A 114845-nucleotide genomic window follows, 5' to 3' on the forward strand; every position below is an offset into this window, starting at 1 on the left:
GCCCTGTTGAGGGCGGCCGTTTTGCATTTGGCGACGCAGCCGCTTATTTAAACGCCTGAATGCCCGTAATATCCGCTCCGGTGATGAGCAGGTGGATGTCGTGGGTACCTTCGTAGGTGATGACCGACTCCAGGTTCATCATGTGGCGCATGATGGGGTACTCGCCGGTGATGCCCATGCCGCCGTGAATCTGGCGGGCTTCGCGGGCAATGTGCAGGGCAATTTCCACCGAGTTGCGCTTGGCCATCGAAATCTGGGCCGAGGTGGCTTTGCCGGCGTTTTTGAGCATGCCCAAGCGCCACACCATCAGCTGGGCCTTGGTAATCTCGGTAATCATTTCGGCTAGCTTCTTCTGCTGCAGCTGGAACGAGGCAATGGGCTTGCCGAACTGCTCGCGCTGCAGGGAGTATTTCAGGGCCGACTCGTAGCAGTCGATGGCCACGCCGATGGCACCCCAGGCAATGCCGTAGCGGGCCGAGTCGAGGCAGCCGAGCGGGCCCTTGAGGCCTTCCACGTTGGGCAGCAGGTTTTCCTTGGGCACCTTCACGTTGTCGAACACCAGCTCGCCGGTGATGCTGGCGCGCAGGCTCCACTTGTTGTGGATTTCGGGGGCGGTGAAGCCTTCCATGCCTTGCTCCACGATGACGCCGCGGATGCGGCCGTTGTCGTCCTTGGCCCACACCACGGCTACCTGGCTCTGGGGCGAGTTGCTGATCCACAGCTTGGCGCCGTTGAGCAGGTAGTAGTCGCCCATGTCCTTGATGGTGGTCATCATGCCGCCGGGGTTCGAGCCGTGGTCGGGCTCGGTCAGGCCGAAGCAGCCCAGCCACTCGCCGGAGGCCAGTTTGGGCAGGTACTTGCGGCGCTGCTCCTCGGAGCCGTACTGGTAGATGGGGTACATCACCAGCGAGCCTTGCACCGAGGCGGTGGAGCGCATGCCGGAGTCGCCGCGCTCGATTTCCTGCATGATCAGGCCGTAGCTGATGTAGTCGAGCCCGCCGCCGCCGTACTCGGTGGGGATGGTGGGGCCGAAGGCGCCGACTTCGCCAAACTTGCGCACGATTTCCGAGGGGAAGTGCGCCTCTTGGGCCCACCGCTCGATGTTGGGACTGATTTCCTTCTTGACGAAGTCGCGGATGCTCTGGCGGATGAGCTTGTGCTCTTCGGTGAGCAGCTCGTCGATGTCGTAGTAATCGGTGAATCCGGCGGCGTTGAGCGAGCCTTTGTTGCGTTGCACCTGCGCCTTGGGCGAGAGGACGTCGGCTTGGGAGGACATAAGCAGGAATGAGTTGGGATGGGAAGCTCAAAGATAAACGTTTCGGGATGCCTTGCGGTGCCCTGCGGCGCTTGGCGGCGGCTGGCCGCGCCGAGTTTTGCGCCGTTGTTTCATCTTTAGTGCGGCGGGTTGCGTAGCCTACGCACCCGCCCTGTTCCTCCCTAATGCCTTTCCCGTCCCATGAGCACGCATACCAAGCTGAATGAGCTGGAAGCCACCGCCATCTGCGGCAACGACATTTCCTCGTCGTGCCTCTACGTGTCGGCCCTGGCCATTACGTATGCTGGGCAGTACGCCTGGCTGGCGCTGCTGCTGGTGGCGGCGGTGCTTTTTCTTTTTCGCCGAATTTACGGCGAAGTGGTGGGCGCCCTGCCCCTGAACGGCGGGGCCTACAACGTGCTGCTGAACACCACCAGCAAGAGCAACGCGGCCCTGGCGGCGGCCCTCACTATTCTCTCCTACATGGCCACGGCCGTTATTTCGGCCAGCGAAGCCATGCACTACCTGCACACGCTCTGGGAGCCACTGCCGGTGCTGCCGGCCACCATCGGGCTGCTGGGCCTGTTTCTGGTATTGACGCTACTGGGCATGTCGGAATCGGCGAAGGTGGCGGTGGTCATCTTTCTTGTGCACCTGGGCACGCTCACGCTGCTGGTGGGCGTCACGGCTTGGTACTTGGGCACGCACGGCCTGAGCACGCTCAACCTGAACTTTCACGCGCCGCTGAAGGGCAGCCTGGGCACGGCCTTGTTTTACGGCTTCAGCGCGGCCATGCTCGGCATTTCGGGCTTCGAAAGCTCGGCCAACTTCGTGGAGGAACAGGCTCCGGGCGTGTTCCTGAAAACGCTGCGCAACATGTGGGTGGTGGTGAGCTTTTTCAACCCCGTGCTGGCCCTGCTGGCCGTGGGCGTGCTGCCGCTGGTGACGGTGGGCCAGCACACCGAAACGCTCCTCTCCTATCTCGGGCAGGTGGCCGGGGGCCGCTGGCTGGCCGCCCTCATTTCCATCGACGCGGTGGCCGTGCTCAGCGGGGCCGTGCTCACCTCGTTTGTGGGCGTGAGCGGGCTGATGAAGCGCATGGCCTTGGACCGCATCTGGCCGCAGAGCTTCCTGAAAGAAAATCGCCGCGGCAGCAACTACATCATCCTCATCAGCTTCTTCGCCCTCTGCCTGAGCATCCTGCTCATTACGCGCGGGCAGCTCGGGCCGCTGGCCGGCGTCTACACCATTTCCTTTCTCTCGGTCATGGCATTTTTCGCCATCGGCAACTTCCTGCTGAAGGGCAAGCGCCGCCGTCTGCCCCGACCGGTGTACGCCTCCATTCCCACGGTCTTTTTGGCCCTGCTGGGCGTGGTGGTGGGCCTGTTCGGCAACATCAAGCTACGCCCCGACTACCTGGTGGTGTTTCTGCAGTACTTCGTGCCCACGATGATTTTGGTGGTGGTGATGCTGGAGCGCGTGGCTATTCTCAAGCTCTTGCTGCACGGCATTCAGCGCATGTCGGAGCGTTACGGCAGCTGGTCGCGCTTCGGGCGGCTCACGGTGCGCCGCATGCTGCGCGAGCTGAACCAGCAGGAATTCGTGTTTTTCACCAAGGGCGACAACGTCTCGAACCTCAACAAGGTGATGACCTACGTGGTGGAAAACGAATTTACCACCCGCCTGAAAATCGTGACGCTGCTCAGCCCCGGGGAGCAGGTGGCACCCGAACTGCTGAACGACGTGCGCGTGCTCGACCGCGCCTACGAGCAAATCGAAGTGGAATTTGTGACCCGTCAGGGCAAGTTCGGCCCCGAGCTCATCAGCGAGTTGTCGCAGGAATGGGGCATTCCGAAAAACTTCATGTTCATCGGCTCCCCCGGCGACCAGTTTCCCTACCAGATTTCGGAGCTGGGCGGCGTGCGGCTGATTATCTGAGGAAGCACAAGCTGCAAGGCCGTCATTCCGAGCTCAGTCGAAGAAGCGCGCGTGCTCACGTTGAAGCGTAGCCCGCTCGTTGGGTTTACCAGCAAGCCCCAGCACACAAGATGCCTTGGCTGCGCTCGACAGGAGACGGTCTGATGTTGCTGAAGTCAGCACATGGGAGGCTCCGGCAAGCTCGTTCTGACGTGCGGTCTACTTCCCGCGCAAGTCCAGGTCGTAGGTCAGGGCCACGTACAGGGTGTGGTTGCGCTCAAACGTGCGCCCGTCGTCGTGAGCTTTCACGTGGTACATATAGCCCAGCTCCGCGGCCGCGGCCCTGGAGAATTGCCGGCCTAAGGCCCCGTAGAGGCGGTTTTGGTTGAAGGGCTGGTCTACGTGCCGCCCGAAACCGACGAAGACTTCGTCGTACGCGGCCAAGTACCATTCCTTGGGCTCGACGCGGCGCCCCTGCAGCGGCAACTGCACGCTGAACTGGTACCGGGCGCGGTTGCTGAACGTGGGGCCGGCTTCGCCCTGGGCCCGCACCCAGCGCTGTTCCAGGCGGAAGCGGTGGCCCAGCGCCAGCCGGCCGAGCGTGTCGGCCAGCTGCACTTCCTGGTAGCTGCGGTGCTCCCGGCTGTGGCCCTCCGGAAATTCGCCGTAGGGATAGGTCCGCAGCAAGGTGTAGCCGGCCGCCGTTTGCAGCCTATCCGACCAGTGCTGATTCAGGCCCAGGCGCAACAGGAGCTGCTGGCGACGGGGCAGCAGGTCGGCGCGGCGCAATTGGGCTTCGCTGTGCACGCCCCAGAAGTCGGTGAGCTGATGGTCGCCGGTGTAGTTGTACCAGGCCTGAAAAGCCCGGTCGTAGCGGGGCGGCGCGGTCTGGGCGCGGGCGCTCAGGCTGGCCGTGAGCAAGCCAAACGGCAGCAGACAGTGGCGGTAAAAACGAGGCATAGCGGACGACGGCCCCTGGCAGTACGCAGATAAGCGGGGGAAGGCCGCCGGTTCACCCCGTAGTCATTGCGAGCGAAGCGCGGCAATTCTTCCCCTCGCGGCACGACGGCCGAACTGGCAGAAGCCCAAAACCCGTAGCCGCATGTTCAGGCAGCAGCTTTTTCCGGTAGTACGCATTGTAGCGGCGGTGCTACTAGAGGAAGGGTTCTTGGACTACGCTCCGCAATAACGGCCGGTGCGGCCGGCGGCGTGCGGCCGTTCTTGGCCGTGGCTGCCTGCATCATCCTCCGCGGTTCTACCTTTGCCGACATGAGCAATTCCTACGGCACCCTGTTTCGCATCAGCACCTTCGGCGAGTCGCACGGCCCCGGCATCGGCGTGATTATCGACGGCTGCCCGGCCGGGTTGCCCGTCGACGTGGCCGACATTCAGCGGGCCCTGGACCGGCGCCGCCCCGGCCAGTCGGAGCTGACCACCCCGCGCAGCGAGGCCGACCAGGTGGAGGTCTTGTCGGGGCTGTTCGAGGGCCGGAGCACGGGCACGCCCATTGGCTTGCTGATCCGCAACCAGGACCAGCGCAGCCACGACTACTCCCACATTCAGCACGCCTACCGCCCCTCCCACGCCGACTACACCTACGACCAGAAGTACGGCCACCGCGACTACCGCGGCGGTGGCCGCTCCTCGGCCCGCGAAACGGCGGCCCGCGTGGCCGCCGGGGCCGTGGCCATGCAGTTTCTGGCGCAGCAGGGCATCACGGTGCAGAGCTACGTGTCGCAGGTGGGCGCCGTGGCCGTGCCCGTGGGCTACGAGCAGCTCAACCTCGGCCTCATCGACTCGAACCCCGTGCGCTGCCCTGACCCGGACACGGCCGAGCGCATGGCCCAGCTCATTCGCCAGACCCGCGACCGGCACGACACCGTGGGCGGGCTGGTGACGGGCGTGGTGCGCGGCGTGCCCGCCGGCCTGGGCGAGCCGGTGTTCGACAAGCTGCACGCCGAGCTGGGCAAGGCCATGCTGAGCATCAACGCCGTGAAGGGCTTCGAGTACGGCTCGGGCTTCGCGGGCACGCTGCTGTTCGGGTCCGAGCACAACGACGCCTTTTACACCGACGAAGCCGGCCAGGTGCGCACGCGCACCAACCATTCCGGCGGCATTCAGGGCGGCATTTCGAACGGGCAGGACATTTACTTCCGCGTGGCCTTCAAGCCGGTGGCCACCATCCTGCAGCCCCAGCAAACCATCGACGACCAGGGCCAATCGGTCGAGCTGGCCGGGCGGGGCCGCCACGACCCCTGCGTGCTTCCGCGGGCCGTGCCCATCGTGGACGCCATGACCGCGCTGGTGCTGGCCGATATGCTGCTGCGCGCCCGCGGTAGCCGGATCTGATTCGCCCCCTTTATTCCACCGGCCCCGGCAGCACCCAGGCGTAATGGCCCCAGCCGCGGCGCTGCGTGAGCAGATTCAGCTGGGGGCTGACCAGCGGCCGGTGCGGGTGCCCGTTCAGGCTGACCTGGGAGTCGCAGTACACGGCCACGGGCGCGAAGCCGCGGCGGCGGTAGTCCTGGGCCAGCAGGTGGGCAAACTGCAGAATCAAGTCGGGGCTGTCGACGAGCTTGCGGACCTGGTTACGGGTCAGGTACTGCTCGGGCAAGACCAGCTCCTCGCGGCCGTCGGGCAGGCGCACCCGGAAGCGGGCCGTGCCGGTTTTGGCGCGCAGCATCAGGTGCCAGCTGAAGCGGTGGCCTTCCTCGGTCCAGTGCGCGTCGGCGGGGTACAGGAAGTGGCGCAGCGGCACCAGCAGCTGCACCGCCGCGAAGGCCGCCAGCCCTGCCAGCACCCGGCGGCGCGTCCGGGCCGGGGGCATGAAAGCAGCCGGGGCCGCTGCTTCGCCATCCGCCGCCGGCAGCCGGCTACGAAACCAGCGCCCCGCGAAACCAGGCAACCGGCGCGGGAAACCGGGGGCGAAGAACAGGCTGGTGAGCAGCAAGGCTACCCAAGGAAAGGTGCCCAGGCCGAACACCACCACATTTGCGAGGTGAAACAGCGTCGCCCAGGCGAAGCCCCAGGGCCGGGTGCGGCGCCACAGCAGCAGCGGCACCACCAGCGCGTCGAAGGCAATGCCGCCGTAGCTCAGCAGCCAGGCCGTGGCCGGCCGCGCCAGCAGCTCGCCGATGAGCGGGTAGTGCGCCTTGGCCGCCAGCCACACCGCGAGCGGACGAGCGGCCAGCCAGTCGGGGTTGAGCTTGGCCAAGGCCGCAAACCCGTACACCAGCCCGATCTGAAACAGGATAACGGCCCGCATCCAGGCCGGCACGGTAGCCAGGGGCGCCACGCGGCCGGCGCGCACATCGGCGGAGGCGGCGCGGTGGGCCGGTAGCAGGGCCAGCACGGCGGCCAGCAGGGCGTAGAGGTAGAAGTGGTTGATGTACTCGGTTTCTTCCAGCAGCAGCAGCGCCGCGTAGCCCAGGCTGAGCACGGCAGCGGCCCAGCGGTAGCGCCAGCCCGCCGCCACGGCAATGCCGGCGCCCACAATCAGCGCGTAAAGCGCGTAAATGACGCCCGCCGGCGGGTGCGGCAGCCACTCCCAGCCCAGGTAGCGCAGATGAAAGCGCGGCGCGGTGTAATTGCGCACCCGCCCGATGAGGAGCCCCCCACCGTGCTCTATGGCCAGCAGAAAGCCCGCGCCCAGCCGCAGATACACCAGCCAGGTAATGTCAACGGGGCGAAACAGGGCCCGGGCGAGGCGGGAAACAACAGCAGCCATGCCTAAAGCTACGGCCCCGGGCGCGGGGCGGTTGGGGTGGCCGGCGGAAGCTGCGGCGCCCGTATTTTCGCCCGCCGCCCGGCCGCAATCCGCTACCTTTGCAACCAGCGGGCCGTCGTTGCGGTTATACACCAAACCCGCTTCCTTGCGGCCTTCCCTCAGCGTCTAAGCAGCACAGTTTCAACCATGAATACTACCGCCCCCGCCGGCTCGGTGTCCATCTACGCCGAAGCCTCCCCGAACCCCGAGTCGATGAAGTTCGTGCTCAACACCCAGCTGCTCAGCGACGGGGTGAGCGTGGACTACCCCGACACCGAAGCCGCCGCCAACTCGCCGCTGGCCCAGGAGCTGTTCAAGTTCGACTACGTGAGCCGCGTGTTCATCGCCCAGAACTTCGTGACGGTGACCAAGAACTCGGACCTGACCTGGACGCACCTGATTCCGGAGCTGCGCACCTTCCTGAAGTCTTACGTAGAATCGGGCGGGCCCATCTTCCTCGTCGACCCCGTGACCGAGCACCGCGCCGCCCAGCAGGAAGCCGCCGGTGCCGCCGGCTCGGAGGAAGACCAGGCCACGGCCCAGAAAATCATCGACCTGCTCGACAACTACGTGCGCCCGGCCGTGGAGCAGGACGGCGGCAACATCACCTTCAAGAGCTACAACGAGGGCATCGTGACGGTGAACCTGCAGGGTTCCTGCTCGGGCTGCCCCTCGGCCACCGTAACCCTGAAGTCGGGCATCGAAAACCTGCTCAAGCGCATGGTGCCCGAAGTGAAAGAAGTGGTGGCCGAAGGCGTCACGGCTTCGTTCTAACCCCGCGCATTTCCGAGTAGGCGGCCCGTCGAGCTTATCGGCTCCAGCCACCGCAAACGCAAGAACGCCCGGCCAGTTGGCCGGGCGTTCTTGCGTAATGGGGAAGCTCCGTTGCCGGCGGCGCGGCCGCGGCCGTCGTGCGTTAGGACATCCGCACGCCTCCTCCAATGGCGCGGCCGGACACCCGAAACGGAGCTTCCCGTTGTTGGCAACATGCCATGCGCAACCGGGCTACGGGCGTTGTGGCTGACGGCCCGCGCAGCAGCGCATTTCGCTATTCTTTCTTGTGGTTCAGCCCGAAGGAGCGGCTGATGTTGAAGCCGAAGAAAATGTCGCCCTTGAAGAAGTTGCCGGTCGTGCGCGGGATGAACAGCGGGTCGACCATGCCCTGGGCGTTGGTGAAGTGCAGCTGAAACACGTGCCCGCCGGTTTCGATGTCGAAGCCAATGGCCAGCGGGTTGTGCGTCTGGTCGGCCGTCGTGCCCGACAGCACATAGTAGTACTCGGCCGTGAGGGCAATGCGCTTGCTGAGCTTCTGGCGCACGGCCCCGCCCACGGCGTACACGTCGTTGTCGTCGCTGGGCTGGGCCACCAGGTTGCGGTGCACCAGCGTGGGCATCAGTTGGGCCGAGAGGCCGGGGCTGAACTTGCGCGCCACTAGGCCCTGGTAGCTGTAGGCCATGCGCGAGGAGGTGCTGCGGTCGGCCCCAACGGGGAATTTCAGGGTGGTGATGGTGCTGGTGGCCAGCAGCGTCAGGGTGACGGGCATGGCGCGGGGGCCGGAGTGCTGGCGCAGCGCCTTGTACTTCACAAACCCGTCGAAGGTCTTGTCCATGGAGCTGCGCCCCACGCCCACGGCCAGCCGGTCGTTGAGTCCGTATTCCAGCCCGAGGCGGATGGTGGCCTGGTCCAGCCCGAAGAAGTTGTAGGCGCCGCTGTTCAGCTGCCCGAAGCGGTGCCCGATCAGAAACTGCAGGGAACCGCTGGCCGGCGTCTCCACCGACTGCCCGTTGACGATGCGCGTGCCCTTGAAGGTGGCCGTGGCGAAGTCGGGCTTGGCTTGGGTGGTGGTTTGCTGCTCGAGTTGCTGCAGCAGGTCGTCCTGCGCGGCGGCGGTCAGGTGCAGGCCCAGCAGCAGGGCCCCGCTCAGGAGCAGCCGCCGCAGCGGCGTGGGGTACAGAGGAAGCATACGGAGGAGGTGGAAGAGGAAGGAGGGGGTACTAGGGACGGGCCGGCGGCGTGGGTTGCTGCTGCGACACGGGCGGGGCAATCTGCGGGGCGCACACGGCGTACACGGTGATGTCCACCGACTTGGCAATGTGCTCCTTGATCAAGCTCGGAATGTCGATTTTGTAGTCGGCCGGCGCCACCGCAAACTTGGCCTTGGCCACCAGCTGCTTGTCGACAAGCTCCAGGGTGCCGGGCACCCGCACGTGGCGCTTCACCCCGTGGATGGTCAGGTCGCCATCGACTTCCACCGGCACGATGCCCACCGCGGGCATGCCGCCTTCGGGAATGCCCAGCAGCCGGCCGCTGAACGTGGCGCGCGGAAATTTCTCCGACTCCACAAAGTTTTCGTTGAAGTGCGCCTGCATCAGCCCGTCGGGAAACACAAACTCCTTCATCGTCGCCACGAAGGCCATCTGCTGGCTGAGCAGGTCGACGGCAGCCGTAACCGTGGTGTTCTTCGCCGAAATATCTTCCAGCGGCGCATCGGAGAAGAAGTCGATGCTGGCCGAGCGCGTGGTGTAGCGTTGCTGGGCCGAGAGGGACGAAGCCAGCAGCAGCGTAGCGGCCAGCAGGGCGTAGAGGCGTTTCATGGCGGTGGAGCGAAAAAAGGATAGGCTTAGTTATCGGGCATGCCGGCGCGCACCCATTTCTTGACTTTGTTGATGTCGCACTCGGACAGCATGGGCTCGTCGTCGGGCATGGCCGGGTAGCCGGGCTTGTGCTGAATCACGCCCAGCAGCTGCCCGGTGCGGCCCAGCGTCTGCACGTCGTGGTGGGCTGTCACGACCACCCCGCTTTCGGCGCGGGTGGGGCCGTGGCAGCGCTGGCAGTGCTGGGCCATGAGCGGCGCAATGGTACCGCGGTACGTCACGCTGACGGTGTCGCAGCTGAGCTGCTCGCCTGCGAACAACTCCTGCTCGTTTTGGTACGCGCAACTGCTCACGCCCAGGCCGGCGCTGGCCACCAGGGCCAGCAGGGCCGCTCCCCCGAGCACGCGGGGTATATGCCGTGAAAACATGGTGTGGAGAAAAAACAGCCCGAGCCCGAGGGCTCAAGCCCGGTGGAGGAAGATTACAAACCGTATTTGAGGCCGAAAAACACGCCGCCGCTGCTCAGGCGCACCTTGCCCGCCCCTACCCCGCCCAGCGGCAGCTTCACGTAGGGCTCGGCCTGCACCGACCAGCGCAGCGAGAGTTGGCGCTCCACGCCGGCCGAGAAGTTGACCACGCTGAAGAGGTGCTTGCTGCCCTTTTTCACCTGCCAGCTGCGCGAGTATGCGGTGCCGTAGCCGCTGTAGTTGTAGTAGTATTTCTCGTCCCGCATCAGCAGCGACGACAAGCCGGCGCTGACGAAAGCCCGCTGCCGCACGCCCTGCCAGGCATCGAAGCGCAGGTTCACGGGCACGTCGGTGATGCGGCAGGCCCCCTCCACGCGGTCGACGGGGTACATGGGCGGGCGGTACCAGGTATAATCCGAACCGCGGGCCTGGTAGTACTTCATGGAGCTGAGCAGGCCCACGTTCAGGCGCAGCCGCGGCGCCAGCACATATTCCACTTGCACGCCTGCGCTGTAACCCGGCTTTTCGAAGCCGGCGTTGCGCACGGTGCTCAGCTCCGGCGCGTAGAGCCCGGTGATGAAGATACGGCTGGGCAAGAACGGCCGCGGGCGGCGCTTCACAATGCTGTCGGTAGGCAGCGAAGAGGGCAGTTCTTCCCCGTCCAGGCGTAGGAGCTGGGCTTGCCGCGGCAGCAGTGCTTCGTCGGTTAGCGCAGCGCTAGCAGCCAAGCTGCCTTGCGCTGCATCGGCCGCGGGCGAACCAACCGCCGCGGAACTGCTAGCACCGGCCGTTTGGGCGACGTGTGCTGCTTCCGAACCTGGCTGATTGGTGCCGTTTCGCTCATTGCGCAGAGCGGCTAAGGCGCCCGATTCGCCCGCTCTTGGCGCGGCGCCCGCAGCAGCCTCGTGGTGCGGGCGGCCAGCAGTAGCCGCCTCGCCCGACGTCGGCATTGCCCCTGTCGCTTGCGTGCCGGCCTTGCTCTGCGCCGCATTGCCTGCCGGCTGAGCGGATGCCTCGCGGCCCGTAGCGCTTCTGCGCGGCGCACGAGCAGCTGCCGCCAGCAGGGCCGGCTGCAGATGGAGCTGACGGAGTCGGGGCCGCCGGCGCGAAGCCTCGGCAGCCGGCTCACCCGACTCCGAAGTCGTTTCTGGTTCGTCGTCGGCCAGTACCGCTGCGGCCAGCTGCAGGTGCCGGGCAGGCCGGCGCCGGGCCGGCTCAGCAGCAGTGCCGGTAAGCGTTGCGGAGGCGGTGGAGCCGGCTCCGGGTTCTGCCGGCTGCGCTGCTTGAGTAGCCTGCGCTAGCTCGGGGCCACCGGGCCGGGCGGCCGCGTAGGAGCTACGGGCTGCGGGTTGCCAGTTGGCCTGCGGAGCTTCCTTTGGGGCGGCTGACTGCTTCTGCGCTGAAGCGGAAGGCACGGTGGTAACGGCCGCAACCGCTGCAGATTCCGCCGGGGTGGGCCCGTATTCGCGGTAGCCGCCCCAAATGAGCAGCAGCACCGCCACAATGCCGATTTCGGCCGCAAACAGGCGGGCCACCTTGCGGTTGACCAGCTGCTGCACGTGGGCGTCGTCCAGTTTTTGCTCCATGCGCGCCCAGGCCCCCAGGTTCAGCTCCTCGGGGTAGCGCTCGGCGCCCTGCCGAAACAGCGCATCGAGTTCTTCATCCGATAGATCCGGCGTATGCATGGTGGCGGTTTTTTAGGAGCAGAGTTTTCAGGTGGGCCCGGGCCTTGGAGAGGTTGGACTTGGAAGCGCCTACCGATATGCCGAGCTGGCCGGCAATTTCTTCGTGGGTGTAGCCGTCGATGACGTAGAGGTTGAACACGGCCCGGTAGCCGGGCGTGAGCTGGCTTACCAGGGCAATGATTTCGTCGTAGCTCAGCGAATCGAGGGCGGTGTAGTGGTCGTCGGCGTACTGCAGGGCCGGCGTATCGTCGAGGGACTGTTGCAGGCGCTGCTTGCCGTTGGCGCGGTACTGGTCGATGGCAGTGTGAATCATGATGCGCTTCAGCCACCCGCGGAAGGTGCTGGTCAGCTGGTCGTACTTCGTCGTGTCGAAGCGCGCCACGTCGCGAAACACCTTCATGAACCCGTCGTTGACGGCTTCCATGGCTTCGTCGCGGGTGCGGGCGTAGCGCAGGCAGATGCCCATGGCGTAGCTGTAGTACAGCATGTAGAGCCGGCGCTGGGAGCCGCGGTCAGCCCGCTGGCAGCCGCCAAGCAGGCCAAGCAGCAAATCGGGGTCGTGGTCGGGCTGAGCGGAGGACACGGCGGTGGGAGGAGGTTACGTTAGGCAACTCGCAGAGCGACGGTCAAACGGTTGCTTGATAAGTTATAAAATTCTGTAAAATGATGTAGCTACATGAAAATCAAGCAATAAGAATTCCTGTTTTGACGGCACTGTTCAAAACAGGTGTAAACCAGCCAGTAGCAAGCCGGATTGATTCTCAGCCAGCTTCATAGTTACATAAAATATTAGTTGATGTCAATGCCATCATCCATTCTTTCAATGGCATAAAAAAGGGCGTCTCGCTTCGACGCGGGCGACAGCTGCAACACGATGCGCCTACTGCTAAAAACAAAAAGGCTGCCCCGTGCGGAGCAGCCTTTTTGTTTGGTCAATCGAGCTTAAGCTCGGTTTGCGCTACCGATTAAGCCGTAGCAGCCGTGTTCAGCTTCGGGGCAGCCGTATCCGTCGGGTCGATGGGCGTCGAGCCCTTGGCCTTACCAGCCGAGGTGTCGAGGATGAGCGGAGCGGCGATGAACAGCGAGGAGTACGTCCCGATAATCATACCCACAATCATGGCGAAGGAGAACGAGCGCAACGTCTCGCCGCCGAAGAAGAAGAGCACCGTTACCACCATCAGGATGGTCGTGGCGGTAATCATCGTGCGGGAGAAGGTGCTGTTCAGGGCCGGGTTCACCACCTGCGCAAAGGTCAGATTGGGGTTTTCGCGCAGGTACTCGCGGATGCGGTCGTAAATAACCACGGTGTCGTTCATCGAGTAGCCGATTACCGTGAGCACGGCAGCCACGAAGACCTGGTCGATTTCCAGGTTCATGCCCAGGGCGCGGGCAATCGGGTAGGCGGCAATTACGAACAGGGCGTCGTGGAACAAGGCGACTACCGCAGCCATTGAGTACTGCCACTTCTCGAAGCGGAAGAGCACGTACACGAAGATGGCCAGCAGGGTAAGGCCCAGGCTCAGCACCGAGGTCTTCTTGATGTCGTCGGCGATGGTAGCGCCCACTTTCGAGGTGCTCTGTACCACCGGGGCATCCGAGGCGTACTGCTGCAGGCCGCGGTCGAGGGCGGCGCGCACTTTCTGGTCAGCGGCTACGCTTTCGTCGTCGGCCAGGTAGCCGGTGGTGATGCGCAGGCGGTCGGGCGAACCGTAGGTTTTCACCTCGGTACCGGCATCCTGGAACACGCCGTGCAGGTGCTCCCGCACGTCCGAAGCCACCATGGTTTTGTTGAAGTCCACCACGTAGGCACGGCCCCCGCGGAAGTCCACGCCCAGGTTCGGGCCGCCCTGAATGAACATCAGGACGAAGCCAATCACGATGACCGCCGACGAGAGAGCGTACGCGATGTAGCGCTTGCCCACGATGTCGAAGTTCACGTTCTGGAACAGGTTGCGCGAGAGGAAGGTCGAGAAGGTGATGCGGGTCGTTTCCTTGCCCTTGATCAGCCACTCGATGATGAGGCGCGACACGAAGAAGGCCGAGAGGAACGAGGTGAACACGCCGATACCCAGCGTCACGGCGAAGTTTTGCACCGGACCCGTGCCGAAGAAGCCCAGGATGATGGCAATAATCAGCGTGGTGACGTTGGTGTCGAAGATGGCCGTGAAGGCGCGCGAGTAACCCTTGTTGATGGCGTCCTTGTGCGTCAGGCCGTGGTTGAGTTCTTCGCGGATACGCTCGAAGATCAGTACGTTGGCGTCAACCGAGGTAGCAATTACCAGGATCATACCGGCAATACCGGGCAGCGTGAGGGCGGTGCTGAACTGGGCCAGTACGCCCAGGATCAGGAACATGTTGAAGAGCAGGGCGGCATCGGCGACCAGACCCGCACGGCCGTAGTAGAAGGCCATGAACACCATGATGATGGCCAGGCCGGCCAGCGAGGAGTACAGGCCCTGGTTGATGGCTTCCTGACCGAGCGAGGGACCTACCACGGCTTCTTCCACGATGCGCGTGGGGGCCGGCAGCGTACCCGACTTCAGCTTGGTCGCCAAGTCTTGGGCTTCGTCGATGGTGAAGGAGCCCGAGATGCTCGAGTTACCGCCGGCAATTTCGCCGTTTACGCGCGGGGCCGACTGCACTTGGTCGTCAAGTACGATGGCCACTTGGCGGTTCACGTTGGCACCGGTCAGCTTCTGCCACTTCTTGGCACCCGAGGGGTTCATCTGCATGGATACCTCCGGCTGGCCGCTCTGGTCGTAGTCTTGGCGGGCGTCGGTAACCACTTCGCCGCCAATCGGGGCCTGCCCGTCGCGCGACTTGCGGATGGGGTAGATGGTCAGCATTTCTTCCTTGCCTACCACGTCGGGCTTGAAGCTCCACAGGAAGGTCAGGTTCGGGGGCAGCGTGGCCTTCACCTCGGGCGAGGCCAGCAGGGCGTTGACGCGTGCGGTGTCGCGCAGGCGGGCACCCAGGGTGCCGGGGCCCACGGCCGTCAGGTAGCGGAACAGGCCCTGGCCCTGCTGGGCAGCGGCGCTGGTGTCTTTGGCAGCCGCTTTGTTGTTCTTAGCAGCCAGCTTGCCGGCCAGCGAGGTGGTGTCGGCGGCAGCCGCGGCCGTAGCGGCGGTGTCGCCGGCGGTGGCGGCTGCCGGGGTGGCGGTACCGTTTTTAGCGGCCTTCTCTTGGGCAATGATCAGGTCGTTGGCCTGGGTCAGGAACGGACCGATTTCGTCGAGGTTCCACACTTCCCAGAACTCCAACTTGGCCTGGCTCTGCAGCAGCTTGCGGATACGGTCGGGGTTGTCCACGCCGGGCATTTCCACCTGGATGCGGCCGGTGCCCTTCACGCGCTGGATGTTGGGCTGGTTCACGCCGAACTTGTCGACGCGGGTACGCAGGATGGTGAAGGCGCGGGTAATGGCCTCTTCCACTTCCTGGTCGATGGTGCGCAGCACTTTCTCGTCGGAGGTGCCGGCATCGATGTTGCGGCTGCGGTTGGTGGTGTTGGCGAAGATGCGGGCCAGCTTGTCGCCGGGGGCCACTTCACGCCAGGACTGGGCAAACAGGGCCGTAAACGAGGCGCTCGGGTTCTGCTTCTGCAGCTCCTGGGCGCGGCGCAGGGCCTGGTTGAACTTCGGGTCTTTGGAGTTGCCGGCCATGGCGCGCACAATCTCCACCGGCGACACTTCCAGCGTCACGTGCATGCCGCCCTTCAGGTCGAGGCCGAGGCCCAGCTCCGAAGCGCGCACGTCGCGGTAGGTGTAATCGGCGCCGAGCACGCTGGTGACGGGCGCGCGCCACACCGAGTCGAGGTAGCGCTGGCGCTGGGTTTGGTTGACGACACCGTTCTTGGTGGCGTAGCGCACGGCATCGGCCTGCACGCGCCGCGAGACGAACGTGAAGTAGAGGAAGTAGACGCACAACGCCGACACGATAAGCGTCAGCGCAATGACTATACCTTTATTACGCATGAAAAAGGGGTAAATGAATTGCGGGGGTTGGAATGCGCCCGAAGAAGCTCATCGGGCGCGGCGGCTACGCGGCCGCCTGTTCGGCTGAGGCAAGTCGCGGGGGCTTGCTTCCGTTCGTCGGCTAGCATTCGAAGGCGCCGAGCGCCGCTGCCGAATACGGCCAACGCGCCCCTCGCTAGGGCGCGTGCGGCGACAGCGCTGCTTCGAGCAGACGCGTGCGGAACCAGTCGGGTACGGCCGAGGGCCGTACGGCGGGCGCGGTGGCCCGGAACCAGGCAATTCGGGTTACGGCCGCGGGGGCCGCGGGCTCCCAGGCTTCGGCGGCAGGCTGCAGCCAGGGGCCGAGTTGGCTCGTGGCTTCCAGCATCACCTTCTGCTTCACCACCGTGCCTTTGGGCGTGCCCGTCACCCGCGCCGGGGCGCCTGCCTTGGCCGCTACGCGGAAGGTGGCTACGGCCTGGTTGTTCAACCCCACCACCAGCAGCAGAGTGGCGGCCAGCAGGGTGAAGCGCAGACGGGGCAATATGGTGGTGAGAAACAGCACGATGCGACGCGAGGGCTACAAATATAGTTAATCCTGCTGCTTGGGGAAAGGCCTTCTGTCTTTGGCCGGCGCCGAAACTGGACTTTTCCCCGTCGGATAGCACCCAACGCAAAAGCCCGGCGCATCCGTTCGACGCGCCGGGCTCCTGGTTGCCTGGACTCTTCTGGGGGCCTAAAACTTCACCCCTACCGAGGCCAGGAAGTTGCGGGTGGCCTGCGGGAAGTACCAGTTGAACGTTTGCTGGCGCCCGTCGGCGTCGGGGTAACCGTAGGTGTAGCCATTGGCCACGTACTTGCGGTTCAGCAGGTTGTTGACCAGCAGCCCCAACTCGATTTCCTTCACAAACGAGGGATGAATGCTGTAGCGGGCCCGGAAGTCGACCACTTGGTAGGGCGCAATGCGGCGCTGCTGGCTGGCGGTGTTGTCGAGAAACTGCTCGCTGACGGCCTTGCCCAACAGGGCCAGGCGCAGGCCTTTCAGCGGCTGGCCTTCCAGGGTGGCGGCGCCCACGAAAGCGGGCGAGTACGAAATGGTCGTGGTGCGGGCCACGTCGTCGACCACGGCGTTGTAGTCGGCGTCGTAGCTCACGTTGCGGTAGGCCAGAATGCGGTTGCGGCTGAGCGTGGCGGTGGTACTCAGGCTCAGCTTGTCGGCCAGGGCCGCGGCGGCGGTCAGCTCCACGCCGGTGCGGTAGCTGCGGGCCACGTTGGTGCGCAGAGCCGTGCCCACGTCGTTCAGCTGCCCGGTGGCCACCAGCTGGTTGCGGTAGTGCATGTAGAAGTAGTTGGCCTCGAAGCGCACCGTGTTGCCCGCGCCCAGCAGCCCCGGCAGGGTGGCGCGGTAGCCGCCCTCGAAGTCGTTGAGCTTCTCAGCCTTGGCGCTAACGTCGCCAGCGGGGCGGTCGGTGAAGTCGGAGCGCACCGGCTCGCGCTGGCCCACGGCGTAGCTGGCGTAGAGCTGCTGGCCCTCGGCAAAGGAGAAGGTCGCGCCGGCTTTGGGGTTGAAGAAGGTGTAGCGGGCGCGCGTGGTCACGTCGTTCTGGTCGTCCTCCACCCCGTCGATGCGGTAGTCGATGTGGCGCACCTGCACGTCGCCGTACAGGCCCAGGCGCGGCAGCACCTGCCAGGTGGCGCGGGCGTAGGCGTTGTAGTCGGTCTTCTTCGCGTCGTTGAAGTAGTAGCGCTGGCGGATGGTGCTACTAGCCGCGTAGCGGGCCCAGATGATTTCGCCGTAGTGGTCGTTGGTAAACTGGTTCCAAGCCCCGCCCACGGTAGCCTGCAGCCGGTCGTCCTCCTTGGGCTGGTAGTTCAGGGCGAAGGTGCCGCCGTAGAAGTAGTTGTCCAGCCACTTGCGGTCCACCAGGTCGGTGCGCTTGATGGTGGTGTCGCCGAGCACCAGGTTGGGCAGGCCGTAATCCGCGAATTTGCGGCCGGCCCGGTAGCTTTCGTAGTAGCCGAAGCCGCGCGTGAGGTGAGCCGTGGCACCCAGGTTCCAGCTCTGGCCCAGCCCTTGGGCGAGGTGCAGCTGGTAGTGGTTTTGCTGGTAGTTGTCGGTCTGGTTGTCGTAGGTGTAGTAGCTGTAGCGGCGGCCTTCGCGCAGGGCCCGGGCGGCTTCTGCCGGCGTGAATTCGTAGTTGTCGAGTGACTGCTGCAGCAGAGCCGGGTTGCCAGTCAGGGCAAACTCGGGCACGCCGTTCCAGGCCTGGTAGGTTTTCTCGCGGCCCGAGAAGGTGATGAACTTAAGCAGAGTGTTTTTCTGCTGGTAACCGGCCGCGAAGTAGTACGACTTCAAATCCGACGCAGCCCGGTTCATGTACCCGTCCGACGCAATGCGCGAGAGGCGGCCGTCGACGGTGAAGTACTTGCCCACCAGCCCGGTGCCGAACTGCACGTTGTTTTTCCAGGTGTTGAAGGAGCCGTAGGAGTTCTGCGTCTCGGCGTAGGCCTCGCGGCGGTTGTCCAGCGTCGAGATGTTGATGCTGGCCCCGAAGGCGGCGCCGCCGTTCTGGCTGGTGCCCACGCCGCGCTGAATCTGCAGGGAGCTGACTGAGGAGGCCAGATCGGGCAGGTTGATCAGAAACGAGCCGTGCGACTCCGCGTCGTTCAGGGGCACCCCGTTGATGGTCATGTTGATGCCCGTGTTGCTGGTGCCGCGGATGCGGATGTCGGTGTAACCCACCCCGGCCCCGGCGTCGGAGTTGACGACCACCGAGGGCGTTTGGTCGAGCAGGTAAGGCAAATCCTGGCCGAAGTTGCGCCGGGCCAGGTCTTCCTTGCTCACGTTGGTGTAAGCGGTGCCGGTGCGGTCGTTGGCGCGCTGGGCCGTCACCACGGCTTCGCCGGTGACGATGGGCGCGGGCAGCAGCGCCACGCTGAGTTGCTGGGCGCCGGGCTGGCCGCTGAGGCGGCGCGCAGCCACGTCGTAGCCCACGAAGGTGATGCGCAGTTCGTGCGCGCCGGCGGCCACGGCCGGTACCTGGAACGCCCCGCTGGCGTCGGTGATGCCCGCGGCCGAGCCGTCGAGCAGGATGGTGGCCCCGGGCAGGCCTTGTTGGGTGCGGGCGTCGGTGACGACGCCGCTGACGGGGCCCTGGGCCCACGCCGCGCCGATGGGCAGGCACGCAAGCAGCGCTGCCCCCGGCAGGTTCGACAACTTAAACAAGATGTGAATGGAAAAGATGGAACGACGCCATACCCCAGGGGTCGGAGTAATGGTTTGCTCGCTCGCGGACCGTTTGTTCCCTTCGCCGGTACTAGCCGAATCAGGTTCAATGGGTATGATCTCAGCTTTGCTGCGTTGGCAAAGCACCCCTAAACGCACGGCAAAGGTAAGCGCGGGCGCGGGTTGCAGCAACTTTTGGCGGCCTGGGCCCGGCAGCTCCGCAGCGCGTGGAGGCGAATAGAAGCCCGTTGGGGGCAACTTTCGCGCTTTTGTCAGTCCGCGGCACTGGCTATTTGCCGCCCGCAGCAGCTAGGATAACCCACTACCATTAAGTATATTACCCCTAATGCTCCACCGCCACAAAAAACCGGGCTTGACCAAAACCAGGCCGGCCCTTGTCCCGTTACCTGCTACATAGCCGACGCCGTGGCGCCGGTTGTCACCCCAGCCCGGAACCCGCCATGATTAGCCTCATCTACTCCCTCGTGGTCCTCACCATTCTGGCCTACTTCATGGTGATGCCCCGCCCCACGCCCTCGCGCCCGCCCACTTCCGATAACGACGACGACGGCGGCGAACCACTCGACGACGGCCTGCCCGACCTGGACTTGCCACCGGGCATTTCGCGCCCCATCAACGACTGGGAGCCCGACTACGGCCGCCGCCCGGTGCGCCCGCGCGAGCCGATGCTGCTCTGAGCCGTTAGCGGCTGGCGGGCAGCGCGCAGCTCATGCGCACGTACGGAACCGGCCCTTTGTAAAACGGCTCCCCTTCCACGCCGAAGCCGAACTTCTGGTAAAAACCGGCCTTTTCCTGCCGGGCATCACACCACAGCCGCCGGGCCCCGCGCTCGGCGGCTTCTTGCATGACGTACCACAGCAAAGCCGACCCGAAGCCCCTCCCCTGCTCGGTCGGCTCGGTAGCGAACTTGCGGAAGCGCGCTACCTCGCCCTCGACGAACAACGACACCACGCTGCGCAGTTGCCCAGCCTCGAACGCGCCGAAGTGCCATCCTGATTCATCGCCGGGCAACTGCACGTACTCGATGGGCTGATCAGGCCAGAGCACGCGGTGGCGCAGGTCGTAGGTATCAGCCGCGCGGATGGGCTGGATGACGGGCTCCACTCCTACTCGGCCGTGATAGTGTAAGCGGCGCGGAATACGGCACCGGGCGCCAGCGTCAGAATGCCTTCCTTGTCGGCCAGCTCGGCGGGGCCGCCCACGCTGCTGGCAATGCCGTGCCAGGGCTCGATGCACACGAAGGGCGCGCCGGGGCCCTTGGTCCAGAGGCCGAGGTAGGGAAAGCCGTCGAACTGCATTTGCACGGCCCGCGGGCTCTGGCGGCTCACCAGGGCCAGGCGGGTGAAGTCGTAGTGCTTGAGCACCAGCGCGTCGTGGGCAAACAGCGCGTAGCTCAGCGGCAGTTCTTGCTCATTGGTGGGCACGGCTTCGGTCTGGCCGCTGAGCAAGCCCCCCTGCAGCAGGTAGCGCTCCAGCTGCACCGGGTGGTCGAAGCGGAAAGCGTAGTCCTCGAAGGTTTCGCCGGGCAGCAGCGGGCAGCGGAAGGCCGGGTGCGCGCCGATGCTGAACAGCAGCTCCGCGTCGGCCGCCGGGTTGCGCACTTCCCAGCCGACGTGCACGGTCGTGCTCTGCAGGCGGTGGGTGATGGTCAGCTCGAAGGCGAAGGGAAACGCCTGCTGGCTCTGCTCGTCGTCGTGCAGGCGCAGCTGCACCTCGGTGGCCGACGCGCGCACCAGCTCGAAGGCCCGGTCGCGGGCGAAGCCGTGCTGGGGCAGGCGGTAGGCCTGGCCCTGGTGGTAGTAGGTATCCTCGGGCAGGCGGCCGACGATGGGAAAGAGCACCGGCGCGTGGCGGGCCCACACCGCGGGGTCGGCCGGCCAAAGGTATTCGAGCTGGTCGAGGTCTTTGCGCACGAGGCTGCTGAGCTCGGCGCCGTGCTGGTTCACGCGCACGCGGCAACGCTCGTTTTCGAGGAAATAGGCGGTCATAGCGGTAGTTGAAACGGGTCGCGGCCGGGCAGAATAGAATCCGATACGCGGCCCAGCAAGGTATCGACCAGAAAGCAGGCTTCGTCGAGGCGGTGCGCTTCCGGGCCGCTGATTTCGGCGAAATTCGAGAGCTGCCCGCTCAGTTCGCGGCGGTACAGCTCGTAGAAGTACTGGCGCAGGTGCGGATGCTCGCGGCGCGGGTCGGGCTCCCAGGGAATGTCGGTGCCCAGCAGCAGGATCAGGTCGTAGCGGTGCTGCTCGATTTGCTCGCGCACCCAGTTGGGGCACTGCCCGAAGGCATGCTCGGCCCAGACCTTGATGACCAGCAGCTCGGTGTCGCAAAAAATGACCGGCAGCCCCTGCGCTTCGGCTTCGGCCGCGGCGGCTTCTTCGGCGGCCAGCTGCCCGCGGGCAATGGCTTCGAGGTCGTCCGGGGTGTAATCGAGGCCGATGCCGCGCTGGTCGAGGTACGCGCGGGCGTACTCGGGCACCCACAGCGTGCCGTAGCGGGCGGCCAGTTGCTGGCTCAGGGTGGTTTTGCCGGTCGATTCGGGACCGGTGAGGGCAACGCGCAGCATCAGCGAGTGGGTGGGGTGGCGGTGTCGAAGGCAGGAGCGGCCTGGGCCTGGCGCATCAGCCGGCGCCATTCCCAGTAGCCGAAGGCGGCAATGCCGAGGTAGAGCAGGTACAGCCCGCTGGTGGCGTGCAGGCTCTTGACCCAGTACATCGGCACGTAAATAATGTCGACCAGAATCCAGAGCAGCCAGTTCTCCAGGCGCTTACGCGTCATCAGGTACTGGGCCATCAGGCTGATGGCCGTGGTCAGCGAGTCAAGATACGGCAGGGCGGCGTCGGTGTGGTTGGCGAGGTAGTAGCCGAAGCCGCCGGTGTAGCAGGCCCCGGCCAGAGTCAGCCACAGCCATTCCCGCAGCGTGGAATGCGTGACGACCAGCGCCGTGTGCGCTTGCCCCCCGCGCAGCCACTCATACCAGCCGTACACGCTCATAGCAATGAACACGAACTGCAGGTTGCGGTCGGAATACAGCTGGGCGCGGTGAAACACCAGCACGTAGAGCGCGCAGCTGACAATGGCCACCGGAAAATTCCAGATGGTGCCCACGGCGGCCAGCACCACGCAGGCCAAGCCGGTGGCAAAGGCGGCCCATTCCAGCGGGCCGGTGCCGGCTACCGCGGTCAGAAGATCATACCAAGACAAAGCAGCAAACAGGAACGGTGGAGAAGCGCGGACGCAAGGCCGCCACGGCGTGGCGCCGTCAAAGCTAACGACTCCGAAGCTACTTTTGCAGGTGAAATCGTGAGGTGGGAAGCTGGGGAGTGATGCCCGGAATACCGGAACGGCCAACTCACCATCTCGCCATTTCCCCATCTTACCCCTATGTCCCTGCCCGAACTCACGCCCGAACAACTCCGCGACCGGCTGGCCGCCGGCGAAACCCTGCAGCTCGTGGACGTGCGCCAACCCGAGGAGTTTGAGTACTGCCGCATCGAAGGCAGCCAGCTCATTCCGCTGGGCGAGCTGGCCCGCCGCACCGACGAAATCTGCGAAGACCAGCCCGTGGTGCTGATTTGCCACCACGGCGTGCGCTCCATGCAGGCGCTGGCTTACCTGCAGCACCGCCACGGCCGGCAGAACCTGCTGAACCTGCGCGGCGGCATCCACGCTTGGTCGGTGAAAGTCGACCCGACGGTACCGGTTTACTAGGGGTGAAATTTTGAATTTGTGAAGTTGTGCATGCCTGATTTTCGACTCCACATTTTGGCTCCTCGAGGCGCCCTCTTCCTCTGACTTCACAAGTTCACCCCTCACCACTTTCACCACTTGACCTACCCCGACCTGCCCATCCGCGCCGCGCTGCCCGACTTACTGGCGGCGCTGGAGGCCGGCAACCGCGCCGTGCTGCAAGCCCCGCCCGGCGCCGGCAAGACCACGCTGGTGCCCCTGGCGTTGCTAGAGGCGCCTTGGCGGCCGGCGGAGGGCAAAATCATCATGCTGGAGCCGCGCCGGCTGGCGGCCCGGGCCGCCGCCACGCGCATGGCCCAGCTACTGGGCGAGCCGGTGGGCCAAACCGTGGGCTACCGCGTGCGCCTCGAAAACAAGGTTTCGGCCCGCACCCGCATCGAAGTCGTGACCGAAGGTATTTTGACGCGTCTGGTGCAGGACGACCCCGCGCTGGAGGGCGTGGCCGCCGTGCTCTTCGACGAATTTCACGAGCGCAGCCTGCAGGCCGACCTGGGCCTGGCCCTCACGCTCGACGCCCAGCAAGTGCTGCGGCCAGATTTGCGCCTCGTCGTCATGTCGGCCACCTTGGACGCGGCTCGGCTGGGGCCCTGGCTGCAGGCACCGGTGGTGACAAGCGAGGGCCGCATGTACCCGGTCGAAACGATTTACCTGAGCCCGCGCCGCGCCGCGGGCCTGTCGAACCGCCCCGGCGACCGGCTGGCCGAGCTGACCCCGGCTACCGTGCGCGAGGCCCTCAGCACCCAAACCGGGGACGTGCTAGTATTCCTGCCCGGCCTGGCCGACCAGCGCCGCGTGGGCGAAAAGCTGGACACCACGCTGCCGGCCGAAGTCGACCTTCACGTGCTGCACGGCGAGCTGCCGCTGGACAAGCAGGACGCCGCCCTGCGCCCGGCCCCCGCCGGCCGCCGCAAAGTGGTGCTGGCCACCAGCATTGCCGAAACCAGCCTCACCATCGAAGGCGTGCGGGTGGTGGTCGACGGCGGGTTTGCCCGGGTGCCGCGCTTCGTGCCGCGCACCGGCCTGACCACGCTCGAAACCGTGCCCGTCAGCCAGGCGGCGGCCGACCAGCGCCGGGGCCGGGCCGGCCGCCTCGGCCCCGGCGTGTGCTACCGCCTCTGGCCCGAAATCGACCAGGCCACGCTGCCGGCGCACCTAGCCCCCGAAATCCTCACCGCCGACCTCAGCGCCCTGGCCCTGGAGCTGGCCCTGTGGGGCGCCGAAGCCCCGAATCTGCTCTGGCTCGATGCCCCGCCCGCCCCGGCGCTGGCCCAGGCCCGGGAGCTGCTCGTGCGCCTCGGGGCCCTCACCGCCGCCGGCCAGCCCACCGCTCACGGCCGCGAGCTGGCCCGCCTCGGCTTGCCCCCGCGCTTGGGCCACCTCGTGGTGCGCGGCCGTGAGCTGGGCCACGGCCCCACGGCCTGCGCCCTGGCGGCGTTGCTGGCGGAACGCGACATTCTGCGGGCCACCGACGGCCGTCCCGCCCCGCCCGACCTGCGCCTGCGCCTCGAAGCCTTGCAAACCGGTCGGGCGCCGTTGCCGGGACTTTTACCCGACGCTCAGGGCCTGCGCCGTGTGCGCGAAGCCGCCACGGCCCTGCGCGGCCGCGCCGGCGTGAAAGCCGCCGACTTAGAACCCGACATGGCCGGCTTGCTGGCCGCACTGGCCTACCCCGACCGCCTCGGCCAGCGCGAGGGCACGGACCGCCTGCGCCTCGTCACCGGCCAGCGCGTGCAGCTGCCCGCCGAGTTCTTCGCCGGCTCCGATGTATTCTTCGCTGCCGCCCACCTCGACGGCCCCGCCAATGCCCCGCGCGCTGCGCTGGCCGCGCCGCTGTCGAAACCTGAGGTGGAAGAGCTGTTTGGCGAGCAAATCAGCGAGCAGGCCGAAGTGCAGTTTGACGCGGCCACCGGGCGGGTGCTGGCCCGCAAGCTGCGCCGCCTGGGCGCCCTGGTCTTGTCGGAAACTAACCTGCCCAACCCCAGCGCCGAGGAAGTGGCCGCTGCCCTGCTCACGGCCGTGCTCGGCGGCGAGCTGCGCGCCCTGAATTGGACCGAGCACGCCCAGCAAGTACGGGAGCGGCTGGCCTTTCTGCATCACCTGGCGCCCGCCGACTGGCCCGCCGTGTCGACCGAAGCGCTGCTGGCCGATGCCGCCGACTGGCTCGCGCCCAACTTGGCCGGCCTGCGCAGCCTCGCCGACGTGAGCCGCCTCGACGTGGCCGAGCTGCTGCTGCAGCGTCTGCCCGGCGGCTGGGCCCAGCGCCAGGAGCTGGACCGCCTCGCCCCCGCGCACCTGGAAGTCCCCAGCGGCTCGCACGTGCGCATTGATTACAGTGACCCGGCCGCGCCGGTGCTGGCGGTGAAGCTGCAGGAGTTGTTCGGCTTGGTGGAAACGCCCGCCGTGGCCGCGGGCCGGGTGCCGCTGCTGCTGCACTTGCTCAGCCCCGGCGGCCGCCCGGCCCAGGTCACCCGCGACCTGCGCAGCTTTTGGCAGACCGGCTACTTCGAGGTGCGGAAGGACCTGCGCGGCCGCTACCCCAAGCACCCCTGGCCCGACGACCCCATGTCGCACGTGCCCACCAAGCTGACGAAAAAGCGCCTGGAAGGCCAGTAGCAGCGTAGCGCGCAGGTTGCTTCGCGTACCGCATAATGGCAACCCTTGAAGCGTTCTGCGACAATCGTTCGGGCTACGCCAAGCAGGACTGCGCACTATTTCACCCGCGCACCGGCCACGGCGGGCTTTGCCACTGCTGCCCGTCGTGCATGACGAGCACCGGCCGGGGCTCCGCAATCAGGCTGCTGTGGGTAAGCAGCCCGGTGTCGGCGGCCCAGGTGTGCAGTAGCATGGCGGGCGGGCCGAAGCTTACTTCCAGGCTCCGCGGCCGCCGAAAATCCGGCAGCAGCTGGTGCAACGTGGACGGGCAGACCACGGCCAAGGCGCCGTGTAACGGCCGCTGCACGCCCATGTGCAAGTGCCCGGCCAGCACGCGCTCCACCTGCGGGTGCCGCGCTACGACGGTGCCAAATTCACTCATGACATCAAGGCCGATGCCATCGAACGGCGCCAGGCCGCAGCGGAACGGCGGGTGGTGCATCAGGATGATGGTGGGCCGCTCGGGCTGCTCCGAAAGCCGCTCCTCGAGCCACTGTAGGCGCGCCGGGCACAGCGTGCCGCCGTCCTGCCCCGGCACGTGGGTATCCAGGGCCAGCAGCCGCAGCGAGCCGGCCTCCACCGTGTATTGCACGAAATCAGGCATGGCCTGCGCGCCCTGCGGCCCGAACAGCGCCCGCAGCCGCGGCCGGTCGTCGTGGTTGCCGGGAATGACGTAGACCGGTATCGTTAGCGGCCGCAGCAGCTCCCGAAAGTGCGCGTACTCGGTCTCGGAGCCGTGCTCGGTACAGTCGCCGGTAATCAGCACCACGTCGGGCACGGCGGGCAGGTGCAGCAGGTGCGTTACGGCCGCCCGCAGGCGCGCCGCGGCTTCCGGCGACTCGTCGTTGATGTGGGTGTCGCTGAGCTGGGCAATAATCATGGGCGCAACAGTTTGGGGCAAGCTAACACCACGCGGCCAGACGCGCAGCCAGCGGGCCGATTAGTCCTCAACCGTCGGGCGGCTCGGCCCTGGGCCCGGCTGCCCGTGCGCCTGGCTGTAGTGGCGGTGCAGCCAGCGGCTCAGCCCGCCCAAGCCCGGGAACAGCACCCGTTCGGTGATGTTGGCCTGATCGAGCTTGTCGCGGGTTTCCCACTTCAGGTGGGCCGGCAGGATGATGCGAAAAAACAGCTCGGGGTGCTCTTCCAGCCAGGTGTCCAAGTCGGCCTGCGCCGTCGACATCAGGGCAAACAGCGCGTACTGGTGCAGGATACGCGCATCCAGGGAGGGCGGCTCCAGAAACAGCAGAAACGGCTGCTCGGGCTGCATTTCCTCCAACTCGCGCAGGTTGCGGCACACCGGCTGCAGCAGCTCGGGCGTAAACACGTTCGAGCCCTCGGCGCGCAGGGCGTCGCGCAGACGGGCGGGCATGTACTCGGCGGCCTTCACGTAGTTCAGCGCCCAGATAACGCCGTCCTGGTGGTAGGCTTCCAGGTCGTCGGTGGCGAAGTGCAGGGCCACGTAGGGCGAGTACGTCCAGTCGAGCAGGCGCGTGGGCAGGCCGTGGTGCTGGGCCACGGCCAGCCAGTCCCACACCGAGGAGTGGTCGGGCACGGCCGTGTCGTGGGCGTACTTGCGAAAGTTGCGCAGCAGGTGGTGCTCCAGCTCGTGGTAGGGCCCGCCGAGGCGCTGCAAGCTGGTGCTCAGGGTGTAGTCGCGCGAGCGGACGCCGCGGTACACGAAGGGCGAGCGGAAGCGGCCGATGCGGCCGTCCCAGGTGTCGCGGAAGAGCACGTGCTGCAATTCTTCCCAGGAGCTGACGTGAATTTCGGTCGGGAGGGCGGAGGACACGGATGGGCGGGCTTAGGCGGAAACGGGCGGCGCTGCGAAGTACGCAAAGTTGGGGCAAGGCGACGGTCGACCGTGGCCACGGCGCGCCGCACCGAAAAACTTAACACGCTCCGGCCGAAAACTTAACACACCCGACCATAACATTCCGGTAACATTGCTCGATATTCGGTAACAGTTTCGTAACACACCATTCCACCGCCGAGCATGAGCCCACTCCTACGCGCTGTTGCCGGGCTGTTGCTCCTGTTCGGCAGCGCCCGCCCCGTTCTCGCCCAGTTGCCCGAAGCCCGCGTGGCCGACGACAACCGCCACCTCTGGCTGGTGTACAACGGCAGCTTCCGCCTCGCCGAGCACTGGGGCCTGTACACCGAAGCCCAGCTGCGCCGCGCCAACTTCGGCCGGGCCCCGCAGCAAAACCTGGTGCGCGCCGCCGTCGACTACCACGCCTGCAAGAACCTGATGCTCAGCGGCGGCTATGCCTACCAGAAGTCCTTCCCCTACGGCGACTTCCCGGCCGCCAGCAACTCGCCCGAAAACCGCCTCTACGAGCAGCTGGTGCTCCGCGACGAGGCCGGCCGCCTGCGGCTGCAGCACCGCTACCGCCTGGAGCAGCGCTGGATTCGCTGGCCCGACGACGCCACCTTTACCTACCAGAACCGCACCCGCTACCAGCTGCGGGCCCAGCTGCCGCTGTTCGGCCCCGAACTGACGCCGCGCATGCCCTACCTCGTGGCCTCCGACGAGGTGTTTATCAACTTCGGCCGCCACGTGCGCAGCAACATTTTCGACCAGAACCGCTTCTACGCCGGCTTCGGCTACGCCGCCTCCAAGTTTGTCAACCTGGAAGCCGGCTACCTCAACCAGCTGGTGCAACAGCGCAACGGCCGCGTGTTCGAGCACAACCACACCCTGCAGCTAAGCGTGCTGCTCAACGTGGATCTGCGCCGCGACCCGCGCGGCGTGGCGGAGCCGCAATCGGCCAACGACTAGGAGCCGGCGGCCGTTAGCTTTCCATTAAGTAAGCCGCCGCGTTGCCGCAAGTCCGGAATTCGCCGTAGCTTTGCTTGGCAAAAGGAGTTAACCACGCTAAAAGCCTTTTGCCTATGGCCGCCGACCCTGCCGCCAAAATTGCCTTCGAGGCCCTGACCTACGACGACGTCCTGCTGCTGCCGGCCTACTCCGAAGTCCTCCCCCGCGACGCCGACACCGGCACCCGCCTTACGCGTCGCATCACCCTCAACATTCCGTTCATCTCGGCCGCCATGGACACGGTGACCGAAGCCGACATGGCCATTGCCATGGCGCAGGAGGGTGGCCTCGGCTTCATCCACAAGAACATGAGCATCAAGCAGCAGGCCAACCAGGTCCGCCGCGTGAAGCGCAGCGAAAGCGGCATGGTGCTCGACCCCATCACCCTCGGCGACTCGGCCACGCTCGGCGACGCGCAGAAGCTGATGCGCGACAACAAAATCGGCGGCATTCCCATCGTCGACGGCGAGCGGCGCCTGCTGGGCCTGCTCACCTCCCGCGACATGCGCTTCGAGAAGGACCTGACCCGCTCGGTGACGGAGCTGATGACGCCCGGCGAACGGCTCATCACCACGCCTGTAGGCACCGATCTGGCCCAAGCCGAAACCGTGCTGCAGGACAACCGCGTGGAGAAGCTGCCCGTCGTGGACGCCGACGGCCGCCTGCAGGGCCTCATTACCTACCGCGACATCCGCAAGCGCCGCAGCCGCCCCCGCGCCTGCAAAGACGAGTTCGGCCGCTTGCGCGTCGGGGCCGCCGTGGGCGTGACGCCCGACACTCTGGACCGCGTGCGGGCTCTGGTGGATGCCGGCGTCGACGTCATCAGCATCGACACCGCCCACGGCCACAGCAAGGGCGTGATTGACATGGTCAGCCGCGTGAAGCGCGAGTTTCCGAACCTGGAGCTGATTGCCGGCAACGTAGCTACCGCCGCCGGCGCCAAGGCCCTGGCCGACGCCGGCGCCGACGCGGTGAAGGTGGGCGTGGGCCCGGGCTCCATCTGCACCACCCGCATCATTGCCGGCATCGGCGTACCGCAACTCTCGGCCGTGATGGAAGCCGCCCGCGGCCTCGAAGGCACCGGCGTGCCGGTTATTGCCGACGGCGGCATCAAGTTTTCCGGCGACGCGGTGAAGGCCTTGGCCGGCGGCGCGTCGAGCATCATGATTGGCTCCTTGCTGGCGGGCACCGAGGAGGCGCCGGGCGAGGTCATCATCTACGAAGGCCGCAAGTTCAAAACCTACCGCGGCATGGGCTCGGTGGAAGCCATGGAAGAAGGCTCGAAGGACCGCTACTTCCAGGACGCCGAGGACGACGTGAAAAAGCTGGTGCCCGAGGGCATCGTGGGCCGCGTGGCCTTCAAGGGCAGCGCCGCCGAGGTGCTCTACCAGCTGGTGGGCGGCTTGCGCGCCGGCATGGGCTACGTGGGCGCCGCCGATGTGCCCACCCTGCAGCAGGCGCAGATGGTGCGCATCACCGGTGCCGGCCTGCGCGAGTCGCACCCCCACGACGTACAGATTACCCGCGAAGCACCGAACTACAGCTCGCGCTAGGTGTGGCCGCCACGGCCCCGCCGGGGCCGCCAAAAAACCGTTTAGGTTGCCGAACCGCCGCCCCATTTCGGGCGGCGGTTTTGGTATACTACTGACTGCCAGCTGCTCTTCGTTAAAAGGCCATTAAAGGCCTTATCTATTTTCTAGGGGGTTCGTATCTTGGTCCTCCTGCCGCGGGCATCTTCGTTTTTCGCGGCCCGCTCCTCCCTTCTCCACCTCGCATGATTGCACTGCTTCGCAAGCTCATTCCGCTAGCCCTGCCCCTGGCAGTGGTCAGCTGGCTAGGGCTGTTGGTGTGCATGCTGCTGCGCGCTAGTCCGGCCGCCGCGGCCCGCTGGGGCACGCCGCCCGACTGGGTCATCCTGACCGCGCAAGCCCTGTTTGCCGCCGGTATTTTCTTGCACGAGCGCGCCCGGCCCGACCGGTTGCGCGGCACCGAGTTTGTGCCCCTGCTGCGCCAGTTGCTGGTGTGGCCCGGGGCTTTGGCCGCGGTGTGCGTGCTGCTGCACCTGACGCAGCACCTGCTGGCGGCCTACGTGCCCGACCGCGGCCCCGTGCTGCTGAACGCGTTTTACACGGTCAACCTCGGGCTGTTCGTGTATTTCCTGGCCCGTACTTGCTACACGTGGCGGTCCTTGGTGTTTTTCCGGGCCCAGCCGCGCACCCGCCAAGAATGGCGCTGGTTCGAAGTGCTGCTGGGCGCTTCCCTGCTGTTCCGCCTTGTCAGCGGCGACACCACCTCGTGGGTGCTCATGCCGGTGCTGCTGGGGCTGGCCGGCCTGGGCGTGTACCTAAGCGCGCACCAGCAATGGATAGCCTACCTGAACCGCCGCCAGAAGTGGGAAATCGTGTTTTTGCAACTGGCCATTCTCGGCGTCATGGCCGTGTTTGTGGTCTACTTCCTCAACCTGCAAAACGACCCGCAGCTGGCCGGCCCGCTGGCCCAGCACGCGTTTCTGGTGCTGACGAGCTTTTTCGCCGGCTTCTACGCCGTGATGGGCTTCCTGGTGACCTTGTTCAACCTGCCCACTGCGGGCGTATTTGAGCAGAAGCGCGAGGAAATCCTGAGCATGCAGCGCCTCTCGCAACTTATCCAGAAAGGACAAAGCGAAAAGGAGGTGTACTCACTCCTGTTCGACTCCGCCGTGCAAACGGTGGAGGCCGACGCCGCGTGGCTTGATCTGGACACCGACAACGACGGCCCCGGGTTTTCCTACCGCGTCGATGCCGGCACGCGCGAGGGCATCTGCCGCCTGCTGGCCGACTACAACATCGGCCACATCGAGTACCTCAACAACGACCTGCCCAACAGCGCCGGCTTCCGCGCCCTGGAGCTGCCCTACGGCTCGCTCATCGTGATGCCGCTGCGCTCCACCAAGCACCACTACGGCACGCTCTACCTGCTGAAAGAAACGCGCCAGGGCTTCGACCGGGAAAACCTGAGTTTGCTGCAGATCTTCACCAACCAGACGGTGCTCAGCATCGAGAACCTGCGCCTGCTGCAGGAATCCTTGCAGTCGGAGCGCGTGAAGGAGGAACTCAAGATTGCCAGCTTGGTGCAGGAAAGCCTGATTCCGAAGACCCTGCCGGCCGACAGCTGGTTTGAAATTCGCTGGCACAGCCTGCCCGCCCGCGAGGTCGGCGGCGACTTTTACGACTTTCTGCAGCTCAGCGCCTCGCGCATTGCCATCATTATCGGCGACGTGTCGGGCAAGGGCACCACGGCGGCCTTCCACGTGGCCCAGATGAAGGGCATCTTCCACTCGCTGATGCTGCTCGACAAGCCCGAGAGGGGCCAGCCCCTGCAACCGAGCAAGTTTATGGCCATGGCCAACCAAGCCCTGAGCCACTGCCTGGAGCGCAGCTCGTTTATCACCGCCTCCTTCTACATCGTCGATTACAAGGAGCGGGGCTTCGCCTTTGCGCGGGCTGGGCACTGCCACACGCTCTACTACAACGCCATCACCGAGGAAACCTTCTACTTCCAGACAGAAGGCCTGGGCCTGGGCATTCTGCGCGACGGGGCGGCCTACGAGAAGCGCATCAAGAACATGTACTACGACTACAACCCCGGCGACGTGATGGTGATGTACACCGACGGCATCGTGGAGGCGCGCAACGCGCAGGAGGAAGAGTACGGCGAGGACCGACTGCGTAAGCTCCTGGAACGCAGCCACTACCTCGAAGCCGAGGACATCAAGCAGAGCATCATTCGCGACCTAGAAGAATTCAGCCGCGGCCTGCCGCCCTTCGACGACCAAACCCTGCTCGTCATCAAGTTCAAGAACGCCCAACCCCTCGCCTAGCCGCCGCGTAGAACTCAGCTATGAAAATTGCACACCACGCCATCAACGATACCCTGACTCTCGCCCTCGACGGCGAGCTGGACGCCAGCTCCTCCGTGTCGCTCGACACGGAACTGACCAAGCCCGACGTGCTCGATTACCGCAAGGTGATGATTGACTGCCAGCGCCTGAATTACATCTCGTCGGCCGGCCTGGGCGTGTTTATCTCGCACCTACAGCGCTTTCAGGACGCGGGCGTGAAGCTGGTGTTCTTCAACATGCAGGAAAAAGTCCACAACGTGTTCGAGATTCTGGGCCTCGACTCGCTGATGACCATTGTGCCCACCGAACAGGAGGCTACGGCCGTCTAATTCGTTGTTTTCGCCCGATTTCGCCATGCAGCACACCATCCGCGTCAGTTGCAGCCGCAGCAATCTGAAGACGGTGCGCGATTTTGTGGCGGGCGTGCTGCAGGAGCATCAGCTGTCCGACATTCTGCAAAACCAAATTATCCTGGCCGTCGACGAGATTGTGGCCAATCTGATTATCCACTCCAACCACGAGGACGAGCACAAGCACCTCGACATCCGGGTGGAAATTGCTAACCACGAGTTCCGCTTCGAAGCCGAGGACGACGGGCAATCCTTTTCGCCGGCCGAATACCGCGACCCGGACCTGGAGGAGCACATCCGCACCGGCCGCAAGGGCGGCGTGGGCATTGCCCTGGTCAACCGCATCATGGACCACGTGGAGTACACCACCATTGGCACGCGCAATTTTTGCCGCCTGAGCAAGCGGCTGCCCTGAGCATCAGGTCGCCCGGGGGCTTCGGCAGGCGCCGAATTTTGCGTAACATTGCGACAAGCAGCCGTCCGCGCCGGGCGTGACCTAGCGTGCGGACGGCTTTTTTGTGCCAATTAGTTTGTATGCGTAGCAACCGCATTCTGTTCTCTGGCGCCGCCGCGGCGGCCGCCTTCCTGGCCGCTTGCCAGGCATCTAAATCCCCTACCGCTAGCTCCTCTACCCCGCAGCCGGTGCTCATGACTTTGGGCACCCACGAAGTGCCCGCGTCGGAGTTTGCCTACGTGTACCGCAAAAACAACAGCTCCGCGCCCGATGCCGGCAGCAAAGCCAGTGTGCAGGAATACCTGAACCTGTACACCAACTTCAAGCTGAAGGTCATCGAAGCCGAAGCCAAGGGCCTCGACACCACGCAGGCGTTCAAGCGCGAGCTGGAGGGCTACAAGCAGCAGCTGGCCCAGCCCTACCTGACGGAGAAAAGCGTCACGGACCAGCTGGTGCGCGAGGCCTACGACCACATGCAGAAGGAGGTCAACGCCTCGCACATTCTGATTCGCGTCACGCCCGAAGCCGACCCCAAGGACACGCTGGCCGCCTACAACAAGATTGTGGCCCTGCGCCAGCGCGTAACCGGCGGCGAGGACTTCGAAAAGGTAGCCCGCGAAACGTCGGAAGACCCTTCGGCCCGCGAAAACGGCGGCCGTCTGGGCTACTTCACGGCCTTGCAGATGGTGTACCCGTTTGAAGCTGCCGCCTACAAGACGCCCGTCGGTCAGGTGTCGCAGCCGATCCGCACGCGCTTCGGCTACCACATCATCAAGGTCAACGACATGCGCCCGGCCCAGGGCGAAATCAAGGTGGCTCACCTGATGGTGCGCGCCACGCCCGGCATGCCCAAGGCCGACTCGGTCATGGCCAAGAAGAAAGTCGACGAGCTGTACAGCCGCCTGCAGAAGGGCGAGAACTGGGACAAGCTCGTGGCGCAGTTCTCGGAGGACCAGGGCTCGGCCGCCAGCGGCGGGGAGCTGCCGCCCTTCGGCACCGGCCGCATGATTCCCTCCTTCGAGGAAGCGGCCTTCAAGCTGCAGACGCCGGGCCAGCTGGCCGGTCCCGTGCAGACGCCCTACGGCTGGCACATCATCAAGCTGATCGAAAAGCAGCCGGTGCCCACGTTTGAGCAGTCGGAAGCTGGGCTGAAGCAGAAAGTAGCCAAGGACTCCCGCTCGGAGCTGAACCGCGCCGCTTTCATCAAGCGCGTGCGCACCGAAAACCACTTCACCGAAGTGGCTCCGGTGAAAGAGCTGCTGCTGGCCCAGGTCGACACCGCGCTGACGGCCGGCCACTTCAAAACCGACGCGTACCTGACCAAGCTCAGCGCGGTGCCCGGTGCCAAAGGCAAAAAGAGCACCGTGGCCGGCGCCACGCCGGTCTTCACCATCGGCGCCAAGCCCTACACGGTGAAAGACTTCGCCGGCTACGTGGAACAGCACCAGCAGCCGCGCCCAGGCACCTCGCCCGCCTACGCCGCCCAGCTGCTCTACGACCAGTTCGCGGAACAGTCGCTGATGGACTACGAGCGCGCCAACCTGGAAACCAAGCACGAAGACTACCGCATGCTCGTGAAAGAGTACCGAGACGGGATTCTGCTGTTCCAGCTCATGGACGAGAAAGTGTGGTCGAAGGCCATCGAGGACACCGTGGGCCTGCAGAAGTACTTTGCCGAAAACCAGGCCAAATACCAGTGGGAGCCGCGCGTACAGGCCACCGTCATCAGCGCCGCTACGCCCGAACTGCTCAAGAAAGCCCAGCAGCAGCTGGCCGTGGGCCAGTACGTGGTGCAGCGCGACATGCCGCCGCCCCTGGAGTTCCGCCCGAACTCGTTGGAAATGACCAAGCTGGGCCTGCAGAACCGTACCCGCCTGATGGAGCGCTTGGTCAACGAGCCTGAACTGAGCATCCGCATCACCGGCCAGATCAAAGCCGGCGAAAAAGCCAGCCTGGCCAAGGACCGCGCCCAGCGCGTGGTGCAGTTCCTGACCAACAGCAAAGTGTCGACGAGCCGCATCAGCTCGACCGCGGCCACGCGCCCCGGTGCTGCTGTAGCCAAGATCGAGCTGCTGACCACCCAGACCAGCGCCCTGGAGGAAATGCTCAACAACCAGGCGCAGAATCCGCTGGGCGTGCAGATTCAGCAGCGCGCCTTCCCCAAAGGCGACAACAAAGTGGTGGACGGCGTGCCCCAGCAGCCCGGCACCTACACCGTGCAGCAGGACGGCCGCTACTACGCCGTGAAGGTGGAGAAAGTGCTGCCCGCCGGCCCCAAAACCCTCGCCGAAGCCCGCGGCCAGGCCACTTCGGACTACCAAAACTACTTGGAGCAGCAGTGGGTGCAAGAGTTGCGCAGCAAGTACCCGGTGAAGGTCAACGAAGCCGAGGTCAGCAAGCTCACGACCAAATAACGGGCGGCTCACTCGCCCTTGCCGTGGTGCCACGACTCTCCGGGTCGTGGCACCACTTTTTTGTAGCCGACCGTCAGCGGCCGCCGGGTCTGCAACCTCCGCGCGTTTCCCGGGCTCTTTCGGGCGTAGCGGGCCGGCTTTTTGTCTGCGCAGCTATTTATGTTGAAATTTACCGGCCGCTTTTGGCGTTTGCCCCAGCGGGGTGGAGGTGCCGGCCGTCATCGGGCGTTTGCCGGGCCCGCCACCGTTGCTTTTTCTTCTGACATGACCCACTTGTTTCGTTTCGCCGCCTTGCTGCTGGCCGTGCTGGTTTTCGGCAATGCTGAGGCGCAAACCCTGGCCGGGGTAGGCCGCTCGGGCCCCACCCGCCAAACCGTCGACGGCATCATCGTGAAAGTCGACAACCAGATTGTGCTGCGCTCCGACTTGGACGGCATCTACCAGCAGCAGCTGCAGCAGGCCGAGGGCAAGCCCCTGCCGCCCGACATTCAGTGCAAGATTCTGCAGTCGCTCACGCTCAACAAGCTGCTGCTGGCCAAGGCTGAGACGGACTCGGTGGTGGTGGAAGACTCGCAGGTGAACAACGAGCTGAACCGCCGCATGAACTACTTCATCCAGCAGATTGGCTCGGAGAAGAAGCTCGAAGAGTACTACAACAAACCCCTGCGTCAGCTGAAAGAAGAGCTGCGCATTCAGGTGAAGGAGCAGCTGGTGCAGCAGAAGATGCAGGACCAGATTGCCGGCAAGGTGACCGTGACGCCCCGCGAGGTGCGCCAGTTCTTCAGCAAGATTCCCAAGGACTCGCTGCCCTATTACTCCACCGAAGTGGAAGTGGGTCAGATTGTGAAGCTGGCCAAGCCCGACGAGAAGGCCGAGCAGGCCGTGGTGGCCAAGATGAACGACTTGCGCGCCCAGATCCTGGCCGGTGCCAACTTCGCCGAGCTGGCCAAGCAGTATTCCGAAGACGTGGCCTCGGCCAAGGACGGCGGCAACTTGGGCTTCTTCAAGCGCAAGGAGCTGGTGCCCGAGTACGAAGCCGCGGCCCTGCGCCTGGAGCCGGGCGGCCTCTCGCCCATTGTGAAGTCGCAGTTTGGCTACCACCTCATTCAGCTTATCGAGAAGAAGGGCGACTCCTACAACACCCGCCACATCCTGATGAAGCCCGCCTCGGGCGGCGCCGACGTCGACGCCGCGTCGGCCGCGCTGCTCAAGCTTCGCTCGCGCATCGAGCACGACAGCATCACCTTCGCCAAGGCCGCCAAGGACAACTCCGAGGACAAGGAATCGGGCGCCAACGGCGGCCTGCTCGCCAACCGCCGCGACGGCAGCTCCTACATCCCGCTCGACCAGCTCGACCCGGCCATCTTCTTCACCATCGACACGATGAAGGTGGGCCGCATTAGCAAGCCCCTGCCCTACCGCACCGACGACGGCAAGGACGCGGTGCGCCTCATCTGGCTGAAGTCGAACACCCCGCCCCACCAGGCCAACCTTAAGGACGACTACCAGAAGATTGCGCTGGCGGCGCTGAACCAGAAGAAAAATAAAGCCCTCGACGAGTGGTTCCTGCGCAACCGCAGCACCGTGTTTATCGAAGTAGACCCCGAGTACGCCGGCTGCAAAGTGCTGGATACCCAACAATAAGCGGTGGTCGGTTGTCCGTTTTTAGTTGTGAGGCCGCGCAGCCTAGCGGCGCGTAGCCCGACCATAACCAACTGACAACTCGCAACTGACACCTGATAGCTCCCCTTAATGCGCACATACTCCTCGGACAAAGAAGCGGCTGACGCCCTGGCGCAGTCGTACCGCACCTTGCGGCAGGAAATCGGTAAGGTTATCATCGGGCAGGACGAGGTGGTGCGGCTGATGCTGACGGCCGTTTTCTCGCAGGGCCACGCCCTGCTGGTGGGCGTGCCGGGCCTAGCCAAGACCTTGCTGGTGCAAACCATCAGCAACGCGCTGGACCTCTCCTTCAACCGCATTCAGTTCACGCCCGACCTGATGCCCTCCGACATCGTGGGTTCGGAGACGCTCAATCAGCAGCGCGAATTCCACTTCGTGAAGGGGCCGATTTTCGCCAACATCATCCTCGCGGACGAAATCAACCGCACCCCGCCCAAAACCCAGGCGGCTCTGCTCGAAGCCATGCAAGAGCAGGCCGTGACGGTGGCCGGGCAGCGCTACACCCTGCCGCGCCCCTTCTTCGTGCTCGCCACCCAGAACCCCATCGAGCAGGAAGGCACCTACCCGCTGCCCGAGGCGCAGCTGGACCGCTTCATGTTCAACATCACGCTGGACTACCCCAGCTATGAGGCCGAGCTGCAGATTGTGAAAAACACCACGGCCGACATCAAGCCCGTGGTGCAGAAAATCCTGCACGCCGACGAAATCGAGGCCTTCCAGCACTTGGTGCGCCGCGTACCGGTGACGGACAACGTGATTGAGTATGCCGTGAACCTGGTGCACAAAACCCGCCCCGGCGGGCCCCGCGCCGCCCAGCGCGCCACGCAGCTGCTGGAATGGGGCGCCGGCCCTCGCGCTTCGCAGCACCTGATCGTGGGGGCCAAGTGCAACGCCCTGCTCAACGGCAAGTATTCGCCCGACATCGAGGACGTGCGCGCCGTGGCCCCGGCCATTCTGCGGCACCGCATCGTGCGCAACTTCAAGGCCGAGGCCGAAGGCGTGACGGTGGACCAGATTGTGAAAGAACTGCTTTAGTTAGAACCATTAGAACGTCATGCCGAGCGCAGCCGAGGCGGCTCGCGTGTTTAGCCGGATAGTCATCTAATTCTGCTATGCGGAGTCAGCACGCGAGATACTTCGCCCGGCTCAGCATGACGTTTTGCTTTTCACCCTGAACCAATGGAAGTCCAAGGCTACTACGACAGCTTTTCCCGCAATCTGCACATGGTCGACGACGCGCTGCGCGCCGGCCTTGACTTGCGCACCACGGCGCTCGAAACCTCGCTGCCGCTGGAAGTCTACGTGCTCAGCGAAGTGCTCAACCACGGCGGCGGCAACTTTAAGCTGATCACCGACGGCTTGGCCCGCGTGGCCGAGTTCAAGCAGCAGTACGAGGCCAGCTTCGACGCCACCAACGCCATTATGCGCCGCCTGCTCGACGACGCGAAGGACTACATGAAGACGCCCGAGGGCCGCGTGTTGACCAAGGAAATGCTCATCCGCCGCCTGGAGTTTTTCAACGAAGCCGCCCGCCAGATGAACGTCATGCGCACCCAGCAGTCCTTGGGCAGCCCGGCGCAGTACCGCCACCCCCACCTATCGGAAGCCGCCCTGATTTCGACGCTGCCCGCGCAGCGCTAGGTACAGTTGAGCAGCGGCTTCCCCGGTAGTCATTGCTAGCAGAGCGAAGCAATCCTTTCTCTCCCGGTACGACGGCCCAACGGGCCGCCACTAAGCAAACAGCAGCGCCCGAAACTGATGCTACAGTTTCGGGCGCTGCTGTTTTCGGTCAGGAAGGACTGTGTCGGCGGTGCTACTGGGGAAGGATTGCCTTGCCCTGCTCGCAATGACGGCCAGTGCCACTTACTTCCCGACAATAACTGTCGATACGGGCTTGCTTATTGGCTTACCCTAGGTGCTTCCACTCGTCCTGCTTGCGGATTTCGGCGTGACCGTCGAGGGAGTGCTCCAGGTTCAATTCGCCTTTGGGTTCTTTCTTCAGGTCGCTGGGTACTTCGGCTCCGTGCGCGCCTTTGGAGTTGGTCACGCCACCGTCGGCGAAGAAGAGGGCCCCGGTGACGAAGCTGGCTTCGTCGGAGGCGAGGAACAGGTACACGTTGGCCATTTCCTCGGGTGTGCCGCGGCGGCCCAGCGGCACGCCCTCCACGGTCTGCTTTTCCATCTTGGCGTCCATCGGGCCGGTTTCCTTGTGCGTCCAGGCCGTGTCGACGGGGCCGGGGCACACGCAGTTGGCGCGCACGCCTTCCTTGGCCTGCTCCACGGCCACGCCCTTCATAAAGGCGTGCACGAAGCCCTTGGTGCCGCCGTAGGGTGTGTTTTGCGGCTCGCCCATCCAGCCCGCTTCGGAACCGGCCGACACCACGTTGCCGCGCGTTTTTTGCAGCTCCGGCATGGCCGCCCGCGTCATCATAAAGCAGGAATAGATGTTGTTTTTGACCATGTACTGAAACGCCTCCACCGGATACTTATCGATGGTGGCGGTAGCCGGAAACACGCCGGCGTTGTTGATCAGGATGTCGAGCTGGCCAAATTCCTTGACGGCCGTTTTCACGCAGGCTTCGGCATCTTCCTGTTTGCTGATGTCACCGGTGTAAGCAATAGCCCGGCCGCCGGCCCGCTGAATTTCTTCGACGACCTGCTCGACCGGGTCTTCGGGAAAGCCGCACACGACAACGGCCGCGCCCTCGCGGGCAAATTTCTTGCTGATGGCCTCGCCGATGCCCGCGCCGCCGCCGGTGACAATAGCTACTTTTCCTGCTAAACGATTCATGTGGGGTTGGGTGTGTTGGTGTGGAAGGTTGGCGCCGCCGCAGCAACGCCGTGCTAAGTGCTAACGGGCGGCCAAGTCCGGAGTTACTGTTTAGCTTGCTTCCCATCTAGAGCTACCACCTACCCTCCCGGCCAAAATGGGGCTTTTAGCGGGCGGCGTGTAACCGTCCGGCCCGCCCTTTCGTGTGGTATAGCGTTGCTTATGTCCTTGTTGCCCCTGCTGGCGCCGGCCACGCTGCGTACCGCCCGCCTGCTGCTCCGCCCCTACCTGCTCACCGATGCTCCCGTCTTCTTTGCCTTGCTCGAGGCCGAGGCGGAGCGCTTGCAACCGGCCTTCCCGCGCCGCGTGGCCGCCGTGCGCACCTACGCCGACGCCGAGCAGCAGCTGCGCCTGTTCCACGAGCAGTGGCGGCAGCGGCGGCTGCTCGTGTGGGGCATCTGGCAGCTGGGCTCCGGCCAGTACCTCGGCGACATCAGCCTGCAGCCCGATGCCCCGCGCATCAAGACCGGCGAAGTCGGCTACTACCTCGCAGCCAGCGCCGAGGGCCAGGGATTCGCCCGCGAAGCCCTGGCCGCCGTCGTCGATTTCTCCTTTGCCGTGCTGCACACCCGCCAGCTCACGCTGCGCTGTCGCCCCGACAACCAGCGCAGCCAAGCCACCGCCGAAGCCCTGGGCTTTCGGCGCGACGCGGCCGCCGACGAGCCCAGCGTCTGGCATTACGTGCTGAGCCGGGCCTAGTGAATCGTCCCCGCCAGGACGCCCAGGCATCTAGTCCCGCTTGAGCGTGGCTAGGCGGAATTCGCGGTTGAAGTTGATGTAAGCCCCGAAGGAAAACTCGATTTGCTTGCTGGTGAAGTCGTAGAACGGCTCGAAGCGCGTGCTGAGCGTGAGGCCGTCGGTGAGGCGGTAGTCGCTGAAGAAGCGCAGAATCAGCAGTTGCCGGTTGCGCTCGGTGTAGTCGGGCGTCTTCACCGTGTAGGAAATTGACTGGTACAGTGGCCCGCCCAGCGGGGCCACAAACCCGTCGCCGCGCCAGTAGCTAACCTGAATCTTGGTGAAGCGCGTGTCGGCACCCAAATTCAGGTACAGGCCCGTACCACGCTTGTAGGGCAGTTCGTAAGTGAAAGAGTAGTCGTGGAAGTAGGTGCCGTAGAAATCCGCGTACCAGCTGCGCAGAAACCGGCGGCCCACTTCCTTGCGCACGCGCAGGCCGCTGGCAACGTTGAAGAGCGTCTGCAAGGGCGTTTCGATGGTGTCGAGCTGCCCGCCGCGGTGGGTGGCCAGAAACTGAAACGGCACCCGCACCAACCAGCCGCTGGAGTCGCGCACCACGGCCGCGTCGGCCACGAGGCCGCCCGCAATGCGCTCCTGGAAGTTGCTGAAGCGGTACTGCTGCCGCTGCCAGTCGACCCAGGCATCCACGGCCCAGCGGCGCGTGGTGTACTGGTACTGCATGCCTTCCTCGAGCCGGTTGAGCATCACCCGCTCGAAGTCGAACAGCGGCTCGATGTAGTTGTGGTTGAGGTTGCCCTCGATGTTGCCGAACAATATGCGGTGCGGGCCGTGCTCGTAAATGGCCGTAAACAACGGCCGCACCTGCCGCAGGCGCGGGTTGCCGTAATCCTTCCACAAAAACACGCCCGCTTCCAGCCGCAACTCGGGGCTGGGGAAGTACACCAAGCGCGGCGCCAGCTGCGTGCCGTAGTAGGTGCGCCCCTCGAAAATCTTGTTGAAATATTCGTTATCCTTCGAAAACAGAAACGCATTCACGGCCAGCCGTAGCTGGTTGTCGTACTCCGGCCGCACCGGGGCGTGGTACTGAAACGCCCGGTTGTCGAGCTGCGCCCATGCTAACGTGTTTATAAAAAACAGAAACCCAGCTACTAATAGTTTTAGCAGAGAAATTCTCATATATTTATTGCCCCGAAGGCACGAAAACCAGAACGGCAGTGTTAGAAAAAGCTGCCTGAGACGGACGCTAGCGCGGTTTTACCGTACTAAGCTCCACTGCCGGCGGCACCGCTTCTCAAGCGACTTTCAAACCTACATCATATTCCACAACGCACGCACAACATGGCTGCTACCACTGACAAGACGGTGAACCAGAACGCCGAGAAACTGAAGGCGCTCCAGCTCACGATGGACAAGCTCGACAAGGCCTACGGCAAGGGCACCGTCATGAAGCTGAGCGACAACAAGGTCGGCGACATTGCCGCCATCAGCACCGGTTCGCTCGGGCTTGATATTGCCCTCGGTATCGGCGGCCTGCCCAAGGGCCGCATCGTGGAAATCTACGGCCCGGAATCGTCGGGTAAGACCACGCTGACCATGCACGCCATTGCCGAAGCCCAGAAGAAGGGCGGCATTGCCGCGTTCATCGACGCCGAGCACGCCTTCGACCCGATCTACGCCCAGAAGCTTGGCATCGACACCGAAAACCTCCTCATTTCGCAGCCCGACAACGGCGAGCAGGCGCTGGAAATTGCCGACCAGCTCATCAGCTCCGGCGCCATCGACATCTGCGTAATTGACTCCGTGGCCGCCCTGGTGCCGAAAGGCGAACTGGAAGGCGACATGGGCGACTCGAAAGTGGGTCTGCACGCTCGCCTCATGAGCCAGGCCCTGCGTAAGCTCACCGGTACCATCAACAAGACCGGCTGCTTGTGCATCTTCATCAACCAGCTGCGCGAGAAAATCGGCGTGATGTTCGGCTCGCCCGAAACCACCACCGGCGGTAACGCCCTGAAGTTCTACGCCTCCGTCCGCCTCGACATCCGCCGCATCGGCCAGATCAAGGAAGACAAAGACAACGTGACCGGTAACCGCACCAAGGTGAAGGTGGTGAAAAACAAAGTCGCGCCGCCCTTTAAGGTGGTCGAGTTTGACATCATCTACGGCGAAGGCATCAGCAAAGTCGGCGAAATCCTCGACTTGGCTACCGACATGGGCATCATCGCCAAGTCGGGCTCCTGGTTCAGCTACAACGGCAACCGCCTCGGCCAAGGCCGCGAGGGCGTGAAGACCATCCTGCAGGACAACCCCGAACTGGCCGACGAAATCGAAGCCAAAGTACGGGCCATGGCCAAGGGTGAACCCGAAGTTCTGGAAGCCGCCATTCCGGTGGACATGAGCGGCCCCGAGGACGGCGAAGACACGCTGTAATCGGCTGCCTGCTGAGTTAGAAAAGCCCGCTGCGAATTGCAGCGGGCTTTTTTGCGTTAGTGGGCCCGCGGTGTTCGTCGCGCAGCTGGACTGAGGGGGTGTACCACAGGTAGTACCTTGGCTGCCAAGGCCCGTCATGGTGCTGTTGCGGGGAAGACAGTCTGTTACCCCCTAGGCAATCGACTTTTGCTTGATTGCCCGGCGCTAAGCATCCCGTTTGAGTACTATTTGATAGCATATTTTTTCGCAGCGCGCAGAACTCCAACTATATACTTTGCCGTTAATCTGCGCAGCTGGCAAATCCCGTATAAGCCTTTCGCCGGGCGAAACGCCGCGGTATATTTGCTTGGCACCTACTTTGCCTAGCGTCAAAAAGCCCCCGATTGCATATCGTTTACTCGCTTACATGAACCGTCGCCCCTGGCTTCTGCTTTCCTTACCCGCTTTGCTGAGCGCCGGCCTGATGGCCTTCGCGCCAAACGAAGCCCCGCGTACCATCCGCAACGATAGTTTTGGGCGCGGCGAGACGATGCAATACAAAGTGCATTACGGCCTTATCACTGCGGCCGAAGCCACTATCGAGCTGTCCGACGACATTCACAAGGTAAACGACCGGCCCTGCTACAAGGCTACCGTGACGGGCCGCACCACCGGCTCCTTCGATATGTTTTTGAAGGTGCGCGACACCTGGCGCTCCTACATCGACACGACGAGCATCCTGCCGCAGCGCTTTTTTCGCAACATCGAGGAAAACAACTACCGCAAGCGCGAAACCGTGGACTTCGACCACTACAAGAACACGGTGGACGTGGAGTCGCACAAGAAAGACAAGACCAAGATCAAGCGCGAGTCGTTCAAAGTGCCCGACAACGTGCAGGACCTGGTCAGCGGCTTCTACTTTCTGCGCACGCTCGACTACTCCAACCGCAAAGTGGGCGAAATCATCAACGTGAAGGGCTTCTTCGACGACGAGGTGTTCGACCTGACGGTGAAGTACATGGGCCGGCAGAACGTGGACACCAAAGCCGGCGTTATCCGCGCCATTCGCCTGACGCCCAAGATGCCGAAGAATAAGCTCTTCCGCGGTGAAGACGCCATTTCCGTCTACCTCTCCGACGACCGAAATAAGATTCCGGTGATGTTCGAGGCCGAAATGTTCGTCGGCTCGGTGAAGATTGATATGTACAAGTGCAGCGGCCTGAAGAACAAGCTGGCGCTGGTGGCCAAGAACTAACGCCCGGCCGCTGGCCAGCAAACGGTTCACCCCGCTGTCATTGCGAGGCGCAGCCGAAGCAACCCTTCCGCTAGTAGCACAGCGACCCAACCGGCAGAAACGAAAGCCCGTTCGAACGAAAACAGCCCCGCCCGGAACGTGCAAATGCATGTTTCGGGCGGGGCTGTTTTCGGTTAGTGGGTATTTCAGCGTTTCTGCTGCTAGCGGAAGGATTGCCGCGCTTCGCTCGCAATGACAGCGGGGTGAACCGCCGGGCCTTTTCGTAATGACCGCCAAAGCTACCGTCGAGGCTTGTGCTGGCGGCTACGGCGGCCGTTCTCCGTGGTTCACAATATGGTAACACCACTTCTGAGGAGGAAGGCGGTATTTTTGTGGCGCAACGCGTGTCTTTGCTCACCTAAGTCGCTTTCGCCGTGCAACATTCTGCCGCTTCCGCTTCCACGCCCTACAAAATCCTGGTAGTCGACGACGACCCGGACATTGTGGAGCTGCTCGAGTACAACCTGCGCAAGGAAGGCTACGAGGTAGCCACGGCCTCCGACGGGCGCAAGGCGCTGGAAGTGGCCCCGCAGTTCGGGCCCGACATCATCCTGCTCGACGTGATGATGCCCAACCTCGACGGCATTGCTGCCTGCCGGGAGCTGCGCGCCATGCCCCGTTTCAAGGACACGTACATCCTGTTCCTGACGGCCCGCTCGGAGGAGTTTTCGGAAGTAGCGGCCTTCGACGCCGGCGCCGACGACTACCTGAGCAAGCCCATCAAGCCGCGCGCGCTCATGAGCCGCCTCGCCGCCGTGGTGCGCCGCGACCTGGAGCCCACCGCTCCCCTTTCCGACGTCATCGACATCAACGGCCTGCGCATCGACCGCACGGGCTTCGCTGTCTACCAGGAAGGGCGCAAAATCACGCTGCCCAAAAAGGAATTTGAGCTGCTGGCCTTTCTGGCCGCCTCGCCCCACAAGGTCTTCGGCCGCGACGAGCTGCTGCAGAACATCTGGGGCAACGACGTGTTCGTGCTAGCCCGCACCGTGGACGTGCACGTGCGAAAGGTGCGCGAGAAAGTAGGGGAACACCACATCCAAACCATCAAGGGCGTGGGCTACAAGTTCAACGCGGATAACTAATTGCGTTGTCGGGTGCGGGCCCTCCGTTGTCAGGCCGTTTGCCCGGGCTGGCTTCGGGCGCTTGCCTAACGACTACCAACTGCCAACTGACACCCAAGAATTGCGACTTTTGCGGTGAAGACCAACCAAACCGTCGCCGGGCTGTGGCGCGCCGTGGTGGGCCGCGTCGTGCACGAACCGGCTCCCCGCAGCGCGTTTTCGGCCCAGGAGGCGCCCATCCCGTTCGTGTTTCGCCTCCATCTGTCGTCCCGGGCCATTGCCGTTATCATCGCCCTGCTGGTGGCGGGCGTGCTCACGCTGTTTGCCTCGACGGTGCCGCAGCTGCCGTTTCAGCAGGCCATGTTGGCGGGCGGCTTCACGGTGGCGGCGTGCTTCCTGCTGGTGTATTTGGCGTTTGAGGCGCTGATGTTCCGCGAAGTCAACCAGATCTACTCGGGCCTGGAGCACGTCAAGCGCAAGGAGTTCAAAAAGCTCTCGAACAAGTTTCTCTTCCGGCCCGAGCCGCTCAAGCGCATGCGTGAGGAAATCCTCGACATGGCCGTGCGCCGCCAGAAGGAAATCGACGAGCTGCGGCGCCTGCAGCAGCTGCGCTCCGACTTCCTGGCCGACGTCTCGCACGAGCTGAAAACGCCGATTTTCGCCGCCCAGGGCTTCGTCTACACCGTGCTCGACGCGGGCGAAGACGAAGAATTCATCCGCGAGAAGTTTTTGCTCAAAGCCGCCTCCGCCCTCGACGCCCTCGACGCGCTGGTGCAGGACCTGGTGACGATTTCGCAGCTGGAGAAGGGCGTGGTGCGCATGCGCAAGCAGGCCTTCGACCTGGCCCTGCTGGTGCGCGAAATCTTCGATCAGCTGGAGCAAAAGGCGGGCAAGCGGCAGATGACCCTGCACCTGGAGCCCGCCGACCTACCCGTGGACGGCGTGCCGGTGCTGGCCGACCGCAACCGCATCCGGCAGGTGCTCATCAACCTCATCGACAACGCCCTGAAGTACGGCCGCGAGCAAGGCCATGTGACTGTGCGGCTTGCCGAGGTGGGCAAATCTGTGCGCATCAGCGTGCACGACGATGGCGAGGGCATTGCCGAGGAGCACCAGCGCCGCATCTTCGAACGCTTTTACCGCATCGATAAAAGCCGTTCCCGCGACGCGGGCGGCTCGGGCCTGGGCCTGGCCATCAGCAAGCACATTGTGGAGGCGCACAAGTCGACCATCCGAGTGCGCAGCGGCGCCGGGCAAGGCACCACGCTAGAATTCAAGCTGCCGCGGGCGCGGACGGCGGCGCGCCCCGAGCCCGGGCAATAAGCCGCTGATGAGCAAACAAAAACGGCCACCGGAGTTACCGGTGGCCGTTTTTATTCGGAACGGGGTACTTAACTGGACTTGCGGCCCGAGCCGCCCGGCTTTTTGCCGCCGCCGTCGTGCTTGTTGACGGTGGACCAGGCGCGGCGTTCGGCTTCTTCTTCCGAGACGCCCCGCTTTTCGTAGCCCTCTTCGATGTGTTCGGCTTGGCGTTTTTGCTTGTCCGTGTACTTGGACTTATCTCCTTGTGGCATGACTGTGGGTGTTTTGGGATGAAAGGAGCGCGGCACTACCGGTGTTTACGCACCGGCGCGGCGGCGGTTTGGGCCGCCCGGCGTTTGCCGCCCCAAGGTGGTATCTTCGCCCCGCCTAAACCTGCCCCATGCGCCACGTAGCCGACATTCCGCACCCCGACATGAAACTCACGCTGCTGGCGTGGAACGGCAAGTACCTGCTTAAATGCGAGCAGGGGCCGTTGGAACAAACCTACAAAGTGGCCGAGCTGGATTTGCTCGGCGGCGACGCCGACCTACCGCAGCTGCTCGACGAACCGTTTGTGGCCGCCGTGCTGCGCCGCTTCGCCGAGATGCGCGCCGATTTTGGCGCCGCGCTGGAGCGTCACGATTTGGTGTAGCTTGGCTTTTCTCTCACCGCAACCCTCCCTGTGATGATAACCCCATTGTGCCGCGGCCTGCTGGCCGCGCTGCTGAGCCTGGGCGCCCTGCCCGCCGCCGCGCAGGTGTACGACGTGCGCACCAGTACCGTAAACGTGGACAAGCGCGAGCGGCCCGCCCTCAAAGTGCAGGTGGAAGGCCCGGCCAAAGAAGCCCGCGAGTTCTGGCAACAGTTTTTGAAGGACAGCTACAACATCAAGCTGCGCGCGGGTGGCGTGCTGGGCCTCGGCGGCAACAAAGACGTGCTGCTGGCCAAACAGACGCCGGTGTCGAGCGTGTCGGGCAAGCTGCTGGACCTGTACACCAACGTGGTGGCGCCCACCGACAGCACCGCCGAGCTGCAGGTTTTTGCGGCCTTTGACAACGGCACCACTTGGCTCGACCCGGACAAGACGCCCTCGGAGTTTGCGGCCCTGCGTACCATGGTGCAGAATTTTGCCAAGGATTACCGTCCTTACCACTACAAAAAAGAGGTAGAGGCCGCCGAGAAGCAGCTGGCCGACGCGGAAAAGGAGAAGGTACGCCTCGACAAGGAAATCAAATCCCTGGCCGCCGACACGGTCAGCAACCTGGCCAAGATGCAGCAACTGCGCGAGCAGAACGTGCAGCACGCGGCCAAAATCAAAGACGACCAGCAGAAACTCACGCAGAACGCCGCCGAAACCGAGCGCCGCAAGGTGCTGGTGCAGCGCCGGCGTGACCGACTGTCCGCTCTCGACCGTAAGTAGCCTGAACCGCCGGTCCTCCCCCTCGCTCCCCATGGATAAGCCCACGCCGTCTCCCCTCGAAACCCTGCGTCAGCTCAAGGAAATGCTCGACGCGGGCGCCATCACGCCGGAAGAATTCAACAAGCTGAAGCAGCAACTGCTGTTCGGCGAAACCACCGTTGCGCCCGCCGGCGCGCCTGCCATCGACCCGGTGGTGGCCGCCGCGCCTGCGACGCCCATCGATGTGCCGCCTTACTCGCTGGACGCCCCTATTTCCGCCGCCGGCCCGCACGTGATTCCGCCGCCCGTGGAGGATCCGCTGCTGCCGCCGGTGGCCGCGCCGTTCAGCGCCCCGCCCCTGGAGCCGGTCACGCTCGACCCCAGCACGCACCGCCCCACCGAAGGCCCGCTGGGCCCGCCGCCCGCCGACTACAACGCCGACGAGCCTGTGGACGACGGCCCGCGCCAGTCGCCGCTGGCTATGGTGCTCATCATCGGCGGCGTAGTCGCACTGCTGGCGCTAATTGGCTACTTGCTGCTGGGCAACCGCAGCTCGGAGCGCCTGACCAGTAATTCCATCACCGCCGCCGATACCACCGCCGTGGCCGTGGAGGAAGGCCCGCAAGCTGCTCAGCTCGACCTGCCGCCTGTGCAGGCGCCCGAAACCGTGCGCGTGCAGCCCACCATTCCGGTGGCTTCGCAACCCCTGGATTCGGCCGTCGCGGGCAGCAACGTAGCGCCCATCACCGATGCCGCCGCGCTGGAAGCCGCTACCCGGGCCAAGGTGCAGCGGGCCCTCACGGCGTTTTACAACGACCTGCTGACAGCGCCCTTCAACGCCAGCCAGCACTTTGCTCCGCAGGTTGAGCGGTTTTTCTCGCTGCAGAATACCACGCCCGCCGGCATCGAAGACGAGCTGAACCGCACGCACTTCCCCGAATTCACCGAAAGCCGGATCAGCTTCGACCCGAGCACGCTGCAAATCAGCGCGCCGGCCGAAGACGGCTCCATCACGGCCACCTTTCAGGAGCGTGGCCGCTCGCTGCGCAAGTCGCTGAACCAGTACCAGCAGACCCTGGCCCAGGTGCGCGCCCGTTTCGACCGCAACGGCAAGCTGACGTATTTCCGCCAGGAGCGCCTGCTCGAAAACACCTTCACCGACGCCAAACCCGCCGCTCCGGCGACGCCGGCCCCGGACGCCGGTGCCACGCCCCAGCAGCAAAACTAGCGGCATGGGCGCCCCCGAACGCTCGGGCTTGCGGACCTTGTTGCCGCTGATCTGGCTGCTGGTGTTGCTGGCCACCAGCAGCTGCATTCGGCTCATCAAGCCATTGCGCAGCTTCGAGCATTACACCGCCCCCCCGACGCCCGACTACAGCCGCCCCGAAAGCTGGGCCACGCTGCCTACCCGCGCCGACTCGGCCGATGCCGTGCCGCTGCACTCGGGCCTGCGCAGCCGGCAAGCCTCGGCCCCGGCCGACGTGTTTTTTCTGCACCTGACCACCCGCATCCGCCCGCGAGGCTGGAACACGGCCATCGGCAACCGCCACGTCAACCGCTACACCGACCGCTACAGCATCCGCACCCAGGCCAGCGTGTTCAACGCTGCCGGGCGCGTATACGCCCCGCGTTACCGGCAAGCCACGCTCTACTCCTTCTTCGACAGCACCGCCAACAGCCGGCAGGCGCTGGCTCTGGCTTATTCCGACGTCAAGGCCGCCTTTGAGTATTACCTCGCGCACTACAACCAAGGCCGGCCCATCATCCTGGCGGCGCATAGCCAGGGCACCTACCACGCCCGGCGGTTGCTGCGCGAGTTTTTCGACCGCGACCCGGCCCTGCGTCGCCGCCTGGTGGCGGCTTACCTCGTCGGGCTGAACATCGACACGCTCGGCTACCGCGTGCTCCGCCCCTGCCGCGACTCGCTGCAAACCGCTTGCTACGTCAGCTGGAATACCGGTTCCTGGGGCCACGATTATCCGCCCTACGACGGGGCTTTGGTAACCAACCCGCTCACCTGGCGCCTCGATACGGCCTACGCCCCCGTTGCCCTCAACCGCGGTAGCGTGCCCTTGTCCTTCAAGCGCCTCGACCGCCCCGGCGTGGCCGACGCGCAGGTGCATCAGGGCATCCTCTGGACGCATCCTTCGGGCCGCCGCGGCTACTTTCGGTTTCTGCTGCCGGGCAAGTGGGAACTGCGTCACTCCTATCACCTGAACGACTACGGCCTGTATTACCTCAGCGTCCGGCGCAACGCCGGTACCCGCCTGCGGATGTGGCAACAGCAACATCCCTAATGGCACGAGGCGGCAATAGCGTTGCCATAAGGCCACCAACGACCATGCTTCAAGCGTAAGTGCGTCGCCTTGCCGCCCCAGCCAGGCCAAACAATAGTGCCGGTTCCTATCCTCCAACCGCTCAAGTCTAACGCAACAAAGCCCGCTAGCACAGTGCCAGCGGGCTTTTGCTATTACCTGATGGTGGCAGCTTAGTTCAGTACCGAAGCTTGGCCTTTCATTACCTGACGGGCCATGGCCAGGTTGGTATCGGCCGAGTTGACGGCCAGGTAGATGAACTTGCCGCCGTCGGCCGACAGCTTCAGCAGGTGCAGCTGGTCGGTCAGCGTCAGCAGGATATCCTGCAGCGTTTGGTTGAGTTTCAGGGCCTGGATGGCCTTCAGCTTTTGCTTGATAACCTCCGTGTTGTAGGCAGCGGCGGTTTCGGCATCAAACGTTGCCAGGTTAGAATGGTGGGCCAGCGGCATACCGGTTTCGGTTTCCACAACGGCAACGGCAACCAGCGAAGGAATTTCTTTCAGGATGTTCTGAACGGCTTGCTGCGGGGTAATATTGGCCATAAAGGGCGGGGAAAAAGAGGTGGAAAGGAAGAGAGTTAATTAGTTGGAGTGCCGACGCATTACGTCGCGCACTAGGGCCATGTTGGTGTCAGCAAGCCGCACCGCTACGTAGCACAAGCGCTGCCCATCGGGCGTGGTGCGCAAGCAGTGCAGCTGTTCGTCGAGCACAACAATTAGATCATTGAGCTGCTGGCCGGCCAACCACGGCGCGGTCAGGTTTTTCTGGGTTCGGCTAATCAGTTCGGCGTTGCGGCCGCTGATCTTGTAGGGGTCGAAGCTAGCTTCGGTAGTGTAGGCAGCCAGCGTTTTCTTCGATTGGATATCGACTACCGCCGCGGCCACCAATTCAGGTAATTCGCGCAGCAGATTGTTGATGACCGCATCGGCTTTGTAACGTTCGATGCCTAATGCGTCTCCCGTGATTTTCTTCACAACCGTTTTGTGCAGAAAAGGAAGTCTCATGTAGCGGGTATTCGGTAGTCAGGGAAAGAAATCAATGGCCCGGTCTGGGTCCAACAAAGGTCCCTCAGCCGTAGCAAAGGGACCTTTGCAAGAAAGTCAAGACCGCATGACGAACCGGCTTCTTGCGTTCGGGTTACGTCCTTGGCCTTGTCTTCAAGTTAAAAGAACAACCAGCGCTTTTTTGCGGCCCGTTCGGGGGCCCGCGGTACCAAGGTTACGTTTTCGGTTGCCCCGGCACGCACCTGCATTTCTTCCTCGGCGTAGCCGCCGTAAGCGTACTGCAGCGTGGCTTTCTGACCAACTGGTACGCGCAGGGTGTACACCCCGTTAGCGTCGGTGCTGACGCCGGTGCTCGTGCCTTTGTGCAGCACGGTAGCGCCCACCAAAGGACGACCGTTTTCGTCCAAGATGCGGCCGCGCACGGCAGTCATGCGCAGGGCGCTGGCTGCTTCGCTGTTGCTAGCTTCCACCGATTCGGTTACGGCCGGCAGATTGTCCGTCGGCGTGTTGGCCGTGGGCAGGTTGGTGCCGGCAAATACGGCCCCACCGATTAGTGCGCCGCCCATCACCATGGCAGCTGCCCGGCGCCGGAAGCGCTCCGGCTCGGTGCGGATCAGGTCAAACTGCCGCTGCACCCAGCCAACTGGCTTCACGGAGTGGCCGGCATTTTTCATGTCGTAAAAGCGGCGGAGCGTTTCGTCGGCCAGTTCTTTGTTGGCCTTCAGATACGCATCTACCAGTACTGTATTCTCGCTTGAAAGGTCCCCGCGCAGGTAAGCGTCCCTGTAGGCGGGCAGCAATTCACCGGTGGCGCGGTGAAAAGGCGTAGCGCTTAGTTTCATTTTTGGAAAAGGTTAGATTGTTACAATGGCAAGAGCCGGTGGAAGAGCAGAGTACAAAAGTGGCGAGCTGATCCTTAGAAAAGGAACTTAATGAGGGCTATCAGGCCGGATTTTCGGCGAATAGCCCACTTTGCTGGCCCAAGGATGAAAAACGCTAGCTGAATACTTTTCCCTTTTTGGGATAACCAAATCTAACATAAAGTTAGATTATTCCAAATACCTGAATACACATTTAAGTATTTTAACCTACAGTTATTAGCCATGCAATTATGTGTTTTCATACCGATTGACTTGTACGCTGCGTAGCAGCGCAGGTTTGGCAGAAAGCAAAAAAAGCCCGCTTGCGGAGGCAAGCGGGCTTTTTTACGTATTAGTTACTAGTGGTTTTACGCACCAATGGCAACACGCTTGAAGTCGGTCACCGTCATGCCCTTCGAGGTCTTGTCGAGCAGTTGGGCAATGGTCAGCGAGCTGTCTTTCACGAACTCCTGGTTCAGCAAAGTATTCTCCTTGTAGAACTTGTTCAGCTTGCCTTGAGCAATTTTCTCCAGCATAGCCTCCGGCTTGCCTTCGGCGCGAGCCTGCTCTTTGCCGATTTCAATTTCGCGCTCTACGGTAGCCGAGTCCACACCGTCTTTGTCAACGGCTACGGGGCGCATGGCTACGATCTGCATGGCTACGTCGCGGCCTACGCCGGCAACGTCGGTGCCGTTGGTGTTCTTCAGGCCCACCAGCACGCCCTTTTTGTTGTCGGAGTGGATGTACGAAGCCACTTTCTCCGCGGTCAGCGTTTCGTAAGCTACCACGTCGATTTTCTCGCCGATTTTGCCCATCAGGTCGGTGATGTGCTCCTGCAGCGAACGGCCGTCGGCCTGCGTAGCAGCCAGCAGGTCTTCCTTGGTACCGGCGTTGGTCTTCACGGCCGAGTCGATAACCAGCTGGGCCAGGGCTTTGAAGTCAGCAACTTTGGCGACGGGCTCGGTTTCGCAGGCCAGGGCCACCAGTTTGCCGGTGGTGCCATCTTCGCTTACGCTGGCCAGTACCACGCCTTCCGAGGTGGCGTTGTCCGAACGCTTGTCAGCAATTTTCTGGCCCTGCTTGCGCAGGATGTCTTTGGCTTGCTCGAAGTCACCGTTGGCTTCGGTCAAAGCTTTTTTGCAGTCCATCATACCGGCGCCGGTCATGGCGCGCAGCTTGTTCACGTCTTGGGCGGTAATTGCCATAGCGGTGAAAATTGGGAGAGGTTGATGTGGGTTTCTCGTGAATGACTGCGGCGGGCTAACATCGGATAGAAATTACTAGCCAGCGAGATGTCTCAGCTTCGCTCGGAATGACGTTCTGGAACGTCGCGCCAATTGCTGGCCGCAGCTTAAAAAAGAAGGGAACACCGGAGCCCTTTGCTTCGAATGTTCCCTCCTCTCAAATCAGGGGCAGTGCGGGACTATTCGTCGGCGTTCTGCTTTTCCTGGATGGCTTCTTCGTCAGCCTGCTTGCGGTCGGCGTCCTCTTTGTCCACCTTACGCTCCGACAGACCTTCTTCGATGGCCTTGCCGATGGCGTTGATGATCAGCGACACCGACTTCGAGGCGTCGTCGTTGGCGGGAATCGGGAAGTCGACCAGCTCGGGGTTGGAGTTGGTGTCGACGATGGCGAATACCGGGATGCCCAGTTTCTGAGCTTCTTTCACGGCAATGTGCTCGCGCTTCACGTCCACCACGAACAGAGCGGCGGGCAGGCGGCTCAGGTCGGCAATGCCACCCAGTACGCGCTCCAGCTTCTCACGCTCGCGGTTCATCATGAGCTTCTCACGCTTAGCCAGTGCGGCGTAGGCCGTGTTTTCTTTCACCATCTTGTCGATGGTGCTCATTTTCTTCAGCGACTTGCGCACGGTGGCGAAGTTGGTGAGCATACCACCCAGCCAACGGTCGGTCACGTAGGGCATTTTCAGGCGCTTCGCTTCGTCCGAAACGATTTCCTGAGCCTGCTTCTTCGTGGCTACGAACATTACTTTGCGGCCCGACTTGGCGATGTTGCGGATGGCCGAGGTAGCCTGCTCCAGCGACGCCAGGGTTTTGTTCAGGTCGATGATATGGATGCCGTTCTTCTCCATGAAGATGTACGGCGCCATTTTCGGGTCCCACTTACGGGTGAGGTGACCAAAGTGGGCACCAGCATCCAGCAGGTCTTTATAGGTTACGGACTGAGCCATGATAGGAGTTCCTCTGGAAGATTAGCGTTTCGAGAACTGGAACGAACGACGAGCCTTGCGGCGGCCCGGCTTCTTGCGCTCCACCATGCGGGGGTCGCGGGTCAGGAAGCCTTCCTTCTTCAGGGCCGGACGGGTCTCGGCGTTTTCTTCAACCAAGGCCTTCGAAATAGCCAGGCGAATTGCTTCGGCCTGGGCGCTGATGCCTCCGCCGCGCACGTTTACGCGCACGTCGTACTTACCCACGGCATCGAGCGTGGTGAAGGGCTGGTTGACGATGGTTACCAGAAGGTCGTTACCGAAGTACGCCTTGGCTTCCCGGTCGTTGATAGTGATATTCCCTTGCCCGGCTTGCACATACACGCGAGCCACCGAGGTTTTTCTTCTACCAGAGGTGTTGGTGATTTCCATGAGTTGACAAATCAATGAACCGCGGGCCTGGTGAGGCCAGCAGCGTTTTTTACAGGTTGGTCAGCGAAACCGTGGTGGGCTGCTGGGCTTCGTGCGGGTGCTCGGCACCGGCGTACACGAACAGGTTGCGGTACTGGGCGGCGCCGAGGCGGTTGCCCTGCAGCATGCCTTTCACGGCGTGCTCGATTACCGAAGCCGAGTTCTTGGCCTTCTTGTCGCGGAGGTTGATGCTACGCTGACCGCCGGGGTAGCCCGTGTGGCGCAGGTAGATCTTGTCCGTCAACTTCTTGCCAGTCACGCGCAGCTTGTCGGCGTTGATGACGATGACGTAGTCGCCGCAGTCGGCGTTGGGCGTGAACGAGGGCTTGTGCTTGCCGCGCAGAATGTTGGCAATCTGGCTGGCCACTCGCCCGAGCGTGTTGTCGCTGGCGTCAACAACAACCCAGGCCTTATCGGCCGAGGCTTTGTTCACCGAGCGCGTCTTAAAGCTCAGATGATCCATGGATCAGTTTCTTGTGGGTTTGGGTAAGTATTTACGATTCAGCCCGAAACCCCAAGGAAGAAGGAAGGGTACGGGAAAAACGGACACAAAATTAGTGCTTTTTGCTTGAGAAGCAAAGTGGTAGCGTAATTAATCCCATTTAGCCCCGCTGGCGGAGCTGCCGTATCTTCGGCGCCCCAACGCTGCTGCGCATGTTTTCCGCCGATTTTTTGTCCATTCCCCGTCTACCGGCTCCTACCCCGTCGACCGCCAAAGATTACCGCCTAGCGCTGCGCCTGACGCTGCTGGGCCTGCTGCTTTCGCTGCTGACGGCCTTTGTAACGGGCAATACCTACGACCTGGGGGACAGCATCAACCACTACCTGTTCAGCCGCTACGCGCCGCAGCACCCGGACAACTTTTTTGATTCCTGGGCCAAACCGGTGTTCGTGTTGCTGACGGTGCTGCCGAGCCAGGCGGGCTTTATCGGCATCAAGTTGTTCAACTGCGCGGTGGCGGCCCTGGCGGCTTGGCAGGCCTACCGGTTGGCTGAGGGCTTGCAGCTGCGCTGGCCCTGGCTGGCGGTGCTCTTTACCTACGCCGCGCCGGATTACTTCCGCATTCAGTTCTCGGGCCTCACCGAGCCGCTGTTCAGCCTGCTGTTGGTCAGCGGGGCCGCGCTGACGGTTCGCAACCGCGCCACAGCTGCGGTTCTGGTGCTGTCGTTTCTGCCCTTCGTGCGCTCCGAGGGCTTTTTGATCCTGGCCGTGTGGGCCGTTTACCTAGCGCTGACGCGGCAGTGGCGGGTGCTGCCCTGGCTGCCGTTCGGCTACTTGGTGTACAGCGTGGCCGGCGCCGTGGTGTACCACGATTTGGGCTGGGTGTTTCACCGCAACGCCTACGAAACCATCTCGCACTACGGCTCGGGACAGTGGGGACATTTCGTTGGGCAATTGCCAGGCATTTTGGGCTGGGTGCTGCTCGGCCTGTTCTGGCTGGGCATGCTGGCCGGGGTGCTGAACTGGCTGACCACCCGCGACGCGGCCCGCCCACCCGCCTACCGCTGGGCCGAGCGCCTGCTGGTGTACGGCAGCGTGGTGGTCTACCTCTGCGCGCACACCGTCTTCTGGGCCTTGGGCTTGTTTGCCTCCTTCGGCATGACGCGGGTGATGGATGCCGTGATGCCGCTGCTGGCCGTCATTGCCCTGCAGGGCCTGCACCTGCTCACGCGCCTGGCCCCGGCGCCGCGGCGGCAGACCCTGGCCTACGCGCTGGCCGCGGCGGTGCTCGTCTTTCCGCTCACCGGCGCCCGCACCGGCTTCCGCTGGCGCACCGATTTTAGCCGGCCCGCCGAGCAGCAGTTGCTGGAACACGTGGCGGGGCAGCTCCGGCCCCGCGCTGCGGGACGCCTGCTGCTCTGGGACCATCCGTACTGGGGCGTGGCCTTGAACCTCGACCCGTTTGCCCCCCGCCGGCATCAATTACTTAATACCTGGCGCGAGAACCAGCCCGTGCCGGCCGGCACGCTGCTGCTCTGGGACAACTGGTTTTCGTCCACCGAGGCGCGCGTCAGCTACGGGCAACTGCGCCAGGACGCCCGCTTGCGGCTGGTGCGCGAAGACTCGGTCCTGCGCGACGCCCGCAAGCCCGAGAAAGGCTACACGCACCTGGCCGTGTTCGAGCGGAAGTAGCGCGGAATTACACTCACGCAAATCGGCCGCATCCGAGGAGCCTTGGGGCTTCCCGGATGCGGCCGATTTGCGTTTCGGTCGGCAGCGCTTAGCTGTACTGCCGCAGCGTGTCGACGAGCACGCGGAAGTCCTTGGGGTACTCGGCTTCCACGCTGATGGGTTCCCCGTCGAGGCCGGCGAAGGTGAGCTGGCGGGCGTGCAGGGCGAAGCGCTTGATGAAGGGCTGCTCCTCCTCGCCCTGCTTCATGTTGAATTTGCGCTTGATCGTGGAGAGGTAGAAATCCTCGCCGCCGTACATCTTGTCGCCGATGATGGGGGCTTGCAGGTACATCAGGTGCAGGCGGATCTGGTGCATGCGGCCGGTAACGGGCAGGCACTCGAAGAGGGTGTGGCGGGCGTAGGTTTCGAGGGTGCGCACCAGGGTTTCGGCGTGCTTGCCGCCGGGGGCGAGGCGGGCCTTGCCCTTGGTGGTGGTTTCGATGTTGCGCTCCACCCGCAGGCCGTCGAACTCGTGCACGCCCCAGCCGACGGCGTGGTAGACCTTGCGCACTTTGCGGTCTTCGAACTGCATGGCCAGGTTGCGGTAGGCCTCCGGGTTCTTGGCCAGGGCCAAGGCGCCGCTGGTTTCCTTGTCGAGGCGGTGGCAGGCCTGCACGTCGTCGTAGTGCTGCCGGGCTAGGCGCAGGATGTTGGGCGCGCCGCCCACCCGCTCGTCGAGCGTGGCCAGGAAAGGCGGCTTGTTGATGACGATGTAATCGTCGTTTTCGAAAATGATGAGGTCCTGAAACGCGGGCAGCTTCATGAAGCGCGGATTATAATCGGGTACGGTACTGAGTGGTCGGCGCCGGCTGGCGGGGCTGCGGCCGGTGCGCAAATGGCCTTAGCAGCAGCTAACGCCTGCTTTTTGCGGTCGGGCCTAGCCCACCGGGGGCAGGTCGGTGGCCACGGCACAGCGTAAGGCCGGCATCAGTAAACAACGGGGAAAGGACAAAAGTAACAGAGCCCCGGCTTATTGGCCGGGGCTCTGCGCTCGGGTGGGAGTGGCGGGAGGGTTAGGCGACGGTGTGCAGAATCACCCAGAGCGAGGCGGCCGAAATGGTCAGCCACAGCAGCAGGCCTTGCATGAAAGGTTTCGGGCCCACGGCTTTGAGCACCTTGGTGGAAAGGCCCGCCCCGATGAGAAACAGCGTAACAGTCAGGCCCACTTTGGCCAGCTTCACCATCCAGGGGCCCAGCGGCTGCAGCGCGGGCACGTAGGTGGTCAGCAGCATGGCGCCGATGAAGCCGAGGATAAAATAGGGCAGCTTGACCTTGGCGCCGGGCGTGCGGAAGAGCACGGCCGTGCCCAGGGCCACCGGGATAATCCAGAGGGCGCGGGCCAGCTTGACGGTGGTAGCCACCTGCAGGGCTTGGTCGCCGTAGTGGCTGGCGGCCCCCACCACCGAGCTGGTGTCATGAATGGCAATGGCGGCCCAGAGGCCGAACTGGTTTTGCGTCATGCTCAACGCTTCGCCGATAACGGGGAAGAGGAACAGGGCCACGGCATTGAGTACGAACACGGTACCCAGGGCCACCGACATTTCCTCATCCGAAGCTTTGACCACCGGACCGACGGCGGCAATGGCCGAGCCGCCGCAGATAGCGGTACCGCTGGCAATGAGGTGGGAGGTTTTGGGTGCAATGCCCAGCCAGCGCCCCACGAAGTAGCCCAGCGTGAGTGTGCCGAAAATGGACGCTACGGTGAACAGCAGCCCCTCCTGCCCGGCGCGCAGGGCCGCGTGGGCGTTCATGCCGAAGCCCAGCCCGACCACCGACCACTGCAGCAGCTTGCTGGTGTACTGCTTGCTCTGCGCGGGAAACGGATTGCCGATGGTCAGCGCCAGGGCCAAGCCTAGGGCCAGGGCCAGCGGCGGGGAGCCCCAAGGCGTGAGGCAGACTAGCAGGGCCAGCCCGAAGGCCAGCATTTGGACGGTGACGCGGTACTGGCCGACGGCGAAGAGGGCGCGCTGCCCAAACGGGACGACGTGACTACAGTCTTCTTCGGCCGGCGCCGTGGTGGGGTGGTGGGCGAGTTTCACGGGTGGGAGGGAACTAGGTGGGAGTCCCCAAAATTACGACCTCCCCTCCCCTAATGGTTATCAATAATATTTATCAGCAATTACTTATGGTTATGAGCGTCCGTCCCGAACTGCTGGTGGGCATAGCGCAGAAACTGCTCAGCGGCCCGCAGCAAGGGCTGCCCCTGCAGCCACACGGCCTCAAACTGGCGCATCAGCCGCAGCTCCGTGATGGGCACCACTGCCAGCTCGCCGCTGGCCAGCTCCTTTTTCAGCCCGCGCACCGACACGAAGCCCACGCACTCGGGCGCGGCGTCGAGGTAGCTTTTGATGCCCTCAGTATTGTCGAGGTAGATGGCCACGCGGCACTGGGCGAGGCGGATGCCCTGGTCGCGCAGGGCCAGCTCCAGCACTTCCAGGGTACCCGAGCCCCGCTCGCGCAGCACCAGCGGGTGCCGAAGCACCTCGGCCAGGGGCTGCGGGGCCAGCGCGGTGCCGGTGCCGCGGCGCACGGCCACCAGCTCGTCGTCGAGCAGAAATTCGTAGTGCAGGTCGCGGTTTTTCACTTGGCCTTCCACCAAGCCCAGGTCGATTTCGCCGCGCAGCAGCGCTTCGGCCACTTGTTCGGAGTTGCCAATGAGCAAGGTCAGCTCGACGCGGGGGTAGCGGGCCTGGAAGCCGGGCAGAATGGGCGGCACCACGTACTGGGCCAAGGTGGAGCTGGCCCCTAGGCGCAGGCGGCCGGCGGTGGTGTCGTGCAGGGTGTGGAGCTGCTCGGCCAGCTGGTGGTGCAGCTCGTGCACCTGCTCGGCGTAGCGCAGCAGCAGCTGGCCGGCTTCGGTGAGGCTCACGCGGTTGCCGCGCCGCTCGAACAAGCGCTGCTCGTAGCTGCGCTCCAGCTCGCGGATGTGCTTGGTAACGGCCGGCTGGGTGATGCACAGCTCTTGGGCCGCCTTGGTAAAGCTCAGGTGCCGGGCCACGGCCTGGAAAACGCGGAGGCGGAAATCGGGCATAAGCAAGCGGCCGCCGCGGCACGGCGGCGAGCCGCCCAAAAGTAGAGCTATTCGACTCGCGCTAGTGCAGGGGGCGCTTTTTCACCATGCCGCCCTCCGCGTCGTCCACGGTTTGCTGGATGAGAAAGGCCGCGGGGTCGATGCGGCGGACTTCGGTGCGCAGCTGCGGCAGCTCCAGGCGCGTGACGACGGTGAAGACGATGTCGCGGTCCACGTTTCGGTCGCCGCGCTTGCCGTAGCCGCGCTTGCCCTGGTAGATGGTCACGCCGCGGCCCAGCTTCTCGGTAATGGCTTCGCGGATTTCCTCGCTCAGGTCCGACACGATGGTGACGCCGGTGTACTGCTCCAGGCCGTTGAGCAGGAAATCCAGGGACTTGGAGGCGGCCACGTAGGTCAGGATGGAGTACAGCGCGGGTTCTTTGCCGAGGAAAAAAGCCGCCGCGGTGAAGATGAACACGTTCAGGATCAGAATCACGTCGCTGACCTTGACCAGCGGGCTGTGCTTGGTGATGAGCAGGGCGGCTATTTCGGTGCCGTCGAGCACGGCGCCGCCGCGCATGGCCAGGCCGATGCCCGCCCCGATAAACAAGCCCCCGAACACGGCCGTCAGCAGCAGATCGGGGGTGATGTCGGGGATGGGCAGCACGGCCAGGGCGGCGGAAAGGCCGGCAATGGCCAGGGCGCTTTTCAGGGCGAAGGCGCGGCCGATCTGCCGGTAGCCCAGCACGACGAAGGGCAGGTTGATGACCAGCAGCAGGGCGGCCAGCGGCAGACCGAGCACCTGGGCCAGCAGCATGGAAATGCCGGTGACGCCACCATCGATGAAGTGGCTGCTGAGCAAAAAGCCCTTCAGCCCGAAGGCAGCGGACAGGATGCCCAGCACGATGAGGGCAGTATTCTTGAGTTTGTCGCCGAGCGAAGACGCGGGCGGGGCAACGGTAGTGGGCATGACGAAGGGGGCGGGCAGGCCGCAAAAGCGCCGACCCATCGGCTGATGGGCGGGCGCGTGACTCGGAAAGCGAAAAGCCCGCACACGCGTGGGCGGCTGGCAACCAGACGGGGCCAGCCTGGCACGCATGCGGCGGGTGAGCGGAACCAGCCGCCGGGCAGCAGCCCGGCGGCTCTGGCTCTACGGGCCGTTCGGGACTTCCGATGTCAGGCGCGCGGCGGTAGCACGGCGCCCCAGCGGCGCGGGCTGCCCGGGGGCCGGCGCCGGGCCCAGGCCGTGGCTGGCGGGCAGCCGCACCGGCGCCGGGAGCAAAGCGGGCAGCACGGGCAGCGGCTCGGGCCGGGGCTGCGGCGCAGCTACTTCGGCGCCGGGCAGCAGGGCGGGTAGTACGGCGTGCCGGCCGGCAGCGGCCAGGGCGTCGTTGGTTTGGCGCGCCAGCACCGCAGTGGCGGCGAGGGACCGGTCGGGCCGCAGCAAGCCGCCGAGCAGCAGGGCCAGCAGCAGGAGCCAGCGGCGCGCGGGGCCGCGGGCGCCCCGTCCGCGCTGAACGGGGCAGCACCAAAGCTTCGTCTGCCGGGAGGTTGCCGCCATGCGCCGGCAAAGGTACCCCAAAATGCCTGGCCCCGCCCCGCCCAAAAGCCCGCGGGCCTGCCTACCTTCGGGTTCCACATTCCCCCTTTTGCCATGAAAAAACCGTTGCTGCTGGCCGCGCTGGCCGGCGCCACGCTCTCCGCCTCGGCCCAGCAGACGCTCACGCCGGAGCTGCTCTGGAAGCTCGGCCGCCTGGGCGAGCTGCAGGTGTCGCCCGACCGCAAAACCGTGGCCTTCACCGTCACGCGCTACGACCTCGGCGCCAACCGCGGCAACACCGACATCTACACCGTGCCCGTAGCCGGCGGCGCGGTGAAGCAGCTGACCAGCACCCCGTTCAGCGAAAACACCCTGAACTGGCGCCCCGACGGCAAGCTCACGTTCTTGGCCGACGAAGGCCAGGGCCCGCAGCTCTACGCCATGAACGCCGACGGTGCGGGCAAGCAGAAAATCAGCGAGTTCACGGACGCCAGCCTCTCGAACCTGAAGTACGCCGGCTCGGGCAAGTTCATTCTCTACACCCAGGATGTGAAGGTGCGCAAGAGCTTGCATGACCTCTACCCCGACCTGCCCAAGGCCGACGCCAGGCTCTACGACGACCTGTTTTACCGCCACTGGACGCAGTGGGAGGACGACAAAGCCTCGCACGTGTTCTTTCAGCCCGTCGGGGATGATGGCAAACCCACCGGCTATGGCAAGGACGTGCAACAGGGCGAGGCCTTCGACGCGCCGGTGCAGCCCCTGGCGGGTTCCGAGCAGCTGGCCTTTTCGCCCGACGGCTACTGGCTGGCCTACACCTCGCGCAAGCTCTCGGGCAAGGCCGAAGCCGTCAGCACCAACTCGGACATCTACCTGTACTCGGTGCGCGACGGGAAAACCGTGAACCTCTCGCAGGGCATGGAGGGCTACGACATCGAGCCCGCGTTTTCGCCCGACGGCGCAAAGGTGGCCTGGCTGAGCATGGCCACGCCGGGCTTCGAGTCGGACCGCAACGGCATCATCGTGCACGACCTGAAAACCGGCAAGCACGAGGACATTACCAAGGGCTCGGAGCTGAGCGCGGGCAACGTGCGCTGGTCGCCGGACGGCAAGACCATCTACTTCGTGGCCGTGGTGGAGGGCACCGAGCAGCTGTTTTCCGTCCCGAGCAAGGGCGGCAAAATCAAGCAGCTGACCCAGGGCCTGCAGAACTACAACAGCTTCGAGCTGGCCGGCCCCGACGTGGCCATCTGCAACCGCACTACCATGCAAAGCCCGGCCGAAGTGGTGCGGGTGAGCCTGAAAAACGGCCAGGAAACGGCTTTGACCACCATCAACCAGGACGTGATGGGCCAGGTGAAGGTGGGCAAGGTGGAAAACCGCCGCGTGACGACCACCGACGGCAAGCAGATGCAGGTGTACGTCATCTACCCGCCCGATTTCGACGCGAGCAAGAAGTACCCGGCGCTGCTCTACTGCCAGGGCGGCCCGCAAAGCCCCATCACCCAGGCCTTCTCCTACCGCTGGAATTTCGCCCTGATGGCCGCGCAAGGCTACATCGTGGTGGCCCCGAACCGCCGCGGCCTGCCCGGCTTCGGACGCGAGTGGAACGATGCCATTAGCGGCGACTGGGGCGGGCAGCCCATCCGCGACTACCTCTCGGCCATCGACAAGGTGAGCGAGGAGCCCTACGTGGACAAGGACCGCCGCGGCTGCGTGGGCGCTTCGTACGGGGGCTTTTCGGTGTACTACCTGGCGGGCCACCACCAGGGCCGCTTCAAGACGTTCATTGCCCACGCGGGCCTCTACGACCTGACGAGCTGGTACCCGACCACCGAGGAAATGTTCTTTGCCAACTACGAATTCAAGGGCGCGCCCTGGGACAAGACCGCGCCCAAGAGCTACCAGGAGTTCAGCCCGGCCAACTTCGTGGGCCAGTGGGACACGCCCATCCTCGTCATCCACGGCGGCAAGGACTTCCGCGTGCCCGAAGGCCAGGGCATGGAAGCTTTCGGCGCGGCCCAGCTGCGCGGCATTCCGAGCCGCTTCCTGTACTTCCCCAACGAAGGCCACTGGATTCAGAAGCCGCAGAACTCGGTGCTCTGGAACCGCGTGTTCTTCGACTGGCTGGGCCGTACGCTCAAAACCGACGGGCAAGCAGCGAAATAAGGCTACTTTAGTTCGCAGTCCTGTTCTACCAAGAGGCCGGCCCCCGTTGCCGGCCTCTTGCCGTTTCTTGCGCGCTATTCTTACTCTTCGTCCGATGAAATATCCGTTGGCCGCGGCGCTGCTGCTGCTCGCACAGCTGGGCCGGGCCCAGACGCAGACCCTGGCCGCCTCGGTGCCGCTTGAGCTGCCGCTGTACTTTTACATGAGCGTGCCGCCCCAGCACCCCTCGCCCGACGACTCACTGGCTCGGCAGGTGTACGTGCAGCAGGGCGTGCGCTCGGTGCTGAAGCTGCGCCCCTACCCCGAGCAGCCCAGCCGCGCCGCCGATACGGTGGAATACTGCGAGTACGACCGGCGCGGCAACCTCACGCTGCGGGTGGCCCCGCCGAACCGCCGGCAGTACCGCCGCTACGACGCCCAGAACCGGCTGGTGGAGCTCACCCAGCCCACCAACGAGCTGATCGACCAGGCGCAGCACGACGTGTACGACCCCGAGCAGCGGCGTTACCAAGTGTTTAGCGGGCCGCCCGGCCACCTGGCCCCGCACCTGACCACCACCCTCAGCCAGCGGGGCGACACGGCGCTGACCACCACCCTCTTCGCGCAGCCGCTGCTGCTCGAGGGCCGGGAAATCCGCCGCGCGGAGCTGCGCAGCTTCCCGTTTCGGGGCGACACCACGCGCAGCTACGTGGCCGGCTTCGACGCCGCCGGGCAGCTGGTGCGCTACGACGTGCTGTACCGGCGCCACCAGCAAGGGCGCCAGATGGAAAGCGGACGGGTGTCGTATGCCGCGGCGCTACGCGCGCACGGCGCCCAGGTGCAGCGCCTGCGCCGCCAGGGCCTGTCCGATGCCGCCATTGTGGCCCGCTACGCCCGCCGCTGGCGCGGCCAGGTGCAGCCGGAGCATTACCAGCATTACGACGCGGCGGGGTGGCTCGTCCGCACGGAGCAGCTGAAAATGCCCGATTCGACGGCCGAAACGTACGGCAGTGCGGACGGCGGCCGCCTGAGCATAAGCATGCGGGTGACGACCAACCTGGCCAGCCAGCGGGTCGTGCGGCGCAACCAACGCGGGCAGGTGGAGCAGCAGGAAATAACCATCCAACGCAACGACCCCGCCGCGCCGCCGCAGGTTTTCCGCAGCATCTTCACCTACGACGCCAACGGCCTGCTCACCGGCGAGACGAGCACCGACAGCGGCTCCGGGGCCCCGCCCCGGCACTACGAGTACCGCTACACCCGTTACCGGTAGCGGCGGCCCCCGAGCCGCCGGGCTTGCGGGACTTGCGGCGGCCCGCCAGCCGCCGGCGGCCGTTTCCGGCTGGGCCGGCTTGGCAAAGCCTTTGCTGGCGCTTACCTTCCCTTATATCTATTCCTGCTTTTTGCTATGCGTCCTGCCCTATTACCGCTGATGCTGCTTCCGGGCAGCTTGCTGCTGGCCATGTCGGCGGCGGCCCAACGCTCCCCCTCGGCCGCGGCGGCGGCGGGCCCCCAGCCCGTACAGGCGCCCGCGCCGCCTCCCGCGCTGGACGACCCCACCGCCCCCATTCGCACCGAGCCGAGCCCGGCCATGCAACGCCTGTACGCCCAGCAGCGGGTGCGCGCAGTGGTCAAGCTCCGGCTAACCGAGGATGGCCAGGCCCGCGACACGGCTGAGTACCGGGAAATCGACGGGCAGGGCCGGCTCACCCTGTTGCGCCGCTACGGCTCGGGCTGGCAGGAGCGCCGCGAGTGGAGCTACGACGACGCCGGCCATTGCACTTCGATGGTGATTCACGCGGTGCCGGGCCGCTCCTTCACCACCGTTTACACGTTTAACCCCGCCCTCGGCCGGGGCCGCTGTGAGGTGCTGCACGCCAACGGCCGCCGCACCACCGTCTGCGAGCTGCAGCGCCGCACCCTCGGCGACACGCTGCTGACGGAAGCCCGGTTCTGGGCGCTGACGGTAGGCCGCTACCACTTTCCCCCGAACGGGTACAGCCGCAACTGGCGCTTCTCGCTGGGCGCCGACACGGTGCTGACGCTGCTCAGCACGTACACGCCCAAGGGCCGCACGCAGAGCACCAAGCTGCAGTACGAGCGGCTCTACCAGGGCCAATTGCAAGAAGCTGGGCTGGTCGACGTGCGGCAGGCCCTGCGGACGTACCGGCAGCTGAGCGCGCGCACCCTACCGGCCGAGCAGGTTCCGTTCCGGCAGCTGCCCGCGCTGCTGCGCGCCAACCCGGAGGAGAGCTTCCGGCCCACCGCCCGCTACAGCTACGATGCCCGCCAGCGCCTAACCGAGCAACAGCTGATAACGAGCTGGAACTATGCGCATGGCCCGGGCTACACCACACTGGTTTCCAATAACGTGCGCACTTCCCTCAACCATTCCCCCTCCGCCAGCCGCAGCGTCGCGCTCGGCCAAGCCTCCGTTTGCAGTATCATTACCAACACCTACAACGACCTGGACCAGCTGATCGGGCAGCAGCGGCGCCTGATCGGCACGCGCTACCCCAACCAGCCGACGTACCTGGTCTTGTCGTACCAGCCCGACGGCCTGCCGGCCGCCGAAACCAACCGCACCACCGCCCAGCCGGTGTTTTACCGCTACCAATACCAGTACTACGAATAGCAAGGGCGCGGCTGGCCGGAACGAATCCGACTAGCCGCACCGCTATGTGCCTCAGGGCTGGCTGTACTGCGTAATCAGCCGCACCAGCAGGTTGTTGAGGTACTCGACCTGGTAGTCGCCCACCGACGCTTCCAGGTGCGCGTTGCCGATGCCGCTGTGGTTGGTGATGAACACGTACGTGCCGCCCGTGCCGATGGCGCCGGCCCGCATCAGGTACTCCGTGCCTTGGTCGATGCCGCTGGCCGTCACCGGAATCAGGCGCACGCCCTGCTGGGCAGCCTGCCGAATCAGCTGCTGCATGCGCGCGGCGGCCGCGTCGTGGGGCGGGGCGTCGAGCACCAAAAACAGCAGCCGGCACCGCGCTTCGGCGCTCCACTGCTGGCGCAATGCTTCGGTCAGGGCCTCCTCCACGGCTTCCGGAAAGTCACCGCCGCCGTCGGCCTGCTGATTTTGCACGAAGGCCAGCAGCTGGCTGGCGTCGGTGGTGAAGGGCTGGGTGCGGGTCACGTAGGCGTCGCCCTGGTCGCGGTAGAACACGCTGGCTAGGCGCAGGTCGGCGGCCGGCAGCTGGGCCGCGGCCCGGGTTATCACGTCGCGCAGCTCGGTCTTGAGGTAGCTGATTTCGTCGCCCATCGAGCCGGTGGCGTCCACCACGAACATGACGTCGACCGGCGCGGCGGCACTGGCCGTGACGGCCACGGTGCGGGCGGCGGCTACTTCGTTGGGCTGCACCGGAGCCGGGGTAAACGTCTGGCCGCGGTACTCGACGGTAATCGGCAGCGGGTTGCTGGCGACCGGGGCGGCGCTAAACATCGTCGGAAACAGCTCGGCCTGGCCCTGCCGGTCGGTGACGGCGGCCGTAACCCCGGTAGTCGCCGGCGCGGAACCGATGCGCACCTGGGCACCGGCCAGCGGCTGCCCGGCCGCGTCGGTGAGCGTGAGGGTGTAGCGTTTGGTGGTGAAGAGCTGCCAGCGTCCTTGGTGCACCTGCCATTCCGGCTTTTGCGCCAGGGTCTGCCAGAAGCCCCAATTGCTCAGGTCGCGCCACTCCCCGGCCGTGATTACGCCCGCCGCAGGGGCCGAGCCGCCGCCGTTAGAGGGGCTGCCCGCGCCGGTGTAGGCAGCGCCAGCAGGACCGGCAGAGCCGGAATCGTCGTAGGCGCTTTGGCAGGCCGGCAGCGCCAGGGTGGCGCCGCAGACCGCAACAAGTAAAGTTATCCGCATCGTGCTGGGGGATTGGGTGCTAGTTGCTAGCAGGAGCCCCGGTGCCCGCGGAACGTTGCAAGCACCCGCGGCTAACTTTCACCCGCCCCCGGGGCTACGCCGCCACCACGTCGGTGACTTTGCGCAGGTCGCTGCTGACTTTCTGCACAAACTCCAGCTGCTCCAGCAACAGGCGCTCCTCCCCGGCCGGCGCGGGTTTGGGCGCGGGCGCCGGCGGCACCGGGGGCAGCGGGGCCAGCTCCGGCATCTCGTCGGGCGGCTCCAGCTTGCGCAGGCTTTCGGTCAGCAGCATCAAGGACTGGCGCACGGGCTTGAGCAGCTCGGCCGGCCGGCCGGGCAGCGTGCCGCCGCGCGCCGCCGCGGCCAGCGTGGCAATGTTCGACGACAAGATCAGGTTCAGCACCACGAACTGGTGCACTTCGGCCTCGTGGCGCTGCTTGCTTTTGGGCTCGGAGAGCATGCGCTGAAACGCGGCGGCGAGGTTGGCCGAACTGATGTACACGTCCTTGCGGGCCAGCTTGTAGTCGGTAAGGCTGAGCGTGCCGCCGGCCAGATACTCGCCCAAGCGGTGCAGGTAAAACCGGTTGGCCCGCAGCACGTCGCGCATGTAAGTGGTCAGTTGCTCCGATTCCCAGCGCGGGAAGAGCACGTAGCCGGTGGTCAGGGCAATGGCGCAGCCGATAACCGTGTCGAGGACGCGCTCTTCGATGACGGCCACGTAACGAATGCCCAGGAAGTGGAACATGATGACCAGAAAGGGCGTCAGAAACGTGACCATCACCACGTAGTTGAGCCGCTGGAAGCTGTAGGCCGTTATCATAAACACCAGCAGGAAGCCGAACTGCACCAGCTGGTTAGGCACTAGCCAGATGACGGCCACCCCGATCAGCCCGCCCACCAAGGTGCCCGTCACGCGCTGGATGTTGCGCTCCTTCGTGAGGCTGAAGCCGGGCTTGAGCATGTACACGGTGGTCATCACAATCCAGTAGCTGTGGTGCCCGCTTACTAGCAGCCGCGCCACCGCAAAGCCGATGATGGCCGCCACGCTCACCCGCAGCGCGTGCCGAAACGTGGCCGAGGTCATGGTGAGGTTGCCCAGCAGAATGTCCGGGCTCAGGGACTGGTGCGACACGAAGCGGCTGTAATCGGCTTCGGCGCCGCTGGCGGCGGGGACGCGGTAGGCCGGGTCGGTTTCGCGGCTGATGTCGGCCAGGCGCTGGTGCAGGTTGCGCAGCTGCACCAGAATCTTGCGCAACACCAAGTTGGAGCCCGGCTCCTCCTCCCCGATGCGGTCGATGCGGGCCTTGAGCTGCTCCAGCTCGGGCAGCCGGTCGTGGGGCGCGGCCGGGGCGCGGTTGGCCTGAATGGCGAGGCCCAGGTGGTCCAGCTCCACGGCCATCACGCGGATAAGCCGGGCCACGTCGGCCAGCACGCCGGTGTGGTTGAAGCGCTGGCGCAGGGCGGCGTAGTCGTAGTAGGTAGCTGTAATCTGCTCGTAGAGGTCCACCGCGTCGACGAAGGTCAGCACCAGGCGGCGGCCCGTACCGGTGGTTTCGCGCACAATCATGCGCGACTTGAACATCAGCTCCCGGGCCGCGTCCTGCTTTTCGCTCACCACCACCTGTTGCTGCACCAGCTGGCGGTAGTCGCGGTCGAGGCTGGTTTCGGGGTCGTAGAACTCGGCTTTGAGGCGCAGGTACTCGGCAATGGCGTGAATGCACTCCCCCAGGGCGCGCTGAGCCGGCCGGTAGGGCCGGATGCGGAAAAAGAGCAGGCACAGCAGCGTGTACCACACCCCGCCCAGCAGCACCAGCCCCGCGTAGCTCGCCAGTTCGGGCAGGCTCAGGTCGCGGTCCATGGTCAAGATCATGATGAGCAGCCCGGCCGAGCCGATGGCCCCGGCCCGGGCGCCGTACACCAGCAGCATGGTCAGGGCAAAGCTGAGCAGCAGAATTTCACCGCCGAGCACCCACACGTTCAGCCGGGCCACGCCGGTGAGCAAGGCCACCACAAACACCAGCGCCGTGCAGATCCACAGGCCGTTGCGCTTGTGCACCACCGGGCCGGGAATGTCGGTGAGGCTGGCGCACACGGCCCCGAGCGACACGGTAAGGCCCAGCTCGAACTGGCCGAGCTGGGCCATTAGTAAGGTGGGCAGCAAAATGCCGAGCGTGACGCGCAGGCCGTCGGCGAAATCTTGTCCGAAAAAGAAGTATTGGAAGGTGCGTTCGTGTCGGCGCATAAGCGGAGGCGGGCGGCGCGGGCCGGGCCCTAAACCCGTGCCTTAAACGCAACCGCGCCCGAACGTAACCAACGCCCGCCGAAAAAACCACCGGCGCCGGTGGGGCGGCCCCGACCAGCGCTGCCTCAGCTGTGCCGCGTTACCCGCCGCCGAAGCCGGTGCGCCGGGCGGCTCAGGAGGCGAAGCGCCCGAACGTGGCGGGGCGGTGGCAGTACCGTTCGGCGTCGAGCAGGGTTGACACGACCGGGGGGGGCGAGGCGGTCAGGGCCTGTAGCTCCATGCGCACGTCGTCGGTCAGGTGGCAGAGTACCAGGCTCATGCCGTGGCGGGCTAGTTTGTCGTGGTAATAGGCGAGCAGTTCGGCTGCGTCGGGCGGTAGGTGGTGGAGCTGGCTGCAATCCACCCATACGCTGGACTTGCCGCTGCGGGCGGCGCGGCGCAGGGCGTAGTCGAGCGTGTCTTCGCGCTCGAAGCTCGGCGGAACGTCGTCGGCCAGAATGAGCAAGTAGCTCTCGGGCAGAATTTCGCGGTAAACCTCCATAGTTCGTAGGTGCGGGTGCGGGAACAGGTAAGCAACTGTAACGGCGGCAGGAGGCGGGAGCGAGCTAATCAGATTACCAAACGACTTGTTATTATGCAAACCGTTCTTACTCTGATGCCTCTAAGATACGAATATGGTAGTATCACATTGCATTTTACTGCTTGATTTTTATCTACTTACCCTTTTCGCTGCGCAAACCCGCATTTGCGGACCAAGCCAGCTATAAAAGAATAGCGCAACAAAGTGAGCCGCTGCACCGGCTTCGCCGCAGCGGGCGCGGCGCACAGCGCTAAAACAAAATATCCTTGACCGGGACGGTTTTAGGCGGTAGCTCCGTTTCGCCGAGCATTTCGCGCAAGTCAATTTCGATGGTGCGGCACAGCGCGGTCATGGGCACGTCGTTCATCTGGTTTTCGAACGGGTTTTCGCTGGTGTGCCCCACCGATTCTATGGTGTTGAACACCCAGCTGATGAGCACCGAGAAGGGCACCGTGAGCCACACCAGGCCGGGCCCGAGTTGGTCAAATTCGCGCAACAGGCCCAGGGGCAACATCAGGGCAAACAGGCAAACAAACAGGAAGCTGTAGAAAGCGAACTGGCGCGGAAAAGGCGTGTTTTTGATCCGCTCGCAGCCGCCTTGCAGGTCGAACAGGCGCTCCAGAGTACGCATCATATTCACGTGCTGAAAGTCGTTGAGCAGGCCGCGCTCCTCGCGCAGGATGCGTAGCTCGGCCGCTTGGCGGCGTAGCAGGTGCGCCGCCGAATTGGCCCGCTGGCGCATAAACGCCGACTCTTCAGGCAGCAGAAACGGGGCCACGTCGGTGTCCCATAACTCGTCGCGTTGCAGGCGAAGCTGCAGGCGCAGGGCGTTGCACCAGGCAATGTGGCGGTAGATGATGCGGCGGTGGCGCTCCGTCAGCTCGGGGGCAGTGGCCGCGGGCTGCAGCGCGGTCAGCTCGGGCGCATCCACGCGGGAGGTGATGAACTCCAGCGTCTGAATGGCCCAGGTGCGGCTGGTGTTGACGATGCCGCCCCAGATTTGCCGGCCTTCCCAGAACCGGTCGTAGGAGCCGTTGTTTTTGAAGCCGATGTAGAAGGCCACCGCCGTGCCCAGCGTGGCCACCGGCTGCCAGGGAATGGCCAGATGGGTAAACCCACTGGTGTAAAACCAGCAGACAATCAGGTTATACAGCGTCAGAATGAGCACGCTGCGCCAAGCACTGCGCCAAATGATGCTCCATCGAAGGTTTTGCCGAATGTACATGCGAGGCACATACGTACGGAGGAGTAAATGAGTAGACGCACGAGGCCCAGGTGGAGAGGAGTTGATGCCCAGCCGGTCATCCTGAGCCTAAGCGAAGGACCTTCCTTTACCCTCGCACTAAACGATGAAGCGCAGCCACTAACGCCTAGACGTTAGCGGCCGTGCTTTTGCATTACCAGATGGGTCGTCTGCACTTCGTAGGCAGCAGCGGTACAAAGTTGAAGGAAGGTCCTTCGCTTAGGCTCAGGTTGCCGGGCGGGTTAGTCAAGTGCCCAGTCCTCTCCGTCCCTATTCCCCTTTCATCTGCCCAGCTCAATGCCCATGAGCTGCATGAGCTTGCTGGCGTTGAACTCGCGGCAGAGGCCGGGCGTGAGGCGGTAGTCGAAGCGGATTTCGTCGCCTACGATGTCGCTGTTGAAGCTGTAGTTGGTCACGAAGCCGGGCAGCTCCCCGGCCAGGTCGCCCAGCTCCAGGTCGTGGGTGCTGACGAGGCCGCTGGCGGGCCGGCGGTGCAGCTGCCGGATGAGGCCGCGGGCGCCGTCGTGCCGGTCGCGGGAGTTGGTGCCCTTCAGGATTTCGTCGAGCAAGTAGAACACGGGCTGGCCAGCGGCCGTCAGGTCGAGCAGTTGGCGCAGGCGCTTGAGCTCGGCGTAGAACGACGACGTGCTTTCGGCCAGGTTGTCTTGGGTGCGCATGGCCGTAAACAGCTGCAGCGGCCCGATGCGCAACGCGGCGGCGCACACCGGCCCGCCGGCCAGGGCCAGTACGGCGTTGACGCCGATGGTGCGCAGAAACGTGGTCTTGCCCGACATATTGGAGCCCGTTACCAGCCCGGTGTGCCCCGGACCGGCGGTGGCAAAGTCGTTGGCCACGCGCCCGGCGCTAAAAATGAGCGGGTGGGCCAGCGCCGTGGCCTCGAAGGTCAGCGGCGCAGCTACCAGCGCGGGCACGGCCCAATCGGGGTGAGCGTACTGCACGGCGGCGAGGCTGCCGAGGGCTTCTACTTCGGCCACCACTTCCAGCCAGGGCTCCAGCCGGCCGCCGAGCTGCCGCTTCCACCGCTCCAGCCGCCACATCCAGAAGAAGTCCCACATCAGCAGGTTGTTGGCGAAGAAACCGGCCAGGGTACTCCAGCGCAAGGAGAAATTCTGGGCAATGCCGGCCAGCCGGCCCACGTAGGCCGAGGCCGGGGCGCCGTGGGCCAGCAGCACCTGGCGCAGCGCCACGAGGCGCGGGGCGGCGCTTTCGCGCTGTTCCAGGTGGCGCAGCTGGTCGCGGTAGGCGCGCAGCACGTCGTACATGTCCATGCAGCGCTCAAACACTTCGTCGCGCTCCTGCCGGAATCGGTAGTTGACGGCGTACATCAGCAGCACCGGCACAGCGGCCAGCCAGCCCGAGGAGCCCGTCAGCCAGGCGGCAATGCCCAGAATAGCTAGCGGAGGCAGCACTGGCAGCAGGGCCAGCACCCAGCCGCGGCCCTGGTAGAAGTCGGGCGCGTGCATCCAGGCCAGGAAGGGCCGCGGGTCGTCGGATTGCTTCGGAAATTGCCGGGCGCGGGCCTGCCAGTGCTGCCGCCAGCCCAGGTCGGCGGCCAGTTCGGCCACGGCGGCCTGGCGCGGCTCCAATTCGGCTACCTCGGCCGGGGCCTGCAGCCAAACGGCCAGCCGGTCCTGGCCCAGGCGGGAGGTGGCGCGGCTCACCAGCTGAAACAAGGAGTGCGGACCGAACACGTCGAGGTCGGCGGTGTAGGGGTGCGCGGGGTCTTGGTAGCGCTGGCCCGCGTCGAAGCCCGTGAGCTTACCGGCCAGGCGGTCTAGCTCTTCCTGATTGATGAGGCGCAGCAGCTGACGCTGGCGCAGCTCGTAGCCCACGCGGCCGTGCCAGCGCATCACCAGCATGAAGATGACGTAGGCACCAAGCAACCAGCCGAAAGCCACCAGGTTTTCGTCGTGCCGAAACAGCCACCACGCCCCGCCCGCCCCGGCCAGAAACACGGCCACCCGCAGCCAGCCGATGAGGCTGTGGCGGCCGGCAAAGTGCCGCTGCTCGGCGGCGTAGGTGGCGAGGTTATCGGTGAAAATGTCCTGCGGCGCGACGGTCAGCGGGCGGATGGTATTGGCAATGGGCATAGGGCAAAGAAAGCGGCTAGCGGCCGGAGACTACCGGGCGGGCCAGGCGGCGCAAGGGACTCCCGGGCTTGAGGTAAGGCTGCAGCTCGGCCAGGGTAAGCGTCGGCGCAAAGGCTCCGTTCCAGTTTTTGAACATGAAGTGCGACATGCCCTCGTATTCCACGCTGTACGTCAGCGCCACGGCGTCTTCCAGCAGGATCAGGTCGGCCTCCGCGGCTTTGCCCTGCGTGACGTGCTGCTGGCGCAGGCCGGCCAGGTCCTCGCCCATGTCTTCGCCGCTGAAGCGCTGGGAAAAGTCCGGCAGGTAGTCACGGATTTGGCGCTGCAGCGAACTGTCGCAGGCAGCTATAAACCGCGGCAGCAGCTCCGGGCGGATTTCGTCGGTCAGGCTGAGGCCGCGGCCGGTGCGCAGGTCGAGGGTGGCGTACTGCACGCGGCCGGTGATGTTGGCGCCCACCATCTCGTCGTACCAGTTGAGGCTCAGCAGTCCAAAGCCGTTGTAGGTCACAGTGTAATTCGACGGGCCGTCGTAGCCGCCGGAGTCGCCGCGCCGGTGCTCGGCCCGCACTTGTTGCAGCTCGGCCCGCGTCAGGCCGCCCGTGACGTACTCCAGGGTAAACCAGTTGCTGAGCAGCTTGGTCACGGCCGCATCGGGCACCGTCACGACGGGCACCTTGAACTCGCCCAGCTCGGTGCGGTAGCTGATGCGGGCGGCCAGCGGCGGCACGTCGTCCGCCGCTTGGTAGCGGCGCAGCGTCACGGGCAGCCGGCGGCGGCCCTGGGCGTCTTGCCAGCTGCCCTGCAGCGTGCCGTTGGCCGCGGGCCGGAGCGAAAATAAGCCGGTGGAAGCGGCCGGGGTCTTGGCCCCCGCGGCGGCCACCGATTCGCGCAGCAGCCAGGTGCCGGCCGTGGTGCGGCGGCCGCGCAGCTGTAGCTCCCCGCCGCGCCGCAGGTAGTAGTAGCTGCCCGTCCAGGCCGTGTCGCCGGCCACGGGGCGCAGGCGCAGCCACACGGCGTACTCGCCGACGGTGCCGGCGTAGAGCTGCGGCGCCGCAACCGGAGCGGTCTGGGACCAGGCGCGTCCGGCCGTCCACAGATTGAGCAGAGTGAGGACCAATAGCCCGAAGATGCCAGCTGAGGCTCGGCGCGTAATTTCTGAGTAAGCAGCCACGGTAACGCGTGAATAGACCGGTAAAGCTACTCACGGCCAGCCCTAGCTTCGGCCGAACGCAGCCTCAAACGGCTCGGATGCTTTGCTTACATGCCCGCCACCTTTCCCGGTGAATGCCGGAGCCTGCGTGCCCCAATCGGACCAGGCCCACTACACAGGCGGCGCCGGTCGAAGCAACTCCCCCGTTTCGTTGGAGGGAATTTGCTTTGACCGGCGCCGCCGGGCGTTCTTTTGGCAGGCTATTCACGTGGCAAGCCGCTCCCTTATGCTCCGGAAAAAGCTTGGTGGCTGCCAGCCCTTGCTAACTGCTGAAGCAGAATGGACGAAACCTAACCGCCTACTCTTCCTTGGCCAGCCCGCGGTCGGCGGGACCGTTCACCAGCTCGCCGTAGGCCGTGAAGCGGGAGCCGTGGCAGGGACAGTCCCAGCTTTTCTCCTCGCTGTTCCAGTGCACCACGCAGCCCAGGTGCGGGCAGATGGCCGAGCACTTGTGCGTCTGGCCTTGCGGGTCGCGGTATACGGCTACTTTGCTCAGGCCGCTGCGCAGCACGGCGCCCGTGCCGGGCTCGATGTCCTCCTCGCTGGCCACGTCGCCGCCGGTGATGAGGTCGGTGTATTCGGCGGCCACGTTCACGTTTTCCTTCACGAACTCCTTGACCGCCGAGGGGTGGGCCGATACGCGGCCGGGGTCGTAAAGCTTGGCCCAGGGGTTGTCGCGGCCCAGCACGAGGTCCGTCACAATCATAGCGCCGAGCGTGCTGTGCGTCATGCCGTGGCCCGAGTCGCCGGTGATGACGTAGATGTTGCCCGCGTCGAGCGGGTTGCGGCCGGCGTAGCCCAAGGAGTCGACGGGCTCCATCACCTGCCCCGACCAGCGGTACTCCACCTGCTGGGCGGAGGGGAAGTTTTCGCGCGCCCATTCCTCTAGGCAGCGGAACCGCTCGGCGTAGTCGTCCTCCTGCCCGGTTTTGTGGTCTTCGCCGCCCACGATGAGCAGGTCGTAGGCGTCGCCGCTGCCGGCGGGCTCGTGCACTTCCTGCAGACGGATGTAGTGGTACGGGTCGGGCGTGTCCCAGTACAGGGCCTTGGTTACTGAGCCCTTCGGCACCCGGAAGGCCAGCGCGTAGGTGCGGTAGGGGCTCTGCTTGGTGTGCATCACCACCCGGTCGTTGAAGGGCGTATTCGTGGCCACCACAATGTGCTTGGCGCGAACTTCCAGCCCGCCGTCCGTCACCACGCGGGTGTGGCGGCCGCTGTGCACTTCCTTGGCGCGGGTGTGGGTGAAGATGCGTCCCCCGCCCTGCTCGATGGCCCGGGCCAGGCCCACGGCGTAGCGCACCGGGTGAAACTGCCCCTGGTCCGGGAAGCGCAGGCAGTCCCCGGAGCGGAAGCCGCGCACGCCCGCGTCGGGCAGGCGCTGCACGCCCGTGAGGCCGGCGCGGTGGGCGGCCTCTAGCTCGTCGGCCAACTCCTGCGGGTCGCCGTCTTTGGGGAGAAACAGGTAGCCGTCGAGGCGGGTGAAGTCGCAGTCGATGTTTTCGTTCTGGGCAATGGCTTCGATGCGGGCAATGGCTGCGCCGTGGCTCTGGGCCGCCAGCCGGGCGCCGTCCTGCCCGAAGAGCCTTTCGAGGTGGTAGTACCGGTCGTCGAGGGCGTTGGAGAGGTGGGCGGTGGTGCGCCCCGTCTCGCCCGACACGATTTCGCCGTCTTCCAGCAGCACCACGCGCTGGCCTTCGCGGGTGAGCAGGTAGGCCGTGGTCAGGCCGGCCAGCCCCGCGCCGATAACCACCACGTCGGCTTCGGTCGATTCGGGGAGGGCGGGAAACGAGGGCCGCTCGGCGGTGGCTAGCCAGGAGGTGTTGTGGGCGCCGGAAGTCTGGTCGGGAGTCTGCATAAGGCCGCGGGTGGTTGGTTGTGTGGCCTTAGCTTACGCCCGACGGCGCCGCAGGATATAGCCGAGGTTAAGGGCGGGCCGCCGGCGCACCCCTATTCGCGCCCGCCGACCGGCCACCACGCCCGGACCGGGCAGACCACCCGGCACCAGCCGGGCGTGGCCTGGTAGCCGCCCCCTATCAGCCTCTAGCCGCCGGCGTCTTCCCCGGGTTTGGGCAGCGGAATTTCGATGCTGATGGTGGTGCCGCGCCCGGGCATGGAGCGGATGGTGAGCTGCCCGGCCAGTAGGCCCACGCGGTTGCGGATGCCGGCCAAGCCAATGCCGCCGCGCTTCTGGGTGGCCATTTCCACGTCGAAGCCCACGCCGTCGTCTTCCACGCTCACGTGCAGCTGCGGGCCCTGCGGCTCCACGTAGATGAAGGCCTCGCGGGCCTCGGCGTGCTTGATAACGTTGTTGAGCAGCTCCTGCACGATGCGGTACACGGCCGTTTCGAGCAGGATGGGCAGGGCGGCGGGCAGCTCGCCCACGCTCAGGTGCACGTCGAGGTTTTGCTTGGGAATGCGCTTGCAGAGCTCTTCCAGGGCCGTTTTCAGACCAAAGTCCTCCAGAATGTTCGGCGTCAGCTCGAAGGAGATGGTGCGCGTCGATTTGATGGCCTCGTTGAGCAGGCCCAGCGCCGCCGCGCGGTGCCCTTCCTCCACGGGCTGGTTGTAGAGGTGGAGCTTGGCCGCGTACAGCAGCTGGCCCACGCCGTTGTGCAGGGCTTCGGCTATGCGTTTCCGCTCGTCCTCCTGGGTGTGCATGATGGCGCTGAGCACTTCCTTTTCGCGCTGCAAGCGCAGGCCGGTGGCTTCCTCCATCAGGCGGTTGCGCTCGGTCACGTCGCGAATGACGCCGAGCACGCCGGCCACGGTGCCGGCCGCGTCGCGCAGGGGCACAAAGGCCGCGTCGAAGAAGCCCGCGCGCCGGCTGAAGGCCACGTTGTAGTAGGTTTGGGTTTCGCCGGCCAGGGCCCGGCGCAGGATGTCGCGGTTGCGCGGCACATTCACGAAGGGCAGGGCCTCAAAAATCACCTGCCCGAGTACGGCCTCGCGCTGCACCAGCAGGTACTGCTCCATCAGGTAGTTCCACTCCGTCACGCGCAGCTCCGCGTCGAAGGCCATGATACCCTCCTGGATGTTCGACACCAAGCCCTGCAGAAAGGCCGCGTCGGCGGCTAGGCGGGTGTTGGCCTGGTGGGTTTCGGTCACGTCGATGCCGAAGAGCACGCCGCTCTGCTTTTCTTCGTCGAAGAAGCCGTAGTTCTGAAAATAAGCCTGCTCCCCGCCCCGATTGGGCGGCTCGCCCACAAACTGCACCTCCTCGCCCGTCAGCAGCCGTTCGATGTAGGGGCGCAGCTGCGGGTAGGCCTCGAACACGTTGCGGCCGGCAATGGCGTTGTCGGCCACGCCGAGGCGGCGCAGGCCGGCGCCCACCACCTCCTGCAGCGTCCCGTCGGCCCCCACGCGCGACAGCACCACGGGAATGGTGGTGAGGATGTGGTCGAGCAGGCGGTTTTTGGAGTTCAGTTCTTCCTGGGCGTGGCGGCGCTCCGTCACGTCGCGCACGAGGCCGGTCAGGCGCTGGGGCCGGCCCGCCTCGTCGTAGTGCACCTGCCCGCTGGCGGCCACGTGGCGCACCGAGCCGTCGGGACGCACAATGCGGTGCTCGAGTTCGAAGGGCACCCCGTCGCGAATGGTGGTGGTCAGCGCCCGGGTTACGGCCGCCGCGTCAGCTGGGTGCACGGCGTCGCGAATAGCGTCGAAGCTCAGGCGGCGGTCTTCGTAGGGGCGGCCGAAAATGGTTTGGGTGCGTTCGTCCCAAAACAGCTCGTCGCTCTCAAAGCTCCACTCAAACACGCCCATGTGCGAGGCCTGCAGGGCCAGGCGCAGGCGCTCCTCGCTTGCGCGCAGGCGCAGGTTGGCCCGCCGAAACTCGGTGATGTCGCGCACCACGCCGGCCACGCGCTCGGGCTGGCCGTGGGCGTCGTAGAGGGCCTGCCCGCTGATGCGCACGTAGCGCAGCTCGGCGCCGCCGGGGCGCAGCACCCGCGCGTGCAGCGAAAAGGCCAGCCGGCTTTGCAGGCTGAGCTGAATCTGCCCGACCACGCCAGGCAAGTCGTCGGGGTGCAGCAGGGCGCTGAACTCGGCGGCAGGGTAGCGCCCCGGGCCGGCCGCACAGCCGAAGATTTCGGCCGTGCGGGCGTCGACGGTGACTTTCTGCTGCTGCGGTTCCCACAGGCCCACGCCCATGTTGGCCGCGCTCAGGGCCGTGCGCAGCTGCTCTTCGCTTTCGCGCAGGCGTTGCTCGGCCAGGCGGCTGTGGGTCACGTCGCGCAGCACCCCGCTCATGCGCACGGGCCGGCCCGCTTCGTCGTGCATCACCTGCCCGTTGGCACACACGTGGTGCACCTCGCCGTCGGGGTGCACCACGCGCACCTCCACGTCGAGCAGGCCGTCGCCGGTGGCCGCCTGCTGCAGGGCCGCGGCAGCCCGTTCCCGGTCGGCGGGCAGCACCACGGCCATCAGCTCGTCGAAGGTCAGCTCGTTGCCTTCCGAAGCGAGGCCAAACATGCGCCGGCCCCGCGCGTCGACGTAAAACAGCTGGGTGTCGAAGTTCCAGATGCCGATGCCCATGTCGGCGGCCAGCACGGCCGTTTTCAGGCGGGCTTCGCTTTCCTGCAACTGCCGGGCGGCTTGCTTCTTCTCGGTCACGTCCTGCACCACGCCGGTCATGCTCAGGGCCTGGCCGGCGGCGTCGTAGCTCACCTGCCCGCTCGAGACGATGTAGCGCACCGCGCCGTCGGGGAGCACCACGCGCTGGTCCATTTCCACCGGGCGGTGTTCGGCCACGGCCTGCTGCAGGGCGTCTTCCACCCGCGCCCGGTCGTCGGGGTGCAGCAGGGCGCGAATGTCGGGGAAGGTGAGCCGGGCCCCGTCGACGGGCAAGCCGAACATGCGCCGGGCCCGCTCGTCGAAGAAGACCTCATCGGTCACGAAATTCCACTGGGCCACGCCCAGCTCGGCGGCTTGCAGGGCGGTGCTCAGGCGGGTTTCGCTTTCCTGCACGCGCTGCTCGCCCAGGCGGCGCTCGGTCACGTCGCGCCAGCACACGTGGGTGAGCAGGGGCTGGCCGGGCAACTCGATGGGCGTGAGCACGCCTTCCACCCAGATTTCCTCGCCCGTGAAGCGCGTCATGAGCACTTCCCAGCGCAGGGAGCCTTCGCGGCGGGCAATTTCCACGTTGTCGGCAATCCACTCGGCCGTGCGCTTGCCGTTGGGTTGCACCGCGGGCGTGCACACGTCGGCGGGCTGGCCCACCAGCTGCTCGCGCCGCGCGGCCCCGATGATGCCCAGCGCGGCGGCGTTGGCGTCGACGTAGCGGCCGTCCTGCAGCAGCAGCATGCCGTCGGCGCTTTGCTCGAACACGGTACGGAAGCGCTGCTCACTTTCGCGCAGGCGCTGGTCCCGGCGCTTCTGCTCGGTGATGTCGCGCCAAACGGCGTGCAGCAACGCTTCCCCGTCGACGCGCACGGGCGTCAGCACCACTTCCTGCCAGATATCCTCGCCCGAGAAGCGGCGGCACAACCACTCGAAGCGGTGCGAGCCGCTGCGCTGGGCGGTTTCCGCGCTCTGCGCCAAGCGCTGCAGCGAGGGCGTGCCGTCGGGCTGCAGCTCCGGGGAGAGCAGCAGCGCCGGCTGGCCGATGAGCTGCTCTCCCCGGGTGGCGCCGAGCATGGCCAGCGCGGCGCGGTTGCAGTCGACAAACACAAACTCGCGCAGGAGCACGGCCGCGTCGGCGGAATCGTGAAATAGGGTGCGGAATTTCTGTTCGCTGGCGGCCAAGTCCTGCACGGCTTGGCGGCGGGCGTTGTCGTCGGAAAAGGCGAGGCGGCAGCAGTAGTCGCCCGCGGGCTGCAGCAGACGCACGCCTTCGAGCAGGGCGAAAAACGTGCTGCCGTCGGCGCGCTGCATTTCTAGTTCGCAGCTCTGGCGCGCGTCGGTGGTCAGTACCCGCTGCAAAAAGCTGTAGAAGTGCGTGCGCTCGTCGCCGACGGGCACGTAGCGGACCAGGCGCCGGCCCACGGCCGTGGCGCGGGCAGTGCCCAGCAGCTGGGTGGCGCGCAGGTTGAGCTGCTGCACCACGCCCAGCGCGTCGAGGGTGCAATAGCCCACCGGGGCGAATTCGAAGAGGTCGATGTACTGCTGGTAATACGCCTCGCGCTCCACCTGGGTGCTGAGCAGCTCCTCGTACTGCATTTCCAGCTCGATCTGGTGAGTTTGCAGCTCCTGCACCAGCCGGCGCACGTCGGCCGGGGTCAGGCTATTGATGTCGGTGGTGACGAGGCCGCGGCGCGTTTCGGCCTGGGCGCGCAGCTCCTCCATGCGGCGCCGCACCGCGTCGAATTCGTCCGGGGTCTGCTCCATAGCGGGTCACGGGTCTTACAGAAATAGGCCAGAAATACGTACGGCGGCGCAGTCCGGTGGTTAAAGGTACGGAAAAGGGTTCCGGTGGAGGGGCCGGGTTTCGGCCGGCAGCCAGCCAACCGTGGACGCCAGCAGTAGCGCCTCCTCCGCCGTCCTTGCGAGCGAAGCGCGGCCATCCTTCCGCTAGTAGCACGACGCTGCAGCTGGCAGAAACCGAAAACCCATTCGGACGCAACCGGCCCCGCCGGAAACCTGCAGACGCGGGGTTTCGGGCGGGGCCGGTTGTAGTTTCTGTCAGTGGTGACGTTTCTGCTCCCAGAGGAAAAATTGCTTCGTGGTGCCTGCTCGCAATGACGGGCGGTGTAGCCTTTTGCTGCCCCTATTCCTCGATGCGGCTCACGCCCAGCAGCAATTGCCCGGTTTGGGCGCCGGCACTGGTAATGTTGCGGCCGTAGAGCTGCAGGCGCCGCTCGCCCAAGTCGGCGAAGTGGGTGCTGATGGTCAGGTCATCGAAGCCCTGGCCGGTTTCCAGGAGTTGGCCGATGGCTTGCTGCAGCTCGGGCAGGCGCCAGGCGCCGCGGTTGAGCTGGGTCAGGGGCTGGCCTTTCGCCTGGTCCACCTCCACCCCGAAGGCCTGAGCGAAGGGCCGGTTCACGGTGAGCACGCGGCCTTCGCGGTCGAGCACCAGCAGCGGCTCGCGCAGGTTCTCGATGATGCTTTCGGCGAAGGCGGTGCTGGCCTTGAGCTGCTCCTCCAGGGTTTTGAGGGCGGTGATGTCGATGAAGGTAATGACGGCCCCGCTGATGTAGTTGTCGAGGGTGCGGTAGGGCAGGATGCGCATGGCAAACCACTCGCCGTTGTGGGTCTGAATGTTCGTTTCCACGCTCACCAGCCGGTCGAGCACCTGGCGCACGTCGTTGACCAGGCCCTCGTAGCGCAGGTTGGATGCGAAGTGCGTGATGGGCCGGCCCAGGTCGGTGGGCAACAGGCTGATGATGCGCTCCACCGGCGGGGTGAAGCGCTTGATGACCATGTCGTTGTCGAGGAAGATAGTGGCAATGGCGGTGGCGTCGAGCAGGTTTTTCATGTCGTTGGCCGCCTGGCTCAGCTCCTCCGTCTTGTGCAGGTACTGCACGTTCAGGGTCATCAGTTCCTCGTTGAGGCTCTGCATTTCCTCCTTGTTGGTCATGGCCTCCTCGTTGGTGCTCTGCAGCTCCTCGTTGGCCGACTGCAGCTCCTCGTTGGTGCTCTTGAGCTCCTCCAGGGAGCTTTCCATTTCCTCCACGGTGGTTTGCAGCCGGTGCTTGGTGTACTGCAACTCCTTTTCCAGGGCCACCACCACCGAGTCGCGGGTGAGGCTTTCCTGGGCCTGGGCCTGCTTGCGCTGGCGCTTGGAGGTGGGCATTTCCTCGAACACGACCAGCAGCAACCCGGCCAGGGCCTCGGGCGAGTCGAGGTACTTCACCGAAATGCGCATGAGCTGGTAGCCGCCCTCGGTGCGCAGCTTCACGCCCTCCACCGTCACGTCTTCGTGCTGCAGGTGGGCCCGGTGCACGGCCCCGCTCAGCTCGAAGCCCAGCTCCTCGCGGGCCATGTCGAACACGTTCATGGCGCCCAGGCCGGGGGCGGGCTCCAGGTAGCGGCCGGTGCGCCCGTTCACGAACAGGATTTCGCCCTTGTTGTTGATGACCACGGCCGGCGGCGCAAACGTGCGCAGCAGCATTTTCTGAATCAAGGTCACGAACAGACTTTCCTTGCGGGGCAACGGATTGGTCATAACAGGCGGAGTAAGCACGGGCAGGGCCGATGCCTGGCGCGACAGTGAAAACGTGAAATTTGAAATCCGGGCCAGGGAGTAGGCCACGTCGTTGCGGCGCGAAATCTTCCACTTCACGTCCAGGGGCGTAAACAGCGCCTGAAAGCCCGTCATGTTCTCCGAGGGGCCCAGAAACAGCAGCGCCTCGGAGTTCAGGGCGTAGTGAAACACCGGCAGCAGGTTGCGCTGCAACTCGCTGCTCAGGTAGATGAGCAGGTTGCGGCACACCAGCAGGTCAAGCTTGATGAAGGGCGCGTCCTTGTTGATGTTGTGCAGGGCGAAGACCACCACGTCACGCACTTCCTTGCGGATGTGGTAGCCGCCCTCCACCGGCGTGAAAAAGCGCTTGAGCCGGTCCGCGCTGACGTCGGCCTCGATGTTGGTGGGGTAAAACCCGGCGCGGGCGTAGTCGATGCCCTCGGGGTTGATGTCGGTGGCGAAAATCTGCAGCTTCAGGTAGTGGTTGGGCAGCTGATCCAAGCACTCCTGCAGCACCATGGCCAGGGTGTAGGCCTCCTCGCCGGTGGAGCAGCCCGGCGCCCACACCCGCACCACCGAGTCCACCGCCTTTTCGCGCAGCAGCGGCATGAGGTAGCCCTTCAGCACCTCGAAGGCTTCCGGGTCGCGGAAAAACTTGGTTACCCCGATAAGCAGCTCCTTGAACAGCAGCTCCACCTCGTGGGGGTTGTCCTGCAAAAAGCGCACGTACTGCGAAAAGTCGCGGATCTGGTGCGCGTTCATGCGCCGGTCGATGCGCCGGAACACGGTGTTGCGCTTGTAGAGCGAGAAGTCGTGGCCGGTTTGGGTGCGGATGAGCAGGAAGATTTTCTGCAGGGCGTTGGCCGGGCGCGTCTCCCCGCTGCGAAACGAGCCGTGGGGCCGCTCCAGCACCGGCTGCTGGGCGTACTCCAGCAGCTTGGCCGGCAGCTCCTCGGCCGGTAGCACGTAGTCGATAAACTCGGTGGCCACGGCGGCGCGGGGCATGGCGTCGTACTCGGCCGTTTCGGGCTCCTGCGCCATTACCATCCCGAAGTTTTCCATCACCATCTTCAGCCCCACCACCCCGTCGGAGCCCATGCCCGAGAAGATGATGGCCACGGCCCGCTCGCGGGCGTCTTTGGCCAGGCTCTGCAAAAAGAAGTCGATGGGCAGGCGGTGGCCCGGCGCCTGGGTGGGCGCGGTGAGCGTGAGCGTGCCCCCGACCAAGCTCAGGTCTTTGTCGGGGGGCAGCACGTACACCGTGTTGGGCCGCGGCTTCAGGCCGTCTTCGATTTCGTAGACCAGCATGTTGGTGAACTGCTGCAGCACTTCGGGCAGGTGGCTGCGCTGGTTGGGGGCCAAATGCACCACCACCACGAAGGCCATGCCCGAGGTGGGCGGCAGGTTTTGGAAAAACCGCTCCAGCGCCTCGATGCTGCCCGCCGAACCGCACAAGGCCACGATGGGAAACCGCTCGACCGGGTCGAGGGAGGCGCGCACAAGCACCCCCGGGTCGGCGTCGAGGTCGTCGGCGGCGGGGTCGTTTTCGTCGCTGACAAAGGGCTCCGACGACAGCTGGCTGTTGTCGGGACGGGCAGGACCGTGGGGGCCCTGGGGCAGCAGCTCCGGGGCGTGGTCAGCAGTAGGATCGGTCATGAAAGCGGGGTGCCCGGCCGGAACCCGGAGCAGCAGGCGGTACACGAATAGCGGCGCCTTCCGGCCGCGGCCACGCCGGAAAGCTACTCCAAAGGTACTCCCCCGGCGACGAAACCGGGCAGCCGGGAGTAGCGCTGGCCACTTTCCGGCAGCTATGCCAGCCACTTTTCACCGCCTGCGTATAGCAAGGATACCAACCTGCCACCGCGCCGGCCGCGGCGCGTGTCTTCCACCTCTCATTTTCCTTGCCCGTGGACGAACAACCCAGCCTCATCGTCATCGGCACGTCGGCGGGCGGCATGCTGGCGCTGACGCGCCTGGTGGCGCAGCTGCCCGCTACCCTGCCCGCGGCCGTGCTCGTGGTGCAGCACCTCTCGGTCAATTCCACGGGCCAGTACCTGGTGGAGCGCCTGGCCCAGCACACCACCATGCAGTGCCACCTGGGCACGCACCACCAGCCCCTGCTGCCCGGCCACTTGTATCTGGCCCCGCCCGACCGGCACATGCTCGTCAAGGACGGGCACATCCTCATCACCAAAGGCCCCCACGAAAACCACTACCGACCGGCCGCCGACGCGCTGTTTCGCTCCGCGGCGGCCTCGCACGGGGCCCGCGTCATCGGGGTGGTCCTCACCGGCATGCTGCACGACGGCACGGCCGGAATGGAGTTCATCAAGCGCGCCGGCGGCATCACCGTGGTGCAAGACCCCCACGACGCGGAATTCTCCAGCATGCCCGAAAGCGCCTTGCGCAACGTGCAGATCGACCACGTGGTGCCCATCGACCGAATGGGCCAATTGCTCCAGGAGCTGGTGCAGCAGCCGCTGGCGGTCCTGGCCCCGGTGCCCAATGATATTGTACTCGAAGCCTCAATTGCCGAACGTGTGGTGGGAACCGTCGACGAAGTCAGCCAACTCGGGCACCAGGTGCCCCTCACCTGCCCCGACTGCGGCGGCAGCCTTTGGGAAATGGAGCACGGCGAGGTGCACCGCTACCGCTGCCACACCGGCCACGCCTTCACCGCCGACAGCCTGATGGCCTCCACCCAGCACCACCTGGAGGAAAGTATGTGGGTGGCGCTGCGCATGCTGGAGGAGCGCAAGAACCTGTTGGCCACCATGGCCCGCCGGGGCCCGGCGCCAGGCGCCGCCCTGCAGGAGCAGCGCGTGGAGGAACTCAAAACCCACATCGACCGGCTGCGGCAGTTTCTGCTCAACGGCGCCGTGGGCGGCCCCCGCGCCGACGTGCGCAACACCGTGGCCCAGGACGGCCCCGCAGAGCAGATCGACGGCGTGCAGTAAGACCGGGTTTGGGGCTTTTCCGCGGCGCGGCCTTCGACGCGGGTCCAACCTTCTCACGGTCTTCTCGGAACGGAACTACGGCGGAGCTTACTCAGCTGCGGGCGGCCGCAACTCGCGCTGTCGAGTCGTCAAAAGCACGTACGGACTCCATCCGAATTAACTACCAAAAACGACCATTCAAGCTCCTCAGTGGGCTTTTTTGGCCGTTTTTCCTTGTCCAGCCGGCAGGGCAGTGGCGTAACAGGAGCAGTTCCTTTTCCTAACCCACAACCAACCAGCAAGAAGCTATGGCCAATAACCAGAACCAGCGCGGGGGCAGCTCGGAGCAGCACTCGCAGGCCGGCAAGAAAGGCGCCGAAGCCAAGAACAGCCAAAGCGGCAACCAAGGCGGTAACAAGGGCGGCGGCCAGGGCGGCACTAGCCAACGCGGCTTCGCCGGCATGGACCCCGAAGAGCAGCGCCGTATTGCTGCTGAAGGCGGCAAAGCCTCGCACGAAAGCGGCCGCGGCCACGAGTGGACCTCGGCCGAAGCCCGCGAAGCCGGCCGCAAAGGCGGCGAAGCCTCCGGTGGCGGCAACCGCGGCGGAGGCAACCAGGGCGGCCGTTAGGACCCATCCGCCGGGCTCCCGGGCCCTACAAGACAAAAGCCCTGACCGCATGGTCAGGGCTTTTGTCTTGTAAGGGTCGGTAGCGGCTCACACCAGCAGGCCGTTTTCCATGGCGTACTTGATGAGCGCGGCCGTGTTTTTGGCCTGGGTTTTCTCGATAATGTTCTGCCGGTGCGTCTCGATGGTACGCTTGCTGGTGAAGAGCTTGTCGGCAATTTCGGCGTTGGTTAGGCCCTCGGCAATGAGCTTGAGCACCTCTGTTTCGCGGTTGGAGAGGTCGGAAGGCTTCTTGGTGCCCGGCGCGGCCGCAGTGGCCGGCCCCTGCACCAGCTTGCTGAGCAGGCTGAGCCCGATTTCGGTGCAGAGGAAAGCCTTGCCGGCCGCCACCGTGCGAATGGCGTACACGATTTCCTCCTTGCTGGCATTCTTCAGCACGTAGCCCAGCGCGCCGGCTTCCAGTACTTGGTGCACGTACTTCTCGTGGTCGAGCATGCTCAGGATGAGCACCCGCACCTGCGGAAACTGCTGGCGCAGCAGCGGCACGGCCTCAAAGCCCGACATCTCGGGCATGTTCAGGTCCATCAGCACCACGTCGGCCGGGGTGTCGGGCAGCATGTCGAGCAGCTCGCGGCCGTTGCGTGCCTGCCCCACCACCTGAAAATCGGGCACATCGGCCAACAGGGCCTGAATTCCATCGCGGATGATGGTGTGGTCGTCGACGAGCAGGAGGCGGGTCATAGGCTAGGCAGTAGAGCGAGTAAACCGGGATGACAACATAAACGCCAAACGCCCGCACTTGTCTTGGTTGGCCCGCAGATTCAGCACTTGCACGAGGCAGTTAGGTATCCGCCCGCTTAAGCTCAGTATAAATACCTAAGCACAAAATGGCAACTAATCCCGGTGGCCGGGACTTTTCGCGGGTGTAGCTTTGAAATAGAGCCGCTAACAACTGAACAATCAGCGGCTTGCGCCATTCCAACTTCTACCCCCGAAAACATGCTTGGCTTCTCTTCCCGGCGCCACCCCGAGGCGCGCATCGTGCACCTGAACTTCAACGCGGCCGACCCGGTGCAGCTGGCCCGCCGCCTTGCCGCCGACGCCAGCGTGGGCCACGAGCCCCTCTACCTGCTCATCGACTGCCGGAACCTGGCCTGCCTGCGCAGCCGCGGCATGGGCTACTTCATCGACCAGCTGCTGCTCATCCGGCGCAGCGGCGTGCGCCTACTGCTGTACAACGCCAGCCCGGTGCTGCGCCGCGCCCTGAGCCTGCTCGGGCTGGGCGCCCACTTCGAACTGACCGGGCGCGTGACTGCCGCGGCGGCCTAGCTCGTCCCTCGCTATTAGTACGCAGAAGCCGCCCAAAACTGAGCCATTCGCCTCCGTAAAAAGCGGTAAATTAGGCTGTAACGGCCATTTTTTAAACTCAGACCTCGGCCGTCGCCGCCGTCCTTCCGTTAGTACAGCAGAGCCGCCGCTTCCTCGCTTTTCCTCAACCAAACCCTAAATACCAATGGCAACGAACAACGCAACGTCGCGCAGTACCTCCTCGGCTTCGGCCATCAAAGCGGGTAGCAACGGCACCAGCAGCCGCCCCCAAAGCAACACCAGCAAACGCGGGTTTGCCTCCATGGACCCCGAGCAGCAGCGCCGCATTGCCTCCGAGGGCGGCAAAGCCTCGCATGCTAGCGGCCGCGGCCACGAGTGGACCTCGGCCGAAGCCCGCGAAGCCGGCCGCAAGGGCGGGCAGAACAGCACCCGCCGCAACACCAGCAAGACGGCCTGATCCGCCCTCGAATATCCCCGCTACCGTTCTATCCTTTTCCCCAACCAGAGCTACTGCAAAAAGCCCGCGGACCGTTGTCCGCGGGCTTTTTCATTTGGCTTGCCTACACGTACATCTGCTGCTGCACCGGCAGGGTGTAGCGCTGCCCGCGGGCCAGCAGGTGCACGCGCAAGTCGCGGATGCTGAACACCTCGCCGGGCTTGATTTCGTGGATGGTGTTGCCCTGGCAGTGCCGCCCGTCGACCACGACCACCATGCCGTTGCCGATGACTTCCATCTCCCCGCCGTCGGTTACCACCACGGCCGTATCTTCCTCCAGCCCCAGCCCGATGCAGCCGGGGTTGGTGGCAATGATCTGGGCCACGCGCACGATACGCCCCCGGGCCACGAAGTGCGTGTCGATGGCCACGTCGTGCATGAACTGCAAGCCGGTGGTGATGTGAATTTCGTCCTTGAGGAAGCCCGCGTCGTTGCGGCCCTGGTAAATCATGGGCGTACTCATGGCGGCGGCGCCGGCCGAGGTACCCGCAATGACGAAGCGCGAGTGGGCGTAACGCTCCTTCATCAGCCGGATGAGGGCCGTGCCGCCGAGCAGGGCGGTGAGGCGCAGCTGGTCGCCGCCGGTAAACATGACGCCGGCTGCCTCGCGCAGCACGTTGATGCATTCCTCCGCGTCGGCTTCCTCGCGGGTCTTGATGTTAAGCACTTCGACGCGCTTCACGCCCAGGTCCGTGAAGATTTTCACGTAGTCGCGGGCGGCTTCGTCGGGCTCTTCCGAGGCCGTCGGTATCACCACGACCGGCCCGTCGCCGTGCAGCTCGTCGACGAAGCGCTTCAGGATACTCTCGGGCGCTAGCTCGTTTTCGTCGCTGCCTTCCTCGTCGCCGATGGTTTTCATTTCCTTCTGCTCGTGCCCCCCGATGGCAATGAGCGTGCCCTTGGGTTGGGGGCAAGTACCGGAAGCGGGGTGATGCGGCGCTGGTTTTTTGCTTTTGGACATCCTTAAGTCGATTAGCAGAGTTACGCGGCGCAGATACATACGCAGCCCCGCGCCCGCGGATGTGGCCGAAAAGGGCCGCCGGGGCCGGCACGACGCGCACTGCAGCCAGCAGGCCGATTAGCGTCAGGTGGTTACCCGCGGCGGTCTGCCGGGGGCTGCTCGCCCGCGAATGGCACAATTACGGGTTTTCACTTCGCATATTCCGTACAAACCCCAGTACTACCGGCGCTGGTTTTTCGTTTATACCAGTGAGTCGGGTGCCCACCTTCGCGGGATGCGGCGGGGTACTACTGTTTGCGGCACCGACTAAGCCCACTCTTCTTGGGCTTCCCGTCGCCATTGTACGGTACTGGCCATGGTACCACTGGAGCGGGGCCGCCGGCACGATGCCGACGGCCCCGCTTTGGCGTCGCAGTTTACCGCTCGCCCACCCAGGCCACGCACTTCAGCTCGATGGCAATGGGCGTGGGCAGGCAGTTGATTTCGACGGTGGTGCGGCAGGGCTGGTTGGTGGCGAAGTACTCGGCGTAGAGGCGGTTGTAGGTTTGGAAGTCGTCCTGCATGTTGGTCAGAAACACCGTCACGTCCACCAAATCTTCCCAGCGGGCCCCGGCTTCCTCCACGATGTAGCGCACGTTCTGAAACACGGCGTGGCACTGGCTTTCGAAGTCGTAGCGTAGGATATTGCCGTCTTCGTCCAGCTCCACGCCCGGAATGGCTTTCTGCCCGCGCTGCCGCGGGCCCACGCCGGAGAGGAACAGCAGGTTGCCCACGCGGCGGGCGTGCGGGTACAGGCCCACCGGCTCGGGGGCGCGGGAGGAGTTATGGGCCGAAGAATCGGGGGCGGCAGCGGAGGCGTCGGGGGTGGTCATGGGCCGAAAATAGCCGGATTTTATTAGGGTATGCGGGGAAGAAGGCCAGCTTTTGGGAGCAGGCAAGGCTGAGGGCGTACGCCTTGCTTGCTCTACGCCTACCATCCTCGCCCGCTGTCTGCCGTTATAACTTCCTACCTTAATAACCCCTAAACGCATACTCTCCTACCCCTCATCCCCCGCCGTATGCTTCGCTCCGCCCGCCTGGCCCTGGCCGTAGTGGCCCTGATGGCCGCCGCTGCCCCGGCCGCCCTGGCCCAGAAAACCAAGCTGAAATACCCCAAGCCGGTCACGCCCGACGTGTACGACGCAGTGGAAAAGCCCGCCCAGCCCGCCGGCGGCCTCGAAGCCTACGGCAACTACCTCGGCGACAAGCTCAACTACCCCACCACCGCGCTGCGGGCCGGCGTGCAGGGCACCGTGGAAGTCACCTTCGTGGTCGAAAAAACCGGCGCCACTTCCAATTGGGAAGTCACCAAAAGCCTCTCGCCGGAGTGCGACGCCGAAGCCCTGCGCCTGGTGAAGGCCGGCCCGCGCTGGACGCCGGCCGAGCACAAAGGCGGCGTGGTGCGCCAACGCGTGACGGTGCCCATCACCTTCCAGATTCCGGCCGGCAGCGAAACCGCCGGCACCGCCGCGGCGCCGGCGCCCAGCGCCCCGAGCAGCGCCGCCAACCCCGCCGGCCTGCAAACCGTGGCCCCCGAGGAGCCGGCCCGGCCGGTGGGCGGCACCGAGGCGTGGTTTGAGTGGGTGCAGAAAGAGCAGAAATACCCCGTCTTGGCCCGCCAGCGCAAGGTGCAGGGCAAAGTGATGATGGAATTTGTTATCGAAAAAGACGGTTCGCTTACCAACATCAAACCCGTTCAGCGTCTGGGGTCTGGCCTGGATGAAGAAGCCATCCGCATCGTGAAAGCCAGCCCCAAGTGGGAGCCGGCAAAATATAAGGGGGCCCCAATCCGTCAGAAGATGGTACTGCCCATCCTGTTTCAGTTGTAGGCCCGCACCGCTGTATTCGCCGAAACATTTCGGGGCGCGGCGGGTACTTGTAGCACGCTTCCTCCCCCAACACGCGCCGCCCCATGTTTAGCCCCCTGCCCGTCGTTGCCCCGCACGCCATCATCGTTCCGGCGGCGGTCGAGTTTACCATCTGGCCCTACCAGCACCGCTTCCAGCGGGCGGCGCAGCACATGGCTGAGGGCATCTTCGACGACCTCGACGCCGAGCTGCAGCCCCAGGTCATGCTTATCGGCATTCCGCTGGAGGGCGGGGCGGCCATCTGCCTGGAGCCCGAGAGCTGCGGGCTGCCGCCGGAGGCTTTCAGCGGCGTGGTGGCCCGCGGGCAATACCTGCGCCGCACCGAGTCGGAGGGCTGGCCGGCCCGCGAAGACGACACGGCCGAAATCCGCCGCCGCCGCCACGAGTTCAAGGGCATCAAACTAGCCGTGCAGGAGGTGCTCGACGAGCTGACGCCCCGCAACGGCGCCCGCCGCTCCTTCGCCGGCTGGCCGGTGCTCATCGGCGACTTTTTCGTGGTGACGGTGCTGCAGCTGCGCCGCAAGGCCCTGCGCCACCACCCCGCCCTGCGCCCCCACCGCTACTACACCGACGGTCGGCCCCTGGCGTCCTCGCTTATCGAGGCGGCCATTGCGCGCTTCGGCGAGGAGTGCGTGAAGGCCCTGACCGAGCCCGAGCCCGGCTCCGGCCTGCTTACCCGCCCCCGCGACACCGACGAAATCGTGCGCGCCGCCGGCAAGTTTCTGCTCGACACGCCCGCCCAGGCCCTGGGCCTCGACCCAGCCGGCGCCAAGCTCTTCAACGTGCTGAACACGGTGTCGTCGCTGCGCTACGAGGGCACGGCCGGCGTGGGGCAGCTGGTGCTGGCCCGCCGCGGCCACCCCAACGTGCAGGAAATCTTCGCCCTCACCTGCCCCACCCCGCTCAGCGACTACCGGGCCGTGCGCAAGCTGCTGCAGATGTCGACGGCCGATGTGAGCCTGCTCTCCGACGGGGAAAACGTGTACGCCCTGGGCCGCACCCTGGGTCAGTACGACGCCTCCCGCGAGGACATGTTCATCATCAACTTCCTGCACCACTACGTGTGGGAGCTGCGCCACGACGGGCAAGTGCTGGTGCGCGCCGCCTACGGGCAGCCCAACCTGCCCCAGTCGCGCCTGAGCCGCTCGGAGTTTCGCCGCGGCCTGCGCGACACCTTCGGCGTGACGGAATCGGAGAAAGTGGAGCGGCTCTGGGACGTGCTGCTCGAAGCCAGCCGCCAGCAGCACGGCACCTTGGTGGTCATCACCACCGAGGCCCTGGCCGAAGCCGACCGCCTCAAGCTGCAGTGCACCCTCATCGAGCCGGTGCCGCTCACCCCGCTCATCACCCGCCTGGTCACCGCCATCGACGGGGCCGTGCTCATCGACCCGGAAGCCTACTGCTACTCCATCGGCGTGATTCTCGACGGCAAGGCCTCGGGCCGCGGCTCCAGCACCCGCGGGGCGCGCTACAACTCGGCCCTGCGCTACGTGGAAAGCTCACCCTACCCGTGCATGGCCATTGTGGTGAGTGAAGACGGCCTGGTCGACATCCTGACCAAGGACACGCTGCCCAACCGGCACGAGTAGGGGCAGTGCGTACAGAAGCGCGCTGACAAACAGTTGTCTGTCATCCGGAGCAACGCGAAGGATCTTATGGGATAAGAACGTCGGCCGTAACAACGACTCGTTCTCGCGTGAAAAGGTTCTTCGCGTTGCTCCGCATGACAGTACTATGGTGAGCCAGCTTGATTAGCTCCGCTCCCACCAGCGGGAGCTGAAGCCGGCAGGCTCCACCTCCGTGGGCCGGCCCGGCGTGGGCAGCAGCAAGGGAATACCGGCCGCCGCGGCCAGCGCCTGCACCTGCTCCACCGGCTCGCGCCAGCTGTGAAAGGCCAGGTTGAAGGTGCCCCAGTGAATCGGCAGCAGCACCCGGCCGCGCAGGGCTTGGTGGGCCTGCACGGCGTTTTCGGGCCCGAGGTGAATATCGGGCCAGCCTTCCCCGTAGGCGCCGACTTCCAGCATGGTCAGGTCGAAGGGCCCGTAGGCCGCGCCGATTTCCTGGTGGCCGGCCAAGAAGGGCCCGGTGTCGCCGCCGAAGAACACGCGGTGCGCGGGGCCCTGCAGCACGTAGGAGGCCCACAAGGTCTGGTTCTGGCCGGTGATGCCGCGGCCGGAGAAGTGGCGGGCGGGCACGGCTGTGACGGTCAACTCATCTAGCCGGAACGAGTCGGTCCAGTCCAGCTCGTGAATCAGCTGCGGGTTCCAGCCGGCCGCGGCATAGTAGCGGCCCACTCGCAGCGGGCAGAGCACCGGCACCGCGGGCTGCAGGCGCGCCAGCTGCCGCAGGGTCGCCGGGTCGAGGTGGTCGTAGTGGTCGTGCGACTGGATGATGAGGTCCAGCGGCGGCAGCTCGGCCAAGGCCAACGGCACCGGGAAAAAGCGCCTGCCGAAACCGAAGGATACCGGCGAGGCGTAGCCGGCCCACATCGGGTCGGTGAGGATGCGGCGGCCGTCGAGCTCCAGCAGCACGGTGGAGTGGCCCAGCCAGGTCACGCGCAGGCCGCCGGCGGGCGGCGCGGCGTACACCCGCGCATCGACGCGAAACGGGGCCAGCGCGGGCTTGGGCACGCGTTCTTCGGCGCCCAGCAGCAGGCGGCGCAGCATGGGCAGGGTGCCGCCCTGCACGCCCTTGGCGGTGGGCACGGGGTTCAGAAACTCAGCGCCCTGAAGCCGGGCGCGCTGCAAAAAGGACATGGCATGAATACTCAGCGGAGGCGGCAACGGGCCGGCTGCTACGAAGGACGCGCCAGCCCGCCGAATACTTTGCGCTAGCCGCGCTTTTTCGCCCGAAACGACCACGTGATGCGAAACACGGCCACCACGTCGCCGCTCGCGTCGCGGCCGGTACTGGTAGCCAGCACGGTGCGTCCCTGGCCGGTGGCGCGGCTTTCGGCCACGGCCTGGGCAATGGCGGCCCCGTCGGCACACTCGAAGGCAATGCGGGTAACGGCTTTTTTGGTGAAGTCCGCTTCTAGCCCCACCACCAGCATCGACACCGGGGCGCCGGTGCTCGTGTGCATCATGGCTAGCACGCCGGAGGCCATTTCGGCGGCCATGCTCAGGCAGGCGAAGTAGATACTGCGGAACGGGTTTTGGGTGAGGTACTTGAAGGGCACCGTCACCGTGGCGGCTTCGAGCGTGAGTTGCTGCACGCGCACGCCCGCCAGGCCGGCGGCCGGCAGCTTGCTGAGCAGAAAGAGGCGCTGCTTAAACGGGTTGAGCAGTTGGCGACGGAAAGCCGCCAGGGCGGGCGTATCGACGGGCGGGGCAGCAGGTTGGGCCATGGGTTTGGGAAGCGGGTGCAGCCCAAGATACAGCTTTCGTAATTAGTCGGCATGCCGAATACTACGCCTAGTGCCCACCTCGCCCTGACGCTGCGCGTCGCGGCCGGAAGGCATACAAGCGGCGGGCTCCTAGTCTATTGGCTCACTGCCCGGCCCGGCCATGCAGCGCGCTTAGGCCGGCAGGGCGGCCAGCAGCTCGACTACCCGGTCCAGCTCTTCAACGGTATTGAAGTAGTGGGGCGAGAGGCGGATGGCCCACTCGACCTGCTTGCGGCTGAAATCGAGCAGGGCGAAGCTTTTCAGGCTGACGGTGAAGAACACGCGGTGCGCGGTCAACCAGTCCGTCAGTTCAGCTTGCGCCCGGCCCGGGGCGTCGAAGGTGACGAGGCTGCACTGCTCGGAGCCTTGGTCGAGCAAGCGCAGGTGCGGCAGCTGGGCCAGGCGTTGCCGCAGGTGCGCCGTGAGTTGGGCGTTGCGCTCGGCAATGGCCCGAACGCCCACCGCGTTGGCGTAGCGCACGGCTTCCATCAGGCCCAGCACTGTGCCGCCCAATTCCTGCTGCTCGAAGCGGCGCGCATCCGGGTGCACCGCGTAGGCGTCGGCGCCGGTCCAGGCGGCGCCGCGGCGGTCGATGAACAGGGGCTCCAGGCCGGCTTGTAGGGCGCGGTCGGACACGTAGAGGAAGCCTGTGCCGCGGGGGCCGCGCAGAAACTTGCGGCCGGGCGCGTTCAGAAAGTCGCAGCCGATGGCCTGCACGTCCACCTCCAGTTGCCCCACCGACTGGCTGGCGTCGACCAAGTACCAAGTGTCGTGCTGCCGGCACAGGGCCCCAACGGCGGCCACGGGCTGCACCAAGCCGGAATTGGTAGGCACGTGCGTGACGGCCACGAGCACCGGCCGGTGCTCCCGCAGCAACCGGGCAAAGTCGTCCAGGTCCAGGTCGCCGCTGGGCTGGGTGCGGGCCCGCACCACCCTGATGCCGAAGCGCTTCTGCAGGGCCAGAAAGGCAATGTGGTTGGAAATATAGTCGTCGTCGGTGGTCAGAATGACGTCACCGGCTCGAAACGGAATGGCGGCCAGCGCGCGGCTGTAGGCATCGGTGGCGTTCCAGGCAAAAGCGAAGTTGCGGGGCTGCGCGTTCAGCAGCTGGGCCAGCTCGGCGTAGAGCTGCTGCAGCCCGGCGGCGTGGCGGCGCTCCACCTCGTACCCGCCCAGCTGCTCTTCCTGCAGCAAGTACTCGGTCATGGCGGCCACCACCGGCCGCGGCATCAATGAGGCGCCAGCGCTATTCAGAAACAACTTATCGGCGCAGCCGGGGGTCTGCTGGCGCAGGAGGTCAACGTTCATACGCGGTGCAAGAAGGGGCAGGGGCGCCGGCCCGGGCTGGGGCGGCGAGCCGCAAGTTATGGCTTGGCGGGGCACGGAGGCCCGGCCACCCGCGCCAGGCAGCCTGCCGGCGCCTATCTTTCGTCGGTTCCGCTTTCTTCAGCGGCCCGACCTTGCCATGCTTCTGCCCTATTTCGTCCCATCACCGGCCGTATCCACGGCGCTAGTTGATCAGCTACTGGATTTTTTACGCAGCATCGGCCTTCCGGTGCGCGAGGCTCCGGTCCCGGCCGACAGCTTTTTGCCCGGCCTGCGCATCGAAGACGGGGCGCTGCTAGTGGACCGTGCCCGCCTGCTTTACCCCGGCGACATTCTGCACGAGGCCGGGCATCTGGCCGTGGTTCCCGCCGCCGTGCGCGCCGGCCTCGGTCCCAACATTGCCCAGTACCGCACGCCCGACGAGGCCCAGGGCGACGAAATCGTGGCCCAGCTCTGGAGCTACGCCGCCGCGGTAGCCCTGGATTTGTCGCCGGCCGTCGTCTTCCACGCCGACGGCTACCACGGGCACAGCGAGTGGTTTACCCAGAACTACCAGCAGGGGCAGTACCCCGGCTTGCCGCTGCTGGTGTGGATGGGCCTGACCACCGCCGAAGAGTTTCCGCGCATGACGCGCTGGCTGCGGGAGTAGCTTGATTTTTGGGGCTTTGCCGGCGAAAAAGGACGTCTTCCTGAGCAAAGCGAAGGAGCTTCTCCCCCCCTGCACCGCCGTTGCGACGGAGTGCGGCCGCTTTTCACTCTTATAGCAAAGAAGCGCAGCCACCTCGCCCGGACGAAAGGGCGTTGGTGGCTGCGCTTCTTGGTTGGTGCAGAGCACGCGGAAGGTCCTTCGCTCTGCTCAGGATGGCGTTCTGGTGGTGCTACGAGCCTTTTTCCAGCACCAGCACCACTTTGTTGAAATTGGCGGAGGCGTTGATGACGTTGCGGAAGGCTTCGAAGTCCTTTTTCGGCCAGTAAATCTGGTTGTAGCTTTCCTCGATCTGCACGGTCACTTTCTGGCCCTGCTGCTGGAAGACGGAGTGGAAGAAATACACCGGCTTGTCCGCCGGGCCGGCGTCGGCTTTGATGTTGAGGTCGGTGAGGTTGCGGATGCGGTAGCCGGCCGGAATGTCGAAGACGATGGTGCGGTTGAAGCGGTGGTTGTACGTGTTTTCCACGTCGAGCTGCCGCTCCTCCTGCTGGTACAAAGACGACTGCGGCCCAATCAGCTCCCCGACTTTGAAGAGGTACTTGGGTCCAGCGCGGTCGAGCACGGCCGCCGATTCCACCGTCGCGTCGATGGTGAGCGGGTGCTGCAGGGCGTTGCGGCCGGCTTCGGCGTTTTTCACCTCCAAGGACTTAAACGTCGCGTCGGGCACCGAGCTCTTCACCAGCGTCTGCAGTACTTCGGTGCGCTTGTCGGCCGGCATCAGCGGGAAGTAGGGCTGAATGGGCTGGGCCTGGTAGCCGCCGAACACCTGCCGGATGGCCACGGTGGCCTTGTCCAACGTCGGGGCGAAGTCCACTTTGATGTCGAGGTCGTTGGGGCTCAGCTCGGCGGGCAGGGCCGGGATGTCGCGCAGCACGCCCACGGCCGATTCGGCGGCGCCCAGCTGCACCAGCTTCACCGACAGGGCCTTGCTGGCCGTCCACTCCGCCGGAATCATGCCGTAGCGGTAGTCGGGGCGGCCGGGGGCGAGGTACTGCTTGGTGGCCGGGAAGTAGAAAGCGTAGTGGTCGAGCTGGTTCCAGGTGTCAAAGTCGCCGTCGAAGGGTATTTCGCTGCGGTCGGCCACCACCACCACTTCGTGGGTGATGTCGTGGGCGCGCAGCAGGCCGGCCAGCAGGCGGGCCATGCCCAGCTCCGAGGCCGTGCGCGTGGCTACCACCTGCCCCACCCGGTACACGCCAGGCCCGACGTTGATGCTGGTCTTGACGCCCTGCTCTAGGGCCCGAATCTGCTCCTCCACCGGCAAGGAAGTCGACACGCCGAGCTGCTTGTCGAACTTCTCCACGGCCTTTTTCTCGTCCTTGTCCAGCTCCCACACCTGCCCGTACACCAGCTGGCTGGCGTCGTTCCAGGTGAAGAGGCGGCTGCGCCCGCGCTGGGCGCTGTAGGCAATTTTGAACTCCACGCGCATCCGCTGGGCCGAGGTGTGGGCAAAGGCCTCGTCACGCAGGGCGGGCACGTCGGCCAGCTGCACGCGCAGGCGGCGCTTCTGGCTGCCGCTGAGCGTGTCGATTTTGGCCTCCGGGCCGTGGTAGGTGCGCGCCTCGTAGGTGATGCTGGGCGGGGCAATCAGCTCGAAGTCGACATCGTGAGCAGGCACGGCGTTCTGCAGCCACTCGCGGCCGAAGTAGTCAGCGTCGGAGAGGTGGGCGTAGATGTATTCTACCTCGCTGCCCTTCTCCACGCCGTCGACGGCAATGATGCGAAAGTTGCGGCGGCTGCCCTCGCCGTCTTTCAGCTCCTTCATGTCCTTTTCGGCCACTTCCACCACCTGCCCGCGCGGACTCACGGTACGGGCCCGCAGCTGCACCACCTGCCCGTCGCCGTCGATGGGCAGGTAGATTTTGTTGTACTGCTCGATGCCCTCGTCGGTGTTCACGCGCACGATGCGGTGCTCCACGGTGTACATCAGCGGCCGGTGCCGGGCGTCGAAGACGTACTCGCGGGCCGTGAAGTCGCGCAGGATGACCGCCGGCTGGCTTGCATCGGCTGCCGACACGGGCAGGCGGGCGTGGCGGTCCTGCCACTTGTAGTCGGCGTAGGTCAGTCCGCCGGGCAGCTCGGGTTTAGCGTTTTTCTGAGCTAAGGCCGGCCAGGCAATACCGGCGAGCAGCAGAGCAAGCAGCGGCCGTTGGAGGGTAGATGCGGAGCGCATAAGCGGATAATAAAGCAGCTGAAGCCCGGGCTACAGCGGCTTGCGTTTCAGAATCAGGGCGTCGCGGTAGGCCTCACTGAGCTGGCCTACGACTTTGTTGTAGGCGGCGAATTGCTTGGGTTCGAGCAGCAGGTAGTTCACGTACACCTCCTTGTCCTGCACCACTTTGTTGCCCTCGCGGCGGTAGCTGATGCGGAAACCGGCCACCGCGTCGTCGGCCTGCACGTTGGCGGGCAGGTGGCTCAGGTCGTAGCCGGCGGGTATTTCGAATTCGGTTTGCTGCTTGGAGCGGCGGCAGTACTCGTTGGCGCGGGGCAAGCGGCGGCGCGCCACGTCAATCTGGTCGTTGGTCAGCTCCCGCTCCAGGTTCAGGTTCACGTACAACTCGTCGCCGGCGCGCTGCACGTAGTCGTCGAGGTGAAACTGGTAGTCCACGGTCAGCGGCTTTTCGGCTTCGGCGAGGCCGCCCACGGTGTATTTGTCGACGAAGAACTTGTTGGAGCCGCGCTCCAGCACGCTGCGCACGGTGCGCTGCTGGGTGAGCTGATCGGCGCTGCGCAGGGCGGCGGTGGCGCGGCCCCGGGCGTAGCCGGCCAGGGCCAGCTGCCCGCTGCCGCGCAGGCTGGTGCCGTCGAGGGTGAGCTTGGTGGCGTCGGTGCGGGCGTTCTGCTCGCGGGCCACCACCGGCACCTCGGCCACCCGGCTGTGCTCCTGGTCGAGGCCAATCAGGGCTTCCTTGCCCTGAATCATGGCCGTGGGCAGGCCGAAGGGGTTGTAAGGGTCGGTGGCATCGAGGAACACCAGCTCGCCGCCGGCCCGCTCGTACACCGCAATCATGTGGTTGTCGACGCCGGGCGTGGCCAGCTCGGAGTAGCGGTAGGGCAGGTCGCGGGTGCCAATCCAGGCCAGGTGCGACTTGAGCCCGGCCAGCTGCAGCATGCCGTGGGTAAGGCTGGCCATGTCCTTACAGTCGCCGTAGCGGCGGGTGTACACGGCGGCCGGCGCGTGGGGCACGAAGCCGCGCATGCCCTGCTCGAAGGCAATGTAGCGCACGTGCTCCTGCACCCAGTGGTAGATGGTGCGGGCCTTGTCGTCGGGCGTGGCCACCTGGGCCGTGAGCGAGTCGACGAGGTGCTTAAGCTGCGGGGCGGGAGCGGGCTGGTCGAGGTCCTTCACGAAGGAGCGGTACATGGTGTACAGCTCCGGCACGCCCGAGAGCAGGCGCTGCGACTTGCCGGCCAGCGGGGCTTCCTCCACGAAGTACACCACGTGGGGCAAATACCAAGCGTCCTCGGGCGCGTCGGCGTCGGTGGGCGGGGCGGGCAGGTTGTCGGCCACCCAGCGGTAGACCACGGTACTGCCTTTTTCCTCCTTGCTGAACTGCACGTTAGCGCCTTCGGTGCCGAACAGCTTGTAGTTCAGCTTCACCGCGCGCGGGGCCGTCACCGTCAGCTCGGCGTGGCGCACGGGCAGGCCGGTGGCGAAGTAAAACGGCTGCAGAAAGCGCGCGTCGCGGAATTTCAGCGTGTAGTCGCTGACGGTGCGGGCGCCGGGCCCCACGTTCGGGTAGGTGAAGTTGGTGGCCCGCACGTCGTCGAAGAAGATACCCGGCCGGATTTCGAACTGCTCGTGAAACTGCTGCACCTTTTGGGTGCGGTAGCTCGTGCCGTTGGGCACCATGGTGCGGGCCTCAATCTTCTGCAGCTTGGAAAAGTGCGAGCTGAATACCCGGTCGGCGGCGTAGGCGCCGGTGCCCTGGGCCACGTGCAGCAAGTCGCGGTGGTGCCGGGCGGATACGGCCAGCGAGTCGCCGCGCAGCTCCAGCAGCACGTCCTGGCGGTAGTCAAGGAACACGGCGGGCTGGCCGGGAAACTGCTGCTGGGCCTCGGCCAGCACCTGCGCGGGCTGCTGGGCCCGGGCCGGGCGGGCGCCGAATACGCTCAGGCCCAACGCGGCCAGGAAGGCCGCGCGCTGCCAATTATTTGCTGCCATAGACGTAGTTGTTCCAGTACGTGTCGGTGCGTTCGGGCTTGCCCTGGGCGGTGTAGTACACGGTGGGGCCGCTTTGCTCGCCGGCGCGCCAGCCTTCCTCGCGCAGCAGGGTGCCGTCGGCGCGGTAGTAGCGGCTGCGGCCGTGCTTTTCGCCGTGGGCGTAGGCCTCGTCGGCCAGCAGCTTGCCGTCGGCGCCATACTCGCGCTGCGGGCCCACGCTCAGGCCGTCGCGCAGGGTGGTTTCGCGCATGAGCTGGCCGTTGCTGTGGTAGAGCTTGCAGGTGCCGTCGAACTGCCCGTTGCGGTAGGTTTCCTCGGCGGCCAGCTTGCCGTTGGCGTAGTAGCTTTTCACGGTGCCGTTCTGGCTGCTCAAGTCCTGCCAGGCGCCGGGTTTGCCGTCGGCCTGCTGGCTGCGCCAGGCCATGATGTCGTCCTGCTGGTAGCGCTTCTCATAGATGAGCTGCCCGGCCGGGTCGTACGTGCGGCTCACGCCGTGCAGCTCGCCGCTGCGGTAGGTTTCCGCCGTAGCCACCTGCCCGTTGGCGTAGTAGGTGGTCCACTCGCCGTCCTTTTCGCCGCCGGCGTAGCGGCCCTGGCTGCGCAGCTTGCCCTCCGCCGAGTAGTACTTCCACTCGCCGCTGGGTTCGTTGCTCTCGTAGGTGCCCTCCACGGCCACTTTGCCGGTGGGGTAGTACGAGCGGTAAGCGCCTTCGCGGCGGCCCTGCCGCATGCCCACGCTGCTTTCGACCTGGCCCGAGGGGAAGTACCACTCCTTGGCCGCATAGAGGCCGCAGGTGAGGCCGGTGCGGGTGCGCAGCTTGCCCGAGGGGTAGCTGAGCTGGTAGTTGGCCGCGTCCACGGCCAGCTTCCGGTCGTCGAGCACGCGGCCGGTGGAGTCGTAGGCCACCACGCGGGTGGGCAGGCTAGCCTTGAACCACTGCTCGGCCCAGAGCTTGCCGGTGGGGGTGTAGCTGCGGCGCAGGCCGTTTTCGTCGCCCTGGTAGAAGCCGTATTCCTCGCTGAGCGTGCCGTCGGCGTAGTAGTCGCGCCAGGCGCCCTGCCGCTGCCCGTTCACGTACCAGCCCTCCTGCAGCAGCACCCCGTCGGCGGCGTACTGCTCGAAGCGGCCGTGCTTGCTGCCGGCCTCGTAGGTGGTGCGGGTGCGCACGCGGCCGTTGGGGTGGAAGGCTTCCACCACGCCGTCGAGCCGGTCGTCGCGGTAGCGCTGGCGCACCGAGGGCGTACCGTGGCGGTACACGTAGGTCCACTCGCCCTGCTGCAGGCCCTGGCGGTAGATACCGCTGTAGGCGGGCGTGCCGTCGGAGCGCAGGCCGCGCACGGCCACGTCGCCGTTGCCGCCGAGGTTGTTTTGCTGCAGCGGCTTGCCCTGCCGGTCCAGGTACACCGACTTGCGGGCCCGGTCGTGGTCGTAGGTGATTTCGCTGTAGAGCTGCCCGTCCACGTCGTAGTCGCGCAGCACGCCGTGCAGCTTGCCCTGCGCGTCGTAAGTCAGCTCGGTGGAGGGCTTGCCGTCGGCGTAGAAGCTTTTCCAGAGGCCCGTGCGCTTGCCCTTGGCGTAGCTGCCCTGCTCGCGCACCTGCCCGTTGGGGTGGTAGCTGGTGTAGGCGCCGATGAACTCGTCCTGCTCCATGGTGCCACGGTATTCCACGCGCTTGCCGGGGCCGGGGTAGAACGAGGTAATCGGCCCCTGCTGCTTGCCGGCGGCCATTACCACTTCGTATTCGGGCGTGCCGTCGGGGTAGAAGCCCAGCAGCGGGCCGTCGGTCAGGTCCTGCTTGTAGGTGCCGCGCTCCTCCACCTGCCCGCTGGCGTAGTACTTCACGAAGGGGCCGTCCTGCTGGCCGGCGTCGCTGTAGCGACGCTCCTCGCGCACGGCGCCGCAGGGGTGGAAGATTTTGGCAGGCCCTACCGGCTCGCCGGCGCGGTAGTTGCCCTCGATTTCCTGCTTGCCGGTGTCATAATACTGCTTGAACGCCCCGGTGAATTTGCCTTGCGCGTCGTAGGTGCATTCGCGCAGCAGCTTGCCGTCGGGGAAGTAGTAGCGCCAAGCCCCGGTTTTCTCCCCGTTGGTGTAGCTGCCCTCCCCTTCCAGGTTGCCCTGGTTGTCGAAAAACTGCCAAGGGCCCTCGGGCATGACTTTGCCCGCCGCGTCGCGCTTGGCGTCGCCGAGGCCGCTCAGGGCGCCTTCGTCGTAGTACCAGGCTTCCACCTTGGTGGGCTTGCCGCCGCGCTCCACCGTCATGAAGTCGCGCAGCAGGTTGAGCTTGGGCCGGGTCGCGTCGTAGAGCTTGTCGACCTTGCTCATGTTGCCCTTCACCCACTTCAGGGCCTTTTTGTCGTCGGCCGAGCAGAGGATGAGGTAGGTGAAGGTGGTCAGGTTGTCGCCCTGGCGCAGCACCTCCACCAAGGGGCCGTAGGCGCGCTGCCAGAAGTCGGCCGCGGCGGCGTCCTGGGCGACGGGGAATTTCTCCACCAGCAGCTTGGTCTGCTTGACCACGGCGGCCTGGAAATTCACCGGGCTTTGGTAATCCTTGCGCAGGGCCACCCGCGAGGCCAGCAGCTCGTCGAGTTCGGCGAAGGCCTCGTTGGGCGTGGTGGCGGGGCGCTTGTCCTTGGCGTCTACTTCGAGGCTGCCCGCGGAAAGCTGCTCGGCCGTTATCAGCACGCCCTGGCTGCCGGCGGCGTCGGGCTGCAGCATCAGGTAGGTCAGGTAACCGAGCAGGGCGTGGGCCGCGTGGCCCTGCTGCACTTCCATGCGGGCCAGCTGCAGGTGGCTGGCCGGGTGCAGGGGCCGCAGCTCCAGGCTGCGCTGGTAGGAGGCCACGGCGGCCGCCGTCTGCCCGCTTTGCCCGGCCAGCGTCACGGCTTGGTTAAACCACAACGGGCCGGAGTAGGGGTACTGCTTGAGCCCGGTCTTGAACGTTGCCAGCGCCTTGTCGGCCTGCTTCAGCTCTTCCAGGGAGTTGCCGAGCGTGGCGTAGGGCATGGGGCTGCGCTGGCCCAGGTCGAGGGCGCGCTGGGCGGCGGCGGCCGCTTCCGCGTACTGGTCGTTGGCCCAGTACGACAAAGCCAGTTCGCCCTGCACGTCGGTGTAGGCCGAGTCGCTGGCCGGCACGCGCAGGTAAGTGGCAATGGCGGCGGCGAAGTCGTTCTTGTCGTGCAGCTCAACGCCCCGGCGCAAGGCCTCGCGCCCGAGCAAGGGCATTTGGGCAGGCGTGGCCGAAGCGACGGGGCGCACGGCGGCGCGCGGGGCATCGGCGGGGGCAGAGGGCTGCGCAGTGGCGGCAGCAGCCAGCAGGCTCAGCAGCAGCGTGGAACCAGCGTAGCGGTAGGGCATAGAAAAGGGGCAAAAACACAAGGATGCATCCGGCCATAGCGCCAAACGCTATTCGGATATTCCTACAATAATACTAGGAAATCAACCCTGAATTACGCGCCCCGCCCCGACTTATTTTTTCGTCTTCGCCGGCTTTTTAGCCGCCCGGGCCGGTGCTTCGGCCCGCGGATATACCGTCAGTTCCCGGTAGCCAAACGCCGGATCGACCTCGCGCCGAAACTCCGCGTCTTCCAGCACGCCAAGCACCAGTTCGGCCGTGGTGTACACCAAGTTGCCGTCGAGCAGGTGCCCGCCGATAGTGCGCCCGGTAGAATCGGCTACGGCGAGGTGCAGGTGACTGCCGCTTTCGGCCAGCGTGCCCACCAGCGACACGATTTCGAAGTGGCCGCGGTACACCGTCGGGCCCTCCTGGTTGGCCAGGCGCAAGGTGACCTGGGTCAGGCTGCCCACGCAGGTCAGCACGGCCGCGGCGCGCAGGTGCTGCTGCTGCACCAGCGCCGTGAGCTGCTGGCGCACGTCCTGGCCCGGCCGCAGGCGCACGGTGAGCGTGTGCATGCGCGAGGCCTGAGCGGTAACGTCGGGAGCCTGGGGCGGCGTGGGCATAGCAGCGGGCGTTTGGGCGTAGGTTGCGGGGCTGAGCAGCAGCGCGGCGCTGGCGAGAAACAGAAAACGCATCGGGTAAAGATACAGTCGCGCTCCGGTCATCCTTGAGCAGCGCGAACTGACGGGCCTTCACTACGCCGCCCTGCGGTTCGCGCTGCTCAAGGATGATCATTCTTTCTCGGCCCCCGAAAAACAGAAAAAGCCGGTTGCAGCCGGCTTTTTCTCGTCACTCCGCCAATCCTGCCTTTTCCGAAACAGGGCACGCGGTAAGTTCTGTCTAGCGGTTAAAGCTCACGCTGCTGTAGCGGGCTTTGATGTTCACGTTGGCGGCGGGCTTGGCCTGTACCCCGCCGTACTGGCCCTGCATTTCGGTGCTCGACGAACTGTTCTCCTCCGTGTGCACTTTCACCAGTCGCTTGTCCATCAGCACCTTGCCGTTCTCCGAGTTCACGTCGAAGTTGAAGCCCGCGTCGTCGGGGAAGTTCAGCAGGATGGTGCTGTAGCCCCCGTCGACGCTGATGCGGCGGAAGTTGCGGCCGGTGGTGCGCACCTCAAAGGCGGGGCAGTACTGCACCTTCATGTCCATCTGCTCGGCCACTTTGTCGATGCTGAAGCGGGAGTAGCCGGTGGAGCCCTGCAGGTTGTACACGGTGCCCAGGTTCACGTCGCCGTACTTGCTGAGCACGGCCAGGCTTTGCACCGTGCCCATGTCGATGTCGGAGCCGTTGTTGCGCAGATCCACGCGCAGGCCCTCTTCCAGCCGCAGCCGGGAGTGGTTGGCCTCGATGGTGGCCTGCCGGGCGTAGGGCAGCACGGCCGCGCCGTTGTTGAGCCGCACCGCGTTGCGCGGGCCTTCGAGGCGGCCGGTGCGCAGGCTGCCGTAGCACACGGCCAGGTCCGTCGAGCCGGTCAGGTCGCCGGTCAGGCTCACGTCGCCGAAGGAGTTCTTCACCTTCAGCGGCGTGCTCTTGGGCATCCAGATGGTGTAGTTGATTTCGTAGATGCGCTGCCGGCTCCAGCACTCCTTGGGCATCTCGCCCAGTTGGGTCTTGAGCAGCAGCCCGACTTCGGGGCTGGCGTTGTCCTGCATCAGCACCTGGATCATGTCGAGCAGGCGCTGGGCTTTGTCATCCTCGTCGGCGCGGGCTACGATGTCGACCTCGGCCTTGATTTCGTTGCGCGTCCAGGTGTTCACCTGCACGCGGCCGTAACGGGTTTCCACCGTCAGCGGGCGGCCCGCCACCGCGGCGAAGGAGCGGGTGATTTTACGGGTCTTCTCGGCCGTCAGGCCGCTGTTGTTGCCGGGCTCGGGCTGCGGTTGCCCGGGGTTGGTCTGGCTGGGGTTCGTTTGCCCGTCCGAGGGCTGTTGCAGGTGCTGAAAGCGCGCGTCCAGGGTTTCGTCCCAGAAGCGGTCGGCGGGGCAGGGCTGCACGTACCCGCCGGCCGGCCGGGCTGCTGCGGTCTGCGCCGCGGCGCCGCGGGGACTAGCCACTGCGGCCAGCAGGGCCGTCAGCGCCAGGATGCCCTGCCGAAAAGGTCGAATCGGGGAATGCATGGGGTGGGTGGAAAACGAGGAGGATTACTTGTCCGACGCCAGCGAGTAGGCGTCGTCGTGGTACTGGCGAATCTGCTCGCGGGTGCGCAGCTGCTGGTTCAGGATGTCCAACCGGATTTGCAGGTTCTGGTTCATCGCGTCGAGCACGGCTTCCGGATCGGGGTTCTGGAACAGCTCGGTGCGCAGCTGCTTGTAGATGGAATCCTGCGCCACCATTTCCTGCTTCCAGTCGGCAGCCTTGGGCATGGTGCCGGGGGCGGCAGCCGCGTCGAGCAGGTTCAGCTCGTGCTGCTTTTCGCTGATCTGGGCGGCGTAGTAGGCTTCCATACGGCGCACGGCTTTTTGCAGGCGCTTAGCCGCCGCGTCGCTCGACACGGGCATGGCCTCGGGCTCCCCGATAACGTCGCGTACGGCGGCGGGCTGCACGCCCAGCGAGGTAGCGGCGGCCGTATCGGTGCTGGCCAGGGTGGCAGTGGTTTCGCCGGTGCGGCGCAGGCCGTAGCCACCGGCCACCAACATCAGGGCCACGGCGGCGGCCGCGGCGTAGCGCTGCCAGCCGAAACCGGCGGTAGCGGAGGCCGCGGCGGCGGGCTGGGTGAAGGCCGGGGCTGCAGCGGGGTTCAGGGGCACGACGGGGGTGGGCGTCGCGTCCGGGGCTTCGTCAGCGTCGGCCGGCAGGTCGAGGCGGGCTTTGATGGCGTCCCAGAGGTCGAGGCGCGGCTCGAAGGCGTCGAAGTCGGCGCGGTTGCGCTCGACGAAGTCCTCAAGGCCGGAGTTGGGTTTCATGACAGTCATGGTTCTTTCGCACGGGGCTCCCCGCGGCCGGGGCGCTGATTGGGTGGGGCGCCCTTGGTGGCCGCTGATCTTATGAAACGATGATTACAATCCTTGCTCGCGGGCCAGTTCCAGCAATTTCTTGCGGGCGCGGCTGTACTGCGACTTGGACGTGGATTCGGTGATGCCCATGATGGCGGCTATTTCGCCGTGGTCGTAGCCTTCGAGCAGGTACAGGGTCAAGACCACGCGGTAGCCGTCGGGCAGCTCCTGGATGCAGCGGCGCAGCACATCGGCGCGCCACTGTACGTCGTCCTGCTCGCCCGGGGTTTTGGCGTCTTCCGAGGCGGCTCCGTCGTGCTGCTCGGCCAGGGGCACCAGCTGCAGGCGGCGGTTGCGCAGGCAGTTGATGCTCTTGTTGATGACGATGCGCTTGAGCCAGGAGCCGAACGAGGAGTCGCCCTTGTAGGTGTGCAGCTCGCGGAAGGCGCTCAGAAACGACTCTTGCAGCACGTCCTCGGCCTCGGCGTAGTCGCCGGTGATGCGCAGCGAGGCGTTGAACATGGCTTTGGCGTAGCGCTTGTAAATCTCGGCCTGGGCGCGCCGGTCGCCGAGGCGGCAGCGCTCCACCAGCGGAGCATTGATGTCAACGTAAGCAACGGCTTCCATAGGCGCAGCAGTTGTGGGGGAAGTCAGCGAATCACTAACGGCGGAGGGGGGTGGGTAAAGTTCAGACATCGGCGGCAGATTTTCTACTCCTCTGACCATTAGCGCCTCAAAGACCCGGGCCGGTTTGGGAAGGTTGCACCAAGCGCAAACAGGACAAAACCGGCCGTTTTTTCCCAACTTTAAAGCCGATTTTCCTTTTGCTTTGCCCCGCCGGCCATGAAAGAAGTGCTCAAATCCATTCTGAAGCGCCTACCGATTGCCTTTACCAAGAACCAGCAGTACGACGAGCAGACGCGCGCCGTCATCAAGCGCGTGTGCCGCCCCGACTCGACCTGCGTCGATATCGGCTGCCACAAGGGCGAGGTGCTGGACCTGATGCTGGCCGCGGCCCCGCAGGGCAAGCACTTCGGCTTCGAACCCCTCCCCGACCTCTACGCCGACCTGCAGCGTCGCTACGACGCGCCGGGCCTGGCCCGCATCCTCAACGTGGCCCTGAGCAACTCGAAGGGCACGGCCACCTTCAACTACGTTATCAGCAACCCCGCCTACAGCGGCTTGCAGAAGCGCAACTACGACAAGCCCGACGAGCAAGACACCACCATCGAGGTGCAAACCGACCTGATGGACCACGTCATTCCGCAGACCCAGCGCGTAGACCTGATCAAAATCGACGTGGAGGGCGCCGAGCTGCAGGTGCTGCAGGGCGCCGTCGAGACGCTGCGCCGCACCCGCCCGGTAGTTATTTTCGAGCACGGCCTGGGCGCGGCCGACTGCTACGGCACCCGCCCGGAGCAGGTGTACGACTTGCTGACGGAAAAAGCCGGCCTGCGCGTGTCCTTGATGAAGCGCTGGCTGCACCAAGAAGCGCCGTTTACGCGCCAGGAGTTCGTGCAGCAGTTCGAGCAAGGCAAGAACTACTATTTTATTGCCTATCCGGCCTAAGCGCAGGACGCCGTAGCGGCCCGTCGCCATTAACCGCGGGGCAAGGCAATCAGCGGCCCCTCCTGGCGTTTCTACCGTATTGCTTTGGCTAGCCGGGTCGTGAGCGGCCCGGGCGGCAGCCGTTTTTATTCTGATTAGTATGAAGTGGATTTCCCTTTTGCACCAGGCGGCCCCAGCCCGCCCGGTTGCCGCCGGTGTGTGGTTGGGCGGCTGGCTGCTGGCGCTGCTGGGCTCCAGTTCGGCCGCCGTTGGGCAGCCCTCCCGCCTGCCCAAATTCGCCGAGCACTACCGCCTGGTGTTTAGCGACGATTTTCGCTACCCCTCGGTCGACTCCATGCTCAGCCCGCACCTGAAGAAATGGGCCCACGGCTACGCTTGGGGCAACGCCCACACCGATACCACTGAGCGCTGCGACAACCGCAACAAGAACTACGCCTACCTGCGCGAGGACATCCGGCTGGTGCCCAACCCCGCCGACGCCGCCGACCAATGCTTGGCGTTGGACTTCAACTACCACGCCGAGCCGCTCCGCAACGTTGTGTCGGCCAACGGCACGGTGTCGCCGGGGCCGTTCTACAAAACCACCGGCTTGGTGCGGGCCCTGTACCGCGCGGATTCGCTCTGCGCCGACGAAGGCTTCCAGTACGGCATCTTTGAAATCCGGGCCCGCATGCCCTCGGTGCAGGGCCTGCAAGCGGCTTTTTGGCTGTGGGCCGGGGCCGGCGACGCGTGCGGCCGCCAGCCGGCCGGCTGGCTTGGCACCGACTCCTGGGAAATCGACGTGTTCGAAACCTACACGCTCGACGACGGCGTGCGCAAGTTTTTCGGCACGCTGCACCCCAACCCCTTCCGGCAGCACAAGGGCACCCAAGGCTTTTACGAGTTTCAGCGCCCCAGCGTACCGGCTGATGATTTCCACCTCTACACCTTGGTCTGGACGCCCAACCTGCTGGAGTGGTACTTCGACGGCAAGCTTTACAAGCGCGTCCGCAACCGCCGCGGTAGTCCCGCCAATCCCGGGGGCATTCCGCAAACCGAGCTCAACCTGCTGCTTAGTTCGCACTACATCTGGGACTGCCTCAAAAACAACCACTGCGACACCTTAGCCGACGGCAGCCCGAACAACCGGCCGTGCACCTCGCCCCAAGACCCGTTCCTTATCGACTACGTCCGCATCTACAAGCCCGTCGTGCCGCCGGCCGGCGGCGCCTGGCCTTTGGTGGAAAAGCGCTACCGCCGCAAAGCCCCGGCGGCTTCCACGGCGGCCGTCACCGCCCCCTAACGCAACGGCCCGCCGGCAGCTAGCTGCCGGCGGGCCGTTGCGTTTACGAAGCACCACTTCTTAGATATCGAATTTGATACCCTGCGCCAGCGGGAGCTGGGTGCTGTAGTTGATGGTGTTGGTTTGCCGGCGCATGTAAATGCGCCACGCATCCGAACCGGACTCGCGGCCGCCGCCGGTTTCCTTTTCGCCGCCGAAGGCCCCGCCGATTTCGGCGCCCGAGGTGCCGATGTTCACGTTGGCAATGCCGCAGTCGGAGCCGGTGTGGGCCAGGAAGGCTTCCGTTTCGCGCATGTTCAGCGAGAAGATGGAGGACGAGAGGCCCTGCCGCACGCCGTTTTGCAGCTCGATGGCGTTTTCCACCGCGCCGGAGTAACGAATCAGGTACAGAATCGGGGCAAATGTCTCTTCCTGCACGGTGTGGTACTCGTTCTTGGCTTCCACCAGAGCCGGCTGCACGTAGGTGCCGGTTTCGTAACCCGCGCCGCTGAGCACTTCGCCGCCGGTGAGCAGCGTGCCGCCTTCCTGCTGCACGGCCGCCAGCGCCTTGGTAAAGCCCTGCACCGCGTCGGTATCGATGAGCGGGCCCACGAGGTTACCTTCTTTCAGCGGGTGGCCGATGGGCAGCTTGGGGTAGGCCGAGAGCAGGCGCTGCTTCACGTCCTCGTACACGTCGTCGTGCACGATGAGGCGGCGCGTGGTGGTGCAGCGCTGGCCGGCGGTGCCCACCGCCCCGAACAGCACGGCACGGATGGCCATGTCGAGGTCGGCGTGCGGGGTGATGATGATGGCGTTGTTGCCGCCGAGCTCCAGCAGGGCTTTGCCGAGGCGGGCGCCCACCACGGCCCCTACTTTCTTGCCCATGCGGGTCGAGCCGGTAGCCGATACCAGCGGCACACGCTCGTCAGCCGCCATCAGCCCGCCAATTTCGGCGTCGCCCACGATAACGCTGAAGATGCCTTCGGGCAGCTCGTTTTCGCGCAGCACGTCCTTGATGATGTGTTGCACGGCCACGGCTACCAGCGGCGTTTTCTCCGAGGGCTTCCAGATGCTCACGTCGCCGCACACGGCGGCCAGCATGGCGTTCCAGCTCCACACGGCCACCGGGAAGTTGAAGGCCGAGATAATGCCCACGACGCCCAGCGGGTGGTACTGCTCGTACATGCGGTGGGCGGGGCGCTCCGAGTGCATGGTGTACCCGTGCAGCTGCCGCGAGAGGCCCACCGCGAAGTCGCAGATGTCAATCATTTCCTGCACTTCGCCCAAGCCTTCCTGCAGGATTTTGCCCATCTCGTAGCTCACCAGCTTGCCCAGCGGCTCCTTGTACTCGCGCAGCTTGTTGCCGATCTGCCGCACGATTTCGCCGCGCTTGGGTGCGGGCACCAGGCGCCAGGTCTTGAAGGCTTCCTCGGCCGTACGCACCACCAGCTCGTAGTCTTGGGCGGTGGCCATGCGCACCTTGGCAATCAGCTTGCCGTCGGTGGGCGAGGCGATGCTGCGGACCTGCTCGTTGCCCTGCCCGCCCCACTGCAGACCGGTGCTGTAGGCGGCGTTAATGGCCTCGACGCCCAGCTCGCGCAGCACTTGCCGGATGCCGTGGTGGTCGTGTTCCTGCACGTCGGTAGCCGTGGCGGTGGCTTCTTCGATGGCTTGTTTCATAAGAGAAAGGGTGGGAAGATGATTCGGGGAATGGCCGCCGGGGCGGCGTCGCAAAGCTAACCAAAAGAAGCAGGCCCTTCGGAGCCGCCGCCGCTACCGGAAACCAAATTGGGAAAAGACAATTTTGCGGTATTATTGCCAGGCCAATACACGGGCGTCCGAGCATTGGCAACGTTCCCGATAACGTTTGCGGAAATAAAAAAAGCTGGTTCGTGCGGGAGTTCAAGTTCTTACCAGACCTTAAGCTCCCAAATACGCGTTGTTCGCTCGTTTTTTCCTATTCTTACATTCATTTCGACCTTTCCCCCGGCTGTAATATCACGGATTAAGTAGCTGGTCAGTTAGCCAGCCTTGCGCCCCGCCTCGCCGCTTGCAACCTTTCTCTCGCGGAAACCATCTCTTCCCCAACCTCGTACTCGACTTTCTTCTCACCCACTCACTCTTACTTATGTTACATTTTTTACCTCTCAAACGCCACGCCAAAGCCCTTCTGTCGCTGACGGCCCTGGCTGCCCTGCCCCTGGTTTCGGCCCAGGCCCAGCTGGTCAACACCTACACCATGGTAGCATCGACGGGCACGTTTACGCCACTGCCCGCCTCGGCTACCTCGCCCGCCTTGAGCGGCGGCGACCAGAACGACGGCTTTTACAACAACATTCCGCTGGGCTTCACCTTCAAGTTCGACGGCGTGAACTACACCACAGTGTCGGCCTCGACCAACGGCTGGCTGACCTTCGGCCAGAACATCACCGACTCGACCCCGGCCAACAACCTGACTTCCGGTACGCCGCGCCCCATTGCAGCCCCGCTGTGGGACGACATTAGCTTTGTGTACGCGGGCACCGGCACGCCCACCGGCAACCTCACCGGCAGCCTGCTCTATAGCACCACCGGCACCGCCCCGAACCGCACCTTCACCGTGGAGTGGCGCGACGCCCGTTGGGCCCCGGGTGCAGCAGGTCCAGTACAATCGTTCCAGATTCAAATGGACGAAACGAGCAACGAAATGCGCTTCGTGTACGTGCAGGGCACCGGCACGGTGTCGGGCACGCGCACGGCTTCGGTTGGTCTGGCCGGCCGCGCCGCCAACAATTTCCTCTCGCTGAACAGCCTCAGCAACACGGCGGCGGTCAGCACTTCCACCGAAACGGTGGACATCAGCGCCCGCGCTAGCAGCAACCGCGTGTTTACCTTCACGCCCGGCACTGCCACGGCCACCAAGAACGCCGCCAAGCTGGCCCCGCTGGCCATTTACCCGAACCCGGCTCGCGAGCTGGTGCAGGTGCAAGGTGCCGGCAAAGGCCAGAGCGTGGAACTGCTCGACCTGCAGGGCCGCGTGGTGCGCACGCTGCCCGCCGGCGCCACCAGCCTGAATGTGTCGGACGTGAAGTCTGGCATGTACCTGGTACGCAGCGGTGCCCAGCAGGCCCGCATCGTGGTGCAGTAGTCTAACTACCCTCTCCTAGAAAAAAGCCGGTGCAGCGTTCCGCTGCACCGGCTTTTTTGTTGCTACCCGACCGGCCCAAGCTCAGCTCTAACGGCCCCGCTTGCGGCGCAACAGGCTTCGGTGGCAATAGCAAGCAACGCCCATGCTGACGCAATAAAAAAGCCGCCGTCACTGCTGACGGCGGCTTTTAAGCTGAAATGGCCCGGTTTAGTCTACCTGCCCGATGGGGTAGTAGGACTTGCGGCCGTCGGGGTACACACCCTCCACCAACGCGCCCTGGCTTTGCTTGGCAGCTTCGAGGTAGCGCTTCACGTCCTGGGGCTTGGTCACCTTATTCTTATCAATGCGGGTGATGATGAAGCCGTCGGCAATGCCGGTTTCGCGGAAGTTGGAGCCGCGCACGCCGCTGATTTTGGCGCCGCCTTCCAAGTCCAGCTTGTTCATCTCCTGCCGGCTCAGCGGCGAGAACTTCGCGCCTTCGTACTCGATAGTGGCCGAGGTTTCTTCCCGCACAATGTCGGTGGTGCCCGAGGAGTTGCGCAGGGTCGCCGTGGTGTTGCGGCGGTCGTCGCCGCGCAGGTAGCTCACCTTGATCTTGTCGCCGGGGCGGTAGCGGGCTACCTGCTCCTGCAGCTGCGAGGAGGTGTTCACCTTCGCGCCGTTGATTTCGGTGATGATGTCGCCTTCTTTCAGGCCGGCGTCGGCGGCGGCGCTGTTCGAACTCAAGCCCACCACGTACACACCGTCGAGCGACTTGAGTTTTTTCTCCGACGCCAGCGTGGCGTCGACCTCGCGGATATTCACGCCGAGCAGGGCGCGCTGCACCACTTTGTACTTCAGCAGGTCATCCACCACCTTGCTCACAATGGAGCTGGGCACGGCGAAGGAGTAGCCCTCAAACGAGCCGGTGTGCGAGGCAATGGCCGAGTTGATGCCAATCAGGTCACCGTTCAGGTTGACCAGTGCACCGCCCGAGTTGCCGGGATTCACCACCGCGTCGGTCTGCAAGAACGACTCGATGCCCATGCGGTCCTCGCGGTTGAGGATGTTGATGTTGCGCCCTTTAGCCGAAATGATGCCGGCCGTTACGGTCGAGTTCAGGTTGAAGGGGTTGCCCACGGCCAGTACCCACTCCCCTACTTTCACGTTGTCGGACGAGCCGTAGCGTACGTAGGGCAGGTTGTCGGCCTCCACTTTCAGCAGGGCCAGGTCGGTGGTGGGGTCGGCGCCGATGAGCTTGGCGGAGTACTTCCGCTTGTCGTCGAGCACCACTTCAATCTTGTCGGCCTTGTCGATGACGTGGTTGTTGGTCACGATGTAGCCGTTGGCGGCGATAATCACGCCCGAACCCGAGCCGACCTGTGCGCCCTGCGGCTGCCGGCGCATGCCCCCGTCGAAGTCGTCGCCGAAGAACTGCCGCAGGAACGGGTCCATACGAATCTGGTCGTTCTGCGTCATTTTCGGGGCGTACTCCGTCATCACGTGCACCACGGCCGGTGTTACGGCCGAGGCGGCCGCCACGAAGTTCAGGCCTTCGGGCACGTTGTAAGTGGAGCTACGCAGCGCGCTGGTGTAGCGCACGTTGGGGTCGGCGGCTATGGCCTGCGGCGCATCGGTGCGTGCGGGTTCCAGCAGCTTGTACCCGCCCACGGCCACGCTCCCGCCCAGAACGGCGGAGCCAAGGAGGCCGAGCATCATTTGTTTGGCTTGCATGGGTAAGCTAAGAAGAGGAAAAGGGTGTGAGACCGGGGTTAAAGTACGAAACACTTCGTGAAGCTCCAATGAGCTGCCGGCG

The 114845-nt window shown here is 65.1% G+C and carries 94 protein-coding genes and 1 riboswitch; of the genes, 38 read left to right on the forward strand and 56 right to left on the reverse strand.

Annotated elements, in window-relative coordinates:
• Positions 1-43: 43 nt before the first annotated feature.
• Positions 44-1276, reverse strand: coding sequence for an acyl-CoA dehydrogenase family protein (locus tag LJ737_RS10075; RefSeq protein WP_227765277.1), 1233 nt, complete (start codon positions 1274-1276; stop codon positions 44-46).
• Between the two features lie 180 nt (positions 1277-1456).
• On the opposite strand from LJ737_RS10075, the gene LJ737_RS10080 reads away from it, so the two are divergent.
• The gene (locus LJ737_RS10080) at positions 1457-3193 is read left to right on the forward strand and encodes an APC family permease (protein WP_227765279.1); all 1737 of its coding nucleotides are present in this window, start codon (positions 1457-1459) and stop codon (positions 3191-3193) included.
• Between the two features lie 198 nt (positions 3194-3391).
• Here the strand turns inward: LJ737_RS10080 and LJ737_RS10085 are convergent, their stop codons facing one another.
• On the reverse strand, positions 3392-4132 hold the full coding sequence (locus LJ737_RS10085) for a DUF2490 domain-containing protein (RefSeq protein ID WP_227765282.1): 741 nt from the start codon (positions 4130-4132) through the stop codon (positions 3392-3394).
• 309 nt (positions 4133-4441) lie between these two features.
• Here LJ737_RS10085 and aroC point away from each other — a divergent pair, with 309 nt between their 5' ends.
• Positions 4442-5521, forward strand: coding sequence for a chorismate synthase (gene aroC, locus LJ737_RS10090; protein WP_227765284.1), 1080 nt, complete (start codon positions 4442-4444; stop codon positions 5519-5521).
• A gap of 10 nt (positions 5522-5531) precedes the next feature.
• Here the strand turns inward: aroC and LJ737_RS10095 are convergent, their stop codons facing one another.
• Positions 5532-6899, reverse strand: coding sequence for an HTTM domain-containing protein (locus LJ737_RS10095; RefSeq protein WP_227765285.1), 1368 nt, complete (start codon positions 6897-6899; stop codon positions 5532-5534).
• A 186-nt stretch (positions 6900-7085) separates the two neighbouring features.
• Between LJ737_RS10095 and LJ737_RS10100 the strand changes: the two genes are divergently transcribed.
• Complete coding sequence (locus LJ737_RS10100; protein ID WP_227765286.1) at positions 7086-7712, forward strand: NifU family protein; 627 nt, start codon at positions 7086-7088, stop codon at positions 7710-7712.
• Between the two features lie 274 nt (positions 7713-7986).
• On the opposite strand, the gene LJ737_RS10105 is transcribed toward LJ737_RS10100, so the two are convergent.
• The 8 genes from LJ737_RS10105 to LJ737_RS10140 all read right to left on the reverse strand — a co-directional run bounded on the left by LJ737_RS10105 (position 7987) and on the right by LJ737_RS10140 (position 18860).
• Positions 7987-8901, reverse strand: coding sequence for a DUF5777 family beta-barrel protein (locus tag LJ737_RS10105; RefSeq protein ID WP_227765288.1), 915 nt, complete (start codon positions 8899-8901; stop codon positions 7987-7989).
• Between the two features lie 31 nt (positions 8902-8932).
• Positions 8933-9532: a YceI family protein gene (locus LJ737_RS10110; protein WP_227765290.1), complete on the reverse strand. Its 600-nt coding sequence runs from the start codon at positions 9530-9532 to the stop codon at positions 8933-8935.
• A gap of 26 nt (positions 9533-9558) precedes the next feature.
• A complete protein-coding gene (locus tag LJ737_RS10115; protein ID WP_227765293.1) occupies positions 9559-9960 on the reverse strand; it encodes a c-type cytochrome in 402 nt (133 codons plus the stop codon).
• Positions 9961-10013: 53 nt separating this feature from the next.
• The gene (locus LJ737_RS10120; RefSeq protein ID WP_227765294.1) at positions 10014-11684 is read right to left on the reverse strand and encodes a hypothetical protein; all 1671 of its coding nucleotides are present in this window, start codon (positions 11682-11684) and stop codon (positions 10014-10016) included.
• Complete coding sequence (locus LJ737_RS10125; protein ID WP_227765295.1) at positions 11659-12267, reverse strand: RNA polymerase sigma factor; 609 nt, start codon at positions 12265-12267, stop codon at positions 11659-11661. Before LJ737_RS10125 ends, LJ737_RS10120 begins: the two co-directional genes overlap by 26 nt.
• A gap of 382 nt (positions 12268-12649) precedes the next feature.
• Positions 12650-15655, reverse strand: coding sequence for a protein translocase subunit SecDF (secDF, locus tag LJ737_RS10130; RefSeq protein ID WP_227765297.1), 3006 nt, complete (start codon positions 15653-15655; stop codon positions 12650-12652).
• 175 nt (positions 15656-15830) lie between these two features.
• Positions 15831-16199, reverse strand: coding sequence for a hypothetical protein (locus LJ737_RS10135; protein WP_227765298.1), 369 nt, complete (start codon positions 16197-16199; stop codon positions 15831-15833).
• A gap of 171 nt (positions 16200-16370) precedes the next feature.
• Entirely contained in the window at positions 16371-18860 is a 2490-nt protein-coding gene (locus LJ737_RS10140) for a TonB-dependent receptor (RefSeq protein ID WP_227765300.1), read from the reverse strand.
• A gap of 58 nt (positions 18861-18918) precedes the next feature.
• Positions 18919-19021, reverse strand: a riboswitch (TPP riboswitch).
• Between the two features lie 300 nt (positions 19022-19321).
• On the opposite strand from LJ737_RS10140, the gene LJ737_RS10145 reads away from it, so the two are divergent.
• Positions 19322-19558: a hypothetical protein gene (locus LJ737_RS10145; protein WP_227765303.1), complete on the forward strand. Its 237-nt coding sequence runs from the start codon at positions 19322-19324 to the stop codon at positions 19556-19558.
• 4 nt (positions 19559-19562) lie between these two features.
• Here the strand turns inward: LJ737_RS10145 and LJ737_RS10150 are convergent, their stop codons facing one another.
• The 4 genes from LJ737_RS10150 to pnuC are packed head-to-tail and all read right to left on the reverse strand — an operon-like array spanning position 19563 to position 22085.
• A complete protein-coding gene (locus LJ737_RS10150) occupies positions 19563-19985 on the reverse strand; it encodes a GNAT family N-acetyltransferase (RefSeq protein ID WP_227765305.1) in 423 nt (140 codons plus the stop codon).
• A gap of 2 nt (positions 19986-19987) precedes the next feature.
• Positions 19988-20869: an aldose 1-epimerase family protein gene (locus LJ737_RS10155; protein WP_227765307.1), complete on the reverse strand. Its 882-nt coding sequence runs from the start codon at positions 20867-20869 to the stop codon at positions 19988-19990.
• Complete coding sequence (locus tag LJ737_RS10160) at positions 20866-21447, reverse strand: AAA family ATPase (RefSeq protein WP_227765309.1); 582 nt, start codon at positions 21445-21447, stop codon at positions 20866-20868. Before LJ737_RS10160 ends, LJ737_RS10155 begins: the two co-directional genes overlap by 4 nt.
• Positions 21447-22085 (reverse strand): nicotinamide riboside transporter PnuC, encoded by a 639-nt coding sequence (gene pnuC / locus LJ737_RS10165; protein WP_227765311.1) that lies wholly within the window; start codon positions 22083-22085, stop codon positions 21447-21449. Before pnuC ends, LJ737_RS10160 begins: the two co-directional genes overlap by 1 nt.
• Before the next feature lie 180 nt (positions 22086-22265).
• Between pnuC and LJ737_RS10170 the strand changes: the two genes are divergently transcribed.
• Together LJ737_RS10170 and hrpB are read left to right on the forward strand one after the other, a co-directional pair.
• Positions 22266-22592 (forward strand): rhodanese-like domain-containing protein, encoded by a 327-nt coding sequence (locus LJ737_RS10170; protein WP_227765313.1) that lies wholly within the window; start codon positions 22266-22268, stop codon positions 22590-22592.
• Between the two features lie 117 nt (positions 22593-22709).
• On the forward strand, positions 22710-25244 hold the full coding sequence (hrpB, locus tag LJ737_RS10175; protein WP_227765314.1) for an ATP-dependent helicase HrpB: 2535 nt from the start codon (positions 22710-22712) through the stop codon (positions 25242-25244).
• A gap of 100 nt (positions 25245-25344) precedes the next feature.
• Here the strand turns inward: hrpB and LJ737_RS10180 are convergent, their stop codons facing one another.
• Both LJ737_RS10180 and LJ737_RS10185 read right to left on the reverse strand, forming a co-directional pair.
• Complete coding sequence (locus LJ737_RS10180) at positions 25345-26163, reverse strand: phosphodiesterase (protein WP_227765316.1); 819 nt, start codon at positions 26161-26163, stop codon at positions 25345-25347.
• Positions 26164-26223: 60 nt separating this feature from the next.
• Entirely contained in the window at positions 26224-27072 is an 849-nt protein-coding gene (locus LJ737_RS10185) for an FRG domain-containing protein (RefSeq protein ID WP_227765318.1), read from the reverse strand.
• A gap of 204 nt (positions 27073-27276) precedes the next feature.
• Between LJ737_RS10185 and LJ737_RS10190 the strand changes: the two genes are divergently transcribed.
• From LJ737_RS10190 to LJ737_RS10230, 9 genes are all read left to right on the forward strand, one after another.
• Positions 27277-28062 carry a DUF2490 domain-containing protein gene (locus LJ737_RS10190; RefSeq protein WP_227765320.1) on the forward strand — a complete coding sequence of 262 codons (786 nt, stop codon included), beginning with the start codon at positions 27277-27279 and terminating at the stop codon, positions 28060-28062.
• A gap of 113 nt (positions 28063-28175) precedes the next feature.
• Positions 28176-29654, forward strand: a complete 1479-nt coding sequence (gene guaB, locus LJ737_RS10195) for an IMP dehydrogenase (RefSeq protein WP_227765322.1) — start codon at positions 28176-28178, stop codon at positions 29652-29654.
• Between the two features lie 221 nt (positions 29655-29875).
• Positions 29876-31960, forward strand: coding sequence for a GAF domain-containing SpoIIE family protein phosphatase (locus LJ737_RS10200; RefSeq protein WP_227765324.1), 2085 nt, complete (start codon positions 29876-29878; stop codon positions 31958-31960).
• A 20-nt stretch (positions 31961-31980) separates the two neighbouring features.
• Positions 31981-32310, forward strand: coding sequence for an STAS domain-containing protein (locus LJ737_RS10205; protein ID WP_227765327.1), 330 nt, complete (start codon positions 31981-31983; stop codon positions 32308-32310).
• Positions 32311-32335: 25 nt separating this feature from the next.
• Positions 32336-32746: an ATP-binding protein gene (locus LJ737_RS10210; protein WP_227765328.1), complete on the forward strand. Its 411-nt coding sequence runs from the start codon at positions 32336-32338 to the stop codon at positions 32744-32746.
• Positions 32747-32865: 119 nt separating this feature from the next.
• The gene (locus LJ737_RS10215; protein ID WP_227765330.1) at positions 32866-35199 is read left to right on the forward strand and encodes a peptidylprolyl isomerase; all 2334 of its coding nucleotides are present in this window, start codon (positions 32866-32868) and stop codon (positions 35197-35199) included.
• A 264-nt stretch (positions 35200-35463) separates the two neighbouring features.
• A complete protein-coding gene (locus tag LJ737_RS10220; RefSeq protein ID WP_227765332.1) occupies positions 35464-36843 on the forward strand; it encodes a peptidylprolyl isomerase in 1380 nt (459 codons plus the stop codon).
• A 108-nt stretch (positions 36844-36951) separates the two neighbouring features.
• Positions 36952-37917, forward strand: coding sequence for an AAA family ATPase (locus LJ737_RS10225; RefSeq protein ID WP_227765334.1), 966 nt, complete (start codon positions 36952-36954; stop codon positions 37915-37917).
• A 144-nt stretch (positions 37918-38061) separates the two neighbouring features.
• Entirely contained in the window at positions 38062-38523 is a 462-nt protein-coding gene (locus LJ737_RS10230; protein WP_227765336.1) for a hypothetical protein, read from the forward strand.
• 265 nt (positions 38524-38788) lie between these two features.
• Here LJ737_RS10230 and LJ737_RS10235 read toward each other — a convergent pair whose 3' ends face one another.
• Positions 38789-39673, reverse strand: a complete 885-nt coding sequence (locus LJ737_RS10235) for an SDR family NAD(P)-dependent oxidoreductase (RefSeq protein WP_227765338.1) — start codon at positions 39671-39673, stop codon at positions 38789-38791.
• 201 nt (positions 39674-39874) lie between these two features.
• Between LJ737_RS10235 and LJ737_RS10240 the strand changes: the two genes are divergently transcribed.
• On the forward strand, positions 39875-40411 hold the full coding sequence (locus LJ737_RS10240) for a GNAT family N-acetyltransferase (RefSeq protein WP_227765340.1): 537 nt from the start codon (positions 39875-39877) through the stop codon (positions 40409-40411).
• 30 nt (positions 40412-40441) lie between these two features.
• On the opposite strand, the gene LJ737_RS10245 is transcribed toward LJ737_RS10240, so the two are convergent.
• Complete coding sequence (locus LJ737_RS10245) at positions 40442-41584, reverse strand: lipid A deacylase (protein WP_227765342.1); 1143 nt, start codon at positions 41582-41584, stop codon at positions 40442-40444.
• Between the two features lie 162 nt (positions 41585-41746).
• On the opposite strand from LJ737_RS10245, the gene recA reads away from it, so the two are divergent.
• From recA to LJ737_RS10265, 4 genes are all read left to right on the forward strand, one after another.
• Entirely contained in the window at positions 41747-42835 is a 1089-nt protein-coding gene (gene recA, locus LJ737_RS10250; RefSeq protein WP_227765344.1) for a recombinase RecA, read from the forward strand.
• A gap of 406 nt (positions 42836-43241) precedes the next feature.
• Positions 43242-44069, forward strand: coding sequence for a DUF3108 domain-containing protein (locus LJ737_RS10255; protein ID WP_227765345.1), 828 nt, complete (start codon positions 43242-43244; stop codon positions 44067-44069).
• A gap of 413 nt (positions 44070-44482) precedes the next feature.
• Positions 44483-45193: a response regulator transcription factor gene (locus LJ737_RS10260; RefSeq protein WP_227765348.1), complete on the forward strand. Its 711-nt coding sequence runs from the start codon at positions 44483-44485 to the stop codon at positions 45191-45193.
• A 114-nt stretch (positions 45194-45307) separates the two neighbouring features.
• Positions 45308-46495 carry a sensor histidine kinase gene (locus LJ737_RS10265; protein WP_227765350.1) on the forward strand — a complete coding sequence of 396 codons (1188 nt, stop codon included), beginning with the start codon at positions 45308-45310 and terminating at the stop codon, positions 46493-46495.
• 68 nt (positions 46496-46563) lie between these two features.
• Here the strand turns inward: LJ737_RS10265 and LJ737_RS10270 are convergent, their stop codons facing one another.
• Positions 46564-46746: a hypothetical protein gene (locus LJ737_RS10270; protein ID WP_227765351.1), complete on the reverse strand. Its 183-nt coding sequence runs from the start codon at positions 46744-46746 to the stop codon at positions 46564-46566.
• 128 nt (positions 46747-46874) lie between these two features.
• Between LJ737_RS10270 and LJ737_RS10275 the strand changes: the two genes are divergently transcribed.
• Genes LJ737_RS10275 through LJ737_RS10290 form a run of 4 tightly spaced genes read left to right on the forward strand, consistent with a single transcriptional unit; the run spans position 46875 to position 50170 of the window.
• Entirely contained in the window at positions 46875-47126 is a 252-nt protein-coding gene (locus LJ737_RS10275; protein ID WP_227765353.1) for a hypothetical protein, read from the forward strand.
• 33 nt (positions 47127-47159) lie between these two features.
• Entirely contained in the window at positions 47160-47894 is a 735-nt protein-coding gene (locus LJ737_RS10280) for a hypothetical protein (RefSeq protein WP_227765355.1), read from the forward strand.
• Between the two features lie 31 nt (positions 47895-47925).
• Positions 47926-49101, forward strand: a complete 1176-nt coding sequence (locus LJ737_RS10285) for an SHOCT domain-containing protein (protein ID WP_227765357.1) — start codon at positions 47926-47928, stop codon at positions 49099-49101.
• Between the two features lie 4 nt (positions 49102-49105).
• Positions 49106-50170 (forward strand): DUF3089 domain-containing protein, encoded by a 1065-nt coding sequence (locus LJ737_RS10290; RefSeq protein WP_227765359.1) that lies wholly within the window; start codon positions 49106-49108, stop codon positions 50168-50170.
• A 191-nt stretch (positions 50171-50361) separates the two neighbouring features.
• Here LJ737_RS10290 and LJ737_RS10295 read toward each other — a convergent pair whose 3' ends face one another.
• The 7 genes from LJ737_RS10295 to rplM form a co-directional block, all read right to left on the reverse strand.
• Positions 50362-50730, reverse strand: coding sequence for a hypothetical protein (locus LJ737_RS10295; protein WP_138079829.1), 369 nt, complete (start codon positions 50728-50730; stop codon positions 50362-50364).
• Between the two features lie 39 nt (positions 50731-50769).
• Positions 50770-51192, reverse strand: coding sequence for a hypothetical protein (locus LJ737_RS10300; protein ID WP_227765361.1), 423 nt, complete (start codon positions 51190-51192; stop codon positions 50770-50772).
• Between the two features lie 158 nt (positions 51193-51350).
• A complete protein-coding gene (locus LJ737_RS10305) occupies positions 51351-52034 on the reverse strand; it encodes a carboxypeptidase-like regulatory domain-containing protein (RefSeq protein WP_227765363.1) in 684 nt (227 codons plus the stop codon).
• A gap of 386 nt (positions 52035-52420) precedes the next feature.
• Positions 52421-53257, reverse strand: a complete 837-nt coding sequence (gene tsf / locus LJ737_RS10310) for a translation elongation factor Ts (protein WP_227765365.1) — start codon at positions 53255-53257, stop codon at positions 52421-52423.
• Between the two features lie 218 nt (positions 53258-53475).
• Positions 53476-54243, reverse strand: a complete 768-nt coding sequence (gene rpsB / locus LJ737_RS10315; protein ID WP_078013109.1) for a 30S ribosomal protein S2 — start codon at positions 54241-54243, stop codon at positions 53476-53478.
• 21 nt (positions 54244-54264) lie between these two features.
• A complete protein-coding gene (rpsI, locus tag LJ737_RS10320) occupies positions 54265-54651 on the reverse strand; it encodes a 30S ribosomal protein S9 (RefSeq protein ID WP_227765367.1) in 387 nt (128 codons plus the stop codon).
• A 49-nt stretch (positions 54652-54700) separates the two neighbouring features.
• Positions 54701-55153, reverse strand: coding sequence for a 50S ribosomal protein L13 (rplM, locus tag LJ737_RS10325; protein WP_111478280.1), 453 nt, complete (start codon positions 55151-55153; stop codon positions 54701-54703).
• A gap of 191 nt (positions 55154-55344) precedes the next feature.
• On the opposite strand from rplM, the gene LJ737_RS10330 reads away from it, so the two are divergent.
• On the forward strand, positions 55345-56823 hold the full coding sequence (locus tag LJ737_RS10330) for a hypothetical protein (protein WP_227765369.1): 1479 nt from the start codon (positions 55345-55347) through the stop codon (positions 56821-56823).
• Between the two features lie 88 nt (positions 56824-56911).
• Here the strand turns inward: LJ737_RS10330 and LJ737_RS10335 are convergent, their stop codons facing one another.
• The 5 genes from LJ737_RS10335 to LJ737_RS10355 form a co-directional block, all read right to left on the reverse strand.
• Entirely contained in the window at positions 56912-57625 is a 714-nt protein-coding gene (locus LJ737_RS10335) for an RluA family pseudouridine synthase (RefSeq protein ID WP_227765371.1), read from the reverse strand.
• A gap of 250 nt (positions 57626-57875) precedes the next feature.
• Positions 57876-58901 carry a YeiH family protein gene (locus tag LJ737_RS10340; RefSeq protein WP_227765374.1) on the reverse strand — a complete coding sequence of 342 codons (1026 nt, stop codon included), beginning with the start codon at positions 58899-58901 and terminating at the stop codon, positions 57876-57878.
• A gap of 80 nt (positions 58902-58981) precedes the next feature.
• Complete coding sequence (locus LJ737_RS10345) at positions 58982-59893, reverse strand: LysR substrate-binding domain-containing protein (protein ID WP_227765376.1); 912 nt, start codon at positions 59891-59893, stop codon at positions 58982-58984.
• Between the two features lie 61 nt (positions 59894-59954).
• Positions 59955-60842, reverse strand: coding sequence for a YitT family protein (locus LJ737_RS10350; RefSeq protein WP_227765378.1), 888 nt, complete (start codon positions 60840-60842; stop codon positions 59955-59957).
• 180 nt (positions 60843-61022) lie between these two features.
• Entirely contained in the window at positions 61023-61433 is a 411-nt protein-coding gene (locus tag LJ737_RS10355; protein WP_227765380.1) for a hypothetical protein, read from the reverse strand.
• 93 nt (positions 61434-61526) lie between these two features.
• On the opposite strand from LJ737_RS10355, the gene LJ737_RS10360 reads away from it, so the two are divergent.
• The 3 genes from LJ737_RS10360 (at position 61527) to LJ737_RS10370 (ending at position 66195) form a co-directional block, all read left to right on the forward strand.
• Positions 61527-63581, forward strand: coding sequence for a S9 family peptidase (locus LJ737_RS10360; RefSeq protein ID WP_227765382.1), 2055 nt, complete (start codon positions 61527-61529; stop codon positions 63579-63581).
• Positions 63582-63675: 94 nt separating this feature from the next.
• The gene (locus LJ737_RS10365; RefSeq protein ID WP_227765384.1) at positions 63676-64833 is read left to right on the forward strand and encodes a hypothetical protein; all 1158 of its coding nucleotides are present in this window, start codon (positions 63676-63678) and stop codon (positions 64831-64833) included.
• Positions 64834-64968: 135 nt separating this feature from the next.
• Positions 64969-66195: a hypothetical protein gene (locus LJ737_RS10370; RefSeq protein WP_227765387.1), complete on the forward strand. Its 1227-nt coding sequence runs from the start codon at positions 64969-64971 to the stop codon at positions 66193-66195.
• 51 nt (positions 66196-66246) lie between these two features.
• Here LJ737_RS10370 and LJ737_RS10375 read toward each other — a convergent pair whose 3' ends face one another.
• From LJ737_RS10375 to LJ737_RS10415, 9 genes are all read right to left on the reverse strand, one after another.
• Positions 66247-67419: a vWA domain-containing protein gene (locus tag LJ737_RS10375; RefSeq protein WP_227765391.1), complete on the reverse strand. Its 1173-nt coding sequence runs from the start codon at positions 67417-67419 to the stop codon at positions 66247-66249.
• A gap of 94 nt (positions 67420-67513) precedes the next feature.
• Positions 67514-69661, reverse strand: coding sequence for an FUSC family membrane protein (locus LJ737_RS10380; protein ID WP_227765393.1), 2148 nt, complete (start codon positions 69659-69661; stop codon positions 67514-67516).
• Between the two features lie 172 nt (positions 69662-69833).
• The gene (locus LJ737_RS10385) at positions 69834-70202 is read right to left on the reverse strand and encodes an STAS domain-containing protein (protein WP_227765395.1); all 369 of its coding nucleotides are present in this window, start codon (positions 70200-70202) and stop codon (positions 69834-69836) included.
• A gap of 289 nt (positions 70203-70491) precedes the next feature.
• Positions 70492-71466, reverse strand: coding sequence for a bestrophin family protein (locus tag LJ737_RS10390; RefSeq protein ID WP_227765785.1), 975 nt, complete (start codon positions 71464-71466; stop codon positions 70492-70494).
• A 299-nt stretch (positions 71467-71765) separates the two neighbouring features.
• Positions 71766-73595, reverse strand: a complete 1830-nt coding sequence (locus LJ737_RS10395) for a MutS-related protein (RefSeq protein ID WP_227765397.1) — start codon at positions 73593-73595, stop codon at positions 71766-71768.
• Between the two features lie 16 nt (positions 73596-73611).
• Positions 73612-74712, reverse strand: coding sequence for a hypothetical protein (locus LJ737_RS10400; RefSeq protein ID WP_227765399.1), 1101 nt, complete (start codon positions 74710-74712; stop codon positions 73612-73614).
• 391 nt (positions 74713-75103) lie between these two features.
• On the reverse strand, positions 75104-76660 hold the full coding sequence (locus tag LJ737_RS10405; protein WP_227765402.1) for an FAD-dependent oxidoreductase: 1557 nt from the start codon (positions 76658-76660) through the stop codon (positions 75104-75106).
• A 185-nt stretch (positions 76661-76845) separates the two neighbouring features.
• On the reverse strand, positions 76846-81126 hold the full coding sequence (locus LJ737_RS10410) for a PAS domain S-box protein (protein WP_227765404.1): 4281 nt from the start codon (positions 81124-81126) through the stop codon (positions 76846-76848).
• Positions 81127-81505: 379 nt separating this feature from the next.
• Complete coding sequence (locus tag LJ737_RS10415) at positions 81506-84577, reverse strand: CheR family methyltransferase (protein WP_227765407.1); 3072 nt, start codon at positions 84575-84577, stop codon at positions 81506-81508.
• A 251-nt stretch (positions 84578-84828) separates the two neighbouring features.
• On the opposite strand from LJ737_RS10415, the gene LJ737_RS10420 reads away from it, so the two are divergent.
• Positions 84829-85878 carry a chemotaxis protein CheB gene (locus tag LJ737_RS10420; RefSeq protein WP_227765409.1) on the forward strand — a complete coding sequence of 350 codons (1050 nt, stop codon included), beginning with the start codon at positions 84829-84831 and terminating at the stop codon, positions 85876-85878.
• Between the two features lie 287 nt (positions 85879-86165).
• Entirely contained in the window at positions 86166-86486 is a 321-nt protein-coding gene (locus tag LJ737_RS10425; RefSeq protein WP_227765410.1) for a KGG domain-containing protein, read from the forward strand.
• A gap of 87 nt (positions 86487-86573) precedes the next feature.
• On the opposite strand, the gene LJ737_RS10430 is transcribed toward LJ737_RS10425, so the two are convergent.
• Entirely contained in the window at positions 86574-87224 is a 651-nt protein-coding gene (locus LJ737_RS10430; RefSeq protein WP_227765412.1) for a response regulator, read from the reverse strand.
• A gap of 258 nt (positions 87225-87482) precedes the next feature.
• On the opposite strand from LJ737_RS10430, the gene LJ737_RS10435 reads away from it, so the two are divergent.
• A complete protein-coding gene (locus LJ737_RS10435; protein ID WP_227765413.1) occupies positions 87483-87812 on the forward strand; it encodes an STAS domain-containing protein in 330 nt (109 codons plus the stop codon).
• Between the two features lie 184 nt (positions 87813-87996).
• Complete coding sequence (locus LJ737_RS10440; protein WP_227765415.1) at positions 87997-88269, forward strand: KGG domain-containing protein; 273 nt, start codon at positions 87997-87999, stop codon at positions 88267-88269.
• Positions 88270-88372: 103 nt separating this feature from the next.
• Here the strand turns inward: LJ737_RS10440 and LJ737_RS10445 are convergent, their stop codons facing one another.
• Together LJ737_RS10445 and LJ737_RS10450 are read right to left on the reverse strand one after the other, a co-directional pair.
• Complete coding sequence (locus LJ737_RS10445) at positions 88373-89269, reverse strand: cyanophycinase (RefSeq protein WP_227765417.1); 897 nt, start codon at positions 89267-89269, stop codon at positions 88373-88375.
• Positions 89270-89685: 416 nt separating this feature from the next.
• Positions 89686-90141, reverse strand: a complete 456-nt coding sequence (locus LJ737_RS10450; RefSeq protein ID WP_227765419.1) for a RidA family protein — start codon at positions 90139-90141, stop codon at positions 89686-89688.
• A 186-nt stretch (positions 90142-90327) separates the two neighbouring features.
• On the opposite strand from LJ737_RS10450, the gene LJ737_RS10455 reads away from it, so the two are divergent.
• Both LJ737_RS10455 and LJ737_RS10460 read left to right on the forward strand, forming a co-directional pair.
• Positions 90328-91137: an energy transducer TonB gene (locus LJ737_RS10455; protein ID WP_227765421.1), complete on the forward strand. Its 810-nt coding sequence runs from the start codon at positions 90328-90330 to the stop codon at positions 91135-91137.
• An 83-nt stretch (positions 91138-91220) separates the two neighbouring features.
• Positions 91221-92765, forward strand: a complete 1545-nt coding sequence (locus LJ737_RS10460) for a DNA integrity scanning protein DisA nucleotide-binding domain protein (RefSeq protein WP_227765423.1) — start codon at positions 91221-91223, stop codon at positions 92763-92765.
• A 162-nt stretch (positions 92766-92927) separates the two neighbouring features.
• Here LJ737_RS10460 and LJ737_RS10465 read toward each other — a convergent pair whose 3' ends face one another.
• The 3 genes from LJ737_RS10465 to LJ737_RS10475 form a co-directional block, all read right to left on the reverse strand.
• Positions 92928-93932 carry an MBL fold metallo-hydrolase gene (locus LJ737_RS10465; RefSeq protein ID WP_227765425.1) on the reverse strand — a complete coding sequence of 335 codons (1005 nt, stop codon included), beginning with the start codon at positions 93930-93932 and terminating at the stop codon, positions 92928-92930.
• A gap of 74 nt (positions 93933-94006) precedes the next feature.
• A complete protein-coding gene (locus LJ737_RS10470; protein ID WP_227765426.1) occupies positions 94007-94522 on the reverse strand; it encodes a DUF4442 domain-containing protein in 516 nt (171 codons plus the stop codon).
• Between the two features lie 171 nt (positions 94523-94693).
• The gene (locus LJ737_RS10475; protein ID WP_227765428.1) at positions 94694-95869 is read right to left on the reverse strand and encodes an aminotransferase class V-fold PLP-dependent enzyme; all 1176 of its coding nucleotides are present in this window, start codon (positions 95867-95869) and stop codon (positions 94694-94696) included.
• Between the two features lie 157 nt (positions 95870-96026).
• Here LJ737_RS10475 and LJ737_RS10480 point away from each other — a divergent pair, with 157 nt between their 5' ends.
• Positions 96027-96536 (forward strand): hypothetical protein, encoded by a 510-nt coding sequence (locus LJ737_RS10480; protein WP_227765430.1) that lies wholly within the window; start codon positions 96027-96029, stop codon positions 96534-96536.
• A 229-nt stretch (positions 96537-96765) separates the two neighbouring features.
• Here the strand turns inward: LJ737_RS10480 and LJ737_RS10485 are convergent, their stop codons facing one another.
• From LJ737_RS10485 to LJ737_RS10515, 7 genes are all read right to left on the reverse strand, one after another.
• Positions 96766-98769: a DUF3857 domain-containing protein gene (locus LJ737_RS10485; RefSeq protein WP_227765432.1), complete on the reverse strand. Its 2004-nt coding sequence runs from the start codon at positions 98767-98769 to the stop codon at positions 96766-96768.
• A gap of 30 nt (positions 98770-98799) precedes the next feature.
• Positions 98800-100761: a DUF3857 domain-containing protein gene (locus LJ737_RS10490; protein WP_227765433.1), complete on the reverse strand. Its 1962-nt coding sequence runs from the start codon at positions 100759-100761 to the stop codon at positions 98800-98802.
• Positions 100748-104119, reverse strand: coding sequence for a hypothetical protein (locus LJ737_RS10495; protein WP_227765435.1), 3372 nt, complete (start codon positions 104117-104119; stop codon positions 100748-100750). The genes LJ737_RS10490 and LJ737_RS10495 overlap by 14 nt, the downstream gene beginning before the upstream one ends.
• A 111-nt stretch (positions 104120-104230) precedes the next feature.
• Positions 104231-104794, reverse strand: coding sequence for a PPC domain-containing DNA-binding protein (locus LJ737_RS10500; protein WP_227765437.1), 564 nt, complete (start codon positions 104792-104794; stop codon positions 104231-104233).
• Between the two features lie 205 nt (positions 104795-104999).
• Positions 105000-106277, reverse strand: a complete 1278-nt coding sequence (locus LJ737_RS10505) for a hypothetical protein (protein ID WP_227765440.1) — start codon at positions 106275-106277, stop codon at positions 105000-105002.
• Between the two features lie 24 nt (positions 106278-106301).
• A complete protein-coding gene (locus LJ737_RS10510; RefSeq protein ID WP_227765442.1) occupies positions 106302-107063 on the reverse strand; it encodes a hypothetical protein in 762 nt (253 codons plus the stop codon).
• 93 nt (positions 107064-107156) lie between these two features.
• Positions 107157-107720 (reverse strand): RNA polymerase sigma factor, encoded by a 564-nt coding sequence (locus LJ737_RS10515; RefSeq protein ID WP_227765443.1) that lies wholly within the window; start codon positions 107718-107720, stop codon positions 107157-107159.
• Between the two features lie 216 nt (positions 107721-107936).
• On the opposite strand from LJ737_RS10515, the gene LJ737_RS10520 reads away from it, so the two are divergent.
• Together LJ737_RS10520 and LJ737_RS10525 are read left to right on the forward strand one after the other, a co-directional pair.
• Positions 107937-108662 (forward strand): FkbM family methyltransferase, encoded by a 726-nt coding sequence (locus LJ737_RS10520; RefSeq protein WP_227765445.1) that lies wholly within the window; start codon positions 107937-107939, stop codon positions 108660-108662.
• A gap of 139 nt (positions 108663-108801) precedes the next feature.
• Entirely contained in the window at positions 108802-109944 is a 1143-nt protein-coding gene (locus tag LJ737_RS10525; RefSeq protein ID WP_227765447.1) for a glycoside hydrolase family 16 protein, read from the forward strand.
• A gap of 60 nt (positions 109945-110004) precedes the next feature.
• On the opposite strand, the gene amaB is transcribed toward LJ737_RS10525, so the two are convergent.
• Positions 110005-111603 (reverse strand): L-piperidine-6-carboxylate dehydrogenase, encoded by a 1599-nt coding sequence (amaB, locus tag LJ737_RS10530; protein WP_227765449.1) that lies wholly within the window; start codon positions 111601-111603, stop codon positions 110005-110007.
• Between the two features lie 448 nt (positions 111604-112051).
• On the opposite strand from amaB, the gene LJ737_RS10535 reads away from it, so the two are divergent.
• Positions 112052-113050 (forward strand): T9SS type A sorting domain-containing protein, encoded by a 999-nt coding sequence (locus LJ737_RS10535; RefSeq protein WP_227765450.1) that lies wholly within the window; start codon positions 112052-112054, stop codon positions 113048-113050.
• A gap of 207 nt (positions 113051-113257) precedes the next feature.
• Here LJ737_RS10535 and LJ737_RS10540 read toward each other — a convergent pair whose 3' ends face one another.
• On the reverse strand, positions 113258-114763 hold the full coding sequence (locus LJ737_RS10540; RefSeq protein ID WP_227765451.1) for a Do family serine endopeptidase: 1506 nt from the start codon (positions 114761-114763) through the stop codon (positions 113258-113260).
• Between the last annotated feature and the right edge of the window lie 82 nt (positions 114764-114845).

This window comes from Hymenobacter sp. 15J16-1T3B (assembly GCF_020711235.1).
Classification (GTDB): Bacteria; Bacteroidota; Bacteroidia; order Cytophagales; family Hymenobacteraceae; genus Solirubrum.

What these genes read in the sequence shown, in the direction of transcription:
- LJ737_RS10075 (WP_227765277.1), bottom strand. Translation starts at nt 1,276, where the DNA reads ATGTCCTCCCAAGCCGACGTCCTCTCGCCCAAGGCGCAGGTGCAACGC.
- LJ737_RS10080 (WP_227765279.1), top strand. Translation starts at nt 1,457, where the DNA reads ATGAGCACGCATACCAAGCTGAATGAGCTGGAAGCCACCGCCATCTGC.
- LJ737_RS10085 (WP_227765282.1), bottom strand. Translation starts at nt 4,132, where the DNA reads ATGCCTCGTTTTTACCGCCACTGTCTGCTGCCGTTTGGCTTGCTCACG.
- aroC (WP_227765284.1), top strand. Translation starts at nt 4,442, where the DNA reads ATGAGCAATTCCTACGGCACCCTGTTTCGCATCAGCACCTTCGGCGAG.
- LJ737_RS10095 (WP_227765285.1), bottom strand. Translation starts at nt 6,899, where the DNA reads ATGGCTGCTGTTGTTTCCCGCCTCGCCCGGGCCCTGTTTCGCCCCGTT.
- LJ737_RS10100 (WP_227765286.1), top strand. Translation starts at nt 7,086, where the DNA reads ATGAATACTACCGCCCCCGCCGGCTCGGTGTCCATCTACGCCGAAGCC.
- LJ737_RS10105 (WP_227765288.1), bottom strand. Translation starts at nt 8,901, where the DNA reads ATGCTTCCTCTGTACCCCACGCCGCTGCGGCGGCTGCTCCTGAGCGGG.
- LJ737_RS10110 (WP_227765290.1), bottom strand. Translation starts at nt 9,532, where the DNA reads ATGAAACGCCTCTACGCCCTGCTGGCCGCTACGCTGCTGCTGGCTTCG.
- LJ737_RS10115 (WP_227765293.1), bottom strand. Translation starts at nt 9,960, where the DNA reads ATGTTTTCACGGCATATACCCCGCGTGCTCGGGGGAGCGGCCCTGCTG.
- LJ737_RS10120 (WP_227765294.1), bottom strand. Translation starts at nt 11,684, where the DNA reads ATGCATACGCCGGATCTATCGGATGAAGAACTCGATGCGCTGTTTCGG.
- secDF (WP_227765297.1), bottom strand. Translation starts at nt 15,655, where the DNA reads ATGCGTAATAAAGGTATAGTCATTGCGCTGACGCTTATCGTGTCGGCG.
- LJ737_RS10145 (WP_227765303.1), top strand. Translation starts at nt 19,322, where the DNA reads ATGATTAGCCTCATCTACTCCCTCGTGGTCCTCACCATTCTGGCCTAC.
- LJ737_RS10155 (WP_227765307.1), bottom strand. Translation starts at nt 20,869, where the DNA reads ATGACCGCCTATTTCCTCGAAAACGAGCGTTGCCGCGTGCGCGTGAAC.
- LJ737_RS10160 (WP_227765309.1), bottom strand. Translation starts at nt 21,447, where the DNA reads ATGCTGCGCGTTGCCCTCACCGGTCCCGAATCGACCGGCAAAACCACC.
- LJ737_RS10170 (WP_227765313.1), top strand. Translation starts at nt 22,266, where the DNA reads ATGTCCCTGCCCGAACTCACGCCCGAACAACTCCGCGACCGGCTGGCC.
- LJ737_RS10180 (WP_227765316.1), bottom strand. Translation starts at nt 26,163, where the DNA reads ATGATTATTGCCCAGCTCAGCGACACCCACATCAACGACGAGTCGCCG.
- LJ737_RS10190 (WP_227765320.1), top strand. Translation starts at nt 27,277, where the DNA reads ATGAGCCCACTCCTACGCGCTGTTGCCGGGCTGTTGCTCCTGTTCGGC.
- guaB (WP_227765322.1), top strand. Translation starts at nt 28,176, where the DNA reads ATGGCCGCCGACCCTGCCGCCAAAATTGCCTTCGAGGCCCTGACCTAC.
- LJ737_RS10200 (WP_227765324.1), top strand. Translation starts at nt 29,876, where the DNA reads ATGATTGCACTGCTTCGCAAGCTCATTCCGCTAGCCCTGCCCCTGGCA.
- LJ737_RS10205 (WP_227765327.1), top strand. Translation starts at nt 31,981, where the DNA reads ATGAAAATTGCACACCACGCCATCAACGATACCCTGACTCTCGCCCTC.
- LJ737_RS10210 (WP_227765328.1), top strand. Translation starts at nt 32,336, where the DNA reads ATGCAGCACACCATCCGCGTCAGTTGCAGCCGCAGCAATCTGAAGACG.
- LJ737_RS10215 (WP_227765330.1), top strand. Translation starts at nt 32,866, where the DNA reads ATGCGTAGCAACCGCATTCTGTTCTCTGGCGCCGCCGCGGCGGCCGCC.
- LJ737_RS10220 (WP_227765332.1), top strand. Translation starts at nt 35,464, where the DNA reads ATGACCCACTTGTTTCGTTTCGCCGCCTTGCTGCTGGCCGTGCTGGTT.
- LJ737_RS10225 (WP_227765334.1), top strand. Translation starts at nt 36,952, where the DNA reads ATGCGCACATACTCCTCGGACAAAGAAGCGGCTGACGCCCTGGCGCAG.
- LJ737_RS10230 (WP_227765336.1), top strand. Translation starts at nt 38,062, where the DNA reads ATGGAAGTCCAAGGCTACTACGACAGCTTTTCCCGCAATCTGCACATG.
- LJ737_RS10235 (WP_227765338.1), bottom strand. Translation starts at nt 39,673, where the DNA reads ATGAATCGTTTAGCAGGAAAAGTAGCTATTGTCACCGGCGGCGGCGCG.
- LJ737_RS10240 (WP_227765340.1), top strand. Translation starts at nt 39,875, where the DNA reads ATGTCCTTGTTGCCCCTGCTGGCGCCGGCCACGCTGCGTACCGCCCGC.
- LJ737_RS10245 (WP_227765342.1), bottom strand. Translation starts at nt 41,584, where the DNA reads ATGAGAATTTCTCTGCTAAAACTATTAGTAGCTGGGTTTCTGTTTTTT.
- recA (WP_227765344.1), top strand. Translation starts at nt 41,747, where the DNA reads ATGGCTGCTACCACTGACAAGACGGTGAACCAGAACGCCGAGAAACTG.
- LJ737_RS10255 (WP_227765345.1), top strand. Translation starts at nt 43,242, where the DNA reads ATGAACCGTCGCCCCTGGCTTCTGCTTTCCTTACCCGCTTTGCTGAGC.
- LJ737_RS10270 (WP_227765351.1), bottom strand. Translation starts at nt 46,746, where the DNA reads ATGCCACAAGGAGATAAGTCCAAGTACACGGACAAGCAAAAACGCCAA.
- LJ737_RS10275 (WP_227765353.1), top strand. Translation starts at nt 46,875, where the DNA reads ATGCGCCACGTAGCCGACATTCCGCACCCCGACATGAAACTCACGCTG.
- LJ737_RS10280 (WP_227765355.1), top strand. Translation starts at nt 47,160, where the DNA reads ATGATAACCCCATTGTGCCGCGGCCTGCTGGCCGCGCTGCTGAGCCTG.
- LJ737_RS10285 (WP_227765357.1), top strand. Translation starts at nt 47,926, where the DNA reads ATGGATAAGCCCACGCCGTCTCCCCTCGAAACCCTGCGTCAGCTCAAG.
- LJ737_RS10290 (WP_227765359.1), top strand. Translation starts at nt 49,106, where the DNA reads ATGGGCGCCCCCGAACGCTCGGGCTTGCGGACCTTGTTGCCGCTGATC.
- LJ737_RS10295 (WP_138079829.1), bottom strand. Translation starts at nt 50,730, where the DNA reads ATGGCCAATATTACCCCGCAGCAAGCCGTTCAGAACATCCTGAAAGAA.
- LJ737_RS10300 (WP_227765361.1), bottom strand. Translation starts at nt 51,192, where the DNA reads ATGAGACTTCCTTTTCTGCACAAAACGGTTGTGAAGAAAATCACGGGA.
- LJ737_RS10305 (WP_227765363.1), bottom strand. Translation starts at nt 52,034, where the DNA reads ATGAAACTAAGCGCTACGCCTTTTCACCGCGCCACCGGTGAATTGCTG.
- tsf (WP_227765365.1), bottom strand. Translation starts at nt 53,257, where the DNA reads ATGGCAATTACCGCCCAAGACGTGAACAAGCTGCGCGCCATGACCGGC.
- rpsB (WP_078013109.1), bottom strand. Translation starts at nt 54,243, where the DNA reads ATGGCTCAGTCCGTAACCTATAAAGACCTGCTGGATGCTGGTGCCCAC.
- rpsI (WP_227765367.1), bottom strand. Translation starts at nt 54,651, where the DNA reads ATGGAAATCACCAACACCTCTGGTAGAAGAAAAACCTCGGTGGCTCGC.
- rplM (WP_111478280.1), bottom strand. Translation starts at nt 55,153, where the DNA reads ATGGATCATCTGAGCTTTAAGACGCGCTCGGTGAACAAAGCCTCGGCC.
- LJ737_RS10330 (WP_227765369.1), top strand. Translation starts at nt 55,345, where the DNA reads ATGTTTTCCGCCGATTTTTTGTCCATTCCCCGTCTACCGGCTCCTACC.
- LJ737_RS10335 (WP_227765371.1), bottom strand. Translation starts at nt 57,625, where the DNA reads ATGAAGCTGCCCGCGTTTCAGGACCTCATCATTTTCGAAAACGACGAT.
- LJ737_RS10345 (WP_227765376.1), bottom strand. Translation starts at nt 59,893, where the DNA reads ATGCCCGATTTCCGCCTCCGCGTTTTCCAGGCCGTGGCCCGGCACCTG.
- LJ737_RS10350 (WP_227765378.1), bottom strand. Translation starts at nt 60,842, where the DNA reads ATGCCCACTACCGTTGCCCCGCCCGCGTCTTCGCTCGGCGACAAACTC.
- LJ737_RS10355 (WP_227765380.1), bottom strand. Translation starts at nt 61,433, where the DNA reads ATGGCGGCAACCTCCCGGCAGACGAAGCTTTGGTGCTGCCCCGTTCAG.
- LJ737_RS10360 (WP_227765382.1), top strand. Translation starts at nt 61,527, where the DNA reads ATGAAAAAACCGTTGCTGCTGGCCGCGCTGGCCGGCGCCACGCTCTCC.
- LJ737_RS10365 (WP_227765384.1), top strand. Translation starts at nt 63,676, where the DNA reads ATGAAATATCCGTTGGCCGCGGCGCTGCTGCTGCTCGCACAGCTGGGC.
- LJ737_RS10370 (WP_227765387.1), top strand. Translation starts at nt 64,969, where the DNA reads ATGCGTCCTGCCCTATTACCGCTGATGCTGCTTCCGGGCAGCTTGCTG.
- LJ737_RS10375 (WP_227765391.1), bottom strand. Translation starts at nt 67,419, where the DNA reads ATGCGGATAACTTTACTTGTTGCGGTCTGCGGCGCCACCCTGGCGCTG.
- LJ737_RS10380 (WP_227765393.1), bottom strand. Translation starts at nt 69,661, where the DNA reads ATGCGCCGACACGAACGCACCTTCCAATACTTCTTTTTCGGACAAGAT.
- LJ737_RS10385 (WP_227765395.1), bottom strand. Translation starts at nt 70,202, where the DNA reads ATGGAGGTTTACCGCGAAATTCTGCCCGAGAGCTACTTGCTCATTCTG.
- LJ737_RS10390 (WP_227765785.1), bottom strand. Translation starts at nt 71,466, where the DNA reads ATGTACATTCGGCAAAACCTTCGATGGAGCATCATTTGGCGCAGTGCT.
- LJ737_RS10395 (WP_227765397.1), bottom strand. Translation starts at nt 73,595, where the DNA reads ATGCCCATTGCCAATACCATCCGCCCGCTGACCGTCGCGCCGCAGGAC.
- LJ737_RS10405 (WP_227765402.1), bottom strand. Translation starts at nt 76,660, where the DNA reads ATGCAGACTCCCGACCAGACTTCCGGCGCCCACAACACCTCCTGGCTA.
- LJ737_RS10410 (WP_227765404.1), bottom strand. Translation starts at nt 81,126, where the DNA reads ATGGAGCAGACCCCGGACGAATTCGACGCGGTGCGGCGCCGCATGGAG.
- LJ737_RS10415 (WP_227765407.1), bottom strand. Translation starts at nt 84,577, where the DNA reads ATGACCGATCCTACTGCTGACCACGCCCCGGAGCTGCTGCCCCAGGGC.
- LJ737_RS10425 (WP_227765410.1), top strand. Translation starts at nt 86,166, where the DNA reads ATGGCCAATAACCAGAACCAGCGCGGGGGCAGCTCGGAGCAGCACTCG.
- LJ737_RS10430 (WP_227765412.1), bottom strand. Translation starts at nt 87,224, where the DNA reads ATGACCCGCCTCCTGCTCGTCGACGACCACACCATCATCCGCGATGGA.
- LJ737_RS10435 (WP_227765413.1), top strand. Translation starts at nt 87,483, where the DNA reads ATGCTTGGCTTCTCTTCCCGGCGCCACCCCGAGGCGCGCATCGTGCAC.
- LJ737_RS10440 (WP_227765415.1), top strand. Translation starts at nt 87,997, where the DNA reads ATGGCAACGAACAACGCAACGTCGCGCAGTACCTCCTCGGCTTCGGCC.
- LJ737_RS10445 (WP_227765417.1), bottom strand. Translation starts at nt 89,269, where the DNA reads ATGTCCAAAAGCAAAAAACCAGCGCCGCATCACCCCGCTTCCGGTACT.
- LJ737_RS10450 (WP_227765419.1), bottom strand. Translation starts at nt 90,141, where the DNA reads ATGACCACCCCCGACGCCTCCGCTGCCGCCCCCGATTCTTCGGCCCAT.
- LJ737_RS10455 (WP_227765421.1), top strand. Translation starts at nt 90,328, where the DNA reads ATGCTTCGCTCCGCCCGCCTGGCCCTGGCCGTAGTGGCCCTGATGGCC.
- LJ737_RS10460 (WP_227765423.1), top strand. Translation starts at nt 91,221, where the DNA reads ATGTTTAGCCCCCTGCCCGTCGTTGCCCCGCACGCCATCATCGTTCCG.
- LJ737_RS10465 (WP_227765425.1), bottom strand. Translation starts at nt 93,932, where the DNA reads ATGTCCTTTTTGCAGCGCGCCCGGCTTCAGGGCGCTGAGTTTCTGAAC.
- LJ737_RS10470 (WP_227765426.1), bottom strand. Translation starts at nt 94,522, where the DNA reads ATGGCCCAACCTGCTGCCCCGCCCGTCGATACGCCCGCCCTGGCGGCT.
- LJ737_RS10475 (WP_227765428.1), bottom strand. Translation starts at nt 95,869, where the DNA reads ATGAACGTTGACCTCCTGCGCCAGCAGACCCCCGGCTGCGCCGATAAG.
- LJ737_RS10480 (WP_227765430.1), top strand. Translation starts at nt 96,027, where the DNA reads ATGCTTCTGCCCTATTTCGTCCCATCACCGGCCGTATCCACGGCGCTA.
- LJ737_RS10485 (WP_227765432.1), bottom strand. Translation starts at nt 98,769, where the DNA reads ATGCGCTCCGCATCTACCCTCCAACGGCCGCTGCTTGCTCTGCTGCTC.
- LJ737_RS10490 (WP_227765433.1), bottom strand. Translation starts at nt 100,761, where the DNA reads ATGGCAGCAAATAATTGGCAGCGCGCGGCCTTCCTGGCCGCGTTGGGC.
- LJ737_RS10495 (WP_227765435.1), bottom strand. Translation starts at nt 104,119, where the DNA reads ATGCCCTACCGCTACGCTGGTTCCACGCTGCTGCTGAGCCTGCTGGCT.
- LJ737_RS10500 (WP_227765437.1), bottom strand. Translation starts at nt 104,794, where the DNA reads ATGCGTTTTCTGTTTCTCGCCAGCGCCGCGCTGCTGCTCAGCCCCGCA.
- LJ737_RS10505 (WP_227765440.1), bottom strand. Translation starts at nt 106,277, where the DNA reads ATGCATTCCCCGATTCGACCTTTTCGGCAGGGCATCCTGGCGCTGACG.
- LJ737_RS10510 (WP_227765442.1), bottom strand. Translation starts at nt 107,063, where the DNA reads ATGAAACCCAACTCCGGCCTTGAGGACTTCGTCGAGCGCAACCGCGCC.
- LJ737_RS10515 (WP_227765443.1), bottom strand. Translation starts at nt 107,720, where the DNA reads ATGGAAGCCGTTGCTTACGTTGACATCAATGCTCCGCTGGTGGAGCGC.
- LJ737_RS10520 (WP_227765445.1), top strand. Translation starts at nt 107,937, where the DNA reads ATGAAAGAAGTGCTCAAATCCATTCTGAAGCGCCTACCGATTGCCTTT.
- LJ737_RS10525 (WP_227765447.1), top strand. Translation starts at nt 108,802, where the DNA reads ATGAAGTGGATTTCCCTTTTGCACCAGGCGGCCCCAGCCCGCCCGGTT.
- amaB (WP_227765449.1), bottom strand. Translation starts at nt 111,603, where the DNA reads ATGAAACAAGCCATCGAAGAAGCCACCGCCACGGCTACCGACGTGCAG.
- LJ737_RS10535 (WP_227765450.1), top strand. Translation starts at nt 112,052, where the DNA reads ATGTTACATTTTTTACCTCTCAAACGCCACGCCAAAGCCCTTCTGTCG.
- LJ737_RS10540 (WP_227765451.1), bottom strand. Translation starts at nt 114,763, where the DNA reads ATGCAAGCCAAACAAATGATGCTCGGCCTCCTTGGCTCCGCCGTTCTG.